The organism is Rhodobacterales bacterium HKCCA1288 (assembly GCA_015693905.1).
Taxonomy (GTDB): Bacteria; Pseudomonadota; Alphaproteobacteria; order Rhodobacterales; family Rhodobacteraceae; genus M30B80.
In genome coordinates, this window is record CP065161.1 from 795,242 (window position 1) to 910,584 (window position 115,343).

General features: G+C 53.2%; 105 protein-coding genes, 1 tRNA gene and 1 pseudogene (2 of these 107 running past the window's edge). 34 read left to right on the plus strand and 73 right to left on the minus strand.

Annotated features, from left to right (window positions below; genetic code table 11):
• Together I3V23_03920 and I3V23_03925 are read left to right on the plus strand one after the other, a co-directional pair.
• Positions 1-691, plus strand: the 3' portion of a protein-coding gene (locus I3V23_03920) for a pyruvate dehydrogenase complex E1 component subunit beta (GenBank protein QPI86136.1). It extends 674 nt beyond the left edge of the window; only the last 691 of its 1,365 coding nucleotides appear in the window; the start codon falls outside the window, past its left edge; its stop codon occupies positions 689-691.
• Between the two features lie 13 nt (positions 692-704).
• Entirely contained in the window at positions 705-1,976 is a 1,272-nt protein-coding gene (locus I3V23_03925; GenBank protein ID QPI86137.1) for a pyruvate dehydrogenase complex dihydrolipoamide acetyltransferase, read from the plus strand.
• A gap of 53 nt (positions 1,977-2,029) precedes the next feature.
• On the opposite strand, the gene I3V23_03930 is transcribed toward I3V23_03925, so the two are convergent.
• From I3V23_03930 to I3V23_03940, 3 genes are all read right to left on the minus strand, one after another.
• Positions 2,030-2,641 carry a pseudouridine synthase gene (locus I3V23_03930; GenBank protein QPI86138.1) on the minus strand — a complete coding sequence of 204 codons (612 nt, stop codon included), beginning with the start codon at positions 2,639-2,641 and terminating at the stop codon, positions 2,030-2,032.
• Positions 2,623-5,436 (minus strand): DNA polymerase I, encoded by a 2,814-nt coding sequence (gene polA, locus I3V23_03935; protein QPI86139.1) that lies wholly within the window; start codon positions 5,434-5,436, stop codon positions 2,623-2,625. The genes I3V23_03930 and polA overlap by 19 nt, the downstream gene beginning before the upstream one ends.
• Before the next feature lie 81 nt (positions 5,437-5,517).
• Positions 5,518-5,703, minus strand: coding sequence for a zinc-finger domain-containing protein (locus tag I3V23_03940; protein QPI86140.1), 186 nt, complete (start codon positions 5,701-5,703; stop codon positions 5,518-5,520).
• 129 nt (positions 5,704-5,832) lie between these two features.
• Here I3V23_03940 and I3V23_03945 point away from each other — a divergent pair, with 129 nt between their 5' ends.
• The gene (locus I3V23_03945; GenBank protein QPI86141.1) at positions 5,833-6,768 is read left to right on the plus strand and encodes an ABC transporter ATP-binding protein; all 936 of its coding nucleotides are present in this window, start codon (positions 5,833-5,835) and stop codon (positions 6,766-6,768) included.
• Here the strand turns inward: I3V23_03945 and I3V23_03950 are convergent.
• Together I3V23_03950 and I3V23_03955 are read right to left on the minus strand one after the other, a co-directional pair.
• Entirely contained in the window at positions 6,760-7,146 is a 387-nt protein-coding gene (locus tag I3V23_03950; protein QPI86142.1) for a histidine triad nucleotide-binding protein, read from the minus strand. The two genes, I3V23_03945 and I3V23_03950, sit on opposite strands and share 9 nt — an antisense overlap.
• Before the next feature lie 39 nt (positions 7,147-7,185).
• On the minus strand, positions 7,186-8,760 hold the full coding sequence (locus tag I3V23_03955) for a glycosyl transferase (GenBank protein QPI86143.1): 1,575 nt from the start codon (positions 8,758-8,760) through the stop codon (positions 7,186-7,188).
• A 145-nt stretch (positions 8,761-8,905) separates the two neighbouring features.
• Here I3V23_03955 and I3V23_03960 point away from each other — a divergent pair, with 145 nt between their 5' ends.
• Positions 8,906-9,724, plus strand: coding sequence for a sulfotransferase family protein (locus I3V23_03960; protein ID QPI86144.1), 819 nt, complete (start codon positions 8,906-8,908; stop codon positions 9,722-9,724).
• On the opposite strand, the gene I3V23_03965 is transcribed toward I3V23_03960, so the two are convergent.
• Both I3V23_03965 and nth read right to left on the minus strand, forming a co-directional pair.
• Entirely contained in the window at positions 9,725-10,720 is a 996-nt protein-coding gene (locus tag I3V23_03965; protein ID QPI86145.1) for an adenosine kinase, read from the minus strand.
• Positions 10,717-11,361, minus strand: a complete 645-nt coding sequence (gene nth / locus I3V23_03970) for an endonuclease III (protein QPI86676.1) — start codon at positions 11,359-11,361, stop codon at positions 10,717-10,719. The genes I3V23_03965 and nth overlap by 4 nt, the downstream gene beginning before the upstream one ends.
• Before the next feature lie 137 nt (positions 11,362-11,498).
• On the opposite strand from nth, the gene I3V23_03975 reads away from it, so the two are divergent.
• The 5 genes from I3V23_03975 to I3V23_03995 all read left to right on the plus strand — a co-directional run bounded on the left by I3V23_03975 (position 11,499) and on the right by I3V23_03995 (position 16,031).
• Entirely contained in the window at positions 11,499-12,347 is an 849-nt protein-coding gene (locus I3V23_03975; GenBank protein ID QPI86146.1) for a bifunctional helix-turn-helix domain-containing protein/methylated-DNA--[protein]-cysteine S-methyltransferase, read from the plus strand.
• A 121-nt stretch (positions 12,348-12,468) separates the two neighbouring features.
• The gene (locus tag I3V23_03980) at positions 12,469-13,140 is read left to right on the plus strand and encodes an OmpA family protein (protein ID QPI86147.1); all 672 of its coding nucleotides are present in this window, start codon (positions 12,469-12,471) and stop codon (positions 13,138-13,140) included.
• Positions 13,141-13,210: 70 nt separating this feature from the next.
• A complete protein-coding gene (locus I3V23_03985) occupies positions 13,211-13,978 on the plus strand; it encodes an FCD domain-containing protein (GenBank protein QPI86148.1) in 768 nt (255 codons plus the stop codon).
• Positions 13,962-14,777: a 3-oxoadipate enol-lactonase gene (gene pcaD, locus I3V23_03990; GenBank protein QPI86677.1), complete on the plus strand. Its 816-nt coding sequence runs from the start codon at positions 13,962-13,964 to the stop codon at positions 14,775-14,777. Before I3V23_03985 ends, pcaD begins: the two co-directional genes overlap by 17 nt.
• A gap of 42 nt (positions 14,778-14,819) precedes the next feature.
• Positions 14,820-16,031, plus strand: coding sequence for a TCR/Tet family MFS transporter (locus I3V23_03995; GenBank protein QPI86678.1), 1,212 nt, complete (start codon positions 14,820-14,822; stop codon positions 16,029-16,031).
• Here I3V23_03995 and I3V23_04000 read toward each other — a convergent pair.
• Both I3V23_04000 and I3V23_04005 read right to left on the minus strand, forming a co-directional pair.
• Positions 16,020-16,991, minus strand: a complete 972-nt coding sequence (locus I3V23_04000) for a threonine/serine dehydratase (GenBank protein QPI86149.1) — start codon at positions 16,989-16,991, stop codon at positions 16,020-16,022. The genes I3V23_03995 and I3V23_04000 overlap by 12 nt on opposite strands.
• Positions 16,988-17,830: an alpha/beta hydrolase gene (locus tag I3V23_04005; protein QPI86150.1), complete on the minus strand. Its 843-nt coding sequence runs from the start codon at positions 17,828-17,830 to the stop codon at positions 16,988-16,990. Before I3V23_04005 ends, I3V23_04000 begins: the two co-directional genes overlap by 4 nt.
• A gap of 190 nt (positions 17,831-18,020) precedes the next feature.
• On the opposite strand from I3V23_04005, the gene I3V23_04010 reads away from it, so the two are divergent.
• Entirely contained in the window at positions 18,021-18,449 is a 429-nt protein-coding gene (locus I3V23_04010; GenBank protein ID QPI86151.1) for a peptidylprolyl isomerase, read from the plus strand.
• A 135-nt stretch (positions 18,450-18,584) separates the two neighbouring features.
• Here the strand turns inward: I3V23_04010 and I3V23_04015 are convergent, their stop codons facing one another.
• Genes I3V23_04015 through fabA form a run of 3 tightly spaced genes read right to left on the minus strand, consistent with a single transcriptional unit; the run spans position 18,585 to position 21,155 of the window.
• Positions 18,585-19,373: an SDR family oxidoreductase gene (locus I3V23_04015; GenBank protein QPI86152.1), complete on the minus strand. Its 789-nt coding sequence runs from the start codon at positions 19,371-19,373 to the stop codon at positions 18,585-18,587.
• Positions 19,374-19,379: 6 nt separating this feature from the next.
• Positions 19,380-20,609, minus strand: a complete 1,230-nt coding sequence (gene fabB, locus I3V23_04020; protein QPI86153.1) for a beta-ketoacyl-ACP synthase I — start codon at positions 20,607-20,609, stop codon at positions 19,380-19,382.
• Positions 20,610-20,645: 36 nt separating this feature from the next.
• On the minus strand, positions 20,646-21,155 hold the full coding sequence (fabA, locus tag I3V23_04025) for a bifunctional 3-hydroxydecanoyl-ACP dehydratase/trans-2-decenoyl-ACP isomerase (protein ID QPI86154.1): 510 nt from the start codon (positions 21,153-21,155) through the stop codon (positions 20,646-20,648).
• 255 nt (positions 21,156-21,410) lie between these two features.
• On the opposite strand from fabA, the gene I3V23_04030 reads away from it, so the two are divergent.
• Positions 21,411-21,845 (plus strand): transcriptional repressor, encoded by a 435-nt coding sequence (locus tag I3V23_04030; protein QPI86679.1) that lies wholly within the window; start codon positions 21,411-21,413, stop codon positions 21,843-21,845.
• 25 nt (positions 21,846-21,870) lie between these two features.
• Here I3V23_04030 and sulP read toward each other — a convergent pair whose 3' ends face one another.
• The 5 genes from sulP to I3V23_04055 all read right to left on the minus strand — a co-directional run bounded on the left by sulP (position 21,871) and on the right by I3V23_04055 (position 27,222).
• Positions 21,871-23,586, minus strand: coding sequence for a sulfate permease (gene sulP, locus I3V23_04035; protein ID QPI86155.1), 1,716 nt, complete (start codon positions 23,584-23,586; stop codon positions 21,871-21,873).
• Between the two features lie 105 nt (positions 23,587-23,691).
• On the minus strand, positions 23,692-25,365 hold the full coding sequence (locus I3V23_04040; GenBank protein QPI86156.1) for a TIGR01244 family phosphatase: 1,674 nt from the start codon (positions 25,363-25,365) through the stop codon (positions 23,692-23,694).
• Between the two features lie 53 nt (positions 25,366-25,418).
• Positions 25,419-26,303: an MBL fold metallo-hydrolase gene (locus I3V23_04045; protein QPI86157.1), complete on the minus strand. Its 885-nt coding sequence runs from the start codon at positions 26,301-26,303 to the stop codon at positions 25,419-25,421.
• A gap of 30 nt (positions 26,304-26,333) precedes the next feature.
• Positions 26,334-26,786, minus strand: a complete 453-nt coding sequence (locus I3V23_04050) for a YeeE/YedE family protein (GenBank protein ID QPI86158.1) — start codon at positions 26,784-26,786, stop codon at positions 26,334-26,336.
• Between the two features lie 4 nt (positions 26,787-26,790).
• Positions 26,791-27,222, minus strand: a complete 432-nt coding sequence (locus tag I3V23_04055) for a YeeE/YedE family protein (protein QPI86159.1) — start codon at positions 27,220-27,222, stop codon at positions 26,791-26,793.
• Positions 27,223-27,452: 230 nt separating this feature from the next.
• Here I3V23_04055 and I3V23_04060 point away from each other — a divergent pair, with 230 nt between their 5' ends.
• Entirely contained in the window at positions 27,453-28,514 is a 1,062-nt protein-coding gene (locus I3V23_04060) for an IS630 family transposase (GenBank protein QPI86680.1), read from the plus strand.
• 27 nt (positions 28,515-28,541) lie between these two features.
• Here I3V23_04060 and I3V23_04065 read toward each other — a convergent pair whose 3' ends face one another.
• Positions 28,542-29,219 (minus strand): Crp/Fnr family transcriptional regulator, encoded by a 678-nt coding sequence (locus I3V23_04065; protein ID QPI86160.1) that lies wholly within the window; start codon positions 29,217-29,219, stop codon positions 28,542-28,544.
• A 130-nt stretch (positions 29,220-29,349) separates the two neighbouring features.
• Here I3V23_04065 and I3V23_04070 point away from each other — a divergent pair, with 130 nt between their 5' ends.
• The 4 genes from I3V23_04070 to I3V23_04085 all read left to right on the plus strand — a co-directional run bounded on the left by I3V23_04070 (position 29,350) and on the right by I3V23_04085 (position 36,336).
• The gene (locus tag I3V23_04070) at positions 29,350-31,284 is read left to right on the plus strand and encodes a sensor histidine kinase (protein QPI86161.1); all 1,935 of its coding nucleotides are present in this window, start codon (positions 29,350-29,352) and stop codon (positions 31,282-31,284) included.
• Positions 31,281-32,636, plus strand: a complete 1,356-nt coding sequence (locus tag I3V23_04075) for a sigma-54-dependent Fis family transcriptional regulator (protein QPI86162.1) — start codon at positions 31,281-31,283, stop codon at positions 32,634-32,636. The genes I3V23_04070 and I3V23_04075 overlap by 4 nt, the downstream gene beginning before the upstream one ends.
• 278 nt (positions 32,637-32,914) lie before the next feature.
• Positions 32,915-33,907 (plus strand): TAXI family TRAP transporter solute-binding subunit, encoded by a 993-nt coding sequence (locus I3V23_04080; GenBank protein ID QPI86163.1) that lies wholly within the window; start codon positions 32,915-32,917, stop codon positions 33,905-33,907.
• Positions 33,908-33,993: 86 nt separating this feature from the next.
• Positions 33,994-36,336, plus strand: coding sequence for a TRAP transporter fused permease subunit (locus I3V23_04085; protein ID QPI86164.1), 2,343 nt, complete (start codon positions 33,994-33,996; stop codon positions 36,334-36,336).
• A 37-nt stretch (positions 36,337-36,373) separates the two neighbouring features.
• On the opposite strand, the gene I3V23_04090 is transcribed toward I3V23_04085, so the two are convergent.
• From I3V23_04090 to I3V23_04105, 4 genes are all read right to left on the minus strand, one after another.
• Entirely contained in the window at positions 36,374-36,883 is a 510-nt protein-coding gene (locus I3V23_04090) for a transcriptional activator RfaH (protein QPI86165.1), read from the minus strand.
• Between the two features lie 6 nt (positions 36,884-36,889).
• The gene (locus tag I3V23_04095; GenBank protein ID QPI86166.1) at positions 36,890-39,310 is read right to left on the minus strand and encodes an LPS-assembly protein LptD; all 2,421 of its coding nucleotides are present in this window, start codon (positions 39,308-39,310) and stop codon (positions 36,890-36,892) included.
• A gap of 79 nt (positions 39,311-39,389) precedes the next feature.
• Positions 39,390-40,655 carry an O-antigen ligase family protein gene (locus I3V23_04100; protein ID QPI86167.1) on the minus strand — a complete coding sequence of 422 codons (1,266 nt, stop codon included), beginning with the start codon at positions 40,653-40,655 and terminating at the stop codon, positions 39,390-39,392.
• Entirely contained in the window at positions 40,648-41,787 is a 1,140-nt protein-coding gene (locus I3V23_04105) for a glycosyltransferase (protein ID QPI86168.1), read from the minus strand. Before I3V23_04105 ends, I3V23_04100 begins: the two co-directional genes overlap by 8 nt.
• Positions 41,788-41,926: 139 nt before the next feature.
• Here I3V23_04105 and I3V23_04110 point away from each other — a divergent pair, with 139 nt between their 5' ends.
• The 4 genes from I3V23_04110 to rfbC all read left to right on the plus strand — a co-directional run bounded on the left by I3V23_04110 (position 41,927) and on the right by rfbC (position 46,234).
• On the plus strand, positions 41,927-42,826 hold the full coding sequence (locus I3V23_04110; protein QPI86169.1) for an alpha-1,2-fucosyltransferase: 900 nt from the start codon (positions 41,927-41,929) through the stop codon (positions 42,824-42,826).
• A 5-nt stretch (positions 42,827-42,831) separates the two neighbouring features.
• Positions 42,832-43,536 (plus strand): hypothetical protein, encoded by a 705-nt coding sequence (locus I3V23_04115; GenBank protein ID QPI86170.1) that lies wholly within the window; start codon positions 42,832-42,834, stop codon positions 43,534-43,536.
• A 72-nt stretch (positions 43,537-43,608) separates the two neighbouring features.
• Positions 43,609-45,513 (plus strand): polysaccharide biosynthesis protein, encoded by a 1,905-nt coding sequence (locus tag I3V23_04120; protein ID QPI86171.1) that lies wholly within the window; start codon positions 43,609-43,611, stop codon positions 45,511-45,513.
• A gap of 199 nt (positions 45,514-45,712) precedes the next feature.
• Complete coding sequence (rfbC, locus tag I3V23_04125) at positions 45,713-46,234, plus strand: dTDP-4-dehydrorhamnose 3,5-epimerase (GenBank protein ID QPI86172.1); 522 nt, start codon at positions 45,713-45,715, stop codon at positions 46,232-46,234.
• Positions 46,235-46,236: 2 nt separating this feature from the next.
• Here the strand turns inward: rfbC and I3V23_04130 are convergent, their stop codons facing one another.
• A complete protein-coding gene (locus I3V23_04130) occupies positions 46,237-47,655 on the minus strand; it encodes a mannose-1-phosphate guanylyltransferase/mannose-6-phosphate isomerase (GenBank protein QPI86173.1) in 1,419 nt (472 codons plus the stop codon).
• A gap of 255 nt (positions 47,656-47,910) precedes the next feature.
• Here I3V23_04130 and I3V23_04135 point away from each other — a divergent pair, with 255 nt between their 5' ends.
• From I3V23_04135 to rfbB, 4 genes and pseudogenes are all read left to right on the plus strand, one after another.
• Complete coding sequence (locus I3V23_04135) at positions 47,911-48,102, plus strand: hypothetical protein (protein ID QPI86174.1); 192 nt, start codon at positions 47,911-47,913, stop codon at positions 48,100-48,102.
• 50 nt (positions 48,103-48,152) lie between these two features.
• Positions 48,153-49,271: a GDP-mannose 4,6-dehydratase gene (gmd, locus tag I3V23_04140; GenBank protein ID QPI86175.1), complete on the plus strand. Its 1,119-nt coding sequence runs from the start codon at positions 48,153-48,155 to the stop codon at positions 49,269-49,271.
• Between the two features lies 1 nt (position 49,272).
• Positions 49,273-50,208: a GDP-L-fucose synthase gene (locus I3V23_04145; GenBank protein ID QPI86176.1), complete on the plus strand. Its 936-nt coding sequence runs from the start codon at positions 49,273-49,275 to the stop codon at positions 50,206-50,208.
• 2 nt (positions 50,209-50,210) lie between these two features.
• Positions 50,211-51,226: pseudogene (rfbB, locus tag I3V23_04150) on the plus strand (dTDP-glucose 4,6-dehydratase).
• Here the strand turns inward: rfbB and I3V23_04155 are convergent.
• The 19 genes from I3V23_04155 to I3V23_04245 form a co-directional block, all read right to left on the minus strand.
• Positions 51,188-51,925: a glycosyltransferase gene (locus tag I3V23_04155; protein QPI86681.1), complete on the minus strand. Its 738-nt coding sequence runs from the start codon at positions 51,923-51,925 to the stop codon at positions 51,188-51,190. The pseudogene rfbB and the gene I3V23_04155 sit on opposite strands and share 39 nt — an antisense overlap.
• 88 nt (positions 51,926-52,013) lie before the next feature.
• The gene (locus tag I3V23_04160; GenBank protein QPI86177.1) at positions 52,014-52,877 is read right to left on the minus strand and encodes an NAD-dependent epimerase/dehydratase family protein; all 864 of its coding nucleotides are present in this window, start codon (positions 52,875-52,877) and stop codon (positions 52,014-52,016) included.
• A 52-nt stretch (positions 52,878-52,929) separates the two neighbouring features.
• Positions 52,930-54,003, minus strand: a complete 1,074-nt coding sequence (locus I3V23_04165; GenBank protein QPI86178.1) for a glycosyltransferase — start codon at positions 54,001-54,003, stop codon at positions 52,930-52,932.
• Positions 54,004-54,102: 99 nt separating this feature from the next.
• Positions 54,103-54,981, minus strand: coding sequence for an NTP transferase domain-containing protein (locus I3V23_04170; protein QPI86682.1), 879 nt, complete (start codon positions 54,979-54,981; stop codon positions 54,103-54,105).
• Positions 54,982-55,051: 70 nt separating this feature from the next.
• Positions 55,052-56,224 carry a glycosyltransferase family 4 protein gene (locus I3V23_04175; GenBank protein QPI86179.1) on the minus strand — a complete coding sequence of 391 codons (1,173 nt, stop codon included), beginning with the start codon at positions 56,222-56,224 and terminating at the stop codon, positions 55,052-55,054.
• A 6-nt stretch (positions 56,225-56,230) separates the two neighbouring features.
• Positions 56,231-57,241, minus strand: coding sequence for a hypothetical protein (locus I3V23_04180; protein QPI86180.1), 1,011 nt, complete (start codon positions 57,239-57,241; stop codon positions 56,231-56,233).
• Positions 57,238-58,053: an FkbM family methyltransferase gene (locus I3V23_04185; GenBank protein QPI86181.1), complete on the minus strand. Its 816-nt coding sequence runs from the start codon at positions 58,051-58,053 to the stop codon at positions 57,238-57,240. The genes I3V23_04180 and I3V23_04185 overlap by 4 nt, the downstream gene beginning before the upstream one ends.
• Positions 58,046-59,785, minus strand: a complete 1,740-nt coding sequence (locus I3V23_04190; GenBank protein ID QPI86182.1) for an ATP-binding cassette domain-containing protein — start codon at positions 59,783-59,785, stop codon at positions 58,046-58,048. Before I3V23_04190 ends, I3V23_04185 begins: the two co-directional genes overlap by 8 nt.
• Positions 59,775-60,503 carry an FkbM family methyltransferase gene (locus tag I3V23_04195; GenBank protein QPI86183.1) on the minus strand — a complete coding sequence of 243 codons (729 nt, stop codon included), beginning with the start codon at positions 60,501-60,503 and terminating at the stop codon, positions 59,775-59,777. The genes I3V23_04190 and I3V23_04195 overlap by 11 nt, the downstream gene beginning before the upstream one ends.
• Before the next feature lie 82 nt (positions 60,504-60,585).
• Complete coding sequence (locus tag I3V23_04200) at positions 60,586-61,494, minus strand: hypothetical protein (protein QPI86184.1); 909 nt, start codon at positions 61,492-61,494, stop codon at positions 60,586-60,588.
• A complete protein-coding gene (locus I3V23_04205; protein QPI86185.1) occupies positions 61,487-62,386 on the minus strand; it encodes an FkbM family methyltransferase in 900 nt (299 codons plus the stop codon). The genes I3V23_04200 and I3V23_04205 overlap by 8 nt, the downstream gene beginning before the upstream one ends.
• A 32-nt stretch (positions 62,387-62,418) precedes the next feature.
• Entirely contained in the window at positions 62,419-63,441 is a 1,023-nt protein-coding gene (locus I3V23_04210) for an NAD-dependent epimerase/dehydratase family protein (GenBank protein QPI86186.1), read from the minus strand.
• A gap of 8 nt (positions 63,442-63,449) precedes the next feature.
• Positions 63,450-65,282, minus strand: coding sequence for a thiamine pyrophosphate-binding protein (locus I3V23_04215; protein ID QPI86187.1), 1,833 nt, complete (start codon positions 65,280-65,282; stop codon positions 63,450-63,452).
• A 60-nt stretch (positions 65,283-65,342) separates the two neighbouring features.
• A complete protein-coding gene (gene rfbG, locus I3V23_04220; GenBank protein QPI86188.1) occupies positions 65,343-66,416 on the minus strand; it encodes a CDP-glucose 4,6-dehydratase in 1,074 nt (357 codons plus the stop codon).
• 4 nt (positions 66,417-66,420) lie between these two features.
• Positions 66,421-67,191, minus strand: coding sequence for a glucose-1-phosphate cytidylyltransferase (gene rfbF / locus I3V23_04225; GenBank protein QPI86189.1), 771 nt, complete (start codon positions 67,189-67,191; stop codon positions 66,421-66,423).
• A gap of 1 nt (position 67,192) precedes the next feature.
• The gene (gene rfbH, locus I3V23_04230) at positions 67,193-68,521 is read right to left on the minus strand and encodes a lipopolysaccharide biosynthesis protein RfbH (GenBank protein ID QPI86190.1); all 1,329 of its coding nucleotides are present in this window, start codon (positions 68,519-68,521) and stop codon (positions 67,193-67,195) included.
• A gap of 48 nt (positions 68,522-68,569) precedes the next feature.
• Positions 68,570-68,974 carry a MarR family EPS-associated transcriptional regulator gene (locus I3V23_04235; protein ID QPI86683.1) on the minus strand — a complete coding sequence of 135 codons (405 nt, stop codon included), beginning with the start codon at positions 68,972-68,974 and terminating at the stop codon, positions 68,570-68,572.
• An 804-nt stretch (positions 68,975-69,778) separates the two neighbouring features.
• Entirely contained in the window at positions 69,779-71,062 is a 1,284-nt protein-coding gene (tviB, locus tag I3V23_04240; protein ID QPI86191.1) for a Vi polysaccharide biosynthesis UDP-N-acetylglucosamine C-6 dehydrogenase TviB, read from the minus strand.
• Between the two features lie 218 nt (positions 71,063-71,280).
• Complete coding sequence (locus I3V23_04245; GenBank protein QPI86192.1) at positions 71,281-72,150, minus strand: tyrosine-type recombinase/integrase; 870 nt, start codon at positions 72,148-72,150, stop codon at positions 71,281-71,283.
• 56 nt (positions 72,151-72,206) lie between these two features.
• Between I3V23_04245 and I3V23_04250 the strand changes: the two genes are divergently transcribed.
• The 3 genes from I3V23_04250 (at position 72,207) to I3V23_04260 (ending at position 73,584) form a co-directional block, all read left to right on the plus strand.
• A complete protein-coding gene (locus I3V23_04250) occupies positions 72,207-72,461 on the plus strand; it encodes a transcriptional regulator (protein QPI86684.1) in 255 nt (84 codons plus the stop codon).
• A 92-nt stretch (positions 72,462-72,553) separates the two neighbouring features.
• Positions 72,554-73,042 carry a hypothetical protein gene (locus I3V23_04255; protein QPI86193.1) on the plus strand — a complete coding sequence of 163 codons (489 nt, stop codon included), beginning with the start codon at positions 72,554-72,556 and terminating at the stop codon, positions 73,040-73,042.
• A 170-nt stretch (positions 73,043-73,212) separates the two neighbouring features.
• Positions 73,213-73,584, plus strand: a complete 372-nt coding sequence (locus I3V23_04260) for a hypothetical protein (protein QPI86194.1) — start codon at positions 73,213-73,215, stop codon at positions 73,582-73,584.
• Between the two features lie 76 nt (positions 73,585-73,660).
• Here I3V23_04260 and I3V23_04265 read toward each other — a convergent pair whose 3' ends face one another.
• The 9 genes from I3V23_04265 to I3V23_04305 form a co-directional block, all read right to left on the minus strand.
• Entirely contained in the window at positions 73,661-74,851 is a 1,191-nt protein-coding gene (locus I3V23_04265; GenBank protein QPI86195.1) for a sugar transferase, read from the minus strand.
• A 127-nt stretch (positions 74,852-74,978) separates the two neighbouring features.
• Positions 74,979-77,183 (minus strand): NADP-dependent isocitrate dehydrogenase, encoded by a 2,205-nt coding sequence (locus I3V23_04270; GenBank protein QPI86196.1) that lies wholly within the window; start codon positions 77,181-77,183, stop codon positions 74,979-74,981.
• A 101-nt stretch (positions 77,184-77,284) separates the two neighbouring features.
• Positions 77,285-78,217 carry an AEC family transporter gene (locus I3V23_04275; GenBank protein QPI86197.1) on the minus strand — a complete coding sequence of 311 codons (933 nt, stop codon included), beginning with the start codon at positions 78,215-78,217 and terminating at the stop codon, positions 77,285-77,287.
• A 3-nt stretch (positions 78,218-78,220) separates the two neighbouring features.
• Positions 78,221-79,018, minus strand: a complete 798-nt coding sequence (locus tag I3V23_04280; GenBank protein ID QPI86198.1) for an MBL fold metallo-hydrolase — start codon at positions 79,016-79,018, stop codon at positions 78,221-78,223.
• Between the two features lie 4 nt (positions 79,019-79,022).
• Positions 79,023-79,853, minus strand: a complete 831-nt coding sequence (locus I3V23_04285; GenBank protein QPI86199.1) for a TatD family hydrolase — start codon at positions 79,851-79,853, stop codon at positions 79,023-79,025.
• Between the two features lie 64 nt (positions 79,854-79,917).
• Positions 79,918-81,045 (minus strand): DNA polymerase III subunit delta', encoded by a 1,128-nt coding sequence (locus tag I3V23_04290; protein ID QPI86200.1) that lies wholly within the window; start codon positions 81,043-81,045, stop codon positions 79,918-79,920.
• A complete protein-coding gene (tmk, locus tag I3V23_04295; GenBank protein ID QPI86201.1) occupies positions 81,042-81,671 on the minus strand; it encodes a dTMP kinase in 630 nt (209 codons plus the stop codon). Before tmk ends, I3V23_04290 begins: the two co-directional genes overlap by 4 nt.
• Positions 81,672-82,877 (minus strand): D-alanyl-D-alanine carboxypeptidase, encoded by a 1,206-nt coding sequence (locus tag I3V23_04300; protein ID QPI86202.1) that lies wholly within the window; start codon positions 82,875-82,877, stop codon positions 81,672-81,674.
• Positions 82,878-82,917: 40 nt separating this feature from the next.
• A complete protein-coding gene (locus tag I3V23_04305; GenBank protein ID QPI86203.1) occupies positions 82,918-83,760 on the minus strand; it encodes an SPOR domain-containing protein in 843 nt (280 codons plus the stop codon).
• Between the two features lie 183 nt (positions 83,761-83,943).
• On the opposite strand from I3V23_04305, the gene I3V23_04310 reads away from it, so the two are divergent.
• Positions 83,944-84,034 (plus strand) — tRNA-Ser (locus I3V23_04310).
• 553 nt (positions 84,035-84,587) lie between these two features.
• Positions 84,588-85,675, plus strand: a protein-coding gene (locus I3V23_04315) for an IS3 family transposase (protein ID QPI86204.1) whose coding sequence is annotated in 2 segments (ribosomal slippage) — positions 84,588-84,849 and positions 84,849-85,675 — 1,089 coding nt in all. Because the reading frame shifts where the segments join, the coding sequence is not laid out codon by codon here.
• A 3-nt stretch (positions 85,676-85,678) separates the two neighbouring features.
• Here I3V23_04315 and I3V23_04320 read toward each other — a convergent pair.
• From I3V23_04320 to I3V23_04360, 9 genes are all read right to left on the minus strand, one after another.
• Positions 85,679-86,440 (minus strand): DUF3631 domain-containing protein, encoded by a 762-nt coding sequence (locus I3V23_04320; protein ID QPI86205.1) that lies wholly within the window; start codon positions 86,438-86,440, stop codon positions 85,679-85,681.
• Positions 86,433-86,630 (minus strand): AlpA family phage regulatory protein, encoded by a 198-nt coding sequence (locus I3V23_04325; protein QPI86206.1) that lies wholly within the window; start codon positions 86,628-86,630, stop codon positions 86,433-86,435. The genes I3V23_04320 and I3V23_04325 overlap by 8 nt, the downstream gene beginning before the upstream one ends.
• Positions 86,617-86,811 (minus strand): AlpA family transcriptional regulator, encoded by a 195-nt coding sequence (locus I3V23_04330; protein ID QPI86207.1) that lies wholly within the window; start codon positions 86,809-86,811, stop codon positions 86,617-86,619. Before I3V23_04330 ends, I3V23_04325 begins: the two co-directional genes overlap by 14 nt.
• Before the next feature lie 102 nt (positions 86,812-86,913).
• Positions 86,914-87,453, minus strand: a complete 540-nt coding sequence (locus I3V23_04335) for a hypothetical protein (protein ID QPI86208.1) — start codon at positions 87,451-87,453, stop codon at positions 86,914-86,916.
• Between the two features lie 22 nt (positions 87,454-87,475).
• On the minus strand, positions 87,476-88,627 hold the full coding sequence (locus I3V23_04340) for a tyrosine-type recombinase/integrase (protein ID QPI86209.1): 1,152 nt from the start codon (positions 88,625-88,627) through the stop codon (positions 87,476-87,478).
• A gap of 111 nt (positions 88,628-88,738) precedes the next feature.
• Positions 88,739-91,834: a hypothetical protein gene (locus I3V23_04345; protein ID QPI86210.1), complete on the minus strand. Its 3,096-nt coding sequence runs from the start codon at positions 91,832-91,834 to the stop codon at positions 88,739-88,741.
• A gap of 127 nt (positions 91,835-91,961) precedes the next feature.
• Complete coding sequence (locus I3V23_04350) at positions 91,962-96,302, minus strand: autotransporter-associated beta strand repeat-containing protein (GenBank protein ID QPI86211.1); 4,341 nt, start codon at positions 96,300-96,302, stop codon at positions 91,962-91,964.
• A 269-nt stretch (positions 96,303-96,571) separates the two neighbouring features.
• Positions 96,572-97,735 carry a glycine cleavage system protein T gene (locus tag I3V23_04355; protein ID QPI86212.1) on the minus strand — a complete coding sequence of 388 codons (1,164 nt, stop codon included), beginning with the start codon at positions 97,733-97,735 and terminating at the stop codon, positions 96,572-96,574.
• A gap of 157 nt (positions 97,736-97,892) precedes the next feature.
• Complete coding sequence (locus I3V23_04360; GenBank protein ID QPI86213.1) at positions 97,893-98,411, minus strand: Lrp/AsnC family transcriptional regulator; 519 nt, start codon at positions 98,409-98,411, stop codon at positions 97,893-97,895.
• Between the two features lie 129 nt (positions 98,412-98,540).
• On the opposite strand from I3V23_04360, the gene I3V23_04365 reads away from it, so the two are divergent.
• The 4 genes from I3V23_04365 to I3V23_04380 all read left to right on the plus strand — a co-directional run bounded on the left by I3V23_04365 (position 98,541) and on the right by I3V23_04380 (position 100,902).
• Positions 98,541-98,942, plus strand: coding sequence for a DUF393 domain-containing protein (locus I3V23_04365; protein ID QPI86214.1), 402 nt, complete (start codon positions 98,541-98,543; stop codon positions 98,940-98,942).
• Entirely contained in the window at positions 98,939-99,319 is a 381-nt protein-coding gene (locus I3V23_04370) for a hypothetical protein (protein ID QPI86215.1), read from the plus strand. The genes I3V23_04365 and I3V23_04370 overlap by 4 nt, the downstream gene beginning before the upstream one ends.
• Positions 99,320-99,412: 93 nt before the next feature.
• Positions 99,413-100,093 (plus strand): phosphatidylserine decarboxylase, encoded by a 681-nt coding sequence (locus I3V23_04375; GenBank protein QPI86216.1) that lies wholly within the window; start codon positions 99,413-99,415, stop codon positions 100,091-100,093.
• Between the two features lie 11 nt (positions 100,094-100,104).
• Entirely contained in the window at positions 100,105-100,902 is a 798-nt protein-coding gene (locus I3V23_04380) for a phosphatidylcholine/phosphatidylserine synthase (protein QPI86217.1), read from the plus strand.
• Here the strand turns inward: I3V23_04380 and I3V23_04385 are convergent, their stop codons facing one another.
• Genes I3V23_04385 through I3V23_04410 form a run of 6 tightly spaced genes read right to left on the minus strand, consistent with a single transcriptional unit; the run spans position 100,903 to position 106,813 of the window.
• Positions 100,903-101,286, minus strand: coding sequence for a Na+/H+ antiporter subunit G (locus tag I3V23_04385; GenBank protein QPI86685.1), 384 nt, complete (start codon positions 101,284-101,286; stop codon positions 100,903-100,905).
• A gap of 3 nt (positions 101,287-101,289) precedes the next feature.
• Positions 101,290-101,559 carry a K+/H+ antiporter subunit F gene (locus I3V23_04390; protein ID QPI86218.1) on the minus strand — a complete coding sequence of 90 codons (270 nt, stop codon included), beginning with the start codon at positions 101,557-101,559 and terminating at the stop codon, positions 101,290-101,292.
• On the minus strand, positions 101,556-102,047 hold the full coding sequence (locus I3V23_04395; GenBank protein QPI86219.1) for a Na+/H+ antiporter subunit E: 492 nt from the start codon (positions 102,045-102,047) through the stop codon (positions 101,556-101,558). Before I3V23_04395 ends, I3V23_04390 begins: the two co-directional genes overlap by 4 nt.
• 5 nt (positions 102,048-102,052) lie before the next feature.
• Entirely contained in the window at positions 102,053-103,576 is a 1,524-nt protein-coding gene (locus tag I3V23_04400) for a monovalent cation/H+ antiporter subunit D (protein QPI86220.1), read from the minus strand.
• On the minus strand, positions 103,573-103,926 hold the full coding sequence (locus I3V23_04405; protein ID QPI86221.1) for a Na+/H+ antiporter subunit C: 354 nt from the start codon (positions 103,924-103,926) through the stop codon (positions 103,573-103,575). The genes I3V23_04400 and I3V23_04405 overlap by 4 nt, the downstream gene beginning before the upstream one ends.
• Before the next feature lies 1 nt (position 103,927).
• On the minus strand, positions 103,928-106,813 hold the full coding sequence (locus tag I3V23_04410; GenBank protein QPI86222.1) for a monovalent cation/H+ antiporter subunit A: 2,886 nt from the start codon (positions 106,811-106,813) through the stop codon (positions 103,928-103,930).
• 428 nt (positions 106,814-107,241) lie between these two features.
• On the opposite strand from I3V23_04410, the gene I3V23_04415 reads away from it, so the two are divergent.
• Positions 107,242-108,258, plus strand: a complete 1,017-nt coding sequence (locus I3V23_04415; protein ID QPI86223.1) for a hypothetical protein — start codon at positions 107,242-107,244, stop codon at positions 108,256-108,258.
• On the opposite strand, the gene I3V23_04420 is transcribed toward I3V23_04415, so the two are convergent.
• The 7 genes from I3V23_04420 to I3V23_04450 form a co-directional block, all read right to left on the minus strand.
• Positions 108,246-108,473: a formate dehydrogenase subunit delta gene (locus I3V23_04420; GenBank protein ID QPI86224.1), complete on the minus strand. Its 228-nt coding sequence runs from the start codon at positions 108,471-108,473 to the stop codon at positions 108,246-108,248. The genes I3V23_04415 and I3V23_04420 overlap by 13 nt on opposite strands.
• Before the next feature lie 6 nt (positions 108,474-108,479).
• The gene (gene fdhD / locus I3V23_04425; GenBank protein ID QPI86225.1) at positions 108,480-109,289 is read right to left on the minus strand and encodes a formate dehydrogenase accessory sulfurtransferase FdhD; all 810 of its coding nucleotides are present in this window, start codon (positions 109,287-109,289) and stop codon (positions 108,480-108,482) included.
• A 2-nt stretch (positions 109,290-109,291) separates the two neighbouring features.
• Entirely contained in the window at positions 109,292-112,189 is a 2,898-nt protein-coding gene (gene fdhF / locus I3V23_04430) for a formate dehydrogenase subunit alpha (GenBank protein ID QPI86226.1), read from the minus strand.
• Between the two features lie 14 nt (positions 112,190-112,203).
• A complete protein-coding gene (locus I3V23_04435; protein QPI86227.1) occupies positions 112,204-113,730 on the minus strand; it encodes an NADH-quinone oxidoreductase subunit NuoF in 1,527 nt (508 codons plus the stop codon).
• Positions 113,727-114,203, minus strand: coding sequence for a formate dehydrogenase subunit gamma (locus I3V23_04440; protein QPI86228.1), 477 nt, complete (start codon positions 114,201-114,203; stop codon positions 113,727-113,729). Before I3V23_04440 ends, I3V23_04435 begins: the two co-directional genes overlap by 4 nt.
• Before the next feature lie 127 nt (positions 114,204-114,330).
• Entirely contained in the window at positions 114,331-115,221 is an 891-nt protein-coding gene (locus I3V23_04445) for a LysR family transcriptional regulator (GenBank protein QPI86229.1), read from the minus strand.
• Positions 115,222-115,325: 104 nt separating this feature from the next.
• Positions 115,326-115,343, minus strand: partial view of an ABC transporter permease gene (locus I3V23_04450; protein ID QPI86230.1) — the 3' portion only. Its footprint extends 1,203 nt past the window's final position; only the last 18 of its 1,221 coding nucleotides appear in the window; the start codon falls outside the window, past its right edge; it ends in the stop codon at positions 115,326-115,328.

Consider the following 115,343-nt stretch of genomic DNA (forward strand, 5'->3'; position numbering starts at 1 on the left):
GGCGGCAAAGACGCTTTATATGTCGGGCGGTCAGATGGGCTGTCCGATCGTGTTCCGTGGCCCGAACGGCGCCGCCGCCCGCGTGGGCGCACAGCACAGCCAAGATTACGCCGCATGGTATGCGCATATTCCAGGCCTCAAGGTGGTGCAGCCTTATACCGCCGCAGATGCCAAGGGCCTTTTGAAACAGGCTATCCGAGATCCGAACCCCGTGATTTTCCTTGAGAATGAAATTCTCTACGGCAAAACCTTTGAGGTGCCAGATCTGCCCGATTTCACCATTCCGTTTGGCAAGGCAAAAATTGCCCGTGCAGGGGATGATGTGACCCTCGTGTCCTTCGGGATCGGCATGACATACGCCATGGAGGCCGCCGAACGACTGGCCGCCGAGGGCATTTCTGCTGAGGTGATCGACCTGCGCACATTGCGCCCCTTGGATTACGGCACGGTTTTGGCCTCTGTTCAAAAAACCAACCGCTGCGTGACGATTGAAGAAGGCTTCCCTGTGGCCTCCATCGGCAATCACATCTCGGCATATCTGATGCAGAACGCCTTTGATTATCTCGATGCGCCCGTGATCAATTGCACGGGCAAAGATGTGCCAATGCCCTATGCGGCGAACCTTGAGAAACTGGCCCTTGTCACCACCGATGAAGTGGTCGCAGCGGTCAAATCTGTAACCTATCGCTAAGGAGGGGCTGATTATGGCAACCGAAATTCTAATGCCCGCCCTGTCGCCCACAATGGAAGAGGGCACATTGGCGAAATGGTTGGTCAAAGAGGGCGACACTGTGCAAGCAGGCGACCTCTTGGCCGAGATTGAAACCGACAAAGCCACGATGGAATTCGAGGCCGTGGATGAAGGCGTGATTGGCAAGATCCTTGTGGCTGAGGGCACCGAAGGGGTGAAGGTCAACACCGCCATCGCCATCATCGGTGAAGCGGGCGAGGATATGAGCGCGGCACCCGCCGCTGCGGCCCCTGCCCCTGCGGCATCTGCACCCCCTGCCACACCTGCAACCCCCACCCCTGCACCTGCGGCCCCTAAGGCAGAAGGCGCACGGGTTTTTGCCTCACCGCTTGCGCGGCGGATTGCGGCGGAAAAGGGCATCGACCTGACCCAAGTGAAGGGCACAGGCCCACATGGGCGGATCGTGAAGGCCGATGTCGAAAGCGGCAAGGCGGTTGCATCTGCCCCCACGGCGACAGCGGCACCTGCGCAAAGCGCGCCCGCTCTGCCTGCCTCGCCTGGTGCAGATCAGATCAAGAAAATCTACGAAGGCCGCGATTATGAAGAAGTGGCCTTGGATGGGATGCGCAAAACTGTTGCCGCGCGCCTCACCGAAGCCAAGCAAACCATCCCGCATTTCTATCTGCGCCGCGATATTCGGATCGACAACTTACTTGCCTTCCGCGGCCAGCTAAACGCGCAATTGGCTGCGCGCGATGTCAAGCTTTCGGTCAATGATTTCATCATCAAGGCCTGTGCCCTTGCTCTGCAGGAAGTGCCAGATGCCAATGCGGTTTGGGCGGGGGATCGTATCCTCAAGCTGAAACCGTCTGATGTTGCGGTGGCTGTGGCAATTGAAGGTGGGCTGTTCACGCCTGTCCTCAAAGATGCGGATCAAAAATCCCTGTCGCGCTTGTCGGCTGAGATGAAGGATCTGGCCGCACGCGCGCGGTCCAAGAAACTCGCCCCGCATGAATATCAGGGCGGCAGTTTCGCAATTTCCAATTTGGGTATGTTCGGGGTCGATAATTTCGATGCTGTTATCAACCCGCCCCATGGCGCGATTTTGGCGGTTGGTGCAGGGGTGAAAAAGCCTGTCGTCAGCGAGGATGGCGCGGTGCAAGTGGCGACTGTGATGTCGGTCACGCTTTCCGTGGATCACCGCGCGATTGATGGCGCACTTGGGGCAGAATTACTGGCCTCGATTGTGCGCAATCTGGAAAACCCAATGGCGATGCTGGCCTAACAGCTTCCGACATTCGGATAAGGGCGCGCAGGGTGAAAGCCTTGCGCGCCTTTTTATTTGGGCAATTCAATCTCGCGCCATGCGGCAGGGGGCAGGTCACCCAAAACCCAATCCCCGATTTGCCACCGAATAAGTCGTAAAACAGGCAAACCCACATGGGCGCACATCCGCCGCACTTGGCGGTTGCGTCCCTCGGTAATGGTAAGGCGCAGCCAATGATCTGGCACAGTTTGACGATAACGCACAGGCGGCACACGCGGCCAGAGCCAGTCAGGCTCGGCCACCTGCGCAACTTCGGCAGGGCGTGTTGGCCCATCTTTTAGTGTAACCCCTGCGCGCAATGCGGCAACGGCATCGGGGTTTGGCGCGCCCTCTACCATCGCATAATAGGTCTTTGGCAATTTGGCGGCAGGAATTGTGATCTGCGCTTGCAGTCGGCCATCATTGGTCAGCAACAGCAGCCCTTCGCTGTCGCGATCCAACCGACCCGCAGGATAAAGGCCAGGCAGATCTAAAAAATCAGAAAGCCCCCGCCAATGACCATCGGGCGAAAATTGGCTGAGGACATCCATGGGCTTGTTAAAAGCCACAAGCCGCCGTGGCCCCTCAAGCGTCTTGCGGGGGCGCGGCCGATTTGTGCGCCGCCTCAATGCGCCTCGGCCCAATTTTTACCCTGCCCTGCATCCACGACCAACGGCACAGATAGATGCAAAACGGGGCTTGCCGCGCTTTCCATAACATCGCGGGCGCGGGCAATCAGGACGTCCACCGCGCCCTCATCCACCTCAAAGACCAATTCATCATGCACCTGCAACAACATGGTTGCAGGTAAATCTGCGATTGCCTGATCCATGCGGATCATCGCGCGGCGGATAATATCGGCCGCGGTGCCTTGGATCGGCGCGTTGATGGCCGCGCGCTGCGCAAAGCCTGCGGCGGGGCCTTTCGCCTCGATATCGGGTGTATGAATTTTGCGGCCAAACAAGGTTTGCACATAGCGGTGCGATTTGGCGAATTCCTTGGTCGCGGTCATATAATCACGGATGCCCGGGAAACGCTCAAAATAGCGGTCGATAAACCCTTGCGCCTCGGCGCGTGGTATCCGCAAATTGCGCGCAAGACCAAAGCCAGAAATGCCATAAATGACCCCAAAATTGATTGCCTTGGCCTGACGGCGAATGCCAGAGGTCATTTGATCCAGTGGGATGCCGAACATTTCAGATGCGGTTGCAGCGTGAATGTCTTGCCCTTCGCGGAAGGCCTGTTTCAATGCATCAATCCCTGCAATCTCGGCCAAAATGCGCAATTCGATTTGGCTATAATCCAAACTGACCAAAACGCGCCCCTCAGGGGCCACAAAGGCCTCGCGGATGCGGCGACCTTCTTCGCTGCGGATGGGAATATTTTGCAGGTTCGGATCGGTTGAGGCCAGACGGCCCGTATTCGCGCCCGCAATGACGTAGGAGGTATGCACGCGGCCCGTCTCGGGGTTGATATGATCTTGCAACGCATCGGTATAGGTCGATTTCAGCTTGGCAATCTGGCGCCAATCCAACAGGCGCGCAGGCAATTCGTGACCTGCGGCGGCGAGATCCTCGAGGATATCCGCCCCCGTGGAATAAGCCCCCGTCTTACCCTTTTTGCCCCCTTCAAGGCCCATCTTGTCGAACAAGATTTCACCAAGCTGTTTGGGGCTCGCCAGATTAAACGCCTCGCCCGCCAATTCATGCGCTTCGGCCTCGAGCGCCGCCATTTTCTGCGCAAAGGCGTTTGACATTCGGCTCAGCACATCGCGGTCAACGCAGACCCCTGCCATTTCCATACGCGCCAAAACGGGCACAAGTGGGCGTTCTAGCGTTTCATAAACCCGTGTCACCTGCACCTGATGCAACTGAGGCTTGAACACCTGCCACAGGCGCAAGGTGATATCGGCATCCTCCGCCGCATAAGGGGCTGCATCCTCAATCTTGACCAAGTCAAAGGTGATTGCGGCCTTGCCCGCCCCAAGCAGGGTTTTAATCGGGATCGGTTCATGATCGAGATAGCGCGCAGAGAGCGCATCCATCCCATGCCCGTGCAACCCGCCATGCAGCGCATAAGACATCAACATCGTGTCATCAATTGGCGCGACCTTGATCCCGTATCGGGCCAAGATTTTCGCGTCATACTTCATATTTTGCCCGATTTTGATGATGGCCTCATCCTCGAACACGGAACGCAATGCATCTAGGGCTGTGGCAAGCGGCATTTGCCCCTCGACCAATGCGGCGCTGCCAAAGAGATCATCCCCGCCCGCGCGGTGTTGCAGCGGGATATAACAGGCGTGCCCTGCCTTTGTGGCCAAGGACACGCCAACCAATTCGGCGCGCATTTCATCTAGGGCGGTTGTCTCGGTATCAATCGCAATGAACCCTTGCGCGCGCGCCGCCTCAAGCCATGGGGTGAGGGCCTCAAGCGTTGTGATTGTCTCATACTGGCCATGATCAAAGGCAGGGAATTCTGGTGTGGCAGGGGCCGCCCCGCCCGAAGGCGCAGGGGCCGCGGCGCTCGTCTGAATTTCAGGGGCCTCAACCCCCAAATGATCCGCGACACGCTTGGTCAGGCTGCGAAACTCCATCGCGGCCAGAAATTGCATCAGCGTCTCTGGTTCGGGGTCTTTAACCTCTAAATCGTCAAGAGTGATCTCAAGCGGCACTTGATCATCGAGACTGACCAATTGCCGCGACAATCGAATTTGATCGGCAAATTCAATCAGCGCTTCGCGCCGCTTGGGCTGTTTGATTTCCTCGGCCCGCGCCAGAAGCGTGTCCAAATCGCCATATTCATTAATCAAAAGCGCGGCTGTTTTAATTCCGATGCCAGGCGCGCCGGGAATATTGTCAACACTATCCCCCGCCAAGGATTGCACATCAATCACCCGCTCAGGCCCGACCCCAAATTTTGCAAAAACACCTTCGGCATCAATGCGCGCATTTTTCATCGCATCGAACATCTCGACCCCACCGCCGACAAGCTGCATCAGGTCTTTATCCGATGAGATAATCGTGCAGCGCCCCCCTGCCTCGCGCGCTTGCCGCGCAAGGGTGGCGATGATGTCATCCGCCTCGTATCCCTCCAACTCCAGACAGGCGAGGTTGAACGCCCGCGTGGCCTCGCGGGTCAGCGGCATTTGCGGGCGCAAATCCTCGGGCATAGCATCACGATTGGCTTTGTAGAGATCGTATAGATCATTGCGGAACGTGTGGCTGCCTTTGTCAAACACCACCGCCGCATGGGTCGGCCCGTCAGAGCCGCCATTCTCAACAATCATTTTCAAAAGCATATTGCAAAAGCCCGACACCGCCCCGATGGGCAGGCCATCGGATTTGCGCGTCAGCGGCGGCAGCGCGTGATAGGCCCGAAAAATAAAGGCCGAGCCATCGACGAGATGAAGGTGGCACCCTTTGCTAAATCCGCTCATATTCACACCGCGCTTGTTTCTGGGGTCTTGCTTCCCCTGTTCTAGCGCAGCATCAGGCGGGATGCGACCCGAAAGCGGTGCTTAGGACTTGGCCTTTTTGGCGGCGCTTTCGTGAATGAACATTTTGTCACAATAGCCACATTCGACACGGCCCGTTTCATGCGGAATGGACAGCCAAACCCGTGGATGACCCAAGGCCCCCTGCCCGCCATCGCAGGCCACACGCCATTGGCTGACAATCTCGGTTTCTGGGGCGTCCATGGTCATTGAGCCGTTCCTCCTGTCCTGTCTGTCTGCGCGCGATGCGCGCGCGGGATGCTTGCCCTAGCCGTAGCATAGGCTTACATCTGCCTCATATCGCAGTTTGCCTCTCATCGGGCAAGAGGAGACAGGACAATGCCACGCGAAAACGCCATCGAGTTGCGCAATTTGCGCAAGACCTACGCGGCCAGTGCGCGCAGCCCTGCCAAAGAGGCACTGAAGGGCGTTGATCTCGACATTCCGCGCGGGTCTATTTTTGGGCTCTTGGGGCCAAATGGCGCGGGCAAATCCACAATGATCAATATTTTGGCGGGGCTTGTGACCAAGACCTCAGGCCAAGTGACAATTTGGGGGTTTGATCAGGACAAAAACCCGCGCCAATCGCGCGCCTCTATCGGGGTGATGCCCCAAGAATTGAACATCGACCCGTTTTTCACCCCCCGCGCGGCATTGGATGTGCAGGCAGGGTTATATGGGATGCCAAAATCGCAACGCGATGTTGAGGGGGTTTTGCGCCTCATCGGGCTTGAGGATAAGGCCGAAGCCTATGCCCGCACCCTATCAGGTGGGATGCGGCGCAGATTGCTGCTTGGCAAGGCATTGATTCATAACCCCCATGTGCTGGTTTTGGATGAACCAACCGCAGGGGTCGATATTGAATTGCGTCAAATGTTATGGGCCAATGTGCGCCGCCTGAATGAAGAGCGCGGCATGACCATCATTCTCACCACCCATTACCTCGAAGAGGCCGAGGAGATGTGCGATGAAATCGCCATCATCAACCATGGCGCGGTGATCGCACGCGACCGCACCGAAAACTTACTGGCGCAGATGGATCAAAAAAGCCTCGTGATCTTGCCAGAAGGGCCAAGCGATGCTGTCACCGCCCCGCAAGGCGTAACACTTGAGCGGCGCAGCGATGGCGCATTGGTCTTTAGCTATAGCCGCGCCAAAACTAGCCCTGCCGCGATTTTAGACAGTCTGCGGGTTGCGGGCGTGGGCATTCGTGACGTGAAAACCCAAGAACCCGATTTGCAGGATGTCTTTGTCTCGCTCACGCAATCAGCCTGAGCGCTTCGCCAACAAGGGCCCCAAAGCTGCCCCACCCAAAAGATGCAGGTGATAATGCGGCACTTCTTGTCCACCATGATCGCCCGCGTTGGAGATGACGCGGTAGCCCTGCCCGCCTTCAGCCAAGGACAGGCCAAGCTCTTTGCACAGCCGCCCCGTTAGGCGCACAAAATCCAAGATTTCCGCGTCTGACGCGTTTTGTGCAAAATCATCATAGGTCACATAGGCCCCTTTCGGGATCACCAGAATATGGGTCGGCGCCTGTGGCCCGATATCGTGAAAGGCCAAACAATGATCAGTCTCGGCGACCGTGTTGTTTGGAATTTCCCCGCGCAGGATTTTGGCAAAGATATTCTGCGGATCGTACTCATGCGGCATGTGTTGCGGCCCCCTTTTGGCATTGGCGTTTGGCAGGGGTTAGTCGTCAAACAAATGCGGCGTGTTCAACAGCCCCTGCGCCCGTTCCTGCGATATGGTGAAGAATTGCGCAAGCGCCTGCAAGTTCTCATCGCTGTTGCGTGATTGGCGGATGATGTAATGCGGATCAAACCCTGCCTCCAAAAGCTGAATTTCTTGGTGTTGGAATTCATAGCGCAAAACGGGCAGCATCCGATCCATCACCTCCTGCGGGGCATCGGCACTGGCCAGACCCACGCGATAGGCATGACCGCGCAGGTAATCATCGTCAAAATCGCATTTGATCTCCAAAATGGCGGACTTCGCACGGTCATTCATCACATCCCTAATCCATTCGATATTATTGGGATCAAGACAGATGATCAGGCGGTCGGACTGGTAATAATCAAATAACATCCGCAACAAGGCGCGCCTGTGGCGATTGCGCTTTTTTAAGGTGCGCTCAATGCCGCCCAAATGCGGCAAGCCGCAATCTTCCTCGTCATAGAGATATTCCACGGCGGGAATGCCAAGCGTGTCTTTGGCGCTGTGCAGCAGTCGTTTGGCCACATGCCATTTTTTGCACAATATCAGAACCTCGCGCCCCTGCCCGATGGAGCCATCCCGTTCCCAGAACCGCGGCGCAAAGCGTTGGCCGATCCGCCCGCGTTCACGCAAGAATTTATAAAGCCGCCGCCCCCCATGCGAGATCACAAAATTCGTCTCGCCCGAGGCCCAAAGTTTCGACAAAGCCTCTCGCAGAAACGATGCTTCGGCACTGATTTTTCGGGCAAAAATATAATCCTGCGCCAATAGCATCTGCAAATGGTCGTTATAAAACGTGGCGGGCATCCCGTAATCTGAGAACATCAAAAAGGTCAAAGTGCGCCGCTCAATCTCGCGATCTGGGACAAGATGATTGACCAAGGTTTGAAAGAACGTCTCGTCAGGGATCCATGTATATTTGAAGAACCGCATCACATCGGGGCGGGCTGCGCAAAACCCAATGATTTTTTCGATTGTATCACGGCGCAAACACCACCATTGCGACCCGATCATCACATCCAAATCACGCGGAATTCTGCGCTTTAGACGCAATGCCCGTTGCAGGCGTAACGCCGCATAAAACAGAGGCTTGCTTTCGCGCTCATTGAAGAAATGGCGATAATAAAGCCGCTCCTCCTTGATGCCTGTTTGAATCCAACCTGATTTGAAGAAATCAAAGCTTTCGATGAAATCCTTGTTCTGTGCGGCAAGGAAATTGCGCGCATAGGCAGCAGATTTGATGGCCATGCAATCGCCCGACACCATATAAAAATGCGTGGCTTTGGGAAAGGCAGACACCGCCGCCTGCACCGCATTTAGCGTGGCGCGCACAAGGCTCCATTCCCCCCAACCGCATTTGACACGCTTTTGCGCAAAGGCCACAGAAGGATTGCCTACGAAACGCGTGGTCAGCGCCGTGTAATCCGCGGCCTCTGCATTGGCGTCAAAATGCACCGCCACATAGTCCCCAGTCGCCGTCAGACCCTCGATTTGCTCGATGATCTGCTTGGGGTTCTTGTGACATAGTAGAATGAAAGCGATGCGCACCATAGCGGGCCTGCCCTGCCGTCTCTTCTTTTTTCTTCTATATATTGTTAATACCTAAATTATATTGAATAAATAGCCCAAGTTGGATTTCAAGCCACAGGCGCAGAGAAAAGCCAAAGAATAGGGCGTAAAGTTCGAGGAAGAGATTATGGGTTTCCCAGGCACATGGATGACGGAAAGCGGGTCAATGATTTATCGGGTTGTGCCCAAATGCGCCTGCTCAAGCATCGGCCAAATCATGTTTTACTCAGATCATGGCCGCTTTTTTGATGGGGACATCCATGATGCAGGCGAAGGGTTGCACAAATGGGCGCAAGAGCATTCTCAGCCCATCATCGAGGCGGGCGTGACAGAGCAAAACACCCTGACCTTCACCTGTGTGCGCAACCCCTATACCCGCATTCTTTCCAGTTTCTTTGACAAAATTTGCGGCATCCAACGCAATGGCAATCGGTATCGCAGCAATCTCGTTCCGCAAGTCATGCAGCGCTACGGGGTCGAGGTGGGCGGTGATGATGGCAAACAAGAATTCGACCAAATCGCCAGTTTCCGCCGATTTTTACTGTTTGCGCGCGACACGATCCGTTTTCGCAAACCCATGGAACCTGACATTCATTGGTCAGCCATGTCAGGTCACATCTCAACCCTGATTGCCAATGGCGGACGTTACAACCAGATTTTCTGGACGGAGCATTTCGATCAAGGGATGCAGCAGGTTCTGGACGCTGTAGAAACACCTGTTTCAGTCAATCTGGCGGATGTGCCGCGCTTTAACGAATCCGAAGGGCACGGCCCCAAGCGCGCCCATCCTGTTGAGGATTATTTTGACGATCTGTCGATGCACCTGGTCTATGAAATCTACAAACGGGATTTTCAGTTGTTCAAATATGACTTTGAAAACCCCGCCAATAAGATGCCCATTGGCGAGATTGATCTAGACGAGGTGCACGCCAAACTCGGCGATTGATCAGATCAAGTTTTGATCAGCGAATACCGCACGCAGGCTGCGCTTGGGGCGCGGGCCGATTTGGGCGATCACCTCTGCCGCCGCAGCCACACCCATCTCGCCTGCGCGCGCAATGCCAACATCCATCGCCATCCCGCCCAAGAACCCCGCGGCGAATTGGTCGCCCGCCCCTGTTGCATCCACAGGGGTGACGGGGGTTACGGCAACTTCGTAACGCGTACCTTGGTGAATGATCTTCACCGCTTCGCCCGAATGGGTGCAGACAATCAGCCCACAAGCCCCTGCTGCCTCAGCCAAGGCCGCGTCAAGATCACTGGTCTGATAGAGCGACAGCCATTCTTCATGGTTGCCAATGGTGAAATCCATACCTTGCGCAATCAGAGTGCGAAAATCATCGCGGTGCCTGTCCACACAAAACGGATCAGAGAGGGTGATCCCCACTTTGCCCCCGCCCGCGCGGCAGGCCTGACCTGCAAGGGTAAAGGCGGACTTGCCTTCGGGCTTGTCATAGAGATAGCCCTCTAAAAACATCCAGCGCGCGGCTTTGGCAGTGTCGACATCCACATCCGCCTCGTTAAAATCAGCGCCTGCGCCAAGATATGTATTCATCGAGCGCTCACCATCTGGTGAGACAAAAATCATAGAGCGCGATGTAGGCGGCAAATCCGTGTCCGCCACGGGCGGGTTGGGAAAATCACTGCCATCGGCACGCATGCCATCGGCGTAAAATCGGCCCAACTCATCGTCTTTGACCTTACCCAAAAACGCAGTTTTCAGCCCCAAACTGGCCGCACCTGCAATTGTATTGGCCACCGATCCGCCAGCGGTCTGCACACGATCCGTCATCGCGGCATAAAGCGTCTCGGCGCGATCCTTGTCGATCAATTGCATGATGCCCTTGTCAATTCCCATGTCAGCCAAAAACGCGTCATTGCCATGTGCAATCACATCAACAATGGCATTCCCGATGCCGACCAGATCATAGGTTTTGCTCATTGGGTTTTTTCCTCGAATTGACACAAGTCTTTGATGGGGCAGGCCCCGCATTTGGGTTTGCGAGCCACGCAGATATAGCGACCATGCAAGATCAGCCAGTGATGGGCATGCAGTTGGTATGGGGCGGGGACATGATCCTCAATCGCGCGCTCAACCGCATCGACCGATTTGCCAACGGCAATGCCCGTTCGATTGCCCACGCGGAAAATATGCGTATCCACCGCCTGCGCGGGCTGCCGCCACCACATGTTCAAGACCACATTCGCGGTTTTGCGCCCTACCCCTGGCAACGCCTGAAGCGCGGCGCGCGAGGCAGGCACAACACCATCATATTCTTCGACCAAGATTTGCGCCATCTTGATCACATTCTTGGCCTTGTTGCGATAAAGCCCGATGGTCTTGATATGTTCAATCAGACCCGCTTCGCCCAGTTCCAGCATTTTCTGCGGGGTATCCGCGATCTGAAAGAGCTTTGCAGTTGCGCGGTTCACGCCTGCATCTGTGGCCTGTGCAGACAGGGCAACAGCCACCAAAAGCGTGTAGACATTGACATGGTTCAGCTCTCCCTTGGGTTCAGGTTCAGCCGCCTCAAAGCGGGAAAAGATTTCGACAAGGGTGCTGTAATCCAATTGGCGTGCCATGGCCTCTTGTGGCGATTGGGGCGCGCGGGCGCAAGCCCTGTTGAGGGGCTTTTGCGCAAGTTTCGGGTCGCGCGGCACCAAAGCCTCGCGTAGGTTTAGCATAGGCACAACAGAGCACATAGGGACGAAGGCGCGCGATGAAGACCACCGAAAGTGAAACCGAGTATCACTATGGCGTCATTGCCCGCGCCATCGCCCTGATTGATGAAAACCCTGCTGCGGCCAGTAACCTTGACCATCTGGCCGATAAAATCGGCCTGAGCCCTGCGCATTTCCAGCGGGTCTTTTCGCGCTATGCGGGCATCTCACCCAAACGCTATGCGCAATTCCTGACGCTTGGCCATGCGAAATCGCTTTTGACCACGCGCCACAGCACGCTTGAAACAGCCGTGCTGACGGGGCTTTCTGGCACGGGCAGGCTTTATGACTTATTCCTGCGATGGGAGGCCATGGCCCCCGGTGACTATGCCAAAGGCGGCGCAGGCCTGACCCTGCGCTACGGATGGTTTGACAGCGCCTTTGGCCCCGCTTTGGTGGTTGCATCAGATCGCGGGATTTGCGGGCTTGGCTTTGCCGCTGAGATGGGGGAAGCGGCCTGTTTGGCGGATATGACAAGACGTTGGCCCAAAGCCGATTTGCAGCATGACCAAGCGGCCATCGCCCCATGGGCCAATGCCGCCCTAAACGCCAAGGGCGAGGCGTCTTTGCACCTAATAGGCGCCCCGTTTCAGATTAAGGTATGGGAGGCGCTGATGAATGTGCCCGCAGGCCATGTCACCACCTATTCCGAAATTGCAGGGGCCATTGGCGCGCCAAAGGCGGTCAGGGCGGTTGGCACGGCGGTGGGGCGCAATCCCATCTCGCTGCTTATTCCCTGCCATCGGGCCTTGCGCAAATCGGGCGAGATGGGGGGCTATCATTGGGGCCTGCCCGTCAAACGCGCGATGTTGGCATGGGAAACCGCCGCCTTTGAGGCCCACAGATAAACCTCACGCGCCTCTCACGTCTGCGCGAGGCTTTGCCGATGAGAGGCTTGCCCGCTTTCTTTTGTGGCCAGGCAAAGCTATGATGAGCGCACGAGCAAATAACCAAGAAAGAAGGTGTTCCATGGCGCAACAGACTGCAGGCCTGCGCTTGAAATCTCTGGGCGCATTGAGCGCGATCGCCCTTGTGTTGAGTGGCTGTGTCCAAAGCACCGCCACTGATCCAAACGCCAACCGCACCCGTGACGGGGCGATTGTAGGCGCGATGTTGGGCGGCTTTCTTGGCGCGACCCGTGACGGAGAAAACAGCCGCCGCGATACCGTGATCGGTGCGGCAGCGGGGGCTGCAATTGGTGCAGGGATTGGATCAATGCTGGATCGCCAAGCGGCTGATCTGCGGGCGCAGATGGATAATGAAAACATCATGATCCAGAACACGGGCGAGGAATTGATTGTCACCTTACCCGAGGGCATCTTGTTCGACACTGACAGCGCCGCCATTCGGGCCATGCTGCAATCGGATTTGCGGGCCTTGGCGCAGAACCTTCAAACCTATCCAGACACGACTGTCGATGTGATCGGTCACACCGATAATACGGGGTCGTCTGGCTATAATATGGATCTGTCCTCGCGCCGTGCGAGCGCGGTTGCGGGTGTCTTGCTTGAAGAGGGGGTTGCCCCTTGGCGCGTGCGCAGTTTTGGGCGTGGCGAAACTGAACCTGTCGCCTCGAACCTGACCCCTGAGGGACGGCAGCAAAACCGCCGCGTGGAAATCTTTATTCGCCCGAGCACCTGATAAGTCGCTAATTCCTTGCCCCACGCCCTGCCTGGTCATATAAATTGACCAATCAGGGAGGGGCGCGCGGATGCCATTTCAACGGATCGAAGCCGAAAAACTGTCGCATTCTGTGCAGCGCCAGATCGAAATGCTGATTTTGCGCGGCATATTGCGCCCTGGTGAGAGGCTGCCATCTGAGCGGGAATTGTCAGAACGGCTTGGGGTGTCGCGCCCCTCGCTGCGCGAAGCGATTGCCGATTTGCAAGATCGCGGCCTTCTGGCAACCCGCGCAGGCGCAGGGATTTATGTCGCTGATGTCTTGGGGTCTGCGTTCTCACCTGCCCTGATCCGTCTGTTTGGCAGCCACCCAGAAGCGGTGTTTGACTATGTGGCCTTCCGCCGAGATATGGAGGCTTTGGCCGCAGAACGCGCCGCACAATTTGCCTCGGATACCGACCTCAAAGTGATCGACACCGTATTTCGCAAAATGGAAGCTGCCCATTCCAAGCGCAATCCTGCGTATGAGGCCGATCTTGATGCGCAATTTCATATGGCGATCATCGAAGCCAGTCACAATGTCATCATGCTCCATATGATGCGCTCCATGTTTGATCTGCTGCGCGAAGGTGTGTTTTACAACCGCTCGGTCATGTTCAAGCAACGCACAACGCGCGATTTGCTGCTCGATCATCACCGCGCCATCAATGATGCAATTCAAGCCCGCGATGGCGAGGCGGCGCGGGCCGCCATCCGCCACCATCTGACCTATGTCGAAGAAGATTTGCATCGGCAACAAAAGGCCGAAGCCAATGAGCAAATCGCCAAATTACGCTATGACCATGAACGCGAAAGATAACACCGCCTTCGATTTGATCCTGAACGGGGTGCGCCATCATGTTGAACGATGGGGCAGTGAGCAGGCCCCCGCGCTTGTGCTGTGTCACGGCTTGGGGTGCAGCACGCGACTTTGGGATGGGGTGATTCCGCATTTGCCCGAAGGTTTGCAGATCATCGCCTATGATATGCGCGGCCATGGCCAGAGCGATATTCCAGACGGCCCCTATTCCATGGGGATGCTGATCCGCGATGCTGAGGCGTTGTTGGACGAATTGGGGCTTTCTGAGGTGATGTTCTTGGGTCTGTCCCTTGGGGGGATGGTGGCGCAAGGATTGGCGGCAAAGCGGCTTGACCTCATCCGCGCGCTGATCCTGTCGAACACAGCCACCAAAATCGGCACGCGCGAGATGTGGCAGTCCCGAATTGCCACAATCGCCAAGGGCGGCATGGCGGCCGCAGCCCCCGCCTTGATGGAGCGTTGGTTCACCCGCGCCTTTCGCGCCAGAGGGGGACACGCAGCCTTTGAGGAAGACCTGAAAAATGTCTCCCTGACAGGCTATCTCGCCGGGGCCGAGGCCATATCAGGCAGTGATTTTTACACCACCACCGCCGCTTTGCGCCTCCAGACCCTTGTCATTGCGGGGGCCGAAGATGGATCAACCCCGCCCGATCTGATGCGCGAGATGGCGGATCTCATCCACGGCGCGCGGTTTGAACTGATGCGCAATGCAGGACATTTGCCCCCTATCGAGGCGCCCGAAGATTATGCTGCCTTGATCACAGATTTCATTGCGGCCACAGGCCATCTGTCAACCTAGCTTGACAAGTCGCATTCACCCTCGCATGAGGGGTCTATGACAATGCGCCTGTCGCTCACCTTTATCATGATCACTGTGACGCTTGATGCCATGGGTATCGGGCTGATCTTGCCTGTCATGCCAGATCTTATTGAGGAAGTGCAGGGGATCACCCTCTCTGATGCCGCGATTTGGGGGGGCATCTTGTCGGCCTCTTATGCGGTGATGCAATTCATCTTTTCCCCCATCATTGGCAATCTGTCCGACCGATTTGGCCGCCGTCCCATTTTGCTGATCTCGCTTTTGGTGATGACGGTTGATTATCTGATCATGTCGCAAGCCAATTCGATTTGGTTGCTGTTCTTGGGGCGGATTATTGCAGGCATTGCCGCTGCAACCCACGCCACTGCCCTTGCCTATATGGCCGATATTTCCCCCGCTGAAAAACGCGCGCAGAATTTTGGCCTGATCTCGGCAGGGTTTGGAATGGGCTTTATTTTGGGCCCCGTTCTGGGTGGTATTTTGGGCGGACTTGATCCGCGCGCGCCGTTTTATGCGGCAGCCCTTCTGGCTGGATTGAACCTGATCTTTGGGATTTTCGTAGCACCCGAAACGCTGCGGACCGAAAATCGCCGCCCCTTCAAATGGGCACGGGCCAACCCTTTGGGCGGCATCATGGAAATTGGGGCGCTGCCAAATCTTGCCCCGCTTTTGGCCGTGATGTTGGCGTATCAAATTTCAAATTTCGTCTACCCCACGATCTGGGCCTATTACACCCAAGCCGCTTTTGGATGGGATACTGGCCTGATCGGGGCCTCATTGGCGGCCTATGGCGTAGCCATTGCTGTTACACAAGGCGCATTGATCCGACCTATCCTGTCCTATTTAGGCGAGGCGCGCGCGGTGCGATATGGCTTGATCCTGAATATTCTATCGCTTTGGGGTTATGGATTTGCGCCTGAGGCATGGATGGTTTGGGTGTTGATCCCGATCTCATCCGTGGGCGCGGTGGTGGCCCCTGCGATGCAGGCGCTGATGTCCCGCGCGGCAGGGGCAGATCAACAAGGGGCGTTGCAAGGCGTGCTTGCTTCCTGCTCCGCCTTGTCAATGATCATCTCACCCCTTGTCATGACCCAAGCCTTTTTCTGGTTCACCCGCGAAGGGGCCAATCTTTACCTGCCGGGCGCGGCCTTCTTGGTGTCAAGCCTGCTGATGGTGGCGTCTCTCTTGATCTTCATCAGCAAGGGACGCGGGATTAAGACCTCAGCCGCGTAAAATATCGGCGAAGAGATCAGAATCAACATTGCCCCCTGACAAGGTGACGATGGCTGTGTCGCCCTCCAACTCGGCCCCATGAAAGAGTGCGGCGGCCAAAGCCACCGCGCCGCCGGGTTCAACCACCAGTTTCAAATGCGCATAGGCCGCGCGCATGGCAGCGCGCACCTCATCATCGCTGACCACGATCCCCGCCCCTGCCAGGCGGTTAAGGATGGGAAAGGTCAACTGCCCTGGCGCAGGGGTGACAATCGCATCACAAAGCCCTGCTTCTGGCCCCGTGTTGCGGCAAATCTCGCCCGCAGCCAGACTGCGGGCCGTGTCATCAAACCCTTCTGGCTCGACTGTGCGCAGGCGCATTTGTGGTGCATCCGCCTCAAGCGCCAAGGCAATCCCCGCAGAAAGCCCGCCACCCCCGCAACAGGCCAGAACTTCGGCCTGCTCGATACCTGCCTCGCGCGCCTGTTGGGCAATCTCAAGCCCGCAGGTGCCCTGCCCTGCAATCACATCTGCATTGTCAAAGGGTTTGATCAAAGGCAGGCCGCGCTCTTCTTGCAGGCGCGCACCGATCACATTTCGATCCTCCCCCCCTTTGCGGTCATAAAGGATCACTTCGGCCCCATAAAAGCGCGTATTGTCAATCTTGGCCTGTGGCGCATCGGCGGGCATGATGATGGTGGCCTGCACCCCATGCAGCGCGGCGGCATAGGCCACACCTTGCGCATGATTGCCCGATGAAAAGGCAAGCACCCCTTTGGCGCGCTCTGCAGCGGGTAAATTCGAGACGGCAGACCATGCCCCGCGAAACTTAAAACTGCCTGTCAGTTGCAAAACCTCGGCCTTGGCAAAAACCCTGCGCCCCGCGATGTCATCTAGGGCGGGCGCGGATAAGAGCGGGGTTTGACGCACATGGCCCTTGGCGCGGGCAGCAGCGGCACGGATTTGCGCGATATCGCTCATGCGATCTCCTTCAGAAATTGAGATATCACCGCCTGTGATGCGGGTTCATCGAGAAAGGGAACATGGCCGCGATCAGGTAGGTCAGCGTAAATCATATCGGGCCTGAGAGCGCGCATTTTTTCAGCCACCTCCCCCGACAGGATATTTGACCCTGCCCCACGGATCAGCGCGAGGGGCAGCGCGGCCAAAGCATCGAAACAGGGCCAAAGATCAACGGGCTTGGCATCAGCTGCAAAGGCGGGCGCAACCGCCTCGCGCAGGCGCGGATCATAGCGCAGATGCAGCCCCGCCTCATCCTCGCGCCACAGCCGCGCCACATGGGCGGCCCATGTTTCAGAGGGCACGTTGCGAAAACTGGGGTGCAGATCAGGCATGGCCGCTGCCGCCTCTGACAAACTGCGAAACTTGGGTCTGCGGCCAATATAACCCATGATCGCAGACAAGCCTTCGGGCATAATTTCAGGGCCAATATCGTTGAGGCAAACACCACTGAGCCGCGCGCGCGCCGTAAGCCCCATAATCATCGCTACAATGCCGCCGCGCGAGGTGCCCAATATAGCCGCTTGCGCAAGTCCCAAATGATCCAGCAGGGTCACGACATCTTCGGCCTCTTGCAAAGGGGTGTAGGTGGCGGGATCCGCATAATCCGAGCCGCCCCGCCCCCGAAAATCAAGGCGAATGATGCGCGCCTGATCGCGAAAATCGCGCACCACAAAATCAAAATCCTCGCGATTGCGCGTCAGCCCCGCAAGACAGAGCAGAACAGGCCCCGCCCCGCCCGTGTCATCATAGGCAAGGCGCACCCCATCTTTGGCGGTCACATAGGCCGTTTCGCCCATCAGATACCCCCCTTTCGCGCATCTATTGGGTCAGAGTATCAGCCGCCTTCGCGCGCACAATCGCAAAATTCACCAACGGGGTTTCAATCTGGGGTAGAAACGCCTAAGTTGAGACAGAACCCAATACGGGCACCTGCAAAGATGCGGCCCCGTGACATTCATTTCCCCCAAAATATCCGAAAGGACAGCCATGACGCAGGCGAAAGCAGGCGATACAGTCGCCATTCATTACACAGGCACCTTGGCCGATGGCAGCCAGTTTGACAGTTCCGAAGGGCGCGATCCGCTGCGCTTTACGCTTGGCTCAGGTCAGATCATCGCAGGTCTAGACGCGGCCATCACGGGCATGAGCCAAGGCGAAAAGAAATCGGTGACCATCGCCGCGGCTGAGGCCTATGGCGACCACCGCCCCGAGGCGGTTCAGGCGGTGCCACGGGCGCAAATCCCTGCTGAAATCCCCCTTGAAGTGGGTGGCGGCCTGCAAGTGCAAACCCCAGACGGCCAGACGATCCCCGTCACAGTGACCTCGGTCACCGATGAGGAAGTCACCCTAGACGCAAACCACCCGTTGGCAGGCAAGGATTTGACCTTTGCGGTGGAATTGGTCGAAATCGCCTAATTTAGGCTGATGAGAAAAAAACCGCCCCCAGATGCAGGGGCGGTTTTTTAATGCGGCGCGCCGTTTCTAACGCGCATCAAAATCAGCCAAAGGGCGGCCCAAAACCCGCCCGAGCCGATCATATTTTGGCCTTCGTCACAGATTCTCCGGCTGCGCCATGCCCAGAACGTGGTAGCCACCATCCACGCGCACAATCTCGCCCGTGGTGCAGGCCCCATAGTCAGAGGCGAGGTAGACCGCCGTTCCCCCAACCGCCTCAAGCGTGGCATTGGCGCGCAAAGGTGCGTTCATCTCTGTCGTCTTAAAGGTTTTCCGCGCGCCGCCAATCGCGGCCCCTGCCAAGGTTTTCATTGGGCCCGGGCTGATGGCATTGACACGGATATTTTGTGGGCCAAGGTCATTGGCCAAGTAGCGCACAGCACTTTCCAAGGCCGCCTTGGCCACGCCCATCACGTTGTAAAATGGCGTCACGCGGTTTGACCCTTGATAGGTCAGCGTCAACAATGTGCCACCCTCAGGCATCAATTCCGATGCGCGGCGGGCGACATCAATGAACGAGTAGCAAGAGATTTCCAAGGAATTAGAGAAATTCGCACGGCTTGTATCGGAAAACCGCCCCGTCAATTCGGACTTATCCGAAAAAGCGATGGCATGAACCACGAAATCGAGTGTGCCCCATTTCTCTTTGAGCGCCGCAAATGCCGCCTCCATCGAGGCATCATCAGTCACATCAACATCAATCAAAATGTCCGACCCAACGGATGCGGCAAGCGGTTCGACCCGCTTGCCAAAGGCTTCGCCCTGATAGCTAAAGGCAAGCTCTGCGCCCTCATCTGCCATGGCCTTGGCGATGCCCCATGCGATAGAGCGATCATTCGCGACCCCCATAATCAGGCCGCGCTTACCCTTCATCAAATCCGCCATAATCCCCTACCCCCGATAGCGCGACAACAGCATCGAGCCATTGGTGCCGCCAAAGCCAAATGAATTGGTCATCACCGTATCCAGATTTGCCGCCTCAACAAGTGTGGTGGCAATCTCACTGGGGTGCAAATTGGGATCAAGGGTTTCTACATTGATCGAAGGCGCAATGAAATCTTGGTCCAACATCAGCAAGCAATAGATCGCTTCCTGCGCGCCAGTGGCCCCTTGGCTGTGGCCCGTCATGGATTTGGTCGAGGAAATTGGCGGGGTCTGACCTTCGCCAAAGACGCGGCGCACCGCCTGAACCTCGCCCACATCCCCCACGGGTGTGGATGTGCCATGCGCATTGATATAGCTGACCTTGCGCCCCTCAGGCAGGGATTGCAGCGCAAGACGCATCGCGCGCTCTCCCCCCTCGCCCGATGGGGCAACCATGTCATGCCCATCCGATGTTGCGGCAAATCCCGTGACCTCGGCATAGATTTTGGCCCCGCGCGCCAGCGCGTGATCGAGGCTTTCCAACACAACGATGCCGCCGCCCCCTGCAATCACGAAACCATCACGGTCTGCATCAAAGGCGCGGCTCGCTTTTGTGGGTGTGTCATTATATTTGGACGACATCGCCCCCATGGCGTCAAAGAGACAAGACAAGGTCCAATCCAACTCTTCCGCGCCACCTGCAAACATCACATCTTGCTTGCCCATCATGATTTGTTCAGCCGCGACCCCGATGCAATGCAAACTGGTCGAACAGGCCGAGGTGATCGAATAGTTGATCCCCTTGATCTGATAAGCGGTCGAAAGATTTGCCGAGATGGTGGAGGACATACATTTGGGCACGGCAAACGGCCCAATACGCTTGGTTGCGCCCGAATTCAGCACTGTTTGATGCGCAGCCAACATGGCACTGGTGGATGGCCCGCCTGAGCCTGCGATCAGACCTGTGCGTTCATTCACAACTTCGGCCTCAGACAGGCCTGCATCCGAAATTGCTTGCGCCATCGCGATATGCGCATAAGCGGCGCCCGGCCCCATAAAGCGCAAGGCGCGTTTATCGACATGTTCGGTCACATCAATTTTCAGCGTGCCCGAGACATGGCTGCGAAACCCGCGCTCGGCCATGTCAGGGTTGAATTCAACCCCAGACTGCCCCGCTTTCAAAGCTGCGGAAACCTCTTGGGCATTATTCCCGATGGGTGAGACAATGCCCAATCCCGTAACGACAACGCGGCGCATTCAAAGCTCCTTCTTGCGTATTCGAACCGCTTCCAATCAGCTTTCTGAAAGCGCGACTTTCATATCTTTGACTTGGTAAATCACCTCACCATCGGCCTCAACCCGACCATCGGCGACACCCATTGTCAGACGCCGTGTTTGCACGGCTTTCGTGAAATCTATATGATAGGTCAGCATTTTGCGATCAGGGCGCACCATACCCGTCAGTTTTACCTCACCCACGCCAAGCGCATATCCGCGCCCCTGCCAACCGCGCCAACCAAGGTTGAAGCCCGTCAATTGCCACAGGCCATCAAGGCCAAGGCAGCCCGGCATGATTGGGTTATTGGGAAAATGGCAGTCGAAAAACCAAAGATCTGGCTTGATGTCGAATTCTGCAACCACATGACCCTTGCCATGCGCGCCGCCATCTTCGGAAATATCGGTGATGCGATCCATCATCAGCATTGGGGGCTCGGGCAATTGCGCGTTGCCAGGCCCAAACAATTCGCCGCGCGCGCATTTCAATAGATCATCTCTGTCAAAGCGTGTCGGATATTGCGACATATGCTCTGCCTCCCCTGCTTATTTTTGCCGAGCACCCGCGAGGGGCGGCCTGTCCGATCGTGTGTATTCGACTTACCATTGCGTTTGCACCCCATGCAAGGGCAGCACGCAGCAAAGGTAACGATTTTGCGACAGCTTGCCTAAGGTTTTTTCCTGCGACTTGGCATCCAACTGCGTCAATTTCGACAAACGAATTGAAAAACCTACGCCTTAGGGCATATATTGCAATCAGAACTCGCAGGACATTGACCAATGATGACACCCGAAGCCCTAGAGCGCAGCACAAACTGGCTGGCACAGGCGGCGCTCCGCCCGACCCGTCAGCGCCTTTCGCTTGCAACTTTGTTGGTGGGGGATGGTCATCATCGCCATGTGACGGCTGAAGGCTTGCATGCAGCAACCCAAGCGGCGGGTGATCCAGTGTCCCTTGCGACCGTCTACAACACCTTGCGGGCCTTTTGCGATGCGGGGCTGATGCGCGAGGTGATCGTGGATGGCGCGCGCAGTTATTTCGACACCCGCATGGATGACCATCCGCATTTCTTCATGGAAGAAACAGGTCAGCTTGAAGATGCGCCTGCGGGCCAGTTAAAGGTCACGGCCCTACCCGATTTGCCTGAGGGCTATGAAATATCCAAATTGGATGTCGTGATCCGTCTGCGTAAAACCCCAGCACAAGCGGCGGAGTAATCCCCCGCCGCCCTGAGGCACGCTGTCATGCTTTGCCCGAGAGTTTGACCCACGCATCATATTGCGACAGGAACAATTCGCCTGACAATTCATCCAGAAAATGACTGCGCTTGAGGCGGTCAGTGACAGGCCCTTTCACTTCGGACATATGAAGCCGCACGCCCATGTCACTGAGGCGCGTATTCAACGCCTCAAGGGTTTCTAGTGCGGACATATCAATCTCGTTCACCGCAGAACACATCAGCACCACATCCTTGATCGGGCAATCCTCGACCACGCGATCCAGCACCAAATCCTCAAGGAAGCGGGCATTAGCAAAGTAAAGCGACTCGTCAATCCGAATGGCCAAAAGGCTATCCGCCGTCTCAACCTTGTGGCGGTTGATATTGCGAAAATGCTGTGTTCCCGGAACAAGACCCACTTCGGCGACATGGGGGCGCGAGGTTTTGTAAAGGTGCAGCAAGATTGACAAAATCACCCCTGCCGAAACCCCCGTCTCAACGCCAAAGCCCAAGGTCAACACAATGGTTGCAGCCACCGCCGCAAAATCGGCAAAGGAATAGCCCCATGTTTTTTTCAAAATTGATAAATCGACAAGGCTCAGCACCGCGACAATGATTGTGGCCGCAAGCGTGGCTTTGGGGAGGAAAAACACCAATGGCGTCAATGCCACGGCCGCAATGGCCAACCCCACCGCCGTATAAGCCCCTGCCGCTGGTGTCTCAGCCCCTGCATCAAAATTGACCACCGAACGGGCGAAACCACCCGTCACAGGATAGCCCCCCGTAAAGGCCGCGCCCAAATTGGCCGCACCAAGGCCAATCAATTCTTGGTCGGGATTGATGCGCTGCCGCTTTTTGGCGGCAAGGGTCTGTGCCACCGAAATCGATTCAACAAACCCAATAATCGAGATCAACAGCGCGGGCACAAACAATTGCCCCAACAGTGCTGGCGACAGGTCAGGCAGGGTCAAGGGCGGCAGGCTTTGGGGCACATCCCCCACAATCGCAACGCCGTGATCCGCCAACCCAAAGGCCCAAGTGGCAAGCGTTGTCACAACAACGGCCGCAACAGGCCCCGCTTTTTGCGCAATATCTGCCATGCGCGGCGCCATTCCCATGGCCAAAAGCCGCGGCTTTAGGCCCTTGCGCACCCAAAACAGAAACGCGGTTGCCGACACACCAATCACCACAGTGATCGGGTTGATCTGGCCAAGATGCTCGACCAAGGAAATGACCATCTCAACCAATGTATGGCCGCTGGCCTGCACCCCGATGATATGTTTGAACTGGCTTGCCGCAATCAAGATGCCAGAGGCGGTGATAAACCCTGCAATCACAGGATGGCTGAGGAAATTGGCCAAGAAGCCGAGGCGGAAAATGCCCAAAAACAGCAGCATCGCGCCCGATAACATCGCAAGGCTTAAGGCCGCCATGGCATAGCCCATTGTGCCCGCCTCGGCGACCTGTCCAACGGCAGCAGCGGTCATCAAGGACACAACCGCCACAGGCCCCACCGCCAAAGCGCGGCTTGTGCCGAAAATAGCATAAAGAATGATGGGCGCGATCGAGGCATAAATCCCCGCCTCAGGCGGCAAGCCTGCCAAAAGCGCATAAGCCAGCGATTGCGGGATCAGCATGATCGTCACGATCACCGCCGCAATCATATCATTGGAAAAGGCGTTAGAATTATATGTCCGCCCCCAATCAAGGACGGGGAGGTAACGGGAGAGCTTCTTCATGGGACAATTGCCTGTCGTCTAGCGGTAGGGTTTTGGCACGCGGCACGCTAGGTGTCGTGGCAGTTTAGCGGTCAGGGCCAGACGCGGCCCTGACCAATCTCATCCTCAGCTTGCGCTGATCTTTTCAGGCTTCACCATCCATTCGCGGCCCTTGAGCATACCTTTCCAATAGAAAGGCGGCAGGAAGCTTTCCTTCAGCCACCATGCAAGGCGCGAGGGTTTTGTGCCGTCAATCAACAGTTTCGGGAAGGAGGGCAGCAGCGCCCCACCATACCCAAATTCGGCCAAAACGATTTTGCCACGCTCAACCGTCAACGGGCAGGAGCCATAGCCATTATATTGGGCGGTGGCGCTGCGGCCATTAATGTCATCGACCACGTTTTGCGCGACCACAGGGGCCTGCATCCGCGCCGCCGCAGCGGTTTTTGCATTTGGCGCGTTCATCACATCGCCCAATGACCAGATATTGTCATAGGTTTTATGACGCAGCGTGGCTTGATCCACATCGACCCATCCCGCCGCGTCAGCCAAAGGCGAGACTCGAATGAAATCGGGTGCGATCTGCGGCGGAACGACATGGATCATGTCGAATTCCACCTCAACCTCAGTGGGCGTGGTGTCGGGCTTGGCCACAGTAAACCACGCCTTTCTCGCCTCCCCATCAATCGCCTTGAGATTGTGAAAGAAGTTCAGATTGGCGCCGTATTTTTGCACATAGCCCTCAAGCGCGGGGACGTAATCCTTGACCCCGAACAAAACACCACCTGCGTTCATGAAATCAATCGAGATGTCCTTGAGCACGCCCGCGCGCGTCCAATGATCCCCAGAGAGATACATCGCTTTTTGTGGCGCGCCTGCGCATTTGATGGGCATGGGGGGCTGCGTAAAGATTGCACGCCCCTCCTTCATGTTCTTGACGAGGTTCCATGTGTAAGGCGCTAAATCATAACGATAATTTGAGGTCACGCCATTCTTGCCAAGCGTGGCTTCCAAGCCCTCAACCCGATCCCATGCCAGTTTCAAACCAGGTGCCACGATCAGGCGTTTGTATTTAACCACCCGACAGCCATCAAGGATCACGGAATCATCTTTGGGTTCAAAGGCCGCAACGGCGGATTTGATCCATGTGACCCCGCGTGGGATCAAGCTGCCCATGGTTTTGGCCGTGTCAGAGGCCTCAAAGATGCCCCCGCCCACCATTGTCCAACCGGGTTGATAGTAATGGATATCTGCGGGATCAATCACAGCAATATCAAGCGATGATTTGCGCGATTTGAGAGAGGCCGCAACAGCAAGCCCTGCCGCCCCCCCGCCTACGATGACGATGTCATAACTTGCATCTGCGCGATCTGTTGGGGTTTTGCCGCCATTGGCAATGCGGCGCACAACGCCCCCCATATCATAGCCCGCCGCCTTGGTGGCCGCCAAAATATCGGCAACTGACATTCGATTGGCTTGCGAGAGTGACCACAAAGTGGCCGAGCGCGTGCCCGTGCGGCAATAGGCCAAAATGGGACGCGGCAATTCCTGCATTGCCGCGCCAAAATCTGCTGCATCTTGGTCAGACACTTTGCCCGACACAATCGGCAGATTGCGGATTTCAAGACCTGCCTTTTTCGCAGCCGCCTCGATTTCCGAAAAATTCGGCTGATCCGCCGCCTCGCCATCAGGGCGGTTGCAGATCAAAGCGCGAAAGCCCTGATCTGCCAATTTCTGCACCTCATCAGGCGTGATTTGCGGTGCAACCGAAATCTCGGCATTGATGGTCTTGATTTCCATTGTCGTTCCTCCCTCCGAAAAACGGAGACTGTTGGCTTATGATAGCGAGACGCTCAAAGTGTGTTCAAAGGCACCTTGAGCATCGGACGGCCATCCTTGTCTGTCGGGATGTCGCCTGCGCGCATATTCACCTGCAATGAGGGAATAATCAATTTCGGCATATCAAGCTGCGCGTCACGCTCGGTGCGGAACTTGATAAATTCCTCGCGTGTCTTGCCCTCGCCCACGTGGATGTTGTGCTTTTTCTCATCACCCACTGTGGTTTCCCACTCGATATTGCGGCCATTGGGGCCGTAATCATGGCACATAAAGAGACGCATCTCATCGGGCAGAGCCAAAACTTTCTGAATGCTGTCGTAAAGCGTGCCTGCGTCCCCGCCTGGGAAATCCGCCCGCGCAGAGCCGCCATCAGGCATGAACAGCGTGTCGCCCACAAAGGCCGCATTCCCAACCACATGGGTCATGCAAGCGGGCGTGTGGCCAGGGGTGTAGATTGCAAAGGCACGTAGCCCCCCGATCTCGTAGACATCGCCATCCTTAAAGAGCGCGTCAAACTGGCTGCCATCGCGTTGGAATTCAGTGCCTTCGTTGAACACTTTGCCGAAAGTTTCCTGAACGGTGATGATATTTTCACCAATACCGATTTTCCCACCAAGTTTTTCTTGGATATAAGGTGCTGCCGACAGGTGATCAGCGTGAACATGGGTCTCAATCAGCCATTCAACTTTGAGGCCCTTTTCCTTGACATAGGAGATAATCGCATCGGCATTTTCATAGGAAATCTTGCCCGCCGCATAGTCGATATCCATAACGCTATCGACAATCGCGCAGGAATTGGAATTGGGATCTTTGACCACATAGGAGATTGTATTGGTCGCAGGATCAAAGAACGGCTCAACCTCGGGCTGAACATTCATATTTACGGGGAAGGTGGTCATTTTCTTGCTCCTTAAAGACGATCGTTTCAGTCAGGCGCGTTTCACATTTGAATTCAGTTCGGCATTTTGACGCGCCGCTATGATGGCGCGGGCCACAAAAATACCGACAAGCATTGCGGCGACAAAGGCCAAGACATCGAGGCGACCAGTGCCGATTGCGGGCAAGGCCCCGCCAGGGCAAAAGCCTGCAATACCCCAACCCACCCCAAACAAGGCTGAGCCACCCAAGAGGCGCGCGTCTAATTTGTTTGCGGTTGGTAGGGCAAATTTACCCTCAAAAATAGGGCCAGAAGGGCGCGGCAGAACCAAGCGATACCCGATAAAGGTGACAAGCAAAGCACCGCCCATCACAAAGGCAAGGCTTGGATCCCAACTGCCCGCAACGTCAAAGAAGTTGATCACTTTTGCGGGGTTAGACATGCCCGAAAGCGAAATGCCGAGGCCGAAAATCAGGCCGATGATATATGTTGAAATATAGCGCATCAGATCAGCCTCCGATCACGTGGCGGATCACAAAAACAGTGATCGCGGTGGTTGCCATAAATGTCAAAGTTGCGGAGATTGACCGCTTGGACAGGCGCGCCATGCCGCAAACGCCGTGGCCCGATGTGCAGCCAGAGCCAAAGGTGACGCCAAGTCCCACGATAAAGCCACCGATCAAGAGCATCGGCATCGAGGCGGGCACGCTGATTTCGGGCATCTCGCCGCGCAAAAAGAAATGTGCCGCAGGGCCGGTGATCATGCCCAACATCAAGGCCGCGCGCCAAGAAAAGTCGCTGCGGCTTGCAGGTGCCAAAACGCCCGTTAAAATGCCTGTGGCCCCCATGACGCGACCCAAGGTCAGCATCAACAGAACGGCTGAGAGGCCGATCAAAATACCGCCAGTGGCGGAAAGAAGTGGTGTAAATTCGGTTTCCATCTTACGTCCATATGTCTGCGCGTAAAATCAAGGCCTAAGAGATTCGCCCTTATTTTATGCGTGATTAAGCTGGTTACGTTGTTCGCTGGAAATCTATCTACAAAATACCACCCGCGCTGACAGTGATGTAGTCACATAAGCCAAAAATTTTTTTAGGTTATACTGGGAGTCATTGAAGAACCGAGATTTGAAGGGTTGACGTTCGAGTGGGCAACGATTCAGATATGCGCATGATCCGTCCCGGTTTTCTCTCCTCTTCAGAACGGCGTGAACTTGAGGTTTGCGTGCGTAGCCAGCGCGAAGATCACGGCGTTGCACGGCGCGCCAATGCAATCCTGCTCCTTGATGACGGTAAGTCCTGTCAGGCTATCGCGGAGTTTCTGTATCTGGACGATGATACCATTCGGGGCTGGTACAAGACCTACCGAGAGGGCGGCTGGGACGCGCTTTCGACCGACGGCTGGAAGGGTGGTCAGTCCCGCATGACGACAGCTCAAGAGACGGAGCTTTGCACCTGGCTGGACGACCGCTTCTGTCGATCGACTGTCGAGATCAGGGCGTACATCGCGGCACAATATGGCGTGGACTATTCCCACTCGGGCTGCATCAAGCTTCTGTCGCGGCTGGGCTATGAATACCGGAAGCCGAAAGGGCTGCCACGCGTTGCATCTGAAGAGAAACAAGCCGAATTCATTGCGCTATACGAGCAGCTGCTGAACGGGTTGGGCGCCGATGAAGCCGTGTATTTCGCCGATGCGGTGCATCCCGAATATCAGACAAAGCCTGCGTTTGGCTGGGTCAAGGCAGGATCAAAGCCCACCGTGACAACCACCGCGGGACGCGGGCGGGTTAATATCCATGGCGCGCTCAACCTTGAGAATTTTGATGCGCCCTTTGTCGAACCAACCACCGTAGACGGGGTCAGTGCCGCCCAGCTTCTGGCCAAGATTGAGGAACGCAATCCTCTCTCGCGGATCATCTATGTCATCTGGGATAATGCGGCTTACCATAAGGGCCCGGACGTGCGCGAATTCCTCAAACGACCAGACTGCCGCATACGACTGATCCAGCTACCGCCTTATTGCCCGCACCTAAATCCGATAGAACGATTATGGGCGGTCATGCACCAATACGTCACTCACAATCGCTACTACCCCACACAAAAGAAGTTCGCAGATGCGATCCTGAGGTTCTTTCGAGAGACCCTGCCCAAAGAGTGGAAAACATTCCGTGATCAGGTGTCAGATAGCTTCAGGGTCGTCACTCACGAGGATTTTCGGGTTTTGGAGTAAGCGCGGTATACGAATAGCAACCCGCGCTTAATGCTCGGAACGCGCCAGTTTTTCGATGTCGCCACGCGCCTCAATTTTGATCTGCCCCCGTGACAGGCTGATCCAACCGCGGCGCTGAAATTCGGCCAGTTGACGGGAAATGACCTCTCGCGCGGTGCCAAGTTCGGCTGCCATTTGCTGATGGGTGGCTTGGATGAGGTCATCCTTGGCCAAATCCAAAATCCGCTGTGCAAGGCGGATGTCCACGCGGCGAAATGCAATTTCTTCGATCACATGGAACAAATCGGTCATGCGCCGCGAATAGGCGGAAAACACGAAAGTGCGGAAACTTTCGGATTGGCTGATTAGATCATCAAAAACGCTGCGCGGGATCGCAACCGCCTCAACCGCCGTTTCGGCGATACCTTCGGCCGAGTAATCCTCATAGGCCAAAAGACAGGCCGAGGTCATCACACAGCTTTCCCCCGCATTGACCCGATAAAGAACCACCTCGCGCCCTGTCTCGGATGTTTGCTGCACGCGCACTGTGCCCTCAAGCAACAAAAGCAAGTTTTCAGGCCGCTTTCCTGGCCCGAAAATGACCGTGCCCTCGCGAATGGAAATCGTAGTCGCGCGCGCGGTCAGCACATCGCGCACCCGCGGCTCTAGCCGCGAAAGACCTGTAAATCGGTCAATCCAAGAGGCGCCTGCTGGCATCACATTCATCGCGCATCGTCCTTTTTGCTTGCGCCTATCATAAGTGGAACCACCTGCGGATCAAAGCGAAATCGCGGATTGCAAACATCGGCTAACAGACACTGGTCATGGGCGCAAAAATCAGCACATACTGCGCGTCATGGTGACAGCATCCACTCAAAAAACCCGTCCTCTGGGCAACAGCGCCAAGCGCCCTCGGCGCAATTTGGCGGCTTTGGCCTTAGTGGTTATGGTTTCGCTTGCCCTCAGCGTGGCGGCCCTGCCCCAGATTGAAGAGCGTTTGATGGGTGGCCGCCTGCGTCAGGATGAGGCCACAATGCGCCTTGTAACCGAGGTCATCCGTGGCGCACTCTCGCGCACCGAAGCCCTGCCCGCCTTGATCGCAGAGCGCCCCATTTTGCGCGACATTTTGCGCGACCCTGACAATACAGGGCTTTTGCCCTTCGCCAATGAGCAGCTGCGCCAAACCGCGCTGTCGCTTGATATTTCAGATATCTATGTGATGGATACGTTCGGCACGACCATTGCCGCCTCTAATTATCGGTTGGATCGCTCATTCATTGGGCAAAATTTCCGCTTTCGCCCCTATTTCACCGATGCCCTTGATAATGGGATTGGACGCTATCACGCGCTCGGCACAACATCGGGGCAGCGCGGCTATTACTTTGCCGCGCCAATTTTTGATGGCACGCGGATCTTGGGTGTTGTGGCGGTGAAGATCACGCTTGACCGCTTTGAGGCGGCGTGGCGCGACAGTGACTCGCGCATCTTCGTGACCGATCAACATGGGGTGATTTTCATGGCGGATCGGTCGGATTGGCTGTTCCGCACGCTTGGCCCCTTGAGCGAAGCCGCGCTTGAGGAAATCCAAAGCACCCGCCAATATCCGATCACCTTGCTCACCCCCCTCAGCCTGCGGCGCGAGGCCGTGAGCCTATCTGATTTTCGCAGAAACGCTCTGACCCGCATGGTCATCACTACATCGGAGCAAGGGCCAGAGCAGCGCCAAGCCTTTTTGGCGCAGCAATCCTTGATTGCCTCGGCTGGATGGCGGGTGCATATCCTGACGCCATCAGGTTCGGCCCGCACTGAGGCCTTGGGGCTTTTGGCGATTTTATGGCTGGTGATCCTGATTGCGGGGCTATCGGCGGCCATTCTGTTACAGCGCCGCGCTCAGTTGCTCGAACGCATCGCAGCCCAGCGCGAATTGGCCGAAACCCTAGAGGCACGGGTGCAGGAGCGCACCCGTGACTTGAACAGTGCCAACACCCAATTGCGCCAAGAGGTTGAGGAACGCACCCGCACCGAAGACCGCCTTCGCCAAACCCAAGCCGAATTGGTGCAGGCGGGCAAATTGGCGGCTTTGGGGCAAATGTCGGCGGCGCTGAGCCATGAATTCAACCAACCCCTTGCTGCGGTGAAATCCTATGCGGAGAATGCCGCGACCTTTTTGGACCGGGGCCGCGGGGATGAGGCGCGCGAGAACATCTCACGCATCTCGCATATGGCGGATCGGATGGCGTCTATCTCGAAACATCTGCGCAATTTCGCACGCCGCCCACAAGATCAGTTGCGCGATATCCCACTGCGCGCGGTGATCCGTGACGCGCTTGATTTGCTCGATCCAAGGCTGCGGCGCGCAAAGGTGGATTTGACCCTAGACTTGCCGCCTGAGGAGGATGAGATCATGGTTGTGGGCGGGCGCGTGCGGCTGCAGCAGGTCTTGGTTAATCTGCTGTCAAATGCGCTGGATGCCATGGCCGATGTCAGCGCCCCGATTTTGCACCTTTCTGTGACCGATGAGGCAGAGGATATGATTGCCCTGCGGCTGCGCGATCAGGGGCATGGCCTGTCGCAAGATGCGCAAGCGCAATTGTTTGACCCGTTTTTCACCACCAAAGAGGTCGGTCAGGGTCTTGGGCTTGGGCTATCGATTTCCTACAATATCATTCGTGACTTCGGCGGCCGCATTGAGGCGCGAAACCACCCAGAGGGGGGCGCGGAGTTCAGTTTGCATCTGCGCAAAGCCGCGCCACAAACGCCATCGGTGCCAAGGGAAATGAAAAAAGCATGACCGAAACGCAGACCATCAAGAACGGCATGATCTATTTCGTGGATGACGAGGAAGACCTGCGGGTTGCTGCAAAGCAAACGCTGCAATTGGCGGATCTTGATGTGATCTGCTTTGAAACGGGTGAAGAGGCGCTTGCCCATATCGCACGCGATGGCGATGCGATCCTGATTACCGATATTCGTATGGCAGGCATGGACGGTATCACCCTGATGAACCGCGCCTTAGAGATTGACCCAGAATTTCCTGTGATCCTTGTGACGGGGCATGGCGATATCGAATTGGCGGTCAAATCCATGCAGCAAGGCGCCTATGATTTTCACGAAAAGCCCTATGATCCAAAGCGTCTGGTCGATAGCGCGCGGCGCGCCTTGGAAAAACGGCGTTTGACGATTGAGAACCGCGCCTTGCGCCGCGAGGTGGGGCAGCGCGACCCTGTCGAGGCGCGCCTGACAGGGCGGGCCAAGAATATGGTGCAATTGCGCGCCGCGCTGCGGGCCATCGCCGCGACCGAAGCCGATGTTTTGATCGAAGGTGAAACAGGCACGGGAAAGGAGGTGGCGGCCCGCGCCATCCATCGCATGTCCCCCCGCCAAAGCGGGCCCTTTGTTCACATAAACTGCGCCGCACTGCCCGCCGCCCTCATTGAAAGCGAATTGTTCGGCCATGAGGCGGGTGCCTTTGCGGGTGCCATGCGACCCCGCTACGGAAAGTTTGAGCATGGGCGCGGGGGCACGGTCTTTTTGGATGAGATCGACAGCCTTCCCCTTGAACTGCAAGCCAAGCTTTTGACCGCGATTCAGAACCGCGTCATCACGCGCCTTGGATCAAATGAACCAATTGATTTGGATCTGCGGTTCATTGCGGCCTCTAAGGCTGATCTGGCACAGGCAGCCGAGATTGGCACGTTTCGCGCAGATCTTCTCTATCGGTTGAATGTCACAAGCCTGCGGATGCCCCCCCTTTCAGATCGGCGCGAGGATATTCCGCGCCTCTTTATAGATCTCGTGGGGCAAGCGGCAGCACGTTATAAAATAAATCCCCCGCAGGTTCCTGGCGCGGTTTTGGACGCACTTGTTGCGCGGGATTGGCCTGGCAATGTGCGCGAATTGCGCAACATGGCGGATCGTTTTGTGTTGGGGTTGGATTTGGGGTTGGCGACACCCGATGCCCCCGCGCCCGAACAGGGGCTCGCTGTGCAAATGGCGCAATATGAGCGCAGCCTTATTGCGGCGGCCTTGGTGCGCCATGGCGGCAGCCTCAAGGCCACCTATGAGGGATTGGGGCTAAGCCGCAAAGCCTTGTATGAAAAGATGCAGAAACACGGGCTTGATAAAGGGGATTTCACCGAATAGCCCCGCGCGCTTGCCTTGCAAACTCTTGTGTCGATTTCGACACATGGATTCTGCGGCAATGGGTCAGCTTTGACCAATTTTCCGAGATTCTTTTGAAATCGCATAATTTGTTAGCGCCAACTGAGTTGCTTTGATGGGATTTAGCCCAGTTTGTGGACATGACGGGCTGACCCCGTTGCAGACCAAGGAGGGAGCCTTGGCTGCAAAACCTGCATCCAGATCAAGCCCAATAGAGGGGCGCATGCTGGCGCAGGATGACCCTAGGGAGAGATTTGAACATGAAACTCACCAAAATGACCGCATTCGCGATGACCACTGCACTTTGCGCAACTGCCGCGTTTGCAGATGGCCATATGGATCGCACTGGATGGCCTGAAAGCTTTACTGTTGGCACCGCATCCCAAGGCGGCACCTATTTCGCCTATGGTTCTGGCTGGGCAAACCTTGTCGCAGAAGAATTGGGCATGACAGGCGGCGGCGAAGTCACCGGCGGCCCAATGCAGAACATGGCGCTTGTGCATACAGGCGAAGTCGCCTTCGGCATGACCACAATGGGCCCTGCGGCGGAATCCTTGGCAGGCACCAACCCAATCGCACCTGGTCTGCAAATGACCAATGCCTGTGCGATGTTCCCAATGTATCAGACGCCATTCTCGGTGACGGCGTTGTCCTCCTCGGGCATCACAAGCATTGATGAAATCCCAGATGGCGCGCGCATCGGCTTTGGCCCTGCGGGTTCGACCTCTGACACCTACTTCCCTCGCATGATGGAAGAGCTGGGCGTCAATTTTGAGCGCCGTAACGGCGGTTGGTCGGATCTCGGTGGCCAGTTGCAAGATGGTCTGTTGGACGTGATCGCCTTTGCCGCAGGTGTTCCTGTGCCCGCGGTCAGCCAGCTTGAAGTGCAGACGGACATCAACATCATCGAATTCACCGAAGAAGAGCAGGCCCAAATCATGGCGGCCTTCCCTGTGTCTGAATTCAACATCTCTGCAGATGCCTATACCACGCTCGAAGCACCTGCGCGTTCCGTTTCCATGTGGAACTTTGCGATTGCAAACTGCGAATTGCCAGAAAGCTTTGTTTACGCGGTTGTGGACACTGTGATGTCTGACAATGCGCGTATGGTTGCCATCCACGGCGCCGCACGTTCGACCTTGCCCGAAAACTGGGACAAGAACGGCGTTTTGATGTGGCACCCAGGTGCGGCACGTTGGTTCACCGAGAATGCAGGCGCGACCATCGCGGCTGATCAGATTTTCGGCGGCTAATGCTGTAATCTATCGGGCGCGCGGGGGCCTCAAACCCTTCGCGCGCCTTTTCTTTTGCCCTTATCGGCAGAGCGGAAGCAAAAATCATGACCAACACCTCACAGACCAAAGCCAGCGATCTTGACGCGATCGCGGAGACAGGCCCCGTCATCGCCGAAGGCGTAGATCAGGAACCTGTTGAGAATAACCGCCGCCTGTTCACAGGCCCTCGTATGATTGCCGTGGCTGTCCTTGCAACGCTCTATGCAGGGTTTCATATGGCCGCTTTGAACGGGATTTCTATCTCGGCTTGGACGGGCATAGATCTGCCGCTTTTGCCGCAATTCCCGCTTGAGACTTGGAATTTCCGAATTGTCCACATCGCGGGTGCGCTTGTTTTGGGCTTTGTGCTTTATGCGCCCTACACTTGGAAAGAAGACGCAGAAGCCCCCAAAGACACGGCCCTCTTGTCCAAGGCGGGCTATGCTTTGTTCATTCCCGCCGCCTTGGCGTTATGGTCTGCGCTGTCCTTTGGGAGGTTGATCGACTCTGGCACATTGCCAGAGATGGGGGGGCTTGTGTCATGGGCCGCCTTCCCCGGAACCGAGATTTATGAAACCGAGATTTGGAACTTTGGTGTGCCCCTCTTGGTGGCGACCTTTGGCGCCATCCTCTTGGGGTGGTTTGAACGCAAGCCACGCGATAGCTTTGCGACCAGCGACTTGGTGCTTGCGCTCTGCGCAATTGTTGTCGCGGCCTATCTTGTGCCGATTTTCTCAACCGCGGCCCGCAATTCAGTCGGCACGCCTTTTGTGCCAATCGGTGTGGCCTTTGCCGCGACAGCAGGCACCGCGATGATCATGGAATTGACACGCCGCGTGGCAGGTCTGGCCTTGGTGATCATCACAGGCGTGTTCCTTATTTACACCTTCACCGCGCATTTGCTGCCCGGCATCTTGGCCGTGCGAAACCCCTATACGTGGCAACGCTTCTTCGGCCATCTCTATTCGGATGCAGGCATCCTTGGGCCAACCACGGCGGTGTCCTCAACCTATATCATCCTCTTCATCATCTTTGCGGCTTTCCTTCAGGCCTCGAAAGTGGGTGATTATTTTGTGAATTTCGCCTTTGCCGCAGCAGGGCGCGCCCGTGGTGGCCCCGCTAAAGTGGCCATTTTCGCAAGCGGCCTGATGGGTATGATCAACGGCACCTCCGCGGGGAATGTTGTGGCGACAGGGTCGCTGACCATCCCTTTGATGAAAAAGGTAGGCTATCACAAGAAAACCGCAGGCGCGGTCGAAGCGGCCGCCTCAACCGGCGGTCAGATCATGCCCCCTATCATGGGCGCAGGCGCATTCATCATGGCCGAGATCACAGGCATCCCTTATCAGGATATCGCAATCGCCGCGATCATTCCCGCGATCCTCTACTTCGTGTCGGTCTATTTCATGGTCGATCTTGAGGCCGCGAAATTGGGTATGCGCGGCATGCGTGAGGATGAACTGCCAAAATTGAAACTGCTTTTGAAGCAGCTCTATCTGTTCTTGCCCATCCTGATCCTGATCTATGCCCTGTTCCAAGGCTATTCCGTCATCCGTGCGGGCACCTTGGCCACGCTCAGTGCCGCCGTCATTTCATGGATGCCCGTGTTGATGGTGCGCTTCTTCCCACAAAGCCTGCCTGCCGCCTCGGTCGCAGGTATGGGGCCACGGGAGATTCTCAAAGCGTTTGAATTGGCTGGCATTATGGCCATTCAGATCATCGCGGTTTGTGCCTGCGCGGGTGTTATCGTGGGTGTGATCAGCCTGACAGGTGTTGGTGCGCGCTTCTCGTCCCTCCTGTTGGATTTGGCGGGTGTGAGCCAAGTTCTGGCACTGTTCTTTGCGATGTGTATCGCGATCCTTCTGGGGATGGGCATGCCCACCACAGCCGCCTATGCGGTCGCGGCCTCGGTGGTGGCACCAGGCTTAGTTGAGCTTGGCATTCCGCAACTGACCGCGCATTTCTTCGTGTTCTATTTCGCGGTCGTCTCGGCCATTACACCGCCTGTGGCGCTGGCCTCTTATGCGGCGGCGGGGATATCGGGGGCGAATGCAATGGAGACATCGGTGGCCTCGTTCAAAATCGGCATCGCCGCCTTCATCGTGCCTTTCATGTTCTTCTACAATTCGGCCTTGCTGATGGATGGCACCACGCTTGAAATCCTGCGCGCAGGGGCAACGGCCATTTTCGGCGTGTTCCTGTTGTCCTCAGGGGTGCAAGGGTGGTTCATGGGGGCGCGCAACCCGTGGTTCTTACGCGCCATCCTTATTGCGGCCGCGCTGTTCATGATTGAAGGCGGGCTGCTGACCGATCTGATCGGCCTTGGTGGTGCGGTTGGGGTCTATCTTATCCAAAAACTGTTCCACCCAAAGGCGGATGCACAGATCGATGTCAAAGGCCTAGATTGATCCGACAAAGCGGCCCCCTTGTGGGGCCGCTTTTCATTTAGGTCTTTGTTAAATCTTCGCGCGCGACATTGATCCGGGTCTTTTGCCCCATCAGGTCAATCAAAACCCAAACGCGCTGATCTTCATCCAAGCTTTCGACTGTCGCAACAAATTGCGAGAACGGGCCCTTTTGCAAGGTCACCTGATCTTGCGGGGCCAGATCACTGGCGGCTGTCAAAACCCCCGCCTCATCGCACCGCGCCTGCAATCCCGCCACCAAATCATGCGGCACAGGGCTTGGCTGACCTGCGAAGGAAACAATGCGCGCCACCCCATAGGTCGAGTTGATCTTGCGCCACGCCCCCTGACCCGCATCTAGCGCCACAAAGAGATAGCCTGGGAAAAGCGGGCGGGACTTGGACACAAACCGCGCCCCAACGCGGGATGTGACAGTCAGCATTGGTAGGAAAGTTTCAAACCCTTGGCGGTTCAAATTGCGCAAGGCAATGCTGTGCGAATTGGGTTTAAATTGCACCAAATACCAGTGTCTGTCAGGCCCTGCCGTCATGCGCCCTCACATACATTTACGCGATTGTGCCCCTGCACCCCGACCGAAACTGCCCAATTCGAAATCCAGTGAGAATTGTGTAATCGGGGTCAGGCCCGTCACGCGATTGTCCACGCGCGAGACCTGTGCGCGTGCGCGCAGACATTCATTGTCGAATTGCACACCAAGGCCATAACGGCGCACTGTATCGGTCTCAAGGCCATAGAGGGCATAGACCTCTCCCCCCCAATCAAGGGTATGGCCCAGTTCAAAATTGATCGTGTCGAATTCATTATCGTCACTGTCATAGGTCCACCCCACCGAGGATCGCCAATCAACCAGATTGTCATAAGAGAGCCGCCCCGTAATGAAGGACGCATCCGATTTATATTCATCATCGGTCACGCCGAGGCGGGCCTCAATGAATTCGGTCAAATCTGCCGTCAAACCCAAACTCCAGCGCCGCACGGGATCGGGGTTACCAATAGCCTCGTCACGCTCAAGTTTGGTATAGGTGGCATCAAGCGTGACATTGTCCAAGGATTGGCTGAAGGTCAAAACATCCGAGACGCGCTCGAAATCAGGGTTGTAGCGGCTTGTGGCCGAGAATTGGAACGGCCCCATGCTGCGCCCCAACCGTAGCGTATAGAGGGCGCCCGAGCGCAGGCCTGTCTTGCCGCTTGAGATGATATGATCCCGTTCAACCGAACCACCGAAGTAATAGCCCGAGGGCAAAGTATAGCGATAGGTCACATCCACATCCGCAACCGTAACATCATATTGGTTGACTTGATCACGATTGACGCGGCGATATTGCCCAAGTTGGGCGTAATCAAAGGGATCAATCATATCGATTGACCCGTCAATCGAGGGCATGGTCACCTGCCCCGCCTCAAACCGCAAAAAGCCAATGGACGGCGTCAGGGTTTGCTGTGCGCCATTTGACGCGCGGAATTCAAAGGGCCAACTCAATCGCGTTGCGGCAAATCCACTTGTGCTGTTTTGCTCATCAGGCAGGGTTACATCGTCATGGATGCCGTAGCGATCCAGAAATAGCCCCAAATCCGCATCAATGCGCAGGATATCCCCCGCCTGCCACATGCCATCCCAGATCAAATTGGCCATCATCCGATCAATATCGCGGCGGCGTGGGTTAATATCGCCAAATTCGTTATAATCGGCCTGCGCCCCAAAATTCAGAGCCAAATCGCCAAAATCACCCGTCTCGCGCAGGAATGTCCATTGTGCATTCAGCACACGGTTTGAGGCTTTGTAATCATAGGTCTGATCGCGCAAAGCCGAGAACGCGGTGTAATCAAAGCTCAGCACCTCATCCGAAGAACTGCGTGCGAAGCGTAAGAAATTGTTCAGACGATCTTGTGCAAAAACCACAGGATCATCCCCAAAACTGGTGCGGTTAACGGCAAAGAAGTCATAGGTGCTGATATAGCTGCTGTCTGAGGCCGATTGGGTCTGGAACACAAGATCAATGCCGTTGTCAAATTCCGCGCGCCCGTTAGAAAACAGAAACGCGCGCAAGGATTTCTCGGTCAGATCATCGCGGCTGAACGCCCCGTTTAATTCCAAATACCCATTGGAAAAGGCCTGCCGATATCGCCCCTCTAGGGTGCGCAAGACGCCCCCGCCCGCAGTCGCGCCACCCGCAACCGAAATCTGCGGCGTGACCGTGATATCGGCGCTATCCCCCAACATACGGAAATAGGGCAAGCCAATGCGCGTGCCCAAGCGCGAATTGACGGAATAGGTCGGCGCAAGAAATCCGTTTGCCCGCGCCACTGAGGGATCAGGGGTGCGCAACCACGGCGTATAAAGGACAGGCGTGCCTGCCACGCGCAATTGCGCATCACGATAGGTGATGCTGCGGGTTTCTTGATCATGCACAGCGCGGCGGGCGCGCAATTCCCATAGCGGTGTCGCGTTTTCCGAACACACCTCGCAGGCTGAGGCGCGCACATAGGGGAATTCCGTGTAACGCCCTTCACGGCGGATCATTTCTTGCGCTGCAACTTGCAGGGTCTCGTCCACCAACTGCCGCGCGGCCACAATCACGCCATCTTGCAAATCGGTCGACATATCGGCGAACGCGCCGTAAAAAACCTGCCCGCCTTCTTGGTCGATAATGTAAAGCGGCCCATCCACCAAAACGCGGTCACTGACTACATCATAGGCAAGGCTTGGCGCACGCAGCTCCATACCGCCGTAAAATATCTGCACATTTCCAGAGGCGCGATAATATTGGCTTTCTTGGTCGAAATAAATCTGATCCGCAATCAGCGTAGAAGGAAGATTTAGCTCAGGGGGTGCGGCCAAATCCGCGTCTTGGGCAAGGCCCCATGTGGCCGATAAAGCCAAACTCACCCCAAGCCCAAGCGGCGCCGAGAAATCGCGCACCGTGTTCCAAAAATGTCTCGCCTGTTCACGCGCCACAGCAAGTCCTCCGCAATACCCTGTTAGAGGAGTGTCATCGACCTGCCAAGAGAGGGCGGCCCCATCAAACGGGATTTTTCTAGGGCTTGGGCAGTGGCGCATCACTGCTGCGCAGATATCCCCAAAGAATGGCGATCATCCCCATGCCAGCCTGACCATGTTCATTCATCATGGTGGTGTTGCCAAGGCCCGCCACAAGAAAACCTGTTGCAATTAAAACCCCTGCCTGCGCCGCCATTTGATCTGAGGATGCGGCACCCTGCCGAATGGCCAAAGGCAAAAAGGCCCGAAAATAGGCCACAAGCAGCCATGTTATCAGCACCACACCGAGGATGCCGCGCTCGATCAGCATGGTTGTCCAGAGGTTATGGCCATGCCCAAAAAACCAATACCGATCTTTTATCGCGTCATAGTTGCGACCATCGCCCTCAACCTCGGCGCGGACAATCTCCTCGGCCGTGGCTAAGCCAAAACTTTGAAATCCCGTTCCAAACAGCGGGTGGCGATCATAGACCTCGAGGGCAGAATTCAAGATTTTGTCGCGGCCTGACCACAGATCATCGCCCGTCACGCGGGAAACCGCTTCGGCGCGGAACTCCTGTGCAACGGGGAGGGTCATGATGCCCACGCCAAGTGCCAAGACAGCTAGGCCCGCCACGATGAGATACCGCAGCCTGCGGGCCGCATAGCCCGCCATCATGGCCGCAACCGCAATGATGGCCACAATGGCGATCCCGCTCACCAAACTGCGCGAAGGGGGCAGATAGGCCAATGTGGTGGCCACAGCACAGGCGCCAATGAGTTTCAACCACCACGCCCGCCCCATGAATGTTGCAATCCCCACAGCCAATGGGATTAGGGAATACATCCCCGAATGGTTCACATGGCCCACAGATCGAAATTCAGGATAGGGCCTGTCATTCAGCGACCACGCGTAGAAGCTGTCAATCACTGCCCATGCGCCGCCCAGAAGCAACGCCGCCATTAGAACTTTCATATCACGAGAGCTGTAATTCAAGCGCCCCGCAGCAAGCACAAAAAGACCAAGCAAACTCCAACGCACCGCACTTTCTTGTGGCGGTAAAACGTCACGAAACTCGGACAAGGTGGGCCCAATCCACAGCACCACGATCAGGCCTATAATCGGCCATTCAAACGGGCTTGCTTGGCCTAGATGGCGCAGCCGCAGGGACTGAACCGCATAAACGATCAAGAACAATAAGCTTGCGACATTCTTCGGCGCCTCGAACAAGGGCAAGGCAAAAAAAGCCAATGCCAAGAGCGCCACCTCCACCATGGAGGCCGCACGCGCCTGTTTTTGCCCCGAGGCTGAGAGATCACTCATCCCTGCCCTTCCTTTTCGTTTCAATGAATTCAAGATAGCGTGTCAAAACCCTGTCGGGGGTAAGACTGTCGATAAAGGCTTGATCCGCCGCGCTGACCTTGAGGCGATCTTCCGCCAGTTGGGTTGTTATGGCTTCGGCAAGGCCCGCATCATCCCCCTGCGCAACAAGTTGCAACGCGGTGATATGCTGCGCCAGTTCTTGTGAGCCCGCTGTCACGGTCGAGATACAGGGAATACCTGCTGCGATGGCCTCTAGCGTGGCATTGCCAAGACCTTCGTATAACGAGGTCGACACGAATAAATCTGCTGCGGCCAGATGCGCAAAAATATCATCGCTAAAGCCGGGGAGGTGGAATTGCCCCGCAATGCCAAGCTCTTGCGCCTGCGCCACAAGCCTTTCGCGCTGATATCCTTCACCTAAAATGACAAGGCGGTCATCCCGATGCCCACGGGCCGCCACGGTTTGGGCGAACGCGCGCAACAATGCCTTGAAATTTTTGACCCCATCCAGCCGCCCCACTGAGATCACAACACGGCCCTTCGGGCCTGCTTGAACTGGGGACACGGCCGCCCCCTGTCCGCGCTTGCGATCAACAGGGTTTAGAATTGTCGTGAAAAGGCGCGCGTTGATTCCGCAAAACCGTTGTAATTCTTCCCCAATCCCCTGTGACACGGTCATAATCCCCGCCGCACCCGGATAGAGGAGGCGGAATTCGATGGGCCGTGTGCGCCGCTTCCATGCAGAGGGAATATCAAAGAGCTGACGCGCAATCTCCGTATGCTCAACGATAAACACAGGCGGCAAAGCGGGTGCGATCAGTTTGGCACGCAGCATCGCCTTATTCACAGTGGTCATATGCGAGACGATGGCGTCAATCCGTTCTGCGGTGCAGATTTTGCGCAAAGCACGCGCATTGGCGAATGCGTTATGCGCCGCACGAAAGGCACCATATTCATAGATTTTTATGGATTTGGGAAAGGCGTCTTTCAGAGGCCCCGCCGTTTGGGACACCGCCAAAACAATGTCCACATCGTCACGCGACAGGCTTGCATTGACGAGATCAAGGATCACACGCTCGGCCCCACCGCCTGCCAATGTATCGGCGACCATAAGGAGGCGTAAACGGCTCATCTTCTGCACACAGTCCCTTTGAATCCCGCTCTATGCTTGACCTTTTTGGCCGCCGCTGTCTATCACCTGTCACGGGTTTTGATCGGCGGGGCGCATCATTGCAACAGCAAAGCGACTATTTGAACCATGAGGGCGGGGCATGATCATAACGCGCCTCATCGGGGGCTTGGGCAACCAGATGTTCCAATATGCGGCAGGGGCGGCGCTTGCGGCGCGAACGGGCCAAGCGTTGCGCCTCGATCTGACCAGTTTGCGTAAATACAAACTGCATCAGGGCTATCAGTTCGACCAAATTTTTGCAGGCGATTTTCAAACCGCCTCAAAACTGGATTTGTTTCGCGTCTTGGGGTTTGGAATGCGGCGTGGCGTGCGGGGCAGCGTGACCCCAGACCCGCGCTTGCCCAACCCGCAAACAGGTCCGAAAATTCGGCAACCCTCGCATAATTATTGGGATGGTTTTAGCGCATTATCGGGAAAAACCTATCTCGCGGGTTATTGGCAATCGCCCAAATATTTCCAAGGGGCCGAGGCGGCGATTGCCCGCGCCTTTGAGTTTCGAGAGGATTTAACGGGCGAGAATGCCGAGATTGCAGCAAAAATGGCTGCTTGCACTTCTGTCAGCCTTCATGTGCGGCGCGGCGATTATGTGAAGAACGCCAATGTGAACGCTTTTCACGGGATTTGTGATTGGCCTTATTACAGGGCAGCGATGGCGCATATGCGCGCGGCCCTTCACGCGCCGCAGTTTTTCGTGTTTTCTGATGATCTTGATGCCGCGAAAGCCGAGTTCGGCCAAGGTGCGGACATCACCTATGTCACGGGCAACACGGGCGCGGTCAGCTATCGCGATATGATGTTGATGGCGCGCTGCAAACACCATGTAATCGCCAATTCCAGTTTTAGTTGGTGGGGGGCATGGTTGGCCCTTGCGCATGGGGCGGCGGATGATGGTCAAATCGTCATTGCACCAAAAGTTTGGTTCGCAGGCAGCCCTGAGCCGATGGAAGATATCTATCAGCCCCATTGGGTAAGGATGTAGGCGCCATGAGCCCCAAACGTGAATTGCAGCGCTGGTTGCAGAATATGCGCCTGAAATGGCGGTGGCGGCGCGCGGCGCAGACCAGTCCAAGCGGCCTTGATGTGGCGCATGGCCTAGACCGCTGCGACATCACCTATATCAACCTGGATCACCGCACGGATCGGCGCGAGCGGATCGAGGCAGAATTTACCAAGATCGGCGCGCAAAATGTGACCCGCTTTGGGGCCCATAAACACGCGCGCGGCGCAACGGGTTGCGCGATGTCCCACCGCGATGTGATCGAAGCCGCCACCCCCGCAGAAGGGCGGATCACCATGATCTGCGAGGATGATCTGGAATTTCTGGCAGATCGTGCGCGGCTCGATCATTTGATTGAAACATTTTACCGCGACAGCCGCATGGATGTGCTGTGTCTGGCCTATAATCGGCGCAATGGGATCGCTGTTACTGAGGATTTTCTGATCACTTCTAACACGCGAACAACGGCGTGCTATTTATTCAAAGCCCCAGTATTGCCTGCCCTTCACCGAGCTGCGACAAAAAGCATCTCGCGGTTAGAAAGGGGACTTCCAGACAAAGTTGCAGCAATTGATGTTGTCTGGCGAGAGACGCAGCAGGAATTTATATTTGCATTGGCAAGCCCAAGAGCGGCACGACAAACCGAATCATATTCAGATATTTTGGGCAGGACTGTTGATTACAACCTGTGAGGCCGATGGCGTGAGACTGGACAGACACGGCCTGTCTCGGTATCGAAACATCTGAGGCTAATGGGGAAATACATGTTCGGCTTTGCGCAGCATCTTTTTGGATTAAGTCGCGGCACTAAGCGGCTGATCCAAGTTGCTTTTGACTCCTTGGCCATTGTGTTTTGTTTTTGGCTTGCGATGGCGCTGCGCCTTGATGGCAATGTTATGGCCATGACAGCGCGGCCTTGGTTGGTTCTGATCCCCGTGATCCCAGTGACCATTTTTGCCTTCGTGATGCTGGGGCTCTATCGCGCGGTGATCCGCTATATGGCGGATCGGGCTGTGCGCACCGTGGCGATCGGGGTTCTGATTTCGGCGGTTGCCATGTTCGCGCTCAGTCAAGGGCTGAACCTTCGGGTTCCGCGTTCCGTTCCTGGGATTTACCTTGCGCTCTTGCTGATTGTTGTAGGGGGCACGCGCTTTGTGATGCGCGGCATTTACCTCAGCACACAAGCGGCCACGCGGGAACCTGTTCTCATCTATGGCGCAGGCGAAGCGGGACGTCAGGTTTTGCAGGCATTGGAGCAAAGCCGCAATTACCGCCCTGCCCTATTCGTGGATGATAATGGCAAATTATCGGGCAGCGAGATTGGTGGCGTGCGCATTGTGCGCCCAGACCAAGCGCGCGCACGCATCAAAAATTTAGGGATCAAAACCGCACTGATCGCGATCCCAGACAGCAACCCCGCAGGGCGGCGGCATGCGGCGCAAGTTTTGGCTGACCTTGGCCTTGAGGTGCGGGTGATCCCCAATATGTCCGATCTAGTCTCTGGACGTGTGCGGATATCGGAATTGCGGCGCATCACGGTTGAGGAATTGTTGGGGCGCGACCCCGTCCCACCGCTGCCTGATCTGATGTCGAAAACCACCCATGGGAAATCTGTTATGGTGACAGGCGCGGGTGGCTCGATTGGCAGTGAGCTGTGCCGCCAGATTTTGGAGCAAAAACCAAGCAAGCTTGTTCTGTTCGAAAATTCAGAATTCGCACTTTATCGTATTTTGGAGGATTTGCAGGCATGGCTTGCACCGCGCGATCACCCAACAGAGCTGATCCCAATCCTCGGCTCGGTCACGCATGAGGGGCGGGTTGCGCGCGCAATCACAGAAAATGCTGTCGAAACGCTGTTTCATGCAGCGGCGTTCAAACATGTCCCCCTTGTCGAGGCGAATATTCTTGAAGGTCTGCGCAACAATGTCTTTGGCACGAAATGCGTGGCCGAAGCCGCAGGGCGTTTGGGCGTTAAAAACTTTACCCTGATTTCCACGGATAAGGCCGTGCGCCCCACCAATGTCATGGGCGCCACCAAACGCGTGGCGGAATTGGTGATGCAATCCACCGCCAAGGCCTATCCCGAGACACGCTTTTGTGCAGTGCGTTTTGGGAATGTCTTGGGGTCATCTGGTTCGGTAATCCCGAAATTTACCGACCAAATTCGCCGTGGTGGCCCTATCACCCTGACCGATCCAGAAATCACCCGTTATTTCATGACCATCCCCGAAGCCGCGCAATTGGTGATCCAGGCAAACGCAATGGCGCAAGCGGGCGAAATTTACCTGTTGGATATGGGGGAGCCGATCAAAATTCTAGAATTGGCCCGCACTATGGCCCGTCTGCAGGGGCGCGAAACCTATATCGCAGGGCAAGAGGCCCCGATTGCCGATGGTCTGGCGATTGAAATCACAGGACTGCGGCCCGGTGAAAAACTCTATGAAGAGCTTTTGGTCGATGACGGGGCAGAGACCACCGCGCATCCGCGGATTATGTTGGAGCCAGCCCAAAATGCCACAGACCCCAGCGACACCCCGCGCGCGCTTGCGGCCCTAGAGGCCGCGCTACAGGCTGAAGATGCCGCAGAGGCATTGACACTCTTGCAAAGGCTACCAATCGATTACTCCGTGTGTAGCCATGAAACAGCCAATTCAAAAAGGCGAGGATAAACTATTTATATAGTTAGCATCATGCAGTGCCTTAAAAAGCTAGCACGCAACATATCTAATAAGATTTTCTAGATAAAATATAACTTTAAATTAATTGAAAAATCTGCTATCAATTAGAAACTTACAATCTATAAAATATGTTTCGAGAATTATATACTACATTTGACCAATTTTACTACTGCACAAGGTGAGAAATACGATGCCTTTATTAGATTACACTTTGATTAAGAAAGAGCAACTCAAGGGATGTCTCTATGATAAAGAGGTATTCGCTGAGTTAGGAATAGAAGAGGAATTCGTCCAGGATAACTTATCTTTCTCAGAAGCCAAAGGCACACTTAGAGGCCTACATTTCCAAGCCCCGCCATTGGCCCAAGCGAAGCTTATACGTTGCAGCAGAGGATGCATCTACGATGTTGCTGTTGATATAAGGAAAGGCAGCCCAACCTACGGCCAATGGGTTGGATATGAGCTAAGTGCCGAGTGTGGAGACCAAATCTATGTACCAATCGGATTTGCTCACGGCTTTATAACTTTGGAACCGTACACTGAGGTTGCCTACAAATGTTCATCAAACTTTTCGCCTGATGCAGAGGGTTCAATCCACTGGAATAGCTGTGGAATAACTTGGCCAGTATCAGGTAAAATCGTTATAAGTGAGAAGGATAATGTTGCGCAGAAAATCGAGGATTTTGAAAGCCCATTCTCGTACCATGTCTAAATTCAGCGCCGTTGATATAAGTCCTCATACCGAGTGATATCATCTTCACCGAGATAGCTGCCCGTTTGCACTTCAATTAAAACCATTGGAACTTTTCCAGGATTCTCCATACGGTGCACCGCACCCAAGGGCACATAAACAGACTCATTCTCGTGTACCATTTTAACGTCCCTGCCGATAGTTACTTTTGCCATACCCTCAACTACTATCCAATGTTCTGCTCGATGTTTATGAGATTGAAGTGATAAAATACCGCCCGGTTTCACCACAATCCGTTTAACCTGGAAACGTGATCCTAAGGCTAGACTTTCAAACCATCCCCACGGACGGTGATCGCGGCGGAATTCGGTTGCCTGCTTAGCCCCTTGTTGCTTGAGCAAGTCAACGGCCTCACGCACAAGTTGACTTTGATTTTTAGGAACTATCAACACGGCATCGTCCGTGGATATCGCTACGACATCCTTGAGACCGATCGCAACTAACCTGACTCCGCCATCGTCACTGTACAAAAAGCTATTTTCGCAATTAATCGCGTGAGCGTTTTGAGAAGTTTGATTTCCAAACGCGTCTCTAGGAGTGAACGATTGTTCAGCCACTGCAGCCCATGATCCTAAATCGGACCATTGTCCATCGAAAGGAAATACCGACAAATTTTTAGCGTGCTCCATGATAGCATAGTCAATTGATATGCTGGGTAGCGCTGCCCATGCCTCGGCATCAAGTCGTAAAAATCCGAGATCAGATTGTGCTTTTTCTAATGCTTCACTGGCCAAAGGCACCATATCAGGCGCCAAGGTATTGAACGCCGAAAGCATTACATCTGCACGAAACAAAAATATACCAGCATTCCAAAGATATTTGTCAGACTTTACCATAGCTTCTGCGGACGCCATGTCAGGCTTTTCGATAAATCGTTTGAGGGGCATGCAGGCTTGTGGGCCGCTTTGTTCTAGCTCCAAATATCCATAACCAATTTCGGGATGGCCGGGTTTAATACCAAAAGTAACAATCTGTCCTTGTTCCGCATCGGGGCTCGCTGCTGTTACAGCTGCACGAAAAGCGTTTTCATTAGGAATTATGTGGTCGGAAGGGGCAATTAGAAGTAGCGCATTTGGATCACGTGCCGCCGCCCATAGACTGGCGACCAAAACCGCCGGGGCAGTATTTAAGCCAGATGGCTCCAAAATAATCGTATCCGGGATGATATGAGCATCGCTCATCTGGTCACTGACTGTGAAACGGAATTGATCAGACGTTACGATCAAAGGAGCCGCAAACTGAGGACCAGAAACCCGCAAAGCCGCTTGCTGAAATAGACTATTATCCCCAAAAAATTTTGTAAACTGCTTCGGAAAAGCTTCGCGGCTAGCAGGCCATAGTCGCGAACCTGAACCACCTGCCAGCAAAACGGGAGTAATCATAAATATCGTCCTTTCAGCCACACACGTGTCGAAACCCAGTAACGCCCCCTGTCGAAGCGTACAATATCAGGAGGGTAGCAAACGGGTCTGAACATAAGCAAATACCCGTCTTACGCATTCAACTTGCAGATACTTACCACGCTAAACTATAAGAGAAAACGCCCGTGTGCTAAAGGGGATACGTCACATAATTCTGTTTAAAATTTGGGCAAGAAATTACAAGTTAAGACGCAGGCAAAAAAGACAGGTTAGGTCATGGATGATATCGGGCTACGCTATTTCTGCTCCAAGAGCGGTCAAAGACAACGTTTTGAGCAGTCAACGACCTGGTGTTTTGACAATAATTTTGTATGGCGCGCCAAGCACAACATCGCAACTCTCAAAGAAGAAGCAACCAAGAACATAAATGCGCGAAACGCACCTCCTTCTGGCAAGTCCTATAACTAGTAATACTTTACAAAAGTTGTTACATCAGCCGCAATCTATGGGATAATTTTATGCAAAAAGCGTTGATAACTGGCATCACTGGACAAGACGGTTCATATCTTGCGGAATTTCTTTTAGCAAAGGGATATGAAGTCCACGGGATCAAACGAAGGGCTTCATCATTTAACACTCAGAGAGTGGATCACATCTACGAAGATCCTCACTTAGACAACGCGCGGTTCAAGCTACATTATGGCGATTTAACAGATAGTTCTAATCTAACTCGGATCATTAGAGATATCGAACCCGATGAAGTGTACAATCTAGCAGCCCAATCGCATGTCGCTGTAAGTTTCGAGGCTCCTGAGTACACCGCAGATGTTGATGCAATTGGAACGCTTCGGCTACTTGAGGCGATACGGTTTTTAGGCTTTGAACATAAAACTCGCTTCTATCAAGCCTCAACGTCTGAGCTGTACGGATTAGTTCAAGAAACCCCCCAGAAAGAAACCACACCATTTTATCCGAGGAGCCCTTATGCAGTCGCGAAACTTTACGCATACTGGATTACAGTAAACTATCGCGAAGCTTATGGCATGTATGCCTGCAACGGGATTTTGTTTAATCACGAGAGCCCAAGGCGTGGCGAGACTTTTGTGACACGCAAAATCACAAGGGGCATGGCCAACATAGCTCTCGGATTAGAAAAGTGCCTCTACATGGGCAACATAGACAGCCTGCGCGATTGGGGGCACGCAAAAGACTACGTAAGAATGCAGTGGATGATGCTGCAGCAGAAATGGCCTGACGATTTTGTCATCGCAACTGGCCAGCAATATACCGTCAGAGAATTCATAACCTGGACAGCTGCAGAACTTGGCCTTTCTATTGAATTTAAAGGCAGAGGCACGGAAGAAATTGCCACGGTTACAGCCATTAACAATGATCGCGCGCCAGCAGTCAAAGTGGGAGATGTTATCATGCGCATTGATCCCAGATATTTCCGTCCGGCCGAGGTTGAAACCCTTTTAGGTGACCCGAAAAAGGCTGCTGATAAGTTGGGTTGGGCACCAGAGATCACAGCACAGGAAATGTGCTCGGAAATGGTTGAAGCAGACCTGATTGCCGCTCGTCGCACAAAGCTACTGAAAGAGCACGGGCTTGAACTTCCAGTGAGTATGGAAGGCTAAGATGATTTTTGATCCCAAAAATAAAAGAATTTTTGTAGCTGGCCACCGTGGAATGGTGGGCTCTGCAGTGGTTCGCAGATTAGAAAAGGAAGACTGCGACATCCTTACTGCATCACGGCAAGAACTGGACTTAACTGACGCTTCGGCAACTTTAGATTGGATGCAGAAGAACCGGCCACACGCTTTAATAATGGCTGCAGCGCGGGTCGGGGGTATTATAGCCAACGACACATACCCTGTCGACTTTTTGCACGAAAACCTAGCAATACAAAACTCAGTGTTTGCTGCCGCCCACCATACACAAGTAAAACGGCTAATTTTTTTGGGTTCATCCTGCATCTACCCTAAGCATGCAGAGCAGCCAATTAGGGAGAGAGCGCTACTCTCCGGCCCTCTTGAGCCAACGAACGAGGCTTATGCAATCGCTAAGATTGCCGGTATAAAGCTGGTGCAAGCCTACAGAAAGCAATTCGGTCACGACTGGATTTCTGCAATGCCAACCAATCTATATGGCCCCGGAGACAACTACCATCCGGAGAACTCGCATGTCTTGCCAGCACTACTCAGAAAGTTTCACGAAGCAAAGAAAATCGGCGCTGCCTCAGTCACCGTTTGGGGAACCGGTAGTCCAATGCGTGAATTCATGCATAGTGACGACCTAGCTGATGCACTTATATTCATTTTAAAAAGATACTCCGATGTTGAACATATCAATGTCGGGTCAGGAGAAGAGATCAGCATTAGAGAATTAGCAGAAATTATTGCAGACGTCATTGGAGGAAGTGTTTCATTAGAATTCGACACAAGTAAGCCTGACGGGACCCCGCGCAAGCTCATGGATAGCACAAAGTTAAGCGCTCTGGGCTGGAAAGCGCGAACTTCTTTGCGAGATGGGATCAAGAAAACGTACGCTCAAGCTTTTAGCGGCCACGATTAATAATGAAATGTATTCTAATCACAGGCGGTGCGGAATTTATCGGCTCTGAAGTCGTCCGCCAATCTCTGTCGGCTAAATTCGAGGTATTCAACGTAGACGCACTGACCTATGCAGCATCCGAAGAAAACTTGAGTGACCTGCCCAATCCTGAAAATTACTTTCTTCAGAAAACTAACATTTGTGCCGATACTGCTATAAAGTGAGGATTCAAAAATATCAGCCTGATGCTATCGTCCGCCTAGCCGCTGAAAGTCACGTTGATCGGTCCATTGCCTCCCCGTCAGAATTCATAGAGACAAATATTGTTGGCACTTGCACACTGCTTGAAGCCGCCCTTGAGTATTGGATGGAAAAACGAAAAGATCCATCATTTAGGTTTCTCCATGTCTCAACGGACGAAGTATTTGGAAGCCTGGAGCTAAATAGCTCAGCCCAATTCAAATAAGACCCTGCATACGCCCCAAGGAGCCCCTATTCCGCTAGCAAGGCCAGCTCGGATCACTTAGTGCGTGCGTGGCACGCAACATGTGGCCTACCTACAATTGTAAGCAACTGCAGAAACAATTATGGCCCACGTCAAAATCATAAAAAGCTAATATCCAATACCATTAAAATGGCCTTATCGGAAAAGCCCATACCTGTATACGGAGATGGTAAAAACGTACGGGATTGGCTTTTCGTGGAAGATCACGCGGATGCTGTCCTCACAATATTGGACAGAGGTGAGCCTGGACAGGCTTACAACATTGGCGGGGATACAGGATTAGAAAACATAGGCTTGGTCAAATCTACATGCAATCTTTTGGATCAAAAACGGCCTAAAGCTACCGGATGTTATTCTGAACAAATTACCTTTGTGAATGATCGCTTGCGTCATGACCGTAGATACGCAATTGACTGCTCAAAATTAAAAACTGAGCTTGGCTGGAGGCGACGTTATAATTTTGATGCCGGTATAGAAAAAACTATTAATTGGTACCTAAAGAGGTTTTACAAAGATCATATCCCACATCTTTAGAGGATACTTCATCATTAAAAACAGCCAATTCGTGCGTATTCTATTCTGTTTACACGCACGCATCACCTCTCGGTTTAATGTAATTTTGCTTTTCAAACCCGACGTACTAATACCCCCAGTGGCCATACTAACAGCCACCTTATTCAAATATGAATAAGAAATCCTATCGCTTGAAAAAACTCGTGCTATAAAATCAAAATCACCAGCAATCTTATAACTAACATCAAATGAACCAAATTTGTCATATATTTTTCGTCTACAAAAGAAACCAGGATGAGGCGGCATCCAACCAAACTTTAGAGAAGATGGGTTAAACCGAAACGCCGGATACTTGCGAATAATTCGTTGCGGCCTGCGCGGATCGAAAAAATTAACATCTGCAAGGACAATATCGGGCCCAGCGCTCGAAAAATGGCTCACAACTTCATCAATTACGTTTTCGTCAATATATCGATCATCCGAATTTAAAAAACAAACTATATCACCTGTTGCAAGCAACAAACCCTTGTTCATTGCATCATAGACTCCAAAGTCTGGTTCAGATACGACCTTTACGCGGTCACTAAGAAATCTCTCAACGATTTTCAATGTGCCGTCAGTTGAACCGCCATCTATGATGATGTGTTCTATGTTTCGGTACGTTTGGAGCCGAACAGAATTCAAACAATCACTTATTGTTTTCGAATTATTTAAGCACACTGTAATCACAGATACCAAAAGTGTCAAGTTTGCACCAATAATTAAAAAATCACTGAAAAACCATACTGAAAATAAAAACCTACACCACTCATTCAAGTTTACTGTTTATATCATTTATAAATTTATCAATCCCAGAAGATACTGATAAAGGCTTATGGTTAGGGAATAATGTTGAATACCTTTGGATATCTAACACTGCGTGACCTGCGTTGCTTGCAGAAAAATTATCGTATTTTCTTATAAATTTATAATTAGTCTTCTTCTCAATTAAAGATAAAATCTCAAGCGCAGTGGTTCCAACTCCTGTGCCCAAGTTATACGTTGAATGAGGCAACATATGGGCTGTTATAATATTGTAAAACATATTATAAAAATCATCAACGTAAATATAATCGCGTCGATCCACCCCCCCGTTCCACAACGTAACACTTTCTCGCTTGAAATACTTACCTAAGGCAACAGAAATAAAACCATGTGACCCAAAAATATCTTGCCCTGGCCCATATGGATTCGACGGCCTTATAATCAAATATTCTTTATTAAATTTTTTCGATAAATAAATTAATGCGCGCTCTAAGAACAACTTCTCCTTTCCATAACAACAGTTGGGTTGCAAGTTATTGTCCTCGCGCAATGGATCATTCGAAAAACCATATACCCGACCCCCTGACGAAAAGTAAATCACTCGATCCAGGTTTTCAAATAAAAATCTCATTAATTTAAGATGGAATCTCTTATTTTCAAATATGTCAGCATTGATGTTGTCATGGGCTCTGCGTGTATTTATCAGGTATATTGCTTCGGTCACTGAATAAGTTCTTACAAAAAAAATCACATCATCAAAGTTATTTAAGTTAGAGACTATGTTTACAAGAGATTCGTGCTTAAAGGAAATTGGACTTCGGCTACAAAGTATAACTCGGTGCCCTCGCTTCAAAAGAAATTTTGTCAACCCAACTCCTAAGAAGTTTGACGCACCTAAGATTAAGTAAGCATTCATAATTTTAATTTCTGAAATCTTCAAATATTAAATGTGACACTTGTGAAACCACTGTCCAGGAATGGTTCTCCAATACGTATGATCGAGCGTTTTCTTTTTTCTGTTGGAATGCTGTCTCAGGTGAATTGATAATTCTTATAATCTCATTCGCAATACTATGTGGATCGCACTCAGCAACCCAGCCCATGTCAAAATCAATTACTCTTTCGCCAATATTTGTTTCTGGTGTAACAAGACATGGCACTGACTGACTAAGGGCTTCAAGAACAGCCATTGGGACTCCCTCATATCTAGACGTCAGCACGAAGACATCAGAAGCAGATAAACACTCAAATTTCTCACATCCGTAAATAGGACCATTAAACGTTACGCTCTGTGAATCTAACCGCTTAATAGAATTTCGAAAAATAATCTCGTCTTTTCGATTTCCCTTACCGTAAAATTTAAAATTTAATTTTTCTAAAATACCTAAGTCTTTAAGTATAAACAAGGAATCAAAAAGTATGTCCAGCCCTTTATGACGGATATCAATTCTACCGATATAGATAAAATTCCAAACATGTACGTCGGGCTTACTAAATACTTCAATCGGATCCGGAGCACATAGGCCATTTGGCTCTATGTAATAATTCTTTTTCAGCTTCAATGATCGAAAGCGCTCGCCTTCACTTGTAAATATTAATCCAGATGAATGATTGATAAAATTTTTCAAAATAAATAAGTAATATAAACATTTCTTAATATAGGATTTTTTTTGCGCGGCTACAACTAAGCTTGAATGAGGCTTGATTAAATAAGGTATATTATAATTTTTTATAATCTGACTTATAAAATAATAATTTAAAAAGTAAACTCCATGAAATACAACAAGATCGTATGATTTGAAAAATTTTTTCGTAACCTGTGAGTAAAAGTAAACATCGAATTTCAAATCATTCAAAATCTGATCTTGAGTGAGTAGAAGATCAATTTTCGAGTCAGGAATATTTTTATTTTGCTCATATATTAATTCCAATAATAGACGCCCAACGCCATTTGATTCACTCAAACAATATCCGCTAACATGAAGAATTCTCAAACTTCACCTCCTCATATCTAATGGCATTTTGATATTGAGAATTTAAGTTATCAGAAAGCATATAATTTTTTTTAAATTAATATATTTCTTGTTTTTAATCTAAATATTATAAATTAATGATTTTACATAATCAAAGTAAGGAGAGGATTTGTGTCGCTGACACAGTGCAGTCAAATTGTGTTGTGATATCAATTTGTTGTTGAAGGCAATCTCTTCGATGCAAGCTATTTGAACCCCAAGTCTAGTTTGCACTGACTTGACGAAATTTGAGGCATCCAACAATGAGTCTGGCGTGCCCATATCAAACCAAACAACACCGCGCCCCAGATTTTTGTACGCTAGTCTCCTCTCGATAAGATACTCCTGAAGTATTGATGTTATTTCAAGTTCTCCACGTCCTGATGGAACAATTTTTTTTGCCTTTGAAACGACACTTTCATCAAAAAAATATAAACCGGTAATCGCCAAATCGCTTTTAGGATTATTAGGTTTCTCCTCTATACTAATTGGCTTTTCCAATTCATCCAATTCTAGAACACCAAATCTACGTGCATCGGAGACAGCTGACAATAAAACGGTGGCACCTCTATGTGACAATAAACATTCGCGCAATATTTTTCCAAGGCCTGCTCCGTAAAACAAATTATCACCTAAGGCCAGCACAACAGAACGTCCTTGAATAAAGCTTTCGCCGATGAGGAAGGCATCAGCAATGCCATTAGGCCGATCTTGCACCTCATATTGAATATTTATACCGTAATCGCTGCCGTCCCCGTACTGCACACGGTAGTGAGGTATGTCTCTGCTACAGCCGATAACAAGGATGGATCTGATGCCTGCGATTAACAGATTTGAGAGCGCATAGTGCAACATCGGTTTGTCATACACTGGTAGAAGATGCTTACTTATAGCCAGTGTAGTTGGCTGAAGCCTGCTACCAGTCCCGCCGGCCAACACGATTCCGCAAGGTTCATTCATTATCTTTGATTTCATGACTTTTCTTTTGATGTGATTGCAGGTTTTTTTATAAGGATCGAGATACAGTTAATTATTCACCACGACGGAAGCTGCGAACAATAGCAACAAGTAATACAATTAACAGAGAAAGGATATTGGTCCTCACTTTTACGCTTTTGCTCTCAACCTTATTTACCAGCTGCGATACTGAACAAGCATGAGACTCCAAATCAAAATTTGATATGTGAGCAGAAGCTGTCTTAGCCATTTGAACGCGAACATCTTCAGAGGAAGATAACCTCAACATTGCGTCAACCCATGGCCTCACATCAGACACCGGCAAAGCGAAACCGGTGTGTCCATGCAAAACAAGCTCGGGGACACATCCACAGTGTTCAGACACAAGTACCGGCATACCCGCCGCCATCGCCTCGTTAACCACAAGTCCCCACTGTTCGGTGGTGCTACAGTGCAACAGAACAGAGTGTGACGCATACACACTAGGTAACTCGTCGTAAGTTTTACCTCCCAAAAATTGTACGCTGATACCCAAATGTTCAGCATAATCTTTGAGATTATTCTGAAGAGGTCCGTACCCTGCAATGGTCAATGACCACGGTATGTGTCCGCTTGCAATGCTCAGATTGCAGTATTCTGAGTAGCAGTCTAACATAAAAAAATAATTCTTTTTAGCAATTAGTCTTCCAACTGCTAAAAACCCCAACCGAGCATCAGAAACGTCTTTTTGGAAATGGTTATTATCAACGACATCATAGTTACATTCGATACAATTGGAGGAAATCCCAAGGGATATTGCATAGTCTTTATGACGTGACCCCGCTACAAAGGCCCCATCTACATTCTGAAGAATTAAGTTCTTAATAAATTCCGTGAACTTGTGCCGCGCACTATCGCGTGCAGAACTATCCGACATCACAATGACTTTTTTATTTAGTAATCTACCACAAAATATACCGGCTAGATCTGCAGTCGTTGACCAACCCGACGTAAAGATTACATCAAATGACGAACAATTTTTAACTATAAAAAATACCGTTTTAAAAAATACGGGCCAGTAATGGTATAATTTCTCAAGCGTATATTTTTTAAAGTTAGTATCATCGGATGAACCCCAATTATAAATCCGACTATTTAAACGAACCTCCAAGCAAGAAATATCATAAAAATGACTTATCTGATCAAGGCGGGCAATGTGATAAGGGCCAACACAATCAACAATAAACAGAAGACGCGAAAAATTCATCTTTATCTACCGAAGAATAAAATTACGCCGTAACATGTGTCGACCGCGAGAAATAATAGAAGAATCTTTCGTAAAATGCATTGGCGGGTACAACGTACACCAATTAAAAGTTGACGCTGGTTTATTACACAAATTGAAAAGAGTATTAAAAATATTGTAATCGTTTAATATCTTGAAACGAGATTCAACTACGTAAGGAAGCGCATTAGAATAACGGTCCTCGTCTAAAATACGCTCAATCATTTCAATGAAATTTTCAAATTTTCCTAAGTTAAAAGAACAAAAGGAGCGGGAGTCAAAAAAATCAGAAATATTAGGACATCCGTAGTAAATAGGATAGCAAAAGTTTAAAAATGGGTCAGCCAATTTCTCAGACCAATAGTTTTCCTCTATACAATTTTCAAGACATATATGATACTTATAATCCCACAGACCGTCCGCCTTATCCTTGATTTCATTCCGGCCAAAACCAAAAACATCAATATAACGTGAGATTTTGTGAGAAAGAATTTTTTCTAGAAATTCAGTGCGACGCTTATGCCCTGGAAAAATTTTTTTACTAGAAGTAATCACTGAGATTAATTTGGTTTTAGAGGGTGAGGTCACACGTTGATAACTGTCGTAATCACTGTCACGCGCGAGCTTAAATTGGTCGGAACTGTTATAATCAACTTCTAAACCTGACCACCAAGTATGACAGTTCATATAGTAGTTTTGATGAGATAAGATCGATCGATCCACTGAAATCACCACAGGAAACTGTCGCAAAAATTGATCAGGCCGACCCCAAACTGAAGGCTCCATTGAAACAAACACAATATTTCTAGGGTCTACTAACGTAGACTCAGCGGAACTTAACCCACTGGAGTGAAGTACTACCCACCAATCTACCGGTCCCCTATAATCTGAGCCGACGAACTGTGCGTTTCTCCACCTCCCGGAAAAACTGGGCGTTTGCCGCGCGAGTAAATCCCATTGTCCAGAATGGCCATGCGAGATTTTAATTTTAACAGTCATTTAGATTTGACGTACCAATCATCGAATTGAGATAGTTCCTCATGAACTCGTACATATCCATTATTAACCAAATGATCATAGATCAGCGCTCTATTTTTACTGAAATTGTGTTCGACCGTAATTATTTTTATATCATACTCTGAAAAGTCAAAACTTTTAAGAATGGTGTATTCGCTACCCTCTGTATCAATTGATAAATAGTCAATACATCGCGGCGCATCGTATTTTCGCAACAAATCAGTTAACGAAATAGTTTCTACCACTACTGTGTTTGTATTTTTTGAATGTCGATCAACGCCAAAAAACGAGCTTGGGTTAGCAACGCCCGAAAGCTCCGCGCTGGAATTCTCACCATTCTCCACTTCTAAAAATGTGAGTTTTTGACCAGATCTTGACCATACACATAGTGTATCAATGTGGCAGTCTCTATTTTCAATCAAGTCGTTGTGCCAGCACCGTGCTGGTTCAGCCAAAATTCCGTTCCAGCCGAAACTTTTCTCAAGGACATAGCTATTACTGTATCTAAGACCATCAGTAGCACCGAATTCAACAAAGAAACCATGCTTTTTAAAATTTGTTTGAAACAAAACGAACAAATCTTGATAAATTTGAGATTTGCTCAACTGACAAATATCTGGATATATCTGGGTATATCTATAAAATTTTTCTATATTATTTCTACTCAAATAATCGACTAGGTCCCTCTGGTTTTCAATTAGTTTAACAAGTGATTGGCTTTTTACTAAATTAAAGCCAAAAAATTCAAAAAATTTCTGAATGAAAGCTTTTACCATAGTTGCTTCGTCAAACACCCTCTATAGTAATTTTTTGATCTCTCAAAATAATTTTTTTATCAAAATAAACACTTAAAGCCAAATCATGCGAGATCATAACAATCGCCATCTCAGGAAAATACTCTTTTAAATTCACCAAAATCGATTTTTGCGAAGAGGAATCAAGAGCGCTCAAGCCTTCGTCCATTAATAATATTTTAGGTCTACGATACAACGCACGAGCCAAAGCAAAACGTTGTTGCTCACCACCCGACAGTCCCCCAAGTGTGAAGCGAGAATGTGGACTAACGTCCAACTTTTCACGAAAACCATGTGCTGTATCCAACCCGGCAATTCGTAAACACTCAGAAAACCAGTTCACATCTATACATCGCTGTTCATGTAAAAAATCAATATTACAATGTATGTTTTCATCAAAAACTATTGGCCGTTGAGGCAAATAGCCAAGGAAATAGAGAGGAGGATATTCGCTACCTACTTCATTCAGCTCACTGGAAAATGACACTAATCCGACTGCCGGGTGAGAGATGCCCGCCAATGTTTTGAGGAAACTCGACTTCCCGGCACCAGAAGGTCCATAGAGAAATATCCAATCACCACTTGAAATCGAAAGTGCCACCCCAGCCACAAGATTGCTACCTGATGGAGTAGTAACGGTTACATCTTTCATTGCAACCAACTCGCCGTGAGTGGAAAATACTGGATAGTGCTGAGTGCTTTTGCAAGCAGAAACGCGACAACTGTAATCATATAAGCTATCTAAAAAATTTCTGCTAGCACGCATATCAGAAACTGCTGAACTAACCTGCTGTAAACTTGGAACTACACGGTAAGCAGCGAAGCCAGACATTAAAATAGCAGAAGTCTCAAAACTTGTGTTGCCTATCTGGTTACCAGCAAAGACGAACAAACCAAGTGCGCAACCAACCAATAAAAGCTCAAAAACCGGCTTTGCCAAGACAGACACAGAATGCGCGACGGTTTCAGCACGAGCCAACATAAATGCATTTTGGTCAAACCATTCGTCGAACACGGTGTGCGACTTGTGTATCCTCAACATATCTTTAACCGAATTTGCACGCGCAATTATCCTATACAATTCGTAATGACTTACTTCCATAACTTTGGCTATTGCCCTAACAGTATTGGCAGACAAAAAAAGATAGAGGCCAAAAAAAATAGCCACGATACACATGAATAATGTTGCTATCGGCGGGCTGCTATTAACAATAAGAAGAGCCAAAAAAATTACGCTGACTGAACCTGTAATAAAATTCCATATCTGAAGGCAGTAGTTTTGAAATACAAATGGAATGTCGGTATTTATGACTTTCAGAAACCTATCTAAGCTCAAGTCAAGGCCATTATCAGAATCTACAGAATAAGACCTTAAGAATCCAAAAAATGTTTTTTTCGAAATTCGATACTTGAGAATCCGAAGCACAGCGGCAGATAAAATTAGAAAGAATATCTTAAAAAACAGGGAAAATATAAATACGGAGAGAAATAAAATAAGGGAGAAATACTTATAGTCCACATGGACTCCGAGGAAATCTTGGATATTTATTATAACATTAAACAAGGCTGAATCTGTTTCATTGTTCTGATATATATCAAAAATAGGAGCAATTAAATAAATAGAAAATGTGTCAAACGCAGTAGAAAAAATTCCAGTGACCACAACCGATAGAAACATAGTCACTTCCCAAGGCGAAAATAGGCTAAAAAATTTAAAATAATTACCTAGCATTTTTGCCTTCGTTAACAAAAAGAGCGTCAAATTGAATGATTTTTCCGTTCGTTAGATCTCTAAACCCAGGCTCAATGTCCCAAAGCGAAAACCCAAGGGATTTAAAATAATTAAAATAAAAGTCGAAAAGCTTGTCGTTTTGATATAAATGATCACACGATAATTCAATTTTTATAGCAACTATACATTTTATTTTTTCTCCAATCCCTTCTAACACATTTTTTTCGTAGCCTTGTACGTCAAGTTTAATCAAAATGCGTTCGGACCCGTCAGTTAAGTCGGTCCAAATACTATTTAAAGTGATTTGGTTAACTGTTTCCACCCGGACCGTCTCAGTACTTGGCGCAATCTGGAGCAGGTTATCGTTTGCCTCGAGCACAGAGGAGCTCAAAGCATTGTTGCCAGAAACATGAATTTTAACCGGTGTTGTAGCATCACCCACTGCGCATTGAGGATAGACTATCCAACCGGAGTCAAATTCAGAATTTCTTTTTAGTTCAGAGTAGGCAGCGCTTGTCGGTTCAAACGAAACAATACGGCCTTTGTAACCTTCGTATCTTATCGACCGCGCAAACTGGCCTTCGTTAGCGCCTACATCAAGCACTAAATTAATGCGCAAATGTCTTAGAATTGCACCAAAGTACAGTCTTTTGGTCGGAACGATCGAGTAACCAAATTTCAAAAGCAAAAATTTAATAGAGCGTTTAATATATTTCATACAACCTTACCAAATTTTATTCAACATTTAGCATATCTTACAAGAAAAGTCTAAAAACAGTGGTTATTTCTTCGGAAATAATCTACGCTCTTATAAAAAGACTTATTATTACGTGATAAAACCCACGAAGAAATCCAAGCACGCCCCACAATGAGAATGAAGTTGAAATGAACTCATAAAGCGACCGGCAATTAATATAGAGCCAAAGGCTATAACGTATTTCGCCCAACCCATATTCCAAGCGACTCACACGCTTTCCAAACTGACCAGCATGCTCACGAATCGACACTATAGGAGGGAAACAATTCGAAATTTTTTTAACAGATCGGTGTGCTGCGAGCATGTACTCCAGTCGACAGTTGACAGTGCCCGGCATGCGACCCAAAAACATACAAAGGTCACGAAGAACACAAAAATCAAACACCATTCCACTCATATTAGTGAACATATGGCTATTTTTCGCTTCAGAGTTTATCTTGTGCCATTCAAATTTTGACATTGTTTTATGGCAATGTCCTGACAATATCGAGCTCTCAAGTTTTTCATCATCATACGCACAAGTGGCGTCGTCTCGAAATAGATAGTAATCACCTATAAAAAGTGAATTAGGTTCAGTCAAGGTGTCCTTATTAAGGCTACAAAGATTTTTTTCAACCAACAAGTCATCATGTGCTAACAGCATTATCCGCGATTTTGGATCAACTATTGGAGTAATACTACTGCAGATGAACCTCATATGATCAATCGAATTCAAATTGATAAGTGAGCGTAAAGCCAAAAACTTACCAGCATACTTTTCTTCAAGGCGAGATTGTTTAAAATGGCTGTAGTCGCTACTGGACGTCTCACCATTAAAACTGATCACAATGAGATCAAAAGCGTCCACACACCCAGAAATACTTCTCAAACAGTCATAAAAATACTTTCCGCCCTGATACACTGGTACAATTAGAACCAAAGGTGCACATAAATTAAAATTTTCCTCAATCACAATTGATCAACTTCTCGCAAGGAACAAAAAGGAAATTTGTTTCTTGTGTATCGTCATTTATCTCATCAATCTCGTAATTTCTATCTTCACCAATGGCAAATGCCAAATATTTTAACTTCTTTAACATATCGACAACCTGCTGAGGATGATACCCGAATTGGATTGACCACTTGCGAAGAAGCTCTACTACGAGAACGGGCCTATCTCTTTTTATCAACTTCAACGCCCCTTCGATCACAAATTTTTCTGCGCCCTCGACATCAATTTTTATTAGGTCAATTGGATTTTCTTTAAACCAAATTTCATCATCAAGTTTAACTAATTGAACATCAACAATAATAGAGTCGTTTGGGTTATCCAAAAGAGCTTTCGAAGCGTTTCCACTCCCAGTCGGCGAAAAGTAAAACCTGTCTCGTCGATGTTCATCAGAACAGCCACAATTTTGTACTTGAACGTTTTCAAGAGACGCATTCACGATATTATCGATCAAAATATCATAAGTATGTTTGATAGGCTCATAGGAATAGACTTTCAAAGTTGGGAACTTTTGAGCAAGATTTAGTGAATACCACCCGATATTGGCGCCAACATCCACAAATGTTCTCGATGAGCTCGCATAGTTGAACAGCACCTGTGTTAGGCTTGTTTCATAGCCAGAGAAATTTATAGCTTCAATTGGAGCTATCCTTTTATCACCCTCACTGCATTTGAACTTAATTCCTGTGTCTTCGCATGTTGCCCACACCTCTCCACTTTTGATTATTATTTCACTTATCCCAGTACCAGAAAGAATTTTCGAATATTCAAATAGGTTTTTATGATAGGTTTCATATGCTAAATTAATAAATTCTTGCTTGGTCAAGTTTATTGCTGGTTCAGAAAGTTTCAACATTATTGAGACCTCTTACGAAGGTTATTATAAATTTAAAGATCATAGATGATTCGGTGAAGATGTATTGCTCTTGTAATGCCATCAATAATACCAATCTCTGGCTGCCAATTCAGTTCCTGGCGAGCCTTATTAATAGATATGTTGTACTCCATAATATCACTTGACAAATATGTATCCGAATGACGCCCAAATTCAATATTGACTTTAACTTGAGGCAAATTTGAAATGACTTCAGCTAATTGTTGAATTGATAAATTTTCATAGGGATTCCCCAGATTGAATACGCTATCCGCGTTTGTCATTGAAATCGCTCGAAAAATTCCAACTACGACATCAGCAACGTGACAAAACGAGCGCCGAACAGAGCCATCGCCGCGGATGAATAACTTTTGGCCGCGGGCTGCCCGCCAAATGAAATCTGCGAACACTCGCTCATCCGACTTTCTGACATTCGCCCCATAAGTGTGAAACGGCCTTACTATTATTGACTTTATCGATCTCGTGGCTGCTATTGCAAAGGTCAATGCTTCCCCTGCTCGCTTAGATTCAGCATAGATATTACGAAGGTTACGCGGATCGATTGGAGCGAAAGAACCCTCATCAATTTCTACCGATGAACCTAAGTTTCCGTACACTTCACCACTACTTACAAAAACAAACGTTCCACATTTTTTAGTGTGTTTTAACAAATTGGACGTCCCGAAAATATTCGGTAACATCGTCTCAGCGGGAGAAATTTTGTAAAGTGATGGCGAAGCAATACTTGCAGCGTGGATAACAATATCAAAATCGAAATCCAGGTCAAAATCTTTGCACAAGTCTACGTAGTGTATACATATTTTCGTACTTAAATTTAACGGCCACACCCCCGGCATTCTTGCAATCACATGAATGTTTACATCAACGCCAAGTTCCTCAGTTATATATCTGAGCGCAAGGAAAATTTGCGAACCAATCAAACCTGTTACGCCAGTAACCAACACTCTCTTACCAGAGAAAGCCGCCAAATCACATCTGCTACTTATAAAGTGACAGTCTGTAAGGTATTGGTTCATTTCCGTTTTCACCTGACGAATTTCAAGTCTACGCTAGCCATAGCCCTCAATTCCTCAATTGGACGAAAAGGGGCCATGTCATGCGCACCTGCTTGAACACCATCAATTCGTGCTTGATATGGAGCTATTTCTTCAGAAGATACACAGTTTACATCTATTACGCGGGGCCCGGCCAAATCAATGTTTGATAGGTCTTCAACGTTGTCGATGCGTTGATAAGGAATGTCAAAAGCCAAGCAAACCTTTTCATAGTATGGAAATTTTAGACCGCGACCCTCGTGTTCACCGAATATATTATTTGGGCTATAATTATTTTTTTGTGTGTTTGTTATGCTGAGATAGCCATTGTTATTCAACAAAATCACAACAACATCATATCGATGGTAGCTCAAAGTGGCAAGTTCTTGAAGGTTGCTCATAAAACTTCCATCACCAGTAATACAAATGGTTTTGCGTTGTGAGCAAGCAGCTACGCCTAGCGAGCTGGGCAAGGCGCAACCCATGTCCGCTTGCGCGGGAGAAAATATAAATGAGCGACTGGAATTAAACTTCAAACATGTGGGGCCTACGTAACTTATACTTCCAGCATCAATTACAAAATTGCAATCATCATACCTATTCTTATTTAACTCAGATATAACATTATAAATACTTATCCCCTCATATTTATAGTGAGACAAATTGTTTTCTATGTCACTCCAATTTTCTTTTATATACTTGCATTTATACCTCCAATCATCCGTCATGGCTTCAAACTCACCAGGCTTCGAATCCAGAAATGAAGATATATCTCCCAAAATGTTTTCGGCACGATCCCCAAATAACAATTTATTTTTGTCTAATTCAGCAGGATCTACGTCTAAAATGAAGATTTTTGCGTTTTTAGCAAACTTTTCAACTTCGTATCCTACTGACGCAAACCCAAGCCTGCTTCCTAGAACAATTAATAAATCGGCATTTTGTACAGCAAAATTTGCAGTTCGATTTCCTTTAATGCCCACACAGCCAAGATAGTAATTATAGCTATGATCAACTACGTTTGTTCCAGCGTATGTTGCAACGACGGGAATATCTTTAGATAAAATAAACTCATTAATTCTTTGCCTCAGGATAGGATTACTTGTTCCGCCGCCACCAATTAACAGTAAAGGCCGCTGAGATTTTTCTATTGCTACGTTCAATCTATTGAATTTTTTTTGGTTATGAAATGAATTTCTAGATTTTAGCTTTGCAAGAAGTTGTGATGTATGGTCATGAATACAATCAAACTCAGAGGCATCAATAAGCAGGTGTTGAATATCTGAAGGAACGTCAATCCAAACTGGACCTCTACGATTATCAATAGCTTTCTCAAAACATTCATATAGCGCTTCACCAATATTGGTGCGCATGTCGAGTAATTCAGTAAACTTAGTGATGGATCGCACTGTTGTTATAATATCGTGCTCTTGCACCCCATAAGAGCGAATTGGCTGTGGCAAGCTTTCATTAATTTTTGATGATAGTGTATTTGTTGGGACATTCCCCGAAATTATCACTAGTGGGATTGAGTCCTGGAACGCGTTTAAAACTGGAGTGATACAATTTGTACCCCCGCATCCTGTTGTAGGATTCACTATGGCCCATCGCCCAGTTTTTCGTGCCTCACCAAGGGCCGCATATCCTGCTGATTGTTCGTGATGATAACACAAATAAGAAAGATGATTATTTCGTATAAATGCATCATTTAGGCCGGATGCACCACCACCCGTTAAGCCGTGGACATTCGATATCCCCAATAGCTGAATGAATTGTGCTATATAATCAGCCACTGTCTTTTCTGAATGGTTACCTTGTCCCATATACCACCTTTGTAATTACGCTACTTTTCTCGACTTGTTACCAGTCCGCACCATCGAACTTTAAATAGTCATTTTTTCTATACTTTTTATGGAAATTTCATGCACGTCCCTCCCTTCCATCCAACACTTATACCAATTCGCTGTGTGAGATATAGCTAAATGAGATGTTAAGATAGATTCCCATCCAAGCAATTTTTGTGCTTTTTCTGAATTCAGATTTAAATAATTCGCTTCATGATGACTATAAGCACTTTTAATTTCACATGAAAACGGCAGATTTATTTCATTGCACAACTGCTTTACTAACTCTAACACTGTAATTTGAACATCAAGAGTTGGACCAAAATTAAATCTTGTATCTTCAATATTTGCACTATTAGCCAAATACTGAGCGAGAATAATGTATCCTCTTATTGGGTCCAATACATACTGCCAAGGGCGTACAGCGTTGGGGTATCTTAAAACGAGTTTCTCATTTTTAATTGCGCTTCGTATCAAGTCTGGGACTAATCTGTTAGCAGCCCAATCACCGCCTCCTATCACATTCCCAGCTCTCACGGTCGCTAACTCGACGCCGTTTTTTTTGAGAAAAACATTGTAGTGAGACTGGCTTAGTATGTCTGCGCAGGCTTTGCTTGCACTGTAGGGGTCGTAACCGCCAAGTGGGTGTTCTTCACGAAATGCAACCTTCGTCAGCTCGGTATTTTCATACACTTTATCGGTCGTTACAGAAATTACTACTCTTAAGTCAGTGCAATCACGAGCTGCTTCCAGAACATTTAGGGTTCCTAGTACATTTGCCAAATAAGTATCCTGAGGCGATTGATATGATTTTAAAACAAGGGGTTGTGCAGCTAGATGAAAAATGACGTGAGGGTTTATCTTTTTTATCACCTCGCAAATTTCGTCATGCCGTGTTATGTCGCCCCGATCAGAGATGTTTAATTTTCCATTCTTTAAATTTCCAGATATATTGCAAAGTTCATACATACTGTTTGAACCGAAACTTTCATTGGAAATGCCGAAGAGATTTGCTCCTAATTGCTGAAGCCACAGAGTAAGCCACGCGCCCTTGAAGCCCGTGTGCCCGGTAACCAAAACTTTCTTGTCGATCCAAAAGTCCTTGCAAATCATTCGATTACCACACACACCATTTTGCGTTACCAGTGTCCCATATCGCGTTTAGATCTATCTTGTCTCTCAAGGTATCCATAGGGCGCCAAAATCCTGTATGGTTAAAAGCCATCAACTGTCCCAAGCTAGCGAGTGTTTCTAACGGCTCGCGCTCCCATATCGTTGCATCTCCATCAATCAAATTAAGAACGCTCCCAGACAACACAAAAAAACCTCCGTTAATCCTTGCAGTTTCCTGAGTTGGTTTCTCTCGAAAACTGAGAACTTGCTCGCCCTCTAATTCAATTGCTCCAAATCGACCTGGTGGAACAACAGACGTCAGTGTGGCCATACGGCCGTGTTTGTTATGGAATCTTACAAGAGCACCAATATCGATATTTCCAATTCCATCGCCATAAGTCGCCATAAACGTCTCGTTCTCTGAAATATAGCCTGACAGCCTTTTCAAGCGCCCTCCAGTCATTGTATGTTGTCCCGTATCGACTAAAGTGATGCGCCACGGCTCAGATCTACCTTTGTGGTATTCAATGGAATTTTTTTCTAAATCAATCGTCACATCAGATTGATGCATAAAATAATTTGAAAAATATTCTTTAATTACATACCCTTTGTATCCGCAGCATATTATGAAGTCATTGAACCCATAATGAGAGTATAATTTCATGATGTGCCACAGAATTGGCTTGCCGCCAATTTCGACCATCGGCTTGGGCTTAAGGTCAGTTTCTTCACTTAATCGAGTACCTAATCCGCCTGCAAGGAGTACAACTTTCACGTCAACGTGCCCCCTGCTGAACTGCAACTTTTAATGAACTTACCACATAATCTAGATGCTCTGTTCGCAATCCAGGCCATACACCAACCCAAAACGAGTTATTCATGACATAGTCTGTATTGGTTAAAGCACCGCTAACTCTAAAGCTCTCATTCATAAATCCTGGCTGCTTTGTTAGATTACCAGCAAACAATAGGCGCGTCCCGACCCTCAAATTTTCTAACGCAGTCACGATCGATGTCCGCGATAGCTTCTCAGTCTCACGGATTGTTAATAAATAGCCAAACCAAGACGGCTTAGTACTCGGCGTTGCTTTAGGAAGATAGAAATATTGATCCAGACGTTCTTCGATAAGCCTGTCTGTTAAGTAATCAAAGTTTTCTCTACGACGCTCAATGAAGTAATCAACCTTCTTTAGCTGGCTCAAGCCAACCGCCGCCTGCATATCGGAGACTTTTAGGTTATAACCGACATGGCTGTATGTGTATTTATGGTCATAGCCCTCAGGTAACTCACCCAACTGCCAATCAAAGCGCTTCCCACAGGTATTATCTGTTCCAGGCTCACAGTAGCAGTCTCTACCCCAGTCACGAAAACTTTCGCAGATCCGAGCCAAGCGTAGACTGTCCATGAGTACTGCGCCGCCTTCTCCCATTGTTATGTGGTGGGCAGGATAAAAACTGAGAGTTGATAGATCGCCGAAGGTGCCAACAAGTCTTTCAGATCCATCTGCCATAGTGACGGTAGCCCCAAAGGCATCGCAACAATCCTCAATCAAATAAAGACTGTGCTCATCGCATATTTCTCGTATCGCAACGACATCAAACGGATTTCCTAAACTGTGAGCTATCATGATTGCACGCGTTTTGTTGGTAACTGCGCGACGCACCGCTTCCACACACACGTTGTGAGTATCGAGATCTATGTCGACAAATACCGGAACACAGCCGTTTTGAATAATTGGAGCCACCGTGGTCGGAAATCCGGCCGCCACAGTAATCACTTCATCGCCCGGTTTGATACGCTTATCGCCGAGTTTCCACGAAGTGAGTGTTGAAAATGCCAGCAAATTTGCAGCAGAGCCAGAGACTGTTAATTTTGCCAGTCTGCGGCCGCATTTTTTTGCTAAAGTGGGCTCAAACTGTGCGGCAAACCTACCCGCAGTCAGCCACATGTCAAGCGACGCATCTACAAGAGAAGCACAGTCATCTGCATCTAGCACTTTACCGGACACTGGAACGTAACTAACGCCGGCCTCGAATGGCACTTCCGAAAACTTTTGGTCGAAATACTCCCTGCTGGCCGATAAAATGTCTGACTTCTTGATCATTAGTTACGGATTGCCCCCAAAATAAGAAACTATGAAATATAGATGCATTCAGGCCTTTTGGCCGTCAGGTTTGTAGTCCAAGTCTTCTAATTCAGACACCAATGTGTCTAGCTCATGCCTCAATGCCTGATACTCAAGCGCCTTCCGGATCAAAAATTCGTGGGCTAAAGCTAATTTAGCTGACATACCCTCTGGAGTGAGCAAGTACAAATACCGCAACTTATTGTCGTTCTCACGAAAATTACGCACCTTCACAAAGCCTTTTTCAATCAATGCATTAATGCAATAGTTTACGGCGCCAGCACTAACACCAAGCTCTTGCGCGATCTGCCGGTGGGACATCTGAGGATTATTCTCAAGCAAGCGAAGAATACGAAACCTCAGGTCATTCCGGTTGGACTTTTGGTTGCGTTCAAAGCTACCGCACGAAGCCCTACCCGCAAGCTCCGATATCAAGTCATTAAATTGTTTGCCTTGTGATGCGTTCACGCGTGAACGGATATCAGACTGCGCCAAAAAGGCAAGGCAAACCCTTGAGTGAGTCCTAGCAAAAATCTACGATAATGGAGATTATCGCTTGTCATCGTCCGGCCAGACATTTTGGTCAGCTATCTCAAGATACCGAAAGACACTAGATATCGACTGCCTCACCAACACTCATAGTATCGGAACTAGTTCGACCGAGTTTTAGAAGTTATTGGGCTGTACCAACTCTCAATGCTCGCCCCGTATATTTACGACTTTCGCCTTTGCCTATCTTGGAAATTGTTCGGTGCATAATACTTTGAACAGTAACTAGATTGAGCACCACTAATTACACACTCCCCGTAACGGCTCCAAAAACTGTGCACTGTCACGTTCGTGCATCCACTCCGTTAACGCTTGCGATGATTTATAAGTGAGCCACATCACACTGCCACCGGCTAACTGATCCGTCTTCCCGCGCCCTACAATTATGCGGCATGTCGCTCTTACACCACCCAAGGTCACACGCCATCAGCGCAACGATCTACGACCGCCGCATCAATCCATCAACGCCAACCGAAATCATGGCAGCATCACGCAAGTGACCAGCGATCGAGCCCTCAAAAATATAATTGCATTCACATCGTCTAGCGTCCGTCTCAGCGACTAACGTTCAGGGTCAACATCCTAACAATGCGCGCGACGCAAAGCGAGGCGGACCATTTCGGATATCATCGGGTCATCAAAATTCAGTAGGCGGCGTATTTTTTCCAACTGACGCTGCGTAATGATCTACAGCCGCAAATCACTCTCATCGGAAGCAAATACTGACTTTAGATCAAAAAACACGTGATCTGCACGGCCGAAGCGACAGATGGCCTTTGCGCCCATTTTGCGAAATTGGTCATGCGCCACCGTAAGAACAATACCATCATACTCGCCCTGCGCAGGGTGTTCGCAGAGATCAATATGATACTCTTGCATCGCTTCGCTTGGTTCAACCCATGGGTCATGCACATCGACCGATATCCCATAGTCCATGAGCTCCGCGACCACATCAACTACGCGTGTGTTGCGCAAATCTGGACAGTTTTCCTTGAAAGTCAGGCCTAGAACCAGAACTTTTGCATCGCGCACGGGAATCTGACGTTTTATCATTGCACGGACCAATCGCCCTGCAACATATGCACCCATTCCATCATTGATACGCCGCCCGGCCAAAATCACCTGCGGATGATAGCCGATCGCCTCGGCTTTATAGGTCAAATAGTAGGGATCGACGCCAATGCAATGCCCGCCAACCAGTCCCGGGTGGAAGGGAACGAAATTCCATTTCGTACCGGCCGCTCGCAGTACGGCATCAGTATCAAGGTCCATTTTATTAAAAATAATGGCCAACTCATTGACCAGCGCAATATTTAGATCACGCTGCGTATTTTCGATTACTTTGGCGGCCTCAGCAACTCGGATCGAAGGAGCTTTATGGGTCCCCGCCGTCACAATAGAGGCGTACAAGCTGTCCACAATATCAGCGGCTTCGGGCGTTGAGCCTGCCGTCACTTTTGTAATTGTGGTCAAGCGGTGCTCTTTATCACCAGGGTTGATACGTTCGGGGCTATAGCCGCAGAAAAAGTCAAAGTTGAAGGTTAGGCCAGAGACACGTTCAAGAACTGGTACGCAGTCTTCTTCCGTGGCTCCCGGATACACTGTGGACTCATAAATCACGATATCACCGGGCTTAAGCGCTGTCCCAACCGTCTCAGATGCGCGGATTAGTGGGGTCAAATCAGGACGTTTTGAGGCATCAACAGGCGTAGGCACAGTCACTATGAATATTGTCGCATCTTTTAGATCATCTGCATTAGAAGAATAGCGTAGCCTCTCCGCTTCCAATAATTCTTTGTCAGATACCTCCAAAGTCACATCATGCCCAGCCTGCAACGAGGCAATTCGAACGTCGTTCACATCAAAGCCAATGACATCGTACTTCTTGCCGAACTCTACGGCGAGAGGCAGTCCCACATAGCCGAGCCCAATGACAGCAATTTTTCGTTGAAGGTCTAGTCCTGCCGTCACGTCACTCTTCTCCGCTACTGCCGTCAGATATCACAAACAATCACGCCAGACCAGGAAGGTAGGCTGCCCACCTAAGCTCAGATCTTGTTATTGAACGCATATCAAAGCACGCGGGCGGGTCAACACAAATGGCGCGCTAGCTCGCGCCAGCCACAAACATCGTGAAAATCAGTCAATGTCAGTGTATGTTCAGCTACGCGGTATCTAGTCAAGTTGCTTCAGTCCCAAACACTGTGCTGCGCCGCCTCGAGGTAACGTGACAGCGTAGTAATTGACCTCCATCCTCCAGCCCGCGCAATCGCGACCGTATCAAACCCACGGAGCAAGAGCTCCTGTGCAGCGCCCACGCGCAGTGAGTGCCCCGAAAGCTCCGAGTGCTGAGACACGCCCGCGCGCTTCGCAGCGGCCCTCACCGCGCGCACTACGGTGACAGGGTGAAGGCCGCGCTCAATGGGGCGCCCACGATAGATGGGACAAAACAAAAAAGGAAAACCATCCCCCCGATCCGCCACCCAATTGGCAACTAAGGTGGATGTGTCGCGTGACGCAAACGCAAACCGCCCCAGACCCGTTTGGTCGCACTTGCTGCGGGATATCGTCACGCGGAGAGTTCCATTTTCACGGAATTCTAAGTCGGCATCACATATAGAGACAATTTCAGCGCGACGGCCAAGGATTTCGTAACCGAGAGCGAGCATGGCCGCGTCTCTCCGACCTACCAAAGTGCGGGGCATCGCCGCGAGCATGCTCCGCAATTCCGTATGGGCGAGGCCCCGCGCCTGACGCGGAGGTGAGCGCCGGGCGCGGGCGAGCCGCCTCAAAGCGAGCGTCACATCGTGGCCAGTGGTCGGATCACTGACACCATTCAGTCGATGCAACATCCCAACTGCGATCAGGTGGCGCCGCACAGTGCGCGCGAGGCAGTCTCGACCACAGGCCTCAACGAACTCTAGCACAATTGCCGGTGTGGCGGGCAGACTAGGATAGCCTCTGCCTTCACACCATGAAGCAAACTTTTGTGCATCGCGCTCGTAAGCTGTTACGGTGTTCGGCGCATAAGCGCCTTCCAAAGCTGCCAACGTAATCATATGCTTGCGTAAATCTCATAAGGTGACATGTGTCATTTTTAGTGACAAATTGGGGATTGTCAATGATAACTGGTACACAAATCAGATCCGCTAGAGCGGCCTTGGGATGGAATATCACTCGGCTGTCAAATGAAACTCAGGTCAGTGAACGGACCATCATTCGCATGGAAGCCGCCGACGGCGTCCCGAAGAGCACGGCGGCCAACATCAAAATTATCCGTCTCACACTGGAGGCCGCCGGCATCGAGTTCATAGGCGCCCCAGACGACCGGCCGGGGATACGCTTCAACCCCAAGCAATCCCAAAAATAATTTTTTAGTGGAGCAACGCAAACGGCTTGCGACCAATTGCGGGCGCCAATACCCTAGCAATATGCAGTGCCACTATTAAGGGTTAGCGCAACATGTTGATAGATGCAGCCATTATATCGCCCCCCATCACCACGCCAGACGAAGACGCAGGCGCGTTCGAAGCGTTGATGATAGCCCTCGGCGAGGAACTGAACCCAAAGACCCACCTCGAGCGGCGTCAAGTGGAACTCATCGCCTACTCTGAATGGGAAATTATGCGCCACCGCCGCTTCAGCGCACACCTGCTCGGACATGAGGCTCAGCGTGTGAGTGCAGAAGCACTGCGGGAGGAGCGCAGCCGATTGCTGACCCCCAAAGCAGACCAGAAAGCGCATAATTCTCAAAACAAAGAAGCGGCGCTTGATCGCATGAGTGAGTTCGGGGCGGTCGCCTACGCAAATCACCTACACATCCACGCGCACCACGAGGTGAGCGTGGAACGACTAGAGGCCCGCCGCCGACAATTATTAAAAGACTTCCACGACTTGCAGGCGCGCCGTGCGCTGGCGAATATCGATGACGCTGAAGTCTCAGAGCCATGACGAGCGCCCTCAAGCGGCAGTCCAACCGCAAAAACGCGCGGCTTAGCACGGGGCCCAAAACCGCCGAAGGCCGCCGAAAATCCAGCCAAAACGCTCGGCGCCACGGTCTGAGTGCCGCGCCACCCGCGACTGAAATTCTCCACCACCTCAGACTGATACTTGGCGACCCTGTGGCGACGCCCGAAACTGCAGCCCAGACCCCGCGCAGCGCGGCGGCGCTCCAGCTTGCGACAGCCGAGGCGCGGCTCACCCATGCCCAGCGCCACGCCGCCGAAATCGTGGCCCGCGAAACCCCACACACCCTAGCTTACGAAATAGACTTGGTGCGCGGCGAGCTCGAAGACCTTGATTATCTCTTCAATATCGAGGGGCAGATATCAGGGCGCAAATTACTGCGCCAACTCACGGCGACGTCTGCGCGTTTTGACGAGCGAGACCGCCGCGCCGCGCGCCGCCACTTGCAGGACGCGCACGCGGGCCGGCGCAAGGCGCTAAAGAGATTCCTAGAGCTGGATCAATTTCACAAAACGAAGCCAAACTAGATTTTTAATTTAAATTATGTATAAAAATTTTTAAATGTCGCGAAACATCAGTTATCAAACACGCGCAAAATCAATCTCATTTCCCCACGCGATCGCCCTGCCCCGCCCCTAGGGCCGTTTGCAAGATCAACCGAATGTCCAAAATCAGACCGCGCAGCGCGATGTAGCGGGCATCCCATGCAACGAGGCGCGCGGGGTCGCTCATATCCACGCCCGCAACTTGGGCAAGACCTGAGATACCCGGGCGAATGTCCAAAACACCCGCCTGAGCGCGCAGGCGCACCAATTCCTCTTGAGCGGGCAGGCAGGGGCGTGGGCCAATAAGGCTCATATCACCCCAAAGGACGTTCCAAAGCTGCGGCAGCTCATCAAGTTTATATCGGCGCAGCTTGGCCCCCAAGGGCGTGACGGCGGCGCTAGACACCTCATGCGTGCCCGCCTGTTTCGTGCCAATCGCCATGGTGCGGAATTTGTAGCAGGTGAAGACCTGCCCTCCGCGGCCCACGCGCGGTTGCGCGAAAATTGCAGGGCCATCGCCCTCTTTGCGGATCAAAGCCCACAAGATCAGCATAGGCAGCGCGAATAGGATCAAGCCACCCACTGCCGCAGCTAAATCCATGACGCGGCTGATCGCGCGATAGGTGAGGTTGCCCCCCTGCCCGTCACTCAGCACAAGCTCACGCGGGGCCGTCCGCGCGTGATGACACAGCCACTCCGCCAGCCGCGTCACGGACAGGGTCGGCTTTAGCGCCGAAATCGGGCCAAAGGCAAACCGCGCCAGAGGCTTGGGCAAGCGGTTTAGATGGCGCAGCGCACCTGCGAATGTCGCGCCATAAATCGCGGGCAGATAGAGATGCACGATATCCCCTCCCACCGCGTCAACTGCGGCGACACCATCGCGTTTGCTTTGCGCATAGGCGGATCGGTTGGCTGCCTCCAAAGCATGGGTTGAGCTGACATTGATAAACCGCCCCCCCGCATCCTGCGCCGCCTGCGCAAGCGTGGCTGCAAATTCCACATTAACGGCCTGATAGGCGCTCAGGCTTGCCCCCGCATCTGAATTCACCACCGCCAAATTGAGCAGCAGATCTGCCCCCTGCAGCGCCTGCGATAGGTTTGCATAATCCGACACTGCGCATTCGGGGAATTTCGCCTGCAGCGTCTCAGGGTCGCGGCCAAGCAGCATCACATCTGCGCCGCGCGCGCGCAATTCGGGCACCAGCATTTGCCCCACAAACCCGCTCGCCCCTGCAATGACAATGCGCATGGCATCCCCCCTCATGTTGCGCCATGTTCTGTCTGATTGGGGCCGATATGGAAAGCCCCCAAACAGACAAAAGCCCCCCGAAACCACGGGGGGCTTTGCTAAAATATCACGCGAAGTGGCCTATGCGTCAGGCGAAAATTGCGTTCATCGTGGCCGAGGGGCGCATGACGGCTGCAACCTTTGCGGGGTCTGCGTGATAATAGCCGCCCAAATCCACAGCCGCACCACGACCGGCGTGCAACTCTGCCAAAATCTGCGCCTCATGTTCCGCCAATGCTTTGGCGATCGGCGCAAATTCTGCGGCAAGCTTTGCATCCTCGCCTTGCGCGGCCAAGGCCTCGGCCCAGTAGCGCGCGAACCAGTAATGGCTGTCGCGGTTGTCAGGCTCGCCCACCTTGCGGCCAGGGCTGCGGTTATCGTCCAACACGCCTTGGGTCGCGACCTCGACCGCTTCGCCCAAGATACGGGCTGCGGCATTGTTCTTTGTCTCCGCCAAGAACTTAAAGCTTTCACCAAGGGCGCAGAACTCGCCCAGACTGTCCCAGCGCAGGTGGTTTTCACCTTGCAGCTGCTGCACATGTTTCGGGGCCGATCCGCCTGCACCCGTCTCAAACAAACCACCGCCCTGCATCAACTTTACAATCGACAGCATCTTAGCCGATGTCGCCAATTCAAGGATGGGGAAGAGATCGGTCAGGTAATCGCGCAACACATTGCCTGTGATGGCGATATGGTTCTTACCTGCGCGGATCGTTTCTAGGGCTTTGCGGGTCGCTTCACGCGGCGCCATAATCGCGAATTTATCGGCCACACCGCGCGCTTCCAAAATCGGGCGCACATAGGCGATCAATTCCGCATCATGGGCGCGGGTTTCATCCAACCAAAACACCGCCTCGCAGCCTTCGGCGCGCTGACGATCAATCGCCAAATTCACCCAATCCTCAATCGGTGCCTTGCGTGCAGAGGCCGAACGCCAAATATCACCCGCCTCAACAGCGTGTTCATGGATCACTGTCCCATCTTCCAAGATCATCCGAACCGTGCCTTTTGCAGCAATTTCGAATGTGGTCGGGTGGCTGCCATATTCTTCGGCCTTTTGCGCCATCAGGCCAATATTCTGCACCGTGCCGCAGGTGGCAGGATCAAGCTTGCCCGTTTCTTTGAAATACTTGATCGTCTCGTCATAGACGGGCGCGTAAGAATTATCAGGGATCACACAGACCGCATCATGTTCCTTGCCATCTGGCCCCCAGCCTTTACCACCTGCACGGATCAGCGCAGGCATGGATGCATCAACAATTACATCCGAGGGAACATGCAAATTGGTGATGCCGCGATCACTGTCGACCATATACATTGGCGGGCGCGCTGCCATGCAGGCGTCAATCGCCGCTTTGATATCGGCCTCACCTGCAATGCGGGCCATGAGATCACCCAAACCCGAATTGGGGTTGACGCCAAGTGCCGCCAAACGATCCCCAAATTCGTCAAAGACGGGCGCAAGATAGGCTTTGACCGCATGGCCAAAGATGATCGGGTCAGAGACCTTCATCATTGTGGCCTTCATATGCAGCGAGAACAGCACGCCATCTTTCTTCGTTTGTTCAATCTCAGCCGCCAGAAAATCGCTCAGCGCGGCGGCACTCATGAAGGTCGCATCGACAACCGTGCCCGCCGGGTAGCTGACTGCATCCTTCAACACAGTCTCAGTGCCATCTTCCGCAACGTGAACGATGCGCGCGGTTGCGGCATCTTTCAGCGTGACCGATGTTTCATTGCTGCGGAAATCGCCGCCCGACATGGCCGCAACGCGGGTTTTGCTATCCTTCGTCCACTCGCCCATGCGATGTGGGTTGGCCTGCGCATAGGCCTTCACGGCTTTAGCCGCGCGGCGGTCTGAATTCCCTTCACGCAAAACGGGGTTCACAGCAGAGCCTTTGATCGCATCATATTTCGCGCGCGCGTCTTTTTCCGCATCAGTTTTGGGGTTTTCTGGATAATCAGGGATCGCATAGCCCTGCCCCTGCAATTCTTTGATTGCGGCTTGCAATTGCGGCACAGAGGCCGAGATATTTGGCAGCTTGATCACATTGGCATCCGCCGTTTTGACCAATTCCCCCAAGGCGGCCAGATCATCACTTTGGCGCTGATCGGCGGGCAATTGATCGGCAAATGCCGCCAAAATGCGCCCTGCCAGCGAAATGTCACGCGTGCCAACCGAGACACCCGCCGCCCGCGCAAAGCGCGCGATGATCGGCAAAAGCGAAGCCGAGGCAAGTTCAGGCGCTTCGTCAACTTTGGTATAGATGATATCTGGGGTCTGGTCGGTCATAGCTTTGGCTCCTTAGGGAGGATGATTTCGGCATCCCATAGTATACAATTGACCAAATGGGAAGCGTGAAGGTTGCCGCAGCACAAAATTTACAAGGGGCCTCACCCGAGGATGATCAGCCAAATTGATGAGGTCAAAACTGTCACGCCCGTGCCAACCAAAACCGAACTGGCCGCAACGCGCCGCCCTGCCCCATACATATTGGCAAACAGATAGGCATTGGCGCCTGGGGCCATCGCGGCGGTGATGACCACAGATTTCAGATCATCACTGGGAATATGCAAAATCTGCGATCCCATCATCCACCCAATTGCGGGATGCACAATCAGCGACAGGATCAAGACCATCGCGATCACCCGCACCTCGCCCTCAGGACGATAACGATAGAGCACCCCACCCAAGCCAAAAAGCGCGGTCGGCAGGGCCGCACGGGCCAAAAGGGCAATCCCATCCTCGACAACAACGGGCATGCCAAGCCCGATGAAATTCACAACAAACCCCGCCCCAATGGCCAAGGTCAGCGCATTGCGCGACAGCGCGCGCCCCACGGCAAGGGCCAAGATATGCGGGGCCACGCGGCCCGCCTTGACCCCCTCCATTGCGGTTACGCCCACCAGATAACAAAACGGGGCGTGCAGCGCGACAATCGCAAAATTCCCTGCAAGGCTATCGGGGCCATAAGCGCGCTCCATGATCGGCAGGCCCAACAGCACGGAATTGGCGAACATGGCCACAAAACCAATCGCCACCGCATCTGTCCAAACCCGCCCAAAGATGACGCGCGCCCCGAACATCCCCAAAAGGAACACAAGGATTGAGCCAGAATAATAGCTCAGCAGCAGCGGGAAATGGAAATCTTGGCTCAGATCAAGCCGCGCAATCGCCAAAAATAGCAGCGCAGGGATCGCAATCCCTTGTGAAAACTTCATGAGAAGGTCAACGCCTTCCTCAGAAAACAAGCCGCGCCAGACCATCACATAGCCAAAGCCAATGACGATAAAGACGGGCAAGACAACTTCAAGAAGGGCGGACATCCTCTAGAAATCCAAACTGATACGCAGCCCATCATAGGCGGGCGAGATATGCGCAGGCAATTCATCGCAAAGCGTTTGATAGTCCAAATCTAAATGCATATTGGTCAGGATTGCGCGGCGCGGGCGGGCGCGGGCAATCCAATCTAGGCTTTGCTCAAGATGCGCGTGGCTTGGGTGGGGCGTGCGGCGCAGCGCGTCCAAAATCCAACAATCCAAACCCGATAGCATCTCCCAGGCAGGCGCAGGAATGTCCGAGACATCCGGCAAATAGGCCACGTCACCGATGCGAAACCCTTTCGCCATGATGCGCCCGTGTTGCACATCGAATGGCTGCAGCGTCACAGGCCCGCCTGCCCCCGTCACCACAATCTCACCCTCAATCGGGTTCAGCGTCAGGATCGGTGGATAATCCGACCCTTCGGGCTGCACAAAGGCATAGCTAAAGCGGGATAAGAGATCGCTGGCCGTGGCTGCATCTGCCCAAACATTGAGGCGGGATTTCATGTTGAAAACGATCATGCGCAGATCATCCAAACCATGCACGTGATCCGCGTGTGAATGGGTGTAAACCACACCATCCAGCGCGCCCACATCTGCATCCAATAGCTGGGCGCGCATATCAGGCGAGGTATCAATCAAGACCCGCGTTGTGCCGCCCTCGCCCAAACGCTCCACCAAAAGCGAGCAGCGGCGGCGGCGGTTCTTGGGTTCACGCGGATCACAGGCGCCCCAATTGCCCCCCAAACGCGGCACCCCGCCTGATGAGCCGCAGCCAAGTATGGTATAACGCAGCTTGCCCATAACCCTAAACGCCCCCCTGCCATTGGGCGGCCTTGGAAAACAGCCTGTCAAAATTCGCACTGGTTGCCGCGGCGAATTCGGCAAGGCTGATGCCAAAGATATCCGCCCCCACCTGCGCGGTCAGGGCTGTATAGCTAGGCTCATTGCGCCGTCCGCGATGGGGCGGCGGGGCCAAATAGGGGCTGTCGGTTTCAACCAAAATCCGATCAAGGGACGCTTCGGCAAAAATGGCGCGCAACTCGCCCGATTTTGGGAAGGCCGCAATGCCCGACATTGAAAGATAAAACCCCAAATCCAATGCCGCGCGCGCCAATTCAGCCGAAGAGCTGAAACAATGCATCACGCAGGAATAAGGGCCGTTTGCATATCCTTCGCGCAGGATCTGCGCCATATCCTCATCTGCGGCGCGGGCATGGATGATCAAGGGCAGCCCTGTCTCGCGCGCGGCATCAATATGGATGCGCAAACTGTCTTTTTGCGCCTCTGCGCTATCGGCGGTGTAGTGATAATCCAGACCCGTCTCGCCTATGCCAACGAATTTTGGATGCGCTGCAAGGGCCACTAAATCCTCAACGGTGACGGGCGGTTGATCGGCCACGCTCATCGGATGAAGGCCCGCAGCCCAGAACACGGGCGCATGGCTCTCGGCAATGCTGCGCACCTGTGGAACATTGCCCATTTTGGTGCAAATCGTCACCATGCGGGACACACCCGCCTCCACGGCCCGCGCCACGACATCGCCCAATTCGCCTTCAAAATCGGGAAAATCCAGATGGCAATGGCTGTCGACCAATTGCGGGGTGGCATCAGAGGAGGGGGTCACGCGGTCACTCATGGGCTAAAAGATCAGTCTCGCAGATTATGGCACAGCAAGGGGGTGATGCGCCCCTCCAGGAGGATCACGCCATCACACGCGGTGCCGCTTTTTCGATGCTTATGATCATATCAAGGATCAAAGCGGCAGGGTCAAGGTTCACCGCGCGCCCCTGTCGTGCCTTGGCGGATAAACGATCCGCAAGATCGGCCCATCCCCGACCCTCATGGGGGCTTGGCGAAAGGCGCGCCAAAATTGCCCCCTCGCCCGTGACAATGTCGGGGGGCAGTGCGCCAGTTACCCCCACACGGGCCAAGCGCGCCAACAACCGATCCAACAGCGCAAGCATCAGATCAAACTGCGCTTCTCCTGCTTTGCCCGTGACCTGCTCGGAGAGGGCCATCGCTTGGGCGCGATCCAATCGCGGCAAGGTTCCAATCAGCGAAACCAAAGCGCCGTAAAGCGCCAAACCGCCCCCCTCAATCATCTGCGCGGCCACCCCAACCGATCCATTGGCCAACTCAACCACCGCGCGCGGGTCGTCCACTGCCACATCAATGCTGTGCATGGCTTGGGCCATCTCATCCGCCCCAAGCGGGTTAAGACGCAACGTGCGACAACGCGAGCGGATTGTGGGCAGAAGCTTCGCGGGTTGATGCGCAACCAAAAGCAAAATCGCATCCTCAGGCGGTTCTTCAAGCAGTTTGAGCAATGCATTGGCCGCGTTGCGGTTCATCTCATCCACCGCATCAACAATCACCACACGCCGCCCGCCATCTACGGCGGAAAGTCCAAAAAATTGGTTCAGGCGGCGCACTTCATCCACAGTGATTTCGGCGGAGAGCTTCTTGGTTTTTTCATTCCATCCGCGCCGCACCAGCAAAACCCGTGACTCAGACAGCGCGCGCAAACGCCGTGCCACGGCCCCCTCAGGATCAGTGACGAAGCCCTGCGGATCAGGCGGCATGTCGAACAAAGCCGCCCCTGCGTCATCGGGGCTGTTCAATAAATGCTCTGCCGCTTTCCACGCGAATGTAGCCTTGCCAATGCCCTTTGGCCCCGTAATCAGCCACGCGTGATGCATCCGATCAGAGGCAAGCGCCGCACAAAACTCGGTCACGGCGGCGGCGTGACCAATCAGTTGCGGGGCATGGCGCGGATGCGGCAGACCCTCGGCGGCATCCGCCTCTGGCAGGAGATCATCATCTTTCATAGCCGCGCCTCTACGATCCGCGCGATATCCTGTGCAATCGCCTCGGGCGCTTGATTGGCATCAACCATTGCGCAGCGGTCAGGAAAATCGCGGGCAAGCGCCTGAAACCCAGACCGCAGCCGCTCTTGAAAGGGCAGCCCCATGTCCTCGAACCGATCTTCGCCCGATTGCCGCGCCAACCCACGCGCCAAGGCCACAGCGGGGTCCATATCCAATATCAAGGTCAGGTCAGGCTCCACCCCGATCACACGGGCATGGATATCATCGACAAGATCGCGCAGATCGCCACGCGCAGCCCCCTGATAGACACGGGTGGAGTCCGCAAATCGATCACAAATCACCACGGCCCCACGGGCAAGCGCAGGCGCAATCGTGCGCTCAAGGTGATCACGGCGCGCGGCAGAAAAAAGCAAGATCTCCGTTTCGGGCGACCAGCGATCTGGATCCCCCTCGACCAACAGCTTGCGAATATCCTCTGCCCCCGCCGCACCGCCAGGTTCGCGTGTCTCAATCACATCACGGCCAAGGCCGCGCAGATGCGCCGCCAAAAGGCGGCTTTGCGTGGATTTTCCCGCCCCATCTATCCCTTCAAGACTGATAAACAGCCCGCTTGCCGCGCCCGACATTCAATTATCACTCAGGCTAGACACCTGACCCATCACGGCCGCCATAGCGCGCGAAGTTGCAGCCCCCAGACGCCCCATTATGCCTGCCTGCGCCACATCAGTGGCGGCAATCAAGGGCACTGTTGTCGGCGCCAGCCCCTCAACCGCGATGTGCAGCTCACCCAAAGGCGTGCCCGCCGCAATCGGCGCGGGAATAGGGCCAGACAGCGTAACCTCCGCCTCAAGCAACCCGCCCGTGACCGTCAATTGCGGCAAGAGCATACGCACATCATCGGCCACTGTCAGAGGCACGGTTGGCGTTTCGCCCAAGAACACAGGCGCCTGCGCCAAAATATCCCCCGCTGCGATCACATCGCGCTCGACAAATTGACGAAAGGCCCAATTCACGATCCGCTCCGCCTCACCGGCGCGGGCATCCGCCGTAGGCAAGCCCGAAATCACAAAGGTCACGCGGCGATCGCCTTGCACGGCAGAGCCGACCAAACCATAGCCTGCCTCCTCGGTATGGCCCGTTTTCAGACCATCAGCCCCGATGCCCAATCCCAAAATCGGGTTGCGGTTAAAGCGATTGTCAGGCGCGCGGTTGTCGAAGGGAAATTCACGCTCGTTGAAATAGTGATAATATTGCGGAAACTCGGTGATCAGACGTTCCGCCAAAATGCCCAGATCGCGCATCGACATCACATGCCCCGCAGCGGGCCAGCCGCTGGCGTTGCGAAAGGTTGCCGTCTCCATCCCCAATTGCCGTGCGCGTTCTGTCATCAGTGCGGCAAATCCTGCCTCAGTGCCATCAGGGCTTAGCGCCTCGGCCAAAACCACCGTTGCGTCATTGCCAGACAGAACAACAATTCCGCGGATCAAATCCTCGACCCGAACGCGGTCGGTGGTGTTGAGAAACATGGTTGAGCCACCAAAGGACATGGCATGCTCTGAGACAGGCAATGAGGTGTCTAACGTGAGGCGCCCATCTTCCAGTGCCTCAAACGTCATGTTCAACGTCATCAGCTTGGACATCGAGGCAGGCGGCAAGGGCACATCCGCATTCAGAGCGAACAGAACCTGCCCTGAATTGTGATCCACCACATAGGCCGATCCTGCCTGTGTCTCAAACCCTTGGGCCTTGACCGCCTGAGGCAGCAAAATTCCCAAGGCCAAGGCCAAACTGCAGCCAAAACTGCCGAGTGTCTTTGCCAATGTCACGCCCATTCCCCACCTGTCACTCGACCCGCAGGGCTTGGCTGCGGGTTCAATTGGTTACAAAATACGCATCTTGGAAGCCAAGCCTGCGTGCAACGTCCAGATTATTGGCCCGCTCCGCAGTTGTCGAGGCAGGCCCGACCACCACCCGCCAAAAACGGCGGCCATTGGAGGTCTGATCATAGATGGTGGGCTGCAATCCAGAATTTCGCAAGGCCTGCGCGGTGTTATTTGCATTTTCTTGCACTGCAAAAATGCCAATTTGCACGAAAGGCCGCTCAAGGGCGCTTGTCGCAACGGGTGCGGGGCTTGCGGCAGGTGCAGGCGCAACGGGGGCAGCAGAGGCAGGCCTATCCAAAGGCAAGGCGGCAATCGTCTCGGCCCCGCCCGCATCAGGCCCGTCATAATTCGGCGGCGCAATCCCTTCGGCAGGGGTGGCCAAGGCGATATCCTCCGCGACCTCCTCGCGGCGCAAGGCGGTGACGTTCAACATCGAGGGCGCCCCCGCCAGTAGCCCCAAAGCCGAAGCTGCGTCAGATGACACCTGAAGCGCAGGCCCAGGATTGTCGCGTTCACGGCGGAACAACGCACCAATCACAAAGCGCCCATTGGCCTCGTTGCGAATAATCACCCGCTCGGGATCCGTGGCTGACGGGTGCGCCACCCAAACACCGCCCAAGGAGGGCCGCCCATCCCAAAGCCCGTCTTCGGTCACCTGAAACACATCGGGCGCCTCAACATCGCGCTCGACCAAACGGGTCGTGCCAGTATCAGCAAGGCTTGGATCGGCCGCATTCCCCGTGAGCCCCGTCTGACACCCGCCAAGCCCGAAAGCCGCCACCACCAAAAGGGCATAGATCGGCCTTGCCCGTCCAAAAAAGGAAAAATCCATCTGCCCTACCCTGTTCTCAATCTGATGCCGCGCGCCCATCTGGGTGCAATTGTTATTTTTGCACGAATAATACACATGAAAAAGCAACCTGAAAACCCATGTCGCGCAATTTTGACTACGGATGAATCCACAACCGCAGCCCCCCTTCCAGAATCGCCCTCCACAAGCTATCCCGCCCAAGTCGGAGGAGTGGCAGAGTGGTTTAATGCACCGGTCTTGAAAACCGACGTACGTCAAAAGCGTACCGTGGGTTCGAATCCCACCTCCTCCGCCATATATTTTTTTTAAGATATTGATTTTATTCAGTTTAATTTTACAGGGCATGAACCTGTCCCCAATAGAGTCCCCAAACGATAGATGGTGAGAGCAATGCACAGTGCATGTGCCCTATCCTGTGTGGGAAAAAATTAGTCAGACATCGTTAGGCGCAGGGGGGGGGTGGGGGAAAACTCTGCTACCTGAGGTGTTACTTATAGCACGCTCGCATTTTTCCTGAAAAAGGCTCGCTCGCGATCCAATATTCTTTTAAAATTGTATCGTCGTAGACCTGCAGCTGTTTCCGATCAGAAGCGTGCAAATAACAAAGTGACAAAGAAAAATAAGATAGCCCCCCCAATCATTATTATCTTGAGACCTTTGTCAAAAAGGGTTTCTGATCCATCAAAATCCTTCCAAGGCCGATCTATCGCGCCAAGGTCATCACCGCATTTAGGACATACTTTTGCGGTTGGAGAGCAGTCGTTGTCGCAGTAGCCAGGTAATCCCCCCCGAAATTAAGGGGCTGCAAAAGTAGAATTTTCTCGGCAAGATGAACGAGGAGAATTCGAATGAAGACAAGCAGATACACTGAGGCGCAGATCATCGCGATCCTGCGTCAGGCCGAAGGCGGAGTGCCGGTTTCCGAGCTGTGCCGCGAGCATAGGATGAGCGACGCGTCATTTTACAAATGGCGGGCCAAGTATGGCGGCATGGATGCGTCGATGGTCAGCCAGATGAAGGCGATGGAAGAAGAGAACCGTCGGCTTAAGCGGATGTATGCGGACCTGAGCATGCAAAACGATCTGTTGAAGGAAGCCCTCGGAAAAAAGTAGGTGGGCCATCTCAGAGGCGAGAGATGGCCGAAACGGCGGTGGAACGACGGGGTGTCAGCATTGCGCTGGCGTGCCGGGCCTTCGGGGTCAGCGAGACCTGTTATCGGTACAGCCCAAAGCTGAAGGCCGAGAACGAGGTGATCGCCGATCTGCTGACGGGGCTGACGGATGCGCGCAAGACATGGGGATTTGGCCTGTGTTTCCTGCATCTACGCAACGTGAAGGGGCATCCCTGGAACCACAAACGCGTCTATCGGATCTACTGCGAGCTGGAACTGAACCTGCGGATCAAGCCCCGAAAGCGGCTGAAACGGGAGAAGCCTGATGTTCTGGCGGTGCCAGACGCGCCCAATGTGACCTGGTCGATGGACTTCATGGCAGATCGTCTTGGCGACGGCCGTGCTTTTCGGCTGCTGAATGTGCTGGACGACTTCAACCGAGAAGGGCTGGGGATCGAGGTTGACTTCTCGTTGCCCGCCGAACGGGTCATCCGCAGCTTGGACCGCATCATCGAATGGCGCGGAAAACCTGGCACGATCAGGGTCGACAACGGCCCGGAATACATCAGCGAGAAGCTCAGAATATGGGCCGAGAAGCAGGGTATCACTATCCAGCACATCCAACCCGGACAGCCGCAGCAAAACGCTTATGTCGAACGCTACAACCGGACAGTCCGGCATGAGTGGTTGGATCAATACATCATCGAAAGCATCGAGGAGGCACAGGATCAGGCCACACAATGGCTCTGGACTTATAACAACGACCGCCCGAACATGGGCATCGGCGGCATCACACCCGCTATGAAACTGAAAATGGCCGCGTAAGTTCTACGGATGCACCCCGTTAAAAATGGGGAGATTACCAGGCCAGAGACCTCCAGCGTGCGCTGCGACCGCAAACAGAGGCGACCAGTTATCCTTCGCTCGATCCGATCCACCCGATGGGATTGTCTCGAGTGTCTCTTCCAAATCAACGGAACCTGACCATGCCTCGAGATAGTCTCTCAGAGGTTGCTTGCGTTCAAAGTAGTTGGAAGGAACTGGCTCGACTTTTTCGGAGATTAACTTACGGCGCAGATTAACACAGATTGATCTGCTCATGAGCGTATCAGCCTGATCGCCAATTCCTGCGATGACTTGTGCCGTCCAAGTCGACCATTTTTTTGGTGTCCAACCATTGGTGTTTGTAGGATCACTCAAAATTTTATAGGCAGTGCGACGACGGTGGCTTGCATTCATGATCGCTAGAAGCTCATCATTTTTGCGGAGAGTTATGTCTGCTTCATCAATTAAGAATGTAGGCTGACTCAGTTCGATCATTCTGAAAAATGCAGAAGCCGTAACGTTTCCCGCCATTTCAGGGTTCTTTACCATCGCCTCCATTAGTTCCAAGAGGGTTGTTTTTCCACATTCTCGTTCTGGCGAATGGATGTAGAATTTGGGAAAGATATTCCACTTATCCATTAGGAACGTGCACGCAGCCCAGACCGCTGCAGCATCCGCATGACTTTGATGCTGAAGGATCATATGCGAACGAATATCGCTCGACATTTCGTCCAGTGCATCTGCAATAGAGATGTAATCAGCCATGCCCGCCTCCTGATTGGTGCTTGCGAATGCACTCGCTAATCCATTCATCAATGTCGGACTCTAGCCAACCATAGCGGCTTTCTGTGAGTGCGAATGGCTGTGGGAACTGTTTGTTGCGGGCAAGTCGGCGAACATTCGAAACTGACATCGAAGTTTTCTTCGCCACTTCAGAGGCGCTAAGCACTTTCATCGCGCGCCTCCATCAGTTTTTCTTGCCAAGTAATGATGCTTTCCTCTGGCCATCCTACGGCACGAGCGCCGATTTTGATTGGTTTGGGAAATTCATTGGTCGAAATACGAAGGTAGATACTAGAGCGAGAAAGCCCTGTCATATCCATCACTTCGGGTAGCCTGTATATTTTCTTGATCATCTTTACATCCATTTGGTTGTGAGATGATCCAAGAAATATGTGGCTAAGCTTCTCCTGTATTTGGCAATTAAATGGCTATCTAAGTGCCAACATCATAATGATTTATTCGAATGCACCATTTTTCTTAGCTCGTGCGTAATCCTTACGAATAGTCTCGTAAGTGCGTGATCTAATCTCTCGTGCTTCAGGGACTTTGATAATTGCCTTTTGAACTATGTCACACGCGCTAGTCGGGTCACTGCCAGAGCCACGCGTAGCAGGCAGGTTATATTTATCGACTATCTTTTGAACCAAACGGGGCAAGAAGGCATTCTGGGCTTTACCTGTTTCTGTGCCACCTTTCTGCTCTTTTAATGTTGGCTCTATTCCCTCGAGCACATCGGCTATCCAATATTTTAATAGGTCAGGTAACGGCTTTTCCATTCGGATTTGATGCGCGCAATACCGTTTCAAACTGTCAAAAGCGCTGAACTCACTGGAAGCTTTTTCCAGAAGTGACCGCCAGTCAAAATCATTGTCCGAAACCCCCAACATCTGAGACCTGTAATGCTGGTTTAGTTTGGCAAAGGTGTTCCCGCGATCGTAGAACCCTTGTAGTTCGTTGATTGCATACTCGAGTGCTAACTGAAGTTTATCGCTCATTGAGTGATGCCCTCCTCAAAATTCACGCGTTCAAATATCTTGCCCACTGCTCCATCAAAGTTCGTCGCTTCTCAAAAAGATCAGACCGCGCATATGCAGCGACGATCTTGCTCGATGTTTTGTGCGACAGCGCCTTCTCAGCGACTTCGAAGGAAGCATCGGTCTGCTCCTGCACCCATGTTCTAAAGCTTGTGCGAAACCCATGAATGTCCACTGGGAAGCCTAGCTCTTTCACTAGCTTAGACATTGTCATGTCTGACATTGGCCGCCCTTTAATCATTCCTGGAAAGATTAGGCCGCTGCTCCCATGCGCCTCTGCATCTTTAAGAATTTGGATTGCACGATCTGAAAGGGGGACAACATGTTCTTGCTTCGTCTTGGTTCGCTCTGCGGGTATCGACCAAGTCTTTTTGTCTAGATCGATTTCTCGCCAATCAGCGAGTCTTACTTCACCTGAACGCGCTGCGGTCAGCACTAAAAACTCAATAGCCAGCTTTGTCGTCGGCATTGCAGAGGACATCCGAATAACCTCTAAGCAACCTGCTACTTCGCTGTAGGGTAAAGACTTAAAGTGCTGTGGCTGCTTGGTAATCTTTGGAAGGACTTGGTTTAGTGCCAGAGTTGGGTCATCTGGACGGTAACCCTGAGCAATAGCCCATTTCATTATTGTGCCAATGCGCTGTTTTACTCTTTTGGCAGTTTCATTCTTCTCAGCCCAAATAGGCTGTAGAACCGAAAGAATGTCAGCTGAACCAATATCATTGACCAAGCGCCTCCCCAGACGCGGCATCACATAAGTTACGAGAGTAGATCGAAACTGTGCAGCATGCTTAGCATTGCTCCAAGTTGGAGCATGTAACTCAATGACTACGTCAACGGCTTCAGCGAAGGTTGGTATAGTCTGTTTTTGTTTCTTTGCCTCAAATGGATCGCCGCCCTGTTGTGCCATTTTTTTATTATCAAATGCGATCGAGCGTGCCTCGGCCAGAGTGATTAGATCAGCAGAGCCAAGGCCCATCTCTCGCTGCCTGCCGTCAATGGTCAACCGTTGAACCCAGCGGCGAGACCCAGACGGTTCAATGCGTAGAAAAAGGCCGTGTAAGTCGTAATACTTTCCTGCAGTGCGAAGGTTGCGCACTGCCGCAGCCGATAAAGGAGTTCCAGTCTTGGGCATAATTGTCCCCTATCCTGTCCCCCAAAAAGTAATGGAAATTACTGTATCGCACAAGACGTCAATGAACGTTGATCAATGAATAGTTCATTATTATAAAGGAATAATTGAGCACTATGAGATGCCTTTGAATATGACAATGGCAGACACCTCCTCCGCCATCAGGCTCCAAGCCGCGGCTCTTGGGCCACCGCGCCGTTCTGGTTGCTGGCCTGGCCCTTTAATGATCAAATTATTGGTAAGGAACGTCAGGTCATCTTCGGCAATCACTTGGCCGATGATCACCACCAGATCACTCTGCGCATATGTGCCACCGCCTGCATCACGGTCGATTGATATGGTGGTGTTTCCTGCGCTTGATGTGAAGGTCAGATAATCCCCGATATTGCTGGCATTTTGGTTGCCATCAAGCAGCCCCGAGATGTCAAGGCGATCATCCGCGCCAAAGCCTGTGATCGTATCAAGACCATTGCCGCCCCTATTGTCATCCACGACAACTTGGAAAGAGACAACATCAGCGCCACCATCGCTGAGATTGATTGCATCATTTCCAGCACCGCCCTGAACTGTGTCATCCCCCAGACCACCGATGAGGCTATCATTGCCATCGCCGCCATCAAGCGTGTCATTGCCCAAGCCGCCATCAATCGTGTCGCGGTCAATATTGCCAAACAGGCTGTCATTGCCTGCACCGCCCACAAGGCTGTCATTGCCCGCACCGCCGTCAACGATATCGTTGCCCTCTGCGCCCGTGACAGTGTCATTGCCGATGCCCAAGATAATGCGCTCAATCTCGGTGAAGCTGGCGGTGGGTGTCCCTGCCCGCGCACTGGTGATGTTACCCGCTTCGCTGCCTGTCATGGTGATCGTGACATTCGCCGCAGCTGCATCAAGATCAAGCGTGTCCCCATTGACCTCGTCCGCTTCGCCGCCCGAAATCGTGTTATCGGTGCCAAAGTTGATACTGAGCACAAAACGATCATCGCCCGCGCCGCCCAGCAATTGATCGGTGCCGTCCCCTGCGTTCAAAACATCATTGCCTGCCCCGCCAGATAGGGTGTCATTGCCCGCCCCACCCGTTAGGGCATCGTTGCCTTGCCCCCCGTCTAGGCTGTCATTGTCATCACCCCCTTGCAGGTTATCATTGCCCACCCCGCCAAGCAGCGTGTCATTCCCCGCAGCGCCGCTGATAAAATCATCGCCCGCACCGCCATCAATATTTTCAGAACCCGTATTGCCGTTTGCCGTGTCGTTGCCGCCCCCAAGGAGAATGCGTTCTACCTCGGAAAAGGCCAATGTATCCCCGCCCGCAGCAGCCGAACCTGTTTCAGACCCACCAAAGCTGAGTGTGATTGCGCCTGTCACTGCCGACATATCAAGCGTGTCACCGCTCGTCTCGACCGCCTCACCGCCCAAAATACTGTCATTGCCAAAGCCATCTGTGACAACAAAGAGGTCATCCCCATCGCCGCCCGACACACTGTCATTGCCGATATCTGCAATGATTGTGTCATTATCCGCGCCGCCCGCAATCGTATCATTGCCAGCACCACCGATAATGCGGTCATTGCCCGCCTCGCCATCAATGAGGTCGTCCCCTAGGCCACCATCAACCGTGTCGCGGCCGCCGCCTGAGGTGATTTGGTCATTCCCCTCGCCTCCATCAATTGTATCATTCCCGATGGACGAGACGAGCGTATCATTTCCCACACCACCTGAGATCGTGTTCTGCCCACCGCCTGCATTGATCGTGTCATCTCCCGCACCGCCATCAATCAGATCATCATCTGAGGCGGCCGTGATTGTGTCATTGCCATCGCCCCCATTGACCGTATTATCTCCCAATGCGGCATTGATAAGGTCATCCCCCTCACCCCCCTCAAGACTGTCGGCACCATTGGCAACGATGATCGTATCATTGCCTGTGCCGCCTGAGATACTGTTGTCGCCAAGCGCGCCTTCGATTGAATCATCGCCCGCACCGCCATCTATCGTGTCATCCCCCACTGAGGTGGTGATGGTATCGTTGCCCGCACCGCCAAATATAACGACACTGTCCGTTGGCCCGCTTAGGATGCTGTCATTGCCAGCACCACCATCAAGGGTATCGCGTCCATCCGTCCCAATAATAGTGTCATTTCCGTCACCACCGCGAATGCTGTCAGCGCCGTCCGTGCCACGGATACTGTCATTGCCTGCGCCCGTATCAATCGTGACGGGGTCGGAGAATATATTGATCGTCACGGTATCATTGCCAGAGCCTGTGAAAAACGTCTCAATATCGGAAAAGCTCAGCGTATCCGTGCCGTCTGTCAGGCTGCCTGCGGTCGTGCTCGTGAAGCTGACGGTGATGTCACTGGTGACACCACTGGCATCAAGCATATCGCCCGCGGTCTCGCCCCCAGAACCACCAAATATGCTATCTGCACCAAAGCCCGTGCTGATGGTGAAAACATCGTCACCATCGCCACCCACTAGACTGTCATTACCCGCTTCCCCCGCAAGCGTGTCATTGCCAGCCTCGCCATCCAAAGTGTCATTCCCTGCGCCACCGCGCAGCAGGTCATTATCGTCATCGCCCAAGATACTGTCATCGCCGCTGCCGCCCTCAATGGTGTCATTCCCCCCATCCCCAGAGAGCGTGTCATCGCCCGATGTGCCGAAAATCGTTTGATTGGGGTTAAAAGGCGCCTCTTTGGTTTCGCCTTTTCGGTCGTCAATGATATTTCCCAAAGCACCCGCCGCTATGATCCCTGAGAGGGCCGATATGGCATTGAGGCTGCCACCGACTGCGCCCTCACCGGTAAAGGCCAATGTCTGTGATGCAAGGATGCTCTGAAGCGCAGAAAACCGTGGTGTCTCAGCCAAAATCGCGGCCGCAAGATCCGCCCGCCCTCCGAAACTCAACAGCGCCAGATCATCCATAAGGCCCATGGGGGGCGCGTTTTGCGGCAGGGCTGTTGCGCCACTCACCCCCTCCAACACAAGGACGGCATCCCCCAAAAAGTAATCAGTTAAGATCACTTGCGTGCCATCGGCATAGATCAGGATGAGACTGTCACCATCGCGCAGCGCGACATAGGCCTGCTCAATCACACCGCCTTGCGCATTGACCAAAGTGAATTGGTCAAGCCCAAAGTAATCTTCCCGCAACAGGCCGATGCTTTGGCCCTGCAACACGGCAATCCGTGCGATTGATGCATCCAACATAGCTGCCCTCCCAATGATTTTGCTTTGTACTCACATCGGCCAATCAAGGAATGGCGTCCCATTAATACGCAACAGTTTCATAATTTGATGCATGAATTTAATGCCAATGAAGGCATTAAAACCCTACTTAGAACCGCATGCCTAAATTCACGCCAATCCGCCGCGTGTTTGTCTCGCCTTGGCGGGTGGTGCCCGCAGTTAGGCTGAGGGTCGCTGCATTGGGCAAGGTGATGTCATAGCCCAGACCCAGATCCACGCTTGTGTCCCGCGCGGCATCGCCCTCAATCGTAAAGGGCGTGGAATTGCCAAGGCGGTAGGTGGCCTGCGCGCCTGCGCCAAAGGATTGGGTCAGCGCAAAATTGGCCGAAAGCGTGCCGATGCCAAGCGCGCGCTCCACCTCCGCGCCAAGGCTCAGCAGGGTTTGGTTGGTGGTCTCAGCCCCCCGCGTCAGGGCGGCCGTGCCGCCCGTCTCCGCAAAGCTGTCATTTTGCAGCCATTGCTGCGTGATCCGCGCAAAGGGCGTGGCAGACCAGACCGCCCCCTCAAAGCGCCGTGCGACCTCGCCAAAGCCCGTCAGCATTCGGGTGGAATAGCGCGCCTGCAACGTCTGGTTCAGCGCCCCCACCGCCAGTGTGCGGGTCGATTGCACATCGCCCCAAGTGGCGATCAGGCCAAGGTTCACATCCATCTCGCCAAAGCTGCGCGCGGCATAGGTGCCAAGGCTGAAACTGTCGGTCTTGGACGTGGTGCGCAAGGTGGTGGTGTCGGTGCGGCTTTGCCCAAAGCCGACCATCACCCCGCCTTGCCATGCGCCGAAATCCAGATCATGGCCGATCATCACGCCGCCATTGCGCAGATCGGTGGTGATGCCATCGACATCGCGGCTGGCGCCTGTGCCATAGAGATTGGCCCAAAGCGGCGCCGCGCCACCCGTGCCACGGCTTGACGCGGTCACAATCCCGCCGCCCGCGCCGCCCATCTGGCCCGACAGCGTGTCGACCATCCCCTGACCTTCGCCCAATTGCCCCGACCCGATCGCAGCCAAACCCGCGCCCGAGAATTGATCCAGCGCATTGCGCGCGGCATCGCCTGAAAGGGTGACAAGGGTGTTATAGGGATCACTGCCCGAGATCGTGCTGATCCCCCGCGAGGTCTCGCGTTGGTTGCGGGTGCGGGCGATGCTTTCAAAGGAGACATCATTGCGCATCAGCCGCAGGTCCACGAAATTCGGCCCATAAATCGCGGTCGGGTCCAAGAAGGTATAATCCGAGGTGACCGTGCCAAATGTGCCGCTGACCGCGCCCGTGGTGGTGACGATCCGCCATGTGCGGGAGGGCACATAAGTGCCTGCCTCCCCCACATGGCGCAGCGTTGCGCCATTGATCGTGAAATCGCCCGTGACATTGATCAGATCGGCGCGGGCCGCATCGCTTGGGTCAACCTCGACCTCCAAGATCGCCCCCGCGTTCAGCGTCACGCTGCTTGTGTTCAAGGTTCCAATGGAATTGCCCGCCGCCAAGCGCCCGCCCGCGTTGACCGTGACCGCCCCTACCGTGCCCGAACCGCCAAGCGTGCCGCCCGAATTGACCGTGCTGGCCGAGGTGATCGACCCGTTCACCGCCAAGCGGCCCGCGTTGATGGTCGTCGTGCCTGTGTAGGTGTTGGTGCCCGATAGGGTCAGCGTGCCCGTGCCTTGTTTGGTCAGGTTGCCGTTGCCACCCGAAATCACGCCCGAAATCTCGGTATCGGTCGTATCGCCAAGGGTCAGGTGGCCAGCCCCCCCCAATACGCCAATGTCAACATTGCCCGCCCCCGATACATTCCCAACGGTTTCAGCCCCGTCTATGCGAAAAGTCCCGCCGCTGTTCACGCGCACCAAGACCGTATCGGCAATCGCGTTGCCATTTCGAACCCAAAGATCACCTTGGTTGATCACAACATCGCCCGTAAAGCTGTTGGTTCCAGTAAGAATAACCCGTCCCGTCCCCGATTTTGTGATGCCGCCTGTTCCAGTGGCAATGTTGCCATTCAGGGAAAAACGGCTGTTGCCGCTGAAAGACAACGTGTGACCTGCGCCTGAAATGCTACCGTTCAGATCCAGACCGCCTGTGATAAAACTTCCCGTGTTATTGTTCAGCAGTGTGTCGCCCATAAGGGTGATCGCGCCGCTCAACACATTGTTACCGCTGATGTTGCGCAGCGCGCCGCCACCGCCAACACCTGTGCCCGATAGGGTGATGTTCTCGGACGTGGTGATGCCGCCTGAGAATTCCAAGCTGGCCCCGCTGGCCACCACCGTGCCGCCCGCCGTTGTGCCAAGGGCCGCGTTATGGGTTGCGCGCAAAATGCCCGCGTTGATCGTGGTCACGCCCCTACAGGTATTGGCCCCCGAAAGGGTCAATGTGCCGCTGCCTTGTTTGGTCAGGTTGCCCTCACTACGCGTGCTATCCGAAATCACCCCCGAAAAACTTTGGTCACTGCCATCGCCGAGGGTCAGCGTGCCATTGGCCAGCTCCAACCCGCCCGCGCCAGAAAGATTGCCGATCGAATTGTTGCCAACCAAATTCAGTTGCGCGCCAGAGGCCACGGTGACAAGCCCTGTCGAGGTAAGATTGCCGCCCGCTACGAACTCAACCCTGCCTTCATTGACGGCGAATGTCCCCGAAAGACTGGTGCTGCCCAATAGATCAAGCTGCCCGCCCCCTGTTTTGATCAGCGACCCCGTGCCAAGTATGATATCGGCTTCGACAATCATCCGGCCCGTTCCGCCGAAGGTGAGGTCGTGATTATTGCCCGTGATGTTATATAGAGCACGGCCGAACGCGTCTCTGTATTCGCCTGAGAAGATCACCGTGCCCGACGCGACACTCACAATAGACGCGTTCGACCCAAGGGAGATGTTTGAGGCGATGTTGCCACCTATCCCCGAAAAGCGCAGCGCGCCGCCGCCCCCAACGCCCGTGCCGTTCAGCGTGATCGTGCCTTCCCGCAAAGGCGCGCTTCCGCCCGTTTCGACCTCAAGCGTTGCGCCATCGGAGACGACCGTATTGCCCGTTATGCCCCCAAGCGCATTGATATTCGTGACGCGCAATGTGCCTGCGGTGATCGTCGTTGCGCCCGTATAGGTGTTCGCCCCTGACAGCGTCAGTGTGCCTGTGCCCGCCTGCGTGATCCCGCCTGTGCCAGAAATCACATTGGTCACCGTCAAATCATCGCTGCGGTTAAAGGTCAGATTGGCGTTATTGACCACATTGCCCGTACCCAAACTGCCCGTTGTGCCGCCATCACCGATTTGCAACGTGCCTGCGTTGATCGTGGTTGCGCTGCCGCTTAATGTGCCGCTGACAACGACACTGCCCGTTACCGATGTGGCCCCCGCCCCGCCCAAAGTGCCCGCAATCGTGCCACCCGACAGAGTTTTCGTGCTGCCCGAATTTACCGTTGCGCCCGAATTGATGCTGCCCCCCGACATGGTGAATGTGCCTGCCGTGATCGTGGCGGTATTGCTCACGGAACCGCCGCTGAGGTTATAAGCCCCCGTAATCGTCAGGTTTTGATTGCCCGCCAATGTGCCAGTGCCACTTTGCGTCAAGCTGGCGATGGTCTGTGTTCTGCTGTTGGAGAAAGTGCCGGTATCCGAGATCGTGAGTGTGAGACCGCTCCCCAGCGTTCCGGAAAGGGTCCCGCCAGAGACGACGGCACTGGTCGATCCATTCGCTCTCAGTAACAGGCTTCCGCCGGTCACACGGACTTCCCCGGTAAAGGTATTGTCGAGACCGCTGGTACCACCAATCAGTTGATGGGTGCCGCCGGTCACCGTTATGCCGCCTGAGCCGGTGATGGCCCCGAAGTATTCGGCGTCAACCCCCGTCCCCGACGTGAGAGTCAGCCTGTGGGTGCCCAACGCGACCGTGCCCAACGCAGGAATGGCCACCTCAGAAAGTGACCCGATCGTCTCGTCCCCCGCAAGTGTGAGGGTCGCACCTGCCGAAAGTATGACCGTTGCATCATCCCGCAGCGAGGCTCCATCCACGCGGAGTTCACCGCGGAAGAGGTTGATGCGAGACGACGCGATGGACCCCGTCACGTCCAGCGTGCCCGCGTGGATCTTGGTGACACCCGTATAGGTATTCGCGCCCGAAAGCGTCAGCGTGCCGCTGCCGCGCTTGTTGACGTCACCCGCGCCCGATACCACGCCCGATTGCGTGGCGGCATCGGCGCCATTCACCGTCAGGTCAACACCGCCTGCGGTGTCCACAGTATCGGTGCGGTTTTGTCCGTCGGTATAGGTCACGCTTTGCGCCGCAGCCCCGCCGCCGATCATGACCGCCGTGCCAAGGGCGGTGATAAAGACCAGCTCGGTCGCCCGGCCAAGGCGGCAATGTTTGCGCAGGCTGCGTTGGCGGATGCCTGTCTGTTTGGCCAATGAAATCGGCGCAGCGCAGACAGCGCGTATTCTGTGTGTCATGCAATCCCAAGCCCGCATCCCCATGCACGCTTGCCCCTAGATGTAACCCCAAAAAGATTTCTGCCCGCGCGGCCAGATTGAGCCTGAGGTGCAGATCGATTTGTATTTTAATTTAATATATAAAATATTATCAATATAATTATTGTTATCTGGGGCATATTTCTGAGGGAAGACTGCCCTGGCATGACAAAGGCGCATAGAAAAACCCCGCCAAGCGTCATGCTGGCGGGGTTGTTTTTGATAGGATCTTGCGAAAGACGCGCGGGGCTTTATGCGCTGATTGAGGCGGCCTTAGCACCCGCAGCCAATTCTTTGCGGGGATCAAAGAACGGTTTTTCCACAACACGGGCCTGCCGTGGCCCCTCATGCGTTGTGACCTCTAATTCTGTGCCAAGCTCTGCGGCGGCCAGATCGACCATGGCCAATGCGATATTGGCCTGCAACCGTGGCGAATAGACCGCAGAAGTCACTTTGCCCACGGGTTGCCCCTGATGCGACAGCGCCCAGAAACGGGTGTTTGGCGTGGCCAAGGGCGCCCCATCCAAAATCACGCCCACCTGACGGCGGGTGATCCCATTGTCACGGATGCGTTGCAGCGCGAATTTTCCGATGAAATCTGCCTCCATCTCGAGATCGACCAAGCGATCAAGGCCCAATTCGAACGGGTTGGTCTGGATATCTGCATCCGCGTGATAAGACAGCATCCCCCCTTCAATGCGGCGGATTGTGGAGGTGTGACCTGGCTTCAACCCCATCGGCAGACCCGTGGCCATGATCCGTTCCCACAGCGCATCGCCATATTCCGAATTGCGTAGATAAATTTCATAGCCAAGCTCGCTTGACCATCCTGTGCGGGACACGATCAGGGGGATGCCGTCCAACTCCATCTCACGGAACCAGTAATAGCGCAGATCGGCAATCTCATCGCCAAACAGCGCCTTCATGATCTCGCCCGATTTCGGGCCTTGCAGCTGAAGGGGCGACACATCAGGCTCGGTGATGGTGACATCCATCCCCGAATGCACCGCCACGCCCTGCGCCCATAGCAGGATATCGCTATCGGCAAGCGAGAACCAAAAATGGTTTTCACCAAGGCGCAGAAGGATGGGGTCGTTCAAAATCCCGCCCGAGGCATTGGTCATCAAAACATATTTGCACTGGCCCACCGCCATGTTGGACAAATTGCGTGGCGTCAGCATCTGCACGAATGCCGCTGCATCTGGCCCCGTGACCTCAACCTGACGCTCTACCGCCACATCGCACAAGATGGCGTCATTGACGAGGTTCCAGAAATTCGCCTCAGGATCGCCGAAATCGCGGGGGATATACATGTGGTTGTAAACCGAAAACCCCTGCGCGCCCCAGCGCACGGTTGCGTCAAAATAGGGCGATTTGCGAATTTGCGTGCCAAAGCCAAAATCCTGAACCTGCATCTGTGCCTCCCTCAGATGATATGGGCGGGGGGATACCCGTCCCTGATCAGCGGGATTTAAGGCAGGATGGTCGCGCGGCGAGACTAAAAATCGGCCCATTCAAAGACCAGTCAGACTGAAAAAATCGGCATCGCTAGTCTGGCTGGACTAGACCGGCCTAGGGGGTTTTGCGCGCTTGCGTAACAAGCTTGGCCAGATTGGGCTGTTCGGCCTTGACCAAACGCGTTGCAAAATAGGTCATGTAGCGCTCAATCAGCAGATCAGCCTGCAGCATGGTTTCCATCAAATCTTGGAATTCCGCCATGGATGTGGTGACAACTGTCATCACATAGTCAGACCCACCCCCTGTTGAGACGCAGTTGATGATTTCATCGCGGCCAAGCACATAGGCCTCGAAGCGCTCAAAATCCGTTTTGCGGTGGCGTGATAGCGAGAGGGTCACAATCACCCGTGTGGTGTCGAGCACCGCATCAAGAACGATATCTGCGTGATATCCTTTGATATATCCCGCGGCCCGCAACCGTGTGAGGCGCGCCCAACAGGGCGTAGCAGACAGGTTCACCAGTTCCGCCAGTTTTGTTTTGCTTAATTGACCATGCTTCTGCACCGCACTGAGAATGCGGATATCCGTTGCATCAAGGCCTAGTCGATCTCGCAAAACACATCCCCCACTCATCACCCTTCTCCCCTAGCATGGGCGCAGGCGCAGGCAAAGGCCGCGATGATTGCGACCCTTGGGGCGGCCGTGGCGGCAGGATTGGCGCAAAGGCGGTGACAATGCCCAAACACGCCCTATCTTTGGCCCATGACCGAGCATAGCACCCCTTCGACCCCGAAAATCGAACTGCTTTACAATGCCGATTGTCCCATCTGCAATTGGGAGATCAATCAGTATAAGAAACACGCGCCCGACCATCTGCGTTTTGTGCCCATCACCGATGAGGCCGCCGCAGATTGGGGCATCAGCCCTGATACAGCTTTGCGGGCGCTGCATTTACGCGACACAGGCAACCCTGATCTGCATCAAACGGGGGTTGCGGCCTTTTTGGCGCTTTGGCAGGCCATGCCGCGCACAAGATGGATTGCGCGTCTGGTTGGGCTATGGCCGCTGCGCCCCTTAGTGGATTGGGCCTATCGCAAAGTGGCGGCACCCGCCCTTTACCATTTGCACCAACGGCGCAGGGCAAAACGGGGGGACAGATCGTGAAGCCTATCCTTGCCGCATGGGCCCTCTTGGGTTTCACAGTCGCGGGGCTTGCTTTTGCGACCGCCACCCCACCCTATCAGCGTGAGCTGACCTGTCGCGCGGGGGATGTCACGGCCACAGTGCGGGTCGATCAACCGCGGCGCTATTTCGCGTCTCTGCGTGCCACGGCACTGCCACAGGCCGAGATTGATGATGGACGGGCGCGCTTTACCGCGCAATTTGCACATCAACACTCGGATCGGGGCGAGGAAGTTACTTTTTATCTCGAGAGCGGGGCATATTTGGGCGCTTGGACGGATGCAATCAATGAATTATGGCTCTATCGCGATGCCGCGGGCGCAGTTTATGACAACGCCCTTGTCCTGCCCTGCACATAGGGGCAGAATGACGGGCGTCTGTTATTGCCCCTTTACGCATCGGCCTTGGCAGATTAGGCAAGCGCTAACGTAATCCTTTCAGGAATTGCCAAAATGTCGGTTTCGATGCTCTCCACCTTTGTCAAACCCATGCATCCCGAAGGGCGCAAATTCGTGGCCATTGCAGCGGCAATCACGCTTGTCCTCTTCGCGCTATGGGAACCTTTGGGGTGGATTGGCACGGGTCTGACAGTGTGGGTCTATTACTTTTTTCGCGACCCCGAGCGCGTCACCCCAGATCGCGCTGGCGTGATGGTCTCGCCCGCCGATGGTGTGGTGTCCCTGCTTGAACCTGCGACCCCGCCCGCCGAACTTGGCTTGGGCGAGGCGCCGATGACGCGCATCTCGGTTTTCATGTCCGTCTTTAATTGCCATGTGAACCGTATCCCTGCGGCGGGGCGGATCACGGCCGTGGCCTATCATGAGGGCAAATTCCTCAACGCCTCGCTTGACAAAGCCTCGACCGATAATGAGCGCAACGGCATCGCCGTTGAACTGCCCGATGGCCGCAAATACGGCGTGGTGCAGATTGCGGGATTGGTTGCACGCCGCATCCTGTGTTGGAGCGTTGTGGATGAGGCGATGGAGCGCGGTCAACGCTTTGGCCTGATCCGCTTTGGCTCGCGGCTTGATATTTACCTGCCAGAGGGCGCAGAACCTTTGGTCGAGATCGGACAAACCATGGTCGCAGGCGAGACTGTGATCGCCACGCTTGACCCTGACACGCAACACTAAGGCCCGCGGCAATGAAACGTCTGTTTTCGCGCAATTCTGGAAATGAGGGGGTGCCTTTCGCCCTTCTACTGCCCAATCTTGTTACTTTGACAGGCATGTGCTTGGGCCTTACCTCGATCCGTTTTGCGATGGATGGGCGGTTCAAAACGGCGGTGGTGTTAATCCTGCTTGCGGCTGTGATGGACGGGCTGGACGGGCTGATCGCCCGCCGCCTCAACGCCACCTCTCGCCTGGGCGCAGAATTGGACAGCCTGTCAGATTTCCTTTGCTTTGGGGTCGCGCCCGCGCTGCTTGTCTATCATATGATCTTGGATGGCACTGGATCTTTAGGATGGATCGCCGTTTTGACCTTTGCGGGGGCAAGTTGCCTGCGCCTTGCGCGCTTTAACGTCATGCGGGCCGAACCTGAGAAAACCGAGGACAGCACACCTGATCTCGATGATGTCATCGAAGAGGTTGAAAACAGCAAACCCTATTTCGTAGGTGTCCCTGCCCCAGGTGGCGCAATGTTGGGGCTATTGCCGCTTTATCTCATTTTTGCAGGTTGGGATTTCCCAATCATGCACCCGTTCGCTGCCGCGCTTTGGTTGGGGATTGTGGCGATTTTGATGATCTCGACGCTAAAAACCTTTTCGCCAAAGGCGCTGAAAATCCCGCGCTGGTCAATCGCACCTTTGATGATTGTCACAGTGGTCTTTATCGGCTTGATCTTTTCGATGCCTTGGACGCTCTTCGCTGCAATCTGCGCGGGCTATGGCGCGCTGATCGCGGGCAATATCATCACGGCCCGCGGCAGGCTGTTTGGCTGATTAAGCGGTCTTATCGCCCTCAGGCTGTGCGGGTGGATCGTTATAGGCGGCCCAGCCGTAATCCCCACCTGATGGCGGCAATTCCGTTTCGCGCACCCGCCGCGCCATATAGGCCTTGGCAATGAAATGACCCGAAATCGGTGCGGTGAGGAACAAAAACAAGGTGATCAACAGCTCGTGGAAGCTCAGATGCCCCTTGATCAATAGGAAGTAGAGCATCGAGGCCAGAAGCACCCCACCCACGCCTAAAGTTGCGGCCTTGGTCGGCGCGTGCAGCCTTTGCAACGTGTCTTGCAACTTGATCATCCCGAATGACCCAACAAGGCCAAAAATCCCGCCGATGACCAAGAGCGCGCTGATGATAATCTCTGCCAACATCGCTATCCCCTATTCGATAATGTCGCCGCGCAACAAAAAGCGGCAATAAGCAACGGTTGACACAAACCCGACCATTGCAATCAGCATGGAAGCTTCGAAATAAACGCCCGTGCCCTGCCAAATGCCGTAAAGCACGACCAAGGCAATGACATTCAGCACCATTGTATCCAAGGCAAGGATGCGATCCGCAAGATCAGCGCCCGTGGCCAGAATGTAGAGATTGGCCAAGAGGCCGATGCCAAAACAGGCCATCGCGAAAATCAACGCATAGGTGATCATTGGAAAATCTCCTTCAAACGGCGCTCATAGCGGGTTTTGATCTCATCGCGCACGGCATCGGGATCATCCGTGTCCAAAGTGTGAACCAAGATCGCCTTCCCATCCGAGGACAGCATGGTCGAAACCGTGCCTGGGGTCATCGTGATGGTTCCCGCCAAAATCGTGATCGCCTCAGCCGAGGTCAGATCATGCGGCACTACCACCCATTGCGAATGGATATTGGTATTGCGCTTGAACAAGATCACCTTCGCGACTTGAATATTCGCGACAACAATATCCCACAGCACGATCAGCATAAATTCGATCGCCTTGAACGGGTGGCGTAGAATTGGCCGATGCGGCCAGTAGATCGAGGTCATCAATGGCAGAACAAGCCCAAGGAACCCGCCAAGCAAAATATTGCCAAGCGTCACCTTGTTGACGAGGCCCAACCAGACCAATGTCAGCAAAAGCGAAAGATAGGGATGTGGAAAGATGCGTCTGAGCATGGGGGTCATCCTTCGCCATGGGGTGCAAGCACCGCCTCAATATATCCCTGCGGGAAGAACAATTGATCCGCCGCAGCCGCGCCCGCGTCATAAATTGGGCCTGCGAAGAGGGTCAGCCCCACTAAGAGCGCGACAAGCGCACCCATTCCCGCCCCTTGCGATAGGGTGACAGGCGGTGCGGCCTCTACATCGGGGTCTGGTGCGACCGTAACCGATTTCCAGAACAAGATTGATCCCGCGCGCACAAAGCCCAAGATCATCACCAAAGAGCCTATCAAGATGGCCGAAAAGGCCAAAGTGATATGCGGGCCATCGGCCAAGGCCTCGAGGATCAACAACTTGCCCAAGAAGCCGCTCAATGGGGGCATACCCACCATCGCAATCCCTGCGGCAAAAAAGGCAGCCGCAAACAGCCCGTTTTGCGCCAAAGGTGCTGCAAGGATTAGCCTGCCATCTTCGCCGCGCCGTGACAGGTAAATATCTGCAAATAAGAACAGCGCAGCGGCCGCAAGGGTCGAGTTCAGCATGTAATATATCGCCGCAGAGGCCGCCGCAGGGGTCATGGCGGCAACCGCCAACATCATCGTGCCCATTGACCCGATCACCGCATAGGCGATGAGGTGCTCCAAACGTTTGGCGCCAAAGACACCAATCGCCCCAACCGCCAAAGTCAAAGCCGCCATTGGGATCAACCACGCGGTCACCATATCCCCAATCGCGCCCGCCTCAGGGCCAAAGGCGATGGTGTGAATGCGCAAGATTGCATAAGCCCCGACCTTGGTCATGATGGCGAAAAGCGCAGCAACGGGGGCGGGTGCGTTGGAATAGGTTGCAGGCAACCAAAATTGCACAGGGAACAACGCAGCTTTGACCGCAAAGACAAACAGCAACAAAATCCCTGCAACCCGCACAAGGGCTGCATCCTCTACGGGCACCTGCGCAATTTTCACGGCCATATCCGCGATATTTAGCGTGCCAGTCGAGGCGTAAAGCGTGCCAAGCGCGAACAAAAAGAGGGTCGAGCCTGCAAGGTTCATCACCACATATTGCAAGCCTGCCTTCAGACGGATCTTGCCCCCTGCATGGATCATCAACCCATAAGACGCGATCAAGAGAACCTCAAAGAACACAAAGAGGTTGAAGGCGTCCCCCGTCAGGAATGCCCCGACAATCCCCATAAGTTGGAATTGATAGAGCGCGTGGAAATGGCGGCCTCGCTTATCCCAATCGGTTGCGACAACATGATAAAGCACCACCAAGGCCAAAATCGCCGTGAGCAAGACCATCAGCGCCGAAAGGCGATCAAGCACCAAAACAATGCCAAAAGGTGCGGGCCAATCGCCGAGGCGATAGACAAATTTCTCGCCGCCCGAAGCCATTACAAAGAGGCCAATCGCAAGACCCAATAGGCCAAGAACGCCTGCGAATGACCCAACCCGCGCAAGGGTTATGTCGTGCCGCATCACATAGGCGATGATCGGTGCAAGCATCGCGGGCAGAATGACGGGGGCAATGATCCAATGCATCATTTCGTCCCCTCTTCTGCTGCGTCTTCGGCGTCAAGATTGATCTCATCACTTTCGTTCTCGAAAAATGAGCCCAAGGAGATCATCACCAAAACCGCCGTCATCCCGAAGGAAATCACAATCGCCGTCAGAACCAAGGCCTGTGGCAACGGATCCGTGTAGGGCTGATCACCATAGGGGTTGAGGATGGGCGCTGCATTTACCACAAGGCGGCCTGTTGAGAACAAAAACAGGTTCACCGCATAGGATAAAAGGGCAAGACCAAGGATCACGGGAAAGGCCCGCAACCGTAAGATCAGGTAAACGCCCCCAGCGGTCAGAATGCCGACCGCGCTGGCTACAAGAAACTCCATCTCAAACCCCCTTCGCGGTCTGCTCTTGCGCCGTGTCATCGGCGCGGGCGGGATCAAAATCCATTGGTTCGGGATTGGCACGCTCGCCGCTGGTAAAGGCAATACGAGCCAAGGAATAGAGCATCAGCATCACCGCCCCCAGCACCGTCAAGAAGACGCCCAGATCAAAAAGAGCCGCTGTTGCCAGTTCGAATTCCTCAATGGGCGGGAAATGGAAATACCCAAAGGCAGAGGTTAGGAACGGCGTGCCCGAAAGCCACGCGCCCATCCCCGTCATGCCTGCAATCACCACGCCCCAACCAATCAAGCTGTGATATTCGAATTTTTGCCGCTCCTGCGCCCAAGCAAAGCCTGACGCCATATATTGCGTCAAAAGCGCAATCGACACGATCAGCCCCGCAACAAAGCCACCACCCGGTTGGTTATGGCCGCGCAAGAACATGTAGACCCCGACCATCAACACGATAGGCAGCATCACGCGGGTTGCGACAACCATCATCAACGGGTGACGATCACGCGACAAATCCCCACGATCAGGGTTCGCGTTGCGCCGCAACCGCCGCCCCACAGGGCCAGAGAGCAGCGCCTCCATCAATGCATAGATCACCAGACCCGCAATACCCAGAACGATGATCTCGCCATAGGTGTCGTAGCCACGAAAATCGACCAAGATCACGTTTACCACATTGGTGCCGCCGCCGCCGGTTTTGGAATTGGCGAGGTGGTAATGCGAGATTGACGAAAAATCCCGCAAGAGGAACGCCATAGACAAGGCCGCAACCCCAACACCCGCCGCAATCGCAATCGCACCATCGCGCATGCGCAAAGCGGGGCTGCTTTCGGTCGGAGTGTATTTCGGCAAGAAATGTAGCGCGATCAACAACAGCAAGATCGTCACCGTCTCAACCGAGATTTGCGTCAGCGCCAGATCAGGCGCCGAGAGGTAGACAAAGGCACCAGAGACACCCAGGCCGATAATACTGATCAAAATCAGCGACAAGAACCGCTTGCGGTGGTTCAAGACAACAAGCGCCGTTGCGATCACCATGGCCACCCACCCCGCTGCGGCTATCGGGGTGATTGGCAAAGCCTCGCGCGTGACAGGGCCGATACCCGCGCCGCTATATGCGATGTAGCCTGCCGCCAAAATGGCAACCACGAAGATTGCCAAATAGCGACTGATCGCGCCATTGTGCAACGCCCCGTTAAGGGCCGACATGGCCCGCTGAACCGCGCCATAGAGAGCATCAAAAATCACTTTCGCCTCAGGGCGCGGCACCGCGTTCCAAAGACGCTCAAGCTTGTCATGCAGGGCGAGCAGGATCAAACCACCGACCACCGCGCCGATGGACATAAACAAGGCGGGCGTGAAGCCATGCCAAATCTTGAGGGCGTAATAGGGCAACTCTCCGCCGATGACCGCCTGCCCTGCCGTGGCCACCAAAGGCCCCGCAATCAGCGCAGGGAAGAGGCCGATCAAAACAACGAAAACGACCAAGAAGGCGGGCGCGGCCCACATCCCAAATCCTGGATCATGCGGCATATGCGGATAGTCATCCCGCTTTGGCCCAAAAAAGACATGAACGATCAAACGGAATGAATAGGCGACCGAGAATAATGCCCCCAAGGTTGCGAATACTGGCATCACCCAATGCGCCCCCGCCCAAGGGGTATGCACCGCCGCCTCAAGCATCATTTCCTTGGACAAGAATCCGTTGAAAAGCGGGATCCCTGCCATAGACAACGACCCAATCACCGCAATCACCGCGGTGATGGGCATCAGGTGACGCAAACCGCCAAGTCGCTTGATATCGCGGGTATGGGTTTCATGGTCGACAATCCCCACGCTCATGAACAAAGCGGCCTTAAAGGTCAGGTGGTTGAGGATATGAAACACCGCCGCAACAGCGGCAAATTTCGTGCCCATCCCCAAGAGCAAGGTCAAAAGGCCCAAATGGCTGACAGTCGAGAAAGCCAACAATGCCTTTAGGTCATCTTTGAACAGTGCGATTTTCGCGGCCATCACCATCGTGATCAAACCTGTCGTGGCCACGATGTAGAACCACTCAGGCGTGCCTGCCAAAACGGGCCACATCCGCGCCATCAGGAAAATGCCCGCCTTCACCATGGTTGCCGAATGCAGATAGGCTGACACAGGTGTGGGCGCAGCCATCGCGTGGGGCAGCCAGAAATGGAAGGGGAACTGCGCGGATTTTGTAAAGGCGCCAAGCAAGATCAAAATCAGCGCGGGCAAATACCAGTCGGAAGCGCGGATCGCATCGCCTGCCTGCAAAATATCCGTCAGGTTATAGCTGCCTGCAATCTGGCCCAAAATGACCAATCCCCCGATCATGGCCAAACCACCCGCACCCGTGACAGCCAAAGCCATACGCGCGCCTTGGCGACCTTCGGGCAGGTGTTTCCAATAGCCAATCAGCAAGAAGGAGGAGAGCGAGGTCAACTCCCAGAAAATCAGCAAAAGCAGGATATTGTCAGACAAAACGATGCCGAGCATCGCGCCTTGGAACAGCAGAAGATAGGTGTAAAACTGGCCCATCGGGTCTTTGTCCGACAGGTAGAACCGCGCATAAAGCGTGATCAACAGGCCCACGCCCAAGATCATGCCCGCAAACATCAGGCCCAAACCATCAAGGAAGAATGCCATCTCCAAACCCATGGCAGGCAGCCAAGGGATGGAATAGGTCAAAACCTCGCCACGAAATACCGCAGGGGCAAGCGTGCCCAACATAATAAGCGCCAAAGCCGTGGGGATCGCGGTAAATGTGGCGCAAGCATTGCGCCCCGCGCGGATCATCAACCCCGGCACCAAGGCGCCCAAAAACGGTAAAATGGCAATGATAGGCAATATCTGGCCTGCGCTGCTCATGTTACTTCCCTGTTCTAGGCGCATCTTGGGTGATGCGCGATTATGCTGTCTCAATCTGCAAAGGCTTTGCGGGAAAGGTCAATATCTGACACCCAATTAACGGCGCATTTTCTGCGTCCGATAGAGAATGCGCGTGAAAAACGCCAAGATATCGCCCCAACCTGCGCCAACCTGCCATGAGCGCATAATGGGAAGGTCACACTGACCGCTGCCCGTTCCTTTTGCCTTCTTCGGTGGTCTCAACTTTCTGTGAGGTGATCTAGAGCCCGAGATATGGTTCTGCAAGAGGTGGGCGGCTCATTTATGTAGGATTTCGGAAGGATTGGCTGCCACAGGGCTTGAGATATTCTGTCCGATATGGTCTGACTTGCCCTGCTAAACTCGGGGATTACCAAAAGGCCAGTGCATCGACCATGCAACCTACAGCTATGAGCGCGAAACACGCAATTTTGACCTGTTGCGATGAAGCTTCGGGATGGAATGCTGCCTTTTTGATGTCGCAGTTGCGTCAGCGCACAGATACGCGCAGCTGCGTCTATTATGTGTTTACCGACCGCGCCCTCTCGGCCAGCACATCCGCTATGATCAAGCGTTACGCCACCTTGATCCGCTGCGAAGATGTCTTTGATTTGGACGAATTTGCCCCCGATGGCCCCGATGGCGCCCCAAACCCCGCGCGGGAAAGTTTCCTTGTTCTCTTCGCGCTTGAGACGTTGACGCGGATTCACAGCAAGGTGCTGTTTGTCGATAAGTTCAGCTTTGCCTTAGGGGATGGGTTTGATGCGCTGTTCTCTTATCCCTTCACCGCCCCAGCGGCAGCTGTGCGCCATATCTCATCATGGACATTGGCAGAGAGCGACAAAATCCCTGCCCCGTTCAAAGATCGCATGCCTGCGGGGTGTGAACGGGCGCTCAGCCCTGCTTTGCTGCTTGTGGATGCCGCGCAATTTTCAGAAACGGGCATCGGGCAAGCCGCAATTGCCGATTTACGCAGCGAGGGCGGCACAAGTTTCAGCGCCTTGAACGTGGCCTTCGCGGATCGTTGGCAAGAGCTTGCGCCAAGATGGAATTGGCCGATGACGGAACAAATGGCCATTATTGGTGCGATGCGACCCTTACAGCTTGTGAATTTCTTGGGCGGGCGGAAACCATGGTCAGATAATATCGGCTTTTTTGATGTGAAATATCTGACCGAAATCACCGCCTTTCTCACCTATGAAGAACGCGAACAAGATTTGCAGATGATCCGCAATAATGGGTTTCAACCGCATAGAGAGCGGCGCCGCCTGCGCTTTCTTGAAGGGTGGTCAAGCAATCTGGTGCAAAGCTATGACCAGATCAAAGACTATATTGACCGCGAAGATTTCATTGATGGCGGCTTTTCGCCCGCATCAAAACTTGATCTTACCTCTGACCTCGCAGCAGAGGATGATCAAACGTCTTGAGGCAGACGCAACAATGCCACAGCATCGCGTGCCAACGGATGCAATCGGCCAGCCTGTGACGGGTCACTCACCAGATGCGCGAAATCAGCGCGCATCTCTGGCCCCCAAAAATCGTTCAGATGGGCCGCAACACGTTCGGCCAAGTCATCGCCTTTTTGGCTTTCGAAAAATGTGGCGATCTGGTTCGCCATCGTAATCAGCTTATCCGATGCCATAGTGATCTATCCTTGTTCTATCCGCTCGGGATGCGTGAAAATTTCAAATTGACCTTTGCGCGCCAATGCCGCCACGCACAGACCCGCCTGATCTGCAACATCCAAGGCCAACGCGGTTGGTGCGGAAACCGCGATCAGCACGGGCGCGCCTGCGATAACGGTTTTTTGCACCATCTCAACCGAGACGCGGCTGGTGATCACAATCGCGCCCGCAGTCGGATCAATATGTGCCGCCCCCATCGCGCCGATCAGCTTATCAAGCGCATTGTGCCGCCCGACATCCTCGCGCGCCAAGACAATGCCCTGTGAGGGCTGAAAAAAACCCGCCGCGTGAACCGCATGGGTTTCATCGTGCAAAGGTTGGTGCCCCCGCAAGGCCTCCGCCGCGCCCAAAAGCGGGGTGAGGGGCAAAGGGGCTATATCGTGCGGTAAGGGCGCGATATCCCGCATCGCTTGCGCAAGGCTGTCAATACCACACAGCCCACATCCCACAGGGCCCATCATCGAGCGCCGCCGCGCCTGCAAGGCCTGCGATTGCGCGGCATCAAACCAAAGCCGCGCTTCAATGCCTTCACCCGCCTCGTGGCGGACAATCTCAATCTCGCGAATATCGGCATCGCTTGCGATAAAGCCTTCGGTCTTGGCAAAGCCCCGCGCGAAATCTTCGAGATCACGCGGGGTGGCCATCATGACCGCTTGCGTGCCCCCATCAAAGACCATGGCCACAGGGCATTCTTCGGCCAAGGCACGATCTTCGGACGTCAGGCCGTCACGGGTGGCTTTTACCACCGCGCGCGCCAAGGGGGCCGCAGCCATGGCTATTCCGCCGCTGGCAGGATACGCCGCGCCGCCTTGGCCTGCGCCTCATAGCTTTCTTGCCATTCAGTCGGGCCATTTGATTGCGACACTTGTACCGCTGTCACCTTATATTCAGGGCAATTCGTGGCCCAATCCGAGAAATCGGTGGTGATCACATTGGCCTGCGTCTGCGGGTGGTGGAAGGTTGTATAGACCACACCTGGGCTGACGCGATCAGTGATCTTGGCGCGCAGGGATGTCTCGCCTGACCGCGAGGCCAGCTTGACGTAATCGCCCTCCTTGATCCCGCGTGTTTCTGCGTCATGGGGATGGATTTCCAACACATCCTCCTCATGCCAGACGGTGTTTTCCGTGCGCCGTGTCTGCGCCCCCACATTATACTGGCTCAAGATACGCCCTGTGGTCAGCAAAAGCGGGAAGCGCGGCCCTGTGCGCTCATCGGTGGCAACATATTCAGTCAGAATAAAGCGCCCCTTGCCACGCACAAACCCATCGACATGCATCAATGGCGTGCCCTCTGGGTTTGCCTCATTGCACGGCCATTGCACGCTGCCTTTTTCCTCAAGCACCGCATAATCAACGCCAGCAAAGCTTGGGGTGGTGGCGGCAATTTCCTCCATGATTTGAGACGGGTGCGTATAGTTCCACCCAGCCCCCATGGCATTGGCCAAGGCTTGCGTTACTTCCCAATCAGCCATCCCTGCCTTTGGCGCCATGACTTCGCGCACGCGGTTGATGCGGCGCTCAGCATTGGTGAAGGTGCCATCTTTCTCAAGGAAGGTTGAGCCAGGCAAGAAAACATGGGCGTAATTCGCAGTTTCGTTCAAGAAAAGATCATGCACGATCACGCAGTCCATCGCGGCCAAGCCTGCCGCGACATGTTTGGTATCTGGGTCAGACTGAAGGATATCTTCGCCTTGGCAGTAAAGCCCTTTAAACTTACCCGCCACTGCCGCATCCAACATATTGGGAATGCGCAGGCCCGGCTCTGGGTCAATCTCAACACCCCAAGCTTGTTCAAAAATAGCGCGCACATCGGCGTTTTTGACATGGCGATAGCCCGGCAATTCATGCGGGAAAGACCCCATATCACACGAGCCTTGCACGTTATTTTGCCCACGCAGCGGGTTCACACCCACCCCTTCGCGGCCCACATTGCCCGTAAGCATCGCCAAATTGGCGATCCCCATCACTGTGGTCGAGCCTTGGGAATGCTCCGTGACACCCAAGCCGTAATAAATCGCCCCATTACCGCCCGTTGCATATAGGCGCGCTGCGGCGCTGAGTTCCGCAGCAGGCACACCCGTCAAGGCCTCAACCGCCTCGGGGCTATGGCGCGGGTCAGAAATAAATTCTGCGTAATCCTCGAACTCATCCCAATCGCAGCGCTCGCGGATATAGGCCTCGTTCGCAAGACCTTCGGTGACAATCACATGGGCCATGGCCGTAACAACCGCCACATTGGTGCCTGGTTTCAACGGCAGGTGATGCGCGGCCTTGATATGGGCGGATTTCACCAGATCAATGCGGCGTGGGTCGATCACGATCAGCTTTGCCCCTTGGCGCAGGCGCTTTTTCAGACGGCTTGCGAAAACGGGGTGGCCATCGGTTGGGTTGGCCCCAATCACGACAACCACATCCGCATGTGCGACCGAGTCAAAATCTTGCGTCCCTGCCGATGTGCCAAAGGTCTGGCCCAAGCCATAACCGGTTGGCGAATGACAGACCCGCGCACAAGTGTCGGTGTTGTTATTGCCGAACACCGCACGCGCCAATTTTTGCACAAGGAAGGTTTCTTCGTTCGTGCAACGGCTTGAGGTGATCACGCCGATGGATTTCTGGCCATACTTCGCCTGAATGCCCCGCAGTTTTTGCGCGGCGAAGCCAAGCGCCTCCTCCCATGACACTTCACGCCATGGCTCGGAGATGTCATCGCGGATCATCGGGTTCAAAATGCGGTCTTTATGGGTGGCATAGCCATAGGCAAAGCGCCCCTTCACGCAAGAATGCCCGCGATTGGCCTTGCCATGTTTATAGGGCACCATCCGCACCAATTGATCGCCATTCAATTCTGCTTTGAACGAACAGCCCACACCGCAATAGGCGCATGTGGTCACGACCGAGCGTTGCGGCGTGCCCAATTCGATGACAGATTTTTCCTGCAAGGTTGCCGTTGGACAGGCCTGCACGCAAGCACCGCATGACACGCAATCCGAACTGAGGAAATCATCCAACGGGCCGCCCGCAGATACACGGCTGTCAAACCCGCGCCCTTCGATGGTCAGGGCAAACGTGCCTTGCACTTCCTCGCAGGCCCGAACACAGCGGTTGCAAACGATACATTTGGAGGGGTCATAGGTGAAATAAGGATTGCTTTCATCCTTGGGTAAATATTCGGGGTTGAGATCCCCATTGGTGTCACGCGCGGTGAAATGGTTGGCGATAGTCGCCCCTTCGGTCGCACTATAGCGCACATCGCGCAATCCAACCGCGCCCGCCATGTCCTGCAATTCGCAATCGCCATTGGCGGCACATGTCAAACAATCAAGCGGGTGATCGCTGATATACAATTCCATCACCCCGCGGCGCAGTTTGTGCAGCTTGGCGTTTTGGGTATGAACCACCATACCTTCGGCCACGGGTGTCGTGCAGGAGGCGGGCGTGCCGCGCCGCCCCTCAATTTCGACAACGCATAAACGGCAAGAGCCAAAGGCCTCAAGGCTGTCTGTGGCGCAGAGCTTGGGGATCGACAACCCCGCCTCGGCTGCGGCGCGCATAACGCTTGTGCCCTCTGGCACAGTAACCGCCACACCATCAATCGTCAGACTGACAGGCGCGCCCGTCTTAGCGGGCGTTCCCATGTCGCGGTCATCCCAAGGAATGATAAAATCTTTCATGGATCAAAACCCTCCTATTCCGCGGCCTGATTGGCGGGGGTGGCCCCAAATTCATCTGGAAAATTCTGAAGCGCCGACATGACCGGGTAAGGCGTGAACCCGCCAAGCGCGCAGAGCGAGCCGTCTTTCATCGTCTCGCATAGATCGGTCAACAAGGGGATTGCGGTCGCATCCCCCGCGGCAATGCGCTCGATGGTTTCCACCCCGCGTCTTGCCCCAATGCGGCAGGGCGTGCATTTCCCGCAAGATTCCACCGCGCAGAATTCCATCGCAAACCGCGCCATCTGAACCATGTCGGCGCTGTCGTCAAAGACGACCACGCCCGCATGCCCGATTAGCCCACCTTGCCCATCAAATTCCTCATAGGCAAAAGGCGTGTCGAATTTGGACGGGGGCATATAGGCACCCAAGGGGCCGCCCACCTGAACCGCTTTGACGGGCCGCCCCGTAGCGGTGCCGCCTGCAATCTCGTTGACCAATTCGCCCAAAGGCATCCCAAAGGCGGTTTCAAACAACCCGCCACGGGCAACGTTGCCTGCAATCTGGATTGGCATCGTCCCTTTAGATCGACCAAGGCCGAAACTGGCATAATGCGCCGCACCTTTTTCGAAAATCACGGGGATCGTTGCCAAGGACAGGACGTTATTCACAACGGTTGGCCGCCCTAGAAAACCCTCTAAGGCGGGCAGCGGCGGCTTGGCGCGCACAACACCGCGTTTGCCCTCAAGGCTATTCAAAAGCGATGTCTCTTCGCCGCAAACATAGGCCCCTGCCCCCACACGGATCTCAAGATCAAAGGCTTTGCCTGATCCCAACACATCGTCACCCAAAACGCCTTCGGCACGGGCGATGGTGACCGCCTGTTCCATCACTTCAATCGCATCGGGATATTCGGAACGGATATATACAAACCCGCGCGTGGCCCCTGTGGCCAGACCTGCAATCGCCATGCCTTCAATCAAGCAGAAAGGATCCCCTTCCATGATCATCCGATCCGCGAAGGTTCCGCTATCCCCCTCGTCTGCGTTGCAAACGATGTATTTCTGAGGGCCTGCCGCCTCTGAGACAGTTTTCCACTTGATCCCAGTCGGGAAGCCTGCACCACCACGCCCGCGCAATCCAGAGGCGATCACCTCTGCGACAATGTCAGCGGCACACATGGCAGAGGCACGAGACAGTCCCACAAGGCCACCGTGAGCGCGGTAATCCGACAAGCTGAGCGGATCAATCAAACCGCAGCGCGCAAAAGTCAGACGGTTTTGCTTGGCAAAAAACGGAATATCTTCGACAGGGCCGAGCGTCTCGATCTTGCCTGCCAGAAGATCCTCGACTTGATCCGCGGCAATCGGGCCGTAAGCCAAACGGGTGCCATTTTCTTCGATCTCGACCAGAGGTTCTAGCCAGATCATCCCGCGACTTCCGTTGCGGATGATCTGCGCCTCTTCCCCACGCGCCATAAGCGCATCGGCCAAAGCAGCCGCAACCTCATCAGACCCAAGCGCCTTGGCGGCGGCATCGCGGGGGATGTAAATCTTTTTCATAGGCCCGCCTCCGACAAGGTTTTGCTGATTTTTTCTTCGGTGGCGCGACCGATCAATTTGCCATCCAGCATAGCCGCAGGCGCACAGGCGCATAGGCCCAGACAATAGACAGGCTCAACCACCAATTTCCCATCGGCGCGCGCCTGCCCCCAATCCAGTCCAAGCATCGCCAGAATGCGATCAGACAGCGCCTTGCCGCCAACAGCCTGACAGGCCTCAGCGCGGCAGATTTTCAAGCTGTGCCGCGCGGACGGCGCTGTGCGAAAATCATGATAAAAGCTGATCACCCCGTGCAATTCCGCGCCTGTGATGTTGAGCGCATCGCAAATGATCGGGCGGGCCGCTTCAGGAATATACCCAAATTCCTCTTGTAAGGCATGCAGCATGGGCAGCAGAGGCCCCTCCATCCCCATATGGCGCATCACAATCGCCGTGATGTCTTGATCATTCGCATCAGCATGGTCGCGGGGCATGGCCGTCATCCTTTGGTCGTGAGGATCGCGCACATCCACGCTTAAGCGCGCGCGCGATGCCCGACCAATGCCCGAGGTATAATTCCGATTCAATATCAGTATTTCGTCAAACGATAGGCAAAATCTATCAATTAGCCTCGCCCGCCATCTCGCGCGCAACGCGTAAAAGGCTTCGGAAAACGGGGGTATAAGGCTCTTGATGGGGGGCGATCAAACCCACCTCAGGGCGCAGCGCCCCATCTTCCAACGGGATCACCCGCAGATCATGGCCAATGGCAAGGAACTGCGCCATGGGTTGCGGCAAAACTGTCAGCGCACCTGCCTCGATCACATGGCTCACCAGAACAATGGTCGAATTGCTTTCGACAACCGATTTTGGCTCGAGACCATGCGCCGCGAAATTGCGGTTCAAGATCCGCCGATTTTGCATATCAGGGGTCAGGAGGCTCAGGCTCATCCCCTCGAGCGCGGCCCATGCCACTCGGGTCTGTGCCGCAAAAGGGTGATCTGATCGGCACAGAACCGCGTAATTTTCACGATAGAGCCCCGTGCTCACCATGCGTCCCAAAGGCTCATTGTCCAAATAGGTCACACCCGCATCTGCATCGAGATTTTCCAACAGCTTGAGGATTTCGGCGGACGAACGGGACAGAATAGAAAAACTGACATTGGGATGCGCGCGCGAAAAGCGGCTGACCAGACGCGCGGCTTCGGTCAATGCGGTCGGGATCACCGCAAGGCGCAAATGGCCCGATAACCCCTCGCGGCTATAACGCATTTCTTCACGCAATTGGCGGCTATCGCCCACGATACGCCGCGCCCACTCCAATGCGCGTTGCCCCTCAGGGGTCAGACCGCCAAAGCGTGACCCGCGCTGCACCAGCTTCACCCCAAGCTGGTCTTCCAGTTGCTTGATCCCTGAGGACAGGCTTGGCTGAGTAACCCCCAACAATTCAGCCGCACGGCCAAAGTGTTGGGTTTTGGCCAAAGCAAGCAGCATTTCCAATTTTTGGATCATAGGCACGTCCTATCAATTTCCACAAATTCTATCGCAATATCAGATCAAAAAAAAGGCCGCATCGGCATATCCAATGCGGCCTTAATGATGTGATCTTGCGCCAATCAGCTTGGGCTGAGGCC

Coding starts and splice junctions, on each gene's coding strand:
- I3V23_03925 (QPI86137.1), top strand. CDS start 705: ATGGCAACCGAAATTCTAATGCCCGCCCTGTCGCCCACAATGGAAGAG.
- polA (QPI86139.1), bottom strand. CDS start 5,436: ATGAGCGGATTTAGCAAAGGGTGCCACCTTCATCTCGTCGATGGCTCG.
- I3V23_03940 (QPI86140.1), bottom strand. CDS start 5,703: ATGACCATGGACGCCCCAGAAACCGAGATTGTCAGCCAATGGCGTGTG.
- I3V23_03945 (QPI86141.1), top strand. CDS start 5,833: ATGCCACGCGAAAACGCCATCGAGTTGCGCAATTTGCGCAAGACCTAC.
- I3V23_03950 (QPI86142.1), bottom strand. CDS start 7,146: ATGCCGCATGAGTACGATCCGCAGAATATCTTTGCCAAAATCCTGCGC.
- I3V23_03955 (QPI86143.1), bottom strand. CDS start 8,760: ATGGTGCGCATCGCTTTCATTCTACTATGTCACAAGAACCCCAAGCAG.
- I3V23_03960 (QPI86144.1), top strand. CDS start 8,906: ATGGGTTTCCCAGGCACATGGATGACGGAAAGCGGGTCAATGATTTAT.
- I3V23_03965 (QPI86145.1), bottom strand. CDS start 10,720: ATGAGCAAAACCTATGATCTGGTCGGCATCGGGAATGCCATTGTTGAT.
- nth (QPI86676.1), bottom strand. CDS start 11,361: ATGGCACGCCAATTGGATTACAGCACCCTTGTCGAAATCTTTTCCCGC.
- I3V23_03975 (QPI86146.1), top strand. CDS start 11,499: ATGAAGACCACCGAAAGTGAAACCGAGTATCACTATGGCGTCATTGCC.
- I3V23_03980 (QPI86147.1), top strand. CDS start 12,469: ATGGCGCAACAGACTGCAGGCCTGCGCTTGAAATCTCTGGGCGCATTG.
- I3V23_03985 (QPI86148.1), top strand. CDS start 13,211: ATGCCATTTCAACGGATCGAAGCCGAAAAACTGTCGCATTCTGTGCAG.
- pcaD (QPI86677.1), top strand. CDS start 13,962: ATGAACGCGAAAGATAACACCGCCTTCGATTTGATCCTGAACGGGGTG.
- I3V23_03995 (QPI86678.1), top strand. CDS start 14,820: ATGCGCCTGTCGCTCACCTTTATCATGATCACTGTGACGCTTGATGCC.
- I3V23_04000 (QPI86149.1), bottom strand. CDS start 16,991: ATGAGCGATATCGCGCAAATCCGTGCCGCTGCTGCCCGCGCCAAGGGC.
- I3V23_04005 (QPI86150.1), bottom strand. CDS start 17,830: ATGGGCGAAACGGCCTATGTGACCGCCAAAGATGGGGTGCGCCTTGCC.
- I3V23_04010 (QPI86151.1), top strand. CDS start 18,021: ATGACGCAGGCGAAAGCAGGCGATACAGTCGCCATTCATTACACAGGC.
- I3V23_04015 (QPI86152.1), bottom strand. CDS start 19,373: ATGGCGGATTTGATGAAGGGTAAGCGCGGCCTGATTATGGGGGTCGCG.
- fabB (QPI86153.1), bottom strand. CDS start 20,609: ATGCGCCGCGTTGTCGTTACGGGATTGGGCATTGTCTCACCCATCGGG.
- fabA (QPI86154.1), bottom strand. CDS start 21,155: ATGTCGCAATATCCGACACGCTTTGACAGAGATGATCTATTGAAATGC.
- I3V23_04030 (QPI86679.1), top strand. CDS start 21,411: ATGACACCCGAAGCCCTAGAGCGCAGCACAAACTGGCTGGCACAGGCG.
- sulP (QPI86155.1), bottom strand. CDS start 23,586: ATGAAGAAGCTCTCCCGTTACCTCCCCGTCCTTGATTGGGGGCGGACA.
- I3V23_04040 (QPI86156.1), bottom strand. CDS start 25,365: ATGGAAATCAAGACCATCAATGCCGAGATTTCGGTTGCACCGCAAATC.
- I3V23_04045 (QPI86157.1), bottom strand. CDS start 26,303: ATGACCACCTTCCCCGTAAATATGAATGTTCAGCCCGAGGTTGAGCCG.
- I3V23_04050 (QPI86158.1), bottom strand. CDS start 26,786: ATGCGCTATATTTCAACATATATCATCGGCCTGATTTTCGGCCTCGGC.
- I3V23_04055 (QPI86159.1), bottom strand. CDS start 27,222: ATGGAAACCGAATTTACACCACTTCTTTCCGCCACTGGCGGTATTTTG.
- I3V23_04060 (QPI86680.1), top strand. CDS start 27,453: ATGATCCGTCCCGGTTTTCTCTCCTCTTCAGAACGGCGTGAACTTGAG.
- I3V23_04065 (QPI86160.1), bottom strand. CDS start 29,219: ATGAATGTGATGCCAGCAGGCGCCTCTTGGATTGACCGATTTACAGGT.
- I3V23_04070 (QPI86161.1), top strand. CDS start 29,350: ATGGTGACAGCATCCACTCAAAAAACCCGTCCTCTGGGCAACAGCGCC.
- I3V23_04075 (QPI86162.1), top strand. CDS start 31,281: ATGACCGAAACGCAGACCATCAAGAACGGCATGATCTATTTCGTGGAT.
- I3V23_04080 (QPI86163.1), top strand. CDS start 32,915: ATGAAACTCACCAAAATGACCGCATTCGCGATGACCACTGCACTTTGC.
- I3V23_04085 (QPI86164.1), top strand. CDS start 33,994: ATGACCAACACCTCACAGACCAAAGCCAGCGATCTTGACGCGATCGCG.
- I3V23_04090 (QPI86165.1), bottom strand. CDS start 36,883: ATGACGGCAGGGCCTGACAGACACTGGTATTTGGTGCAATTTAAACCC.
- I3V23_04100 (QPI86167.1), bottom strand. CDS start 40,655: ATGAGTGATCTCTCAGCCTCGGGGCAAAAACAGGCGCGTGCGGCCTCC.
- I3V23_04105 (QPI86168.1), bottom strand. CDS start 41,787: ATGAGCCGTTTACGCCTCCTTATGGTCGCCGATACATTGGCAGGCGGT.
- I3V23_04110 (QPI86169.1), top strand. CDS start 41,927: ATGATCATAACGCGCCTCATCGGGGGCTTGGGCAACCAGATGTTCCAA.
- I3V23_04115 (QPI86170.1), top strand. CDS start 42,832: ATGAGCCCCAAACGTGAATTGCAGCGCTGGTTGCAGAATATGCGCCTG.
- I3V23_04120 (QPI86171.1), top strand. CDS start 43,609: ATGTTCGGCTTTGCGCAGCATCTTTTTGGATTAAGTCGCGGCACTAAG.
- rfbC (QPI86172.1), top strand. CDS start 45,713: ATGCCTTTATTAGATTACACTTTGATTAAGAAAGAGCAACTCAAGGGA.
- I3V23_04130 (QPI86173.1), bottom strand. CDS start 47,655: ATGATTACTCCCGTTTTGCTGGCAGGTGGTTCAGGTTCGCGACTATGG.
- I3V23_04135 (QPI86174.1), top strand. CDS start 47,911: ATGGATGATATCGGGCTACGCTATTTCTGCTCCAAGAGCGGTCAAAGA.
- gmd (QPI86175.1), top strand. CDS start 48,153: ATGCAAAAAGCGTTGATAACTGGCATCACTGGACAAGACGGTTCATAT.
- I3V23_04145 (QPI86176.1), top strand. CDS start 49,273: ATGATTTTTGATCCCAAAAATAAAAGAATTTTTGTAGCTGGCCACCGT.
- I3V23_04170 (QPI86682.1), bottom strand. CDS start 54,981: ATGAATGAACCTTGCGGAATCGTGTTGGCCGGCGGGACTGGTAGCAGG.
- I3V23_04175 (QPI86179.1), bottom strand. CDS start 56,224: ATGAATTTTTCGCGTCTTCTGTTTATTGTTGATTGTGTTGGCCCTTAT.
- I3V23_04180 (QPI86180.1), bottom strand. CDS start 57,241: ATGACTGTTAAAATTAAAATCTCGCATGGCCATTCTGGACAATGGGAT.
- I3V23_04190 (QPI86182.1), bottom strand. CDS start 59,785: ATGCTAGGTAATTATTTTAAATTTTTTAGCCTATTTTCGCCTTGGGAA.
- I3V23_04195 (QPI86183.1), bottom strand. CDS start 60,503: ATGAAATATATTAAACGCTCTATTAAATTTTTGCTTTTGAAATTTGGT.
- I3V23_04205 (QPI86185.1), bottom strand. CDS start 62,386: ATGTTGAAACTTTCTGAACCAGCAATAAACTTGACCAAGCAAGAATTT.
- I3V23_04210 (QPI86186.1), bottom strand. CDS start 63,441: ATGAACCAATACCTTACAGACTGTCACTTTATAAGTAGCAGATGTGAT.
- I3V23_04215 (QPI86187.1), bottom strand. CDS start 65,282: ATGGGACAAGGTAACCATTCAGAAAAGACAGTGGCTGATTATATAGCA.
- rfbG (QPI86188.1), bottom strand. CDS start 66,416: ATGATTTGCAAGGACTTTTGGATCGACAAGAAAGTTTTGGTTACCGGG.
- rfbH (QPI86190.1), bottom strand. CDS start 68,521: ATGATCAAGAAGTCAGACATTTTATCGGCCAGCAGGGAGTATTTCGAC.
- I3V23_04245 (QPI86192.1), bottom strand. CDS start 72,150: ATGATTACGTTGGCAGCTTTGGAAGGCGCTTATGCGCCGAACACCGTA.
- I3V23_04255 (QPI86193.1), top strand. CDS start 72,554: ATGTTGATAGATGCAGCCATTATATCGCCCCCCATCACCACGCCAGAC.
- I3V23_04265 (QPI86195.1), bottom strand. CDS start 74,851: ATGCGCATTGTCATTGCAGGGGCGAGCGGGTTTGTGGGGCAAATGCTG.
- I3V23_04270 (QPI86196.1), bottom strand. CDS start 77,183: ATGACCGACCAGACCCCAGATATCATCTATACCAAAGTTGACGAAGCG.
- I3V23_04275 (QPI86197.1), bottom strand. CDS start 78,217: ATGTCCGCCCTTCTTGAAGTTGTCTTGCCCGTCTTTATCGTCATTGGC.
- I3V23_04280 (QPI86198.1), bottom strand. CDS start 79,018: ATGGGCAAGCTGCGTTATACCATACTTGGCTGCGGCTCATCAGGCGGG.
- I3V23_04285 (QPI86199.1), bottom strand. CDS start 79,853: ATGAGTGACCGCGTGACCCCCTCCTCTGATGCCACCCCGCAATTGGTC.
- I3V23_04290 (QPI86200.1), bottom strand. CDS start 81,045: ATGAAAGATGATGATCTCCTGCCAGAGGCGGATGCCGCCGAGGGTCTG.
- tmk (QPI86201.1), bottom strand. CDS start 81,671: ATGTCGGGCGCGGCAAGCGGGCTGTTTATCAGTCTTGAAGGGATAGAT.
- I3V23_04300 (QPI86202.1), bottom strand. CDS start 82,877: ATGGGCGTGACATTGGCAAAGACACTCGGCAGTTTTGGCTGCAGTTTG.
- I3V23_04305 (QPI86203.1), bottom strand. CDS start 83,760: ATGGATTTTTCCTTTTTTGGACGGGCAAGGCCGATCTATGCCCTTTTG.
- I3V23_04320 (QPI86205.1), bottom strand. CDS start 86,440: ATGGCTGATTACATCTCTATTGCAGATGCACTGGACGAAATGTCGAGC.
- I3V23_04325 (QPI86206.1), bottom strand. CDS start 86,630: ATGAAAGTGCTTAGCGCCTCTGAAGTGGCGAAGAAAACTTCGATGTCA.
- I3V23_04330 (QPI86207.1), bottom strand. CDS start 86,811: ATGATCAAGAAAATATACAGGCTACCCGAAGTGATGGATATGACAGGG.
- I3V23_04335 (QPI86208.1), bottom strand. CDS start 87,453: ATGAGCGATAAACTTCAGTTAGCACTCGAGTATGCAATCAACGAACTA.
- I3V23_04340 (QPI86209.1), bottom strand. CDS start 88,627: ATGCCCAAGACTGGAACTCCTTTATCGGCTGCGGCAGTGCGCAACCTT.
- I3V23_04345 (QPI86210.1), bottom strand. CDS start 91,834: ATGTTGGATGCATCAATCGCACGGATTGCCGTGTTGCAGGGCCAAAGC.
- I3V23_04350 (QPI86211.1), bottom strand. CDS start 96,302: ATGACACACAGAATACGCGCTGTCTGCGCTGCGCCGATTTCATTGGCC.
- I3V23_04355 (QPI86212.1), bottom strand. CDS start 97,735: ATGCAGGTTCAGGATTTTGGCTTTGGCACGCAAATTCGCAAATCGCCC.
- I3V23_04360 (QPI86213.1), bottom strand. CDS start 98,411: ATGAGTGGGGGATGTGTTTTGCGAGATCGACTAGGCCTTGATGCAACG.
- I3V23_04365 (QPI86214.1), top strand. CDS start 98,541: ATGACCGAGCATAGCACCCCTTCGACCCCGAAAATCGAACTGCTTTAC.
- I3V23_04375 (QPI86216.1), top strand. CDS start 99,413: ATGTCGGTTTCGATGCTCTCCACCTTTGTCAAACCCATGCATCCCGAA.
- I3V23_04380 (QPI86217.1), top strand. CDS start 100,105: ATGAAACGTCTGTTTTCGCGCAATTCTGGAAATGAGGGGGTGCCTTTC.
- I3V23_04390 (QPI86218.1), bottom strand. CDS start 101,559: ATGATCACCTATGCGTTGATTTTCGCGATGGCCTGTTTTGGCATCGGC.
- I3V23_04395 (QPI86219.1), bottom strand. CDS start 102,047: ATGCTCAGACGCATCTTTCCACATCCCTATCTTTCGCTTTTGCTGACA.
- I3V23_04400 (QPI86220.1), bottom strand. CDS start 103,576: ATGATGCATTGGATCATTGCCCCCGTCATTCTGCCCGCGATGCTTGCA.
- I3V23_04405 (QPI86221.1), bottom strand. CDS start 103,926: ATGGAGTTTCTTGTAGCCAGCGCGGTCGGCATTCTGACCGCTGGGGGC.
- I3V23_04410 (QPI86222.1), bottom strand. CDS start 106,813: ATGAGCAGCGCAGGCCAGATATTGCCTATCATTGCCATTTTACCGTTT.
- I3V23_04415 (QPI86223.1), top strand. CDS start 107,242: ATGAGCGCGAAACACGCAATTTTGACCTGTTGCGATGAAGCTTCGGGA.
- I3V23_04420 (QPI86224.1), bottom strand. CDS start 108,473: ATGGCATCGGATAAGCTGATTACGATGGCGAACCAGATCGCCACATTT.
- fdhD (QPI86225.1), bottom strand. CDS start 109,289: ATGGCTGCGGCCCCCTTGGCGCGCGCGGTGGTAAAAGCCACCCGTGAC.
- fdhF (QPI86226.1), bottom strand. CDS start 112,189: ATGAAAGATTTTATCATTCCTTGGGATGACCGCGACATGGGAACGCCC.
- I3V23_04435 (QPI86227.1), bottom strand. CDS start 113,730: ATGAAAAAGATTTACATCCCCCGCGATGCCGCCGCCAAGGCGCTTGGG.
- I3V23_04440 (QPI86228.1), bottom strand. CDS start 114,203: ATGCCCCGCGACCATGCTGATGCGAATGATCAAGACATCACGGCGATT.
- I3V23_04445 (QPI86229.1), bottom strand. CDS start 115,221: ATGATCCAAAAATTGGAAATGCTGCTTGCTTTGGCCAAAACCCAACAC.